The organism is Exiguobacterium sp. FSL W8-0210 (assembly GCF_038006045.1).
In the GTDB taxonomy this organism is placed as follows: Bacteria; Bacillota; Bacilli; order Exiguobacteriales; family Exiguobacteriaceae; genus Exiguobacterium_A.
In genome coordinates, this window is record NZ_JBBOUK010000001.1 from 2,485,144 (window position 1) to 2,600,486 (window position 115,343).

Genomic DNA, 115,343 nt, shown 5'->3' on the forward strand with positions numbered 1-115,343 from the left:
CAAACGCGCTGCTCCACCAGTTCCGCTAGAACCTTCAACAACATCACTAATTGTGGCTGCGCGACCCGACTTAAATTCGATGCTATCTTTACCAGAAGTTCCCGCGAAAGCACCTGTAGAGTTAGCAGTTATTTTTAATTTATTTGCATCGTTAGTGAAAGTAAAGTCTTTAGTTGACAAAGTAGGATCTGATCCTCGCATGTCGTTAAAAGCCTTAACTAAGTCATTTGTAAGTTGCGTAGCTGTTGGTGCAATCCCTGCTCCAGTACCATTACCAGTTTTAACGGTAATTGTTTTTGCTCCCGCATTAAAAGTAGTTGAGTTTGCAGTGTAGTTTGCGTCAGCCTCAAAGTTAATTGTATAGTCAGAACCACCAATTGTTAATGTAGTAGATCCAGTGTTGTTAGCTGAAATTCCAAAATCAAATGTAGCTGAAGCATTTGCTGCACCTACTCCACTATTTCCTTTAACATCTCCGTTTAATAATTTTTTTGTATTAAACTCTGTAGTGTTACCAATGCGGTTGATTTCAGAAGTCAACTGATTGATTTCTTTTTGAATTTCAGAACGGTCAGTAGTTGTATTTGTATCGTTTGCTGACTGTGTTCCTAATTCGCGCATCCGTTGAAGAATGTCATGTGTCTCGTTCAACGCACCCTCAGCTGTTTGAATCAATGAGATACCGTCTTGTGAATTTCGTGAAGCTTGATCCAGTCCACGAACTTGAGCACGCATTTTTTCAGAGATCGCAAGACCAGCTGCATCGTCTCCTGCTTTGTTGATACGAAGACCTGAAGCCAGTTTCTCCATTGACTTACTTTGTGCTGCAGTAGCTGCAGACAATTTGTTGTGCGTGTTGAGTGCTGTTACGTTGTGATTGATAATCATTGTAATTTCCCTCCATAGGATAAGTTTTTTGTCTCTTCGAAGATCCGTCTTCTCCGAGATGTGCCCCCTGGCCGGCCCAAGGGTGACACGGTAGAATTAGTCGATGACTGCTTCCACCCTATATATCGTCGTCCACTCGAAATGTTTAACAACTTTCTTCAAAAAAATGCAAAAAAAAATCGTATATCCATGTCGGACGTACGATTTCCTCATAGTTTAAAGACGCGTCGCACCCGTCTCTTCCTGTAATTGTTCTGCTACGGCTACAAGCTCTTCCATTGCTCCATTGACTTCACCAAGCGATGCCGCTTGATGACTAGACGCTTGTAAAACTTGCTCAGCGTGCTTCGATGCTTCCTCGACCATTGCGAGGATATTCGCTGTCGTTAAACCGACCTGATCAATCTCTTGATCTGATTTAACGACGAGCTGGTCAACCGATTTCACGCGTGAATAAACATTCTCTGTCGAATGGTGAATCTCTTCGAATGACGAACCTGCCTGCTCAACGAGTCCGACACCTGTCGCGACTTCACTCTGAACATCGGTCATCGCATTCGCTGTATCGTTGACGAGACGCTTGACGCCAGAAATCAAATCGGTGATTTCTTTCGCGGATGTCGCCGTCTGTTCCGCGAGTTTTTTAACTTCTGCTGCGACGACCGCAAAGCCACGACCTGCCTCTCCTGCGCGTGCCGCTTCAATCGATGCATTCAAACTAAGCAAGTTCGTCTGTGCTGAAATATCACTGATGACATCGGTGATCCGCGAGATTTCGCCTGTCATATCCGTCAGACGACCATTGAGTGTCGCCGACTGTTCCATCTTCTTCGAAATCATATGCATTGCTTCAACAGAATCGGTTGCGAGTGTCTTCCCGTTCTGGGCTTCCGTCTGCATGACCGTCGCCGATTTCAACGCTTCATTCATTTCTTTCGCGACTTCATCCATCGTCCGTTTGACGGCACCGAGGGCATCCATCGATAGGTACGCTTGATCGACGTTCTCGTTCATCTTCGCTGATAGCTCTGCCATCGCTGAACGGATACTTTCACCCGACGCATTGCCTTCTTGGACTGCTGCTGCGATTTCTTGCGCGGACGCTGTCAGCTTATCGCTTGAGCTTCCCATCTGTGTCGCCTGTTTGCGGATATGTAAGACCATGACTTCGAGTTCGTGCATCAATTGGTCGACTTCATCCCCGCGCTTCGCTTCCTCAAAATCGACGTTGAAGTTGCCGTTTGCGACTTCGCGTGCCGTTTCTGTTGCTTTTTCGATCGCTTTGATCGGTTGACGTAGAATCAACTGCGTCAACGACGTTCCAATCAACGATAACAATAAGCCAATCCCTGCTCCAATCCAGATTGCGTTCGTATCCGTGACATCAAGTCCACGATGGAGATAGAGCACGAGCTGAGCTGAGATACCACTCGTGATGACTGAGATGGCTAAGACCCAAAAGAATAACCGTACCTTCAAGTTGCTTCGTAATTTACGCATAACCGAAACTCCCTTTCCTGTATCTTCTTTCACCGTCCTCTCTATCGGTTTCTTTTGTAACCGTTTTAAGTCAGTTGACCCGATTTTCAAAAACGATTCCCAGCGATATGACAAAATACATCAAAAAGAGTGATAGACCAAATCGTCCATCACTCTCTTTCTTATTTCCGCTCGATCTCTACATACTTATATGAGATATCCGTTCCGACATTATGACGGGCGAGGTTCTTGACTTCCGTGTTTTGCAGGAAAGCATTCTTCCGTTGGTAGACCGGTGAGATCGCTTGATCGTCGAGCAACAGGCTTTCTGCTTTACTGAGTAAGGCAAGGCGTTTGTCTTGATCGAGTTCACTTTCAGCCTGTTTCAAGAGACGGTCATACTTTTTGTTCGAGTAGTCCATCATGTTGAACGGGTTACCCGTCGTGAACAAGTTCAGGTATGTCGTTGCATCCTGATAGTCCGGAGCCCAGCTCGCGAGTGACAGGTCGTAGTCCCCTCGTCCTTCACGGGCGAGACGTTCTTTCTTCGGAAGTGATAACAGTTTCACGTCGACGTTTTGTTTCTTCAATGCGCCTTGGATATACTCCCCGATTTTTTTCGAGACGTCGTCATCTTCGATCAACATCGTCAGCTCAAGGTTTTGCTTGGCCAACACTTTGTTTGCCGCTGTTGCATCGTACGACGATTCGATTTGACGCGCACTATCGTACTTCGGATCAAGTTCTTTCGGTACGATGTAATCCGCAGGGAGTGATCCGTTTCCGAGCAACGTTTCCGTCATCGCTTTTTTATCATATGCTGCATCAATCGCTTGGCGTGTTTCTTTATCTTTCAAGGCATCTGTTTTTTCGTTCATCCGTATGAAGAACATCCGCGAATCGCTGAACGTGTTGTAGTCTTTTTGATCCTTGTACGTCACGACGTTCTCCGAGTTGAGTGGTGCGACATCGAGTTCACCGGACTCGAATAGGTTGATCGCAAGCATCGGATCCTTGATGATTTTGACGTCGACTTCGTCGATCTTGACGTTTTTTCGGTCTGCGTACTCAGCGTTTTTCGCGAGTGTATAGCCTTGTTCGGCTTGATATTTCTTGAATGTGAACGGTCCGTTGTAAACGTTCGTCTTTGGATCCGTTCCGAACTGGTCGCCTTCAGCTTTGACGATATCTTCCCGGACTGGCATATACGTGCCGAACGTCGTCATGCTGAGGAAGTATGGCGTCGGACGTTTCAATTCGATCCGGAGCGTCTCATCGTCGACCGCTGTCGTTTTTTCGACTGGCTCGAGCAAATAAGCGAATGGTGAGTTCGTTTTGATGACGCGCTCGAATGCATAACGGAAGTTCTCTGCTGTGACGGGCTTTCCGTCAGACCATTTCGCATTCGGATCAAGCTTGAACGTATAGACTTTTCCGTCTTCTGAGACGCTATGTGATTTCGCTGCCGCCGGAACGAGTTCGTTGTTCGCGTCGAAGCGATAGAGTCCTTCGTAGATTTGATTGAAGATGTTTGACGTGATGGCATCTGCTGGGTCAACCGACAGAAGGTCGTAACTCTCCATCGTATGCAAGACCTTCTTATCTGCTTTTTTATCCTCTGCTGGTTCTGTCGTTGCACATCCTACGAGTAAAACTGCCGTGCTCGCCGCTGCGATCAATGTCTTTTTCATGTGTAGTGCCTCCTGAGAAATGTGATGAGCGTTGGATGATTCGGCATTTGACGTACAACAAAAGGCGCCCTCTACGCATAGCTAACAGCTAATGCATAGAGGACGCCTTTATCCGCGCGGTGCCACCTCTGATTGAGACGAAAAATCGTCTCCACTTGTCGCTGGTCCAACAACCAGCTAGCCCGGTAACGGGGGCAACCGTCCTGTCTACTCGAAGGTTCAACAGGCTCTCAGCGGTCCATTCTCGTTCAGCTTACCGTGTCAGACTCTCACCATTCCTGACTCGCTTGGTCGGCAGTGTTGACGTTACTTACTCCGCGTCGTCGATGTAATTGATATGGCTTAACTTGTTGTTTACTTTACACGGCTTGTTTTTCGCTGTCAACGAAAAAAACTCAGAACGGATGGTCTTCTTGTTTTTCTTGTTCCCGACGGACCGGTCGTGGTTGAATCGGTTCGACGTGCTTGACATGTGTTCGTGTAACGATTCGATTGCTGAATGCTGCGTCAAGTAAGATTGTGATCGCTGCTGCCATGTGCAAGAACATCCCGACGACGGGAATGACACCGACTGTTGATGCGACAATCCCGACGATGTTCCCTTTTGAGACATTCCCGGCACGTGCCGTCAATACAACGACAACGATGTGAAACGCGAGCATTAACCACAGGGCATTGTAACCTGAGAAAATGACGATTGAACCACCTAAAAGCGGAATCCCGAGCACCGCTTCCATTCCACCTGATACCCACTTCAACGTCCGCAATGAATCCTGTCGACTCTCCATGACGTCGCCTCCTCTTTTTTTCCATATGTCTAGTATACGACGGATTGCAGAAAAGGTTCCAACGTTTTTGTTTAGTTTGTAAAATAACAAATAAAAAACGATCGGCGAATGTACTCAAGTCTTGCTCCCTTTCCTCAGGCGAGACACAAGCCGCGACTCTTTCGCTTCAAGCGAAGAGCCGGATCTTGTTTGTCTCTGACAGCGCAACTGCGCTTTTTCCTGTAGGAGTGGAGCACCTTGAGCATCCAGCATGCACTGGAATATCCGTCAATCGCTCATTATTTTAAACCGCCAACACGTGGAACTGATAGCCACGATGGACGACGAATCCTGCCTCTTTATAAAGATCAAGTGCCCGGTCGTTATCCGTCTCGACGTCGAGCTCAAGTTGTGTCCGACCTGTCCGGAACAATGCTTGAACCATCAGCTTCAGCATCTTCTTCCCGTAACCATTACCTTGGGCTTCCGGACGAACCGCGAACGCATGGATGCTCGCTTGTGTATCGGAAGCGAGATAGGCACGGATGACACCGACCGGTTTGCCGCTTGCGACACCGATGAACGTAATCCGGTCATCGGATTCGATCGCTTGATAGATCGACTCTGCTTCTTCGTCCGTGTTCCCGAACGATTTGCCGAGCGTCTCAACGATGAACGGACGGTCGTCTGCTGTCGCTTCGCGTAATTCAAAATCCGGATCGGCTTTCAAGAATAACTGCGCCTTTTTCAAGATCATGTTGTACTCGGTCATCCGGTACTCAGCACCTAACCCTTCGAGGACAGCTTGACCGGACTCACTCGCATCGTCAATAACGAACGTGAATGCTTCAACGCCTGCTTCCGTTGCCCGCGCCCGTGCTGCTTCAACGAGTGCCGTGAAAACACCTTGTTTCCGGTAATCCGGATCAACGAAGACGTTCAATTCCCACTCCGTCGGTAAGTACGCGAAGGCTTGTAAATATCCAATTAATTGCTCGCCATCATAGATTGCGAAATCGTTCTCGCCGACCCAATCGGCTGCGACTTTTAATTCAATGCCATCGTGATCGTTGACACATTTTTCGAGTTGTAATACATCTGTTGTTTGTTTGACGTCTGTGACGTTCCATTCCATATTCATTCACCTCATTTTCAACTATACCGAACGAACAAAAGAAGCACTAGCAAAAGCTAGTGCTCATTGCAGTTTGAATGTCTTCATCATCTGCGGGACGTCCTTGACGATCAAGTTCTCGATCGCTTTTTTGCCGACAGCACCTTTGACGGCTTCCGTCGGTAAGACGTAGTAATACGTTTTACTACCTTTCGTCCCGAGATATGTACCATATCCGATTTCACGGTCGAACTGTTTTTTCGAGAGCTTCTTCGGCTCGTAGTTCAAGTTAACGAGCAGCTGATCCGCTCCCTTAACTTTATAGTACAACGCGAACGTGCCGCTCCGCGTGACGACACCGTATTTCGATTTAACCGTCTTGTTCTTAACGAGCTCGACTTTATCTTGTTGGATCGCCTTTTTTAACACGTCCGTCGTCTTGACGGTATAGCCGAACGTCTTATTTTCGACGACCCCTTTACTATACGTCACGTTGCTTGCAGCAAAACCCGTCACCGGAGTCAGACATGCTCCGAGTAAGACTCCTGTCATTGCGATTCGTTTCATGCTGACTCCCCCTAAAATGATTGATAGTAATGGATTCCCTTTTGTGAAATAGGTAAACTCTATTCTCGAAAAAGATTTGACGGAATTGTCTAAATTTCTTACGATAGGGATAACGAAACGAAATGGGGTTAAAGCGATGACTGAACAAGAACAATTAACGCAAGAACAGCTCGATAACTTGCTCAAGAATGCGTTTGCAATGCAGGTTCCGATCCTCGAGAAGTTCATGAAGGATACACACGATCGTTACGCACTCGCAACGACGTCATTCAAGCGTGACATGGAAGCGATGAAAGAGACGGAATGGCATCAGTTCTTCGCAAGTAAACTATTACCGCACTTCTTCCTCGAGCACCTTGGATTTGGTGCCTCGTTCCGCTTCAACGGACACGATAAGGAAGTCGATCTTCCAGAAAACGTCGTGCCGGTCCGTAATGATGCTGATGAGCAAATCGACAAGGTCGTCCTCGGGGTTAAAAAGGCGATGCAAGATGAGCACATCAAGAATCACGATCTCGTCGCGAACTTCTATAAGGAAACACTCGAACTCGCTTGCCAGATGGGCAGCCGTGTCGGGATGAGCGATGAGTTCTATACTCTCGTCAAACCAAGTCTCGTTCATGCGAACGAAGGCGAATGATCTTTAACTTCTACCAACATTAATAGGAGAACAGTTTCTGTGTGATACGGAAACTGTTCTCCTTTTTCGTGTCCCTATTTCAGAACGAAGTAGCTCATCCGCGACTCCTACAGGAAAAGAAAGTGCCAATAGCACTTTCGTCAGGGACTAGTAAGACCCGGCAGATGGTACGGAGTGCAAGATGCCGCGGCTTACTCCCGCCTGTGGAAAGCAAGGATGACGGAATCGTTCGTCAGAATCCCCTACCATTCTATCCCATCAAAATCGAACGTAGAACACCGCTCCCCCACCACTTCGGTCGCGAACACCATAGTCGAATTGATGACTATCGAGAATCATCCGACTGATCGCAAGACCGAGTCCATGCCCGGCACTGCCTTCTTGTTTGACGTAGACGTCCCAGATCGTCGCCCGGTCTTCTGTTCGGACACCCATTCCTTCATCCTCGACCGTCAATTCGTCATGCGTTAAACGAACGGTGACCGTTCCACCGACGGGTGAGGCAAAGCGGGCGTTCATCAAGAAATTGATCAGGACACGTTCGAACATCCGTGGATCAAGGGATTGCCTCACCGGTTGCAGCTCCATCGCCAGCGTCAGTCCTGCCTGTATGAACGTTCCACGCAGACGTTCAACTGTCCCAAGCACGAGTTCATCGAGTGCCACATCCGTCTTTTCAAGCGGCATCCGTCCACCGGCAAGCTTCGAATAAAGTAACGTCTCGTCAATCAGATGACCGAGTCGATCCGTCTCCTCGATGATGCTCGTCGTCACGTCGGGCAGTTCGGCGACGGGAATGACACCTGCCGCGAGCGCCTCGGTCTCGTTTCGAATGATTGCGAGCGGCGTCCGCAAGTCATGGGTGATACCGGCGATGAACGTCTTTTGCAGATGATCCTTTTGTTTGAGTTGTGTCTGCATCTCATCGACGGCGTCAATCAACTCCCCGACTTCATCCTTCGGTCGGGCTGGCAGGACGACGTCCGTTTCGCCAGCACCAATCTTTTGGGCAACGGAACGAAGCGTGACGATCGGTCGTGTCAAGTGTCGTCCCATATAGTAAGCAAGTAATGATGCGAGTAACAGCGTCACGAGTAACGCAAGTCCGATCGCGAGATAAACACCACTCAGCGCACTACTCGCCAGTGGTGCTTGTCGGACCGTCGTGATGCGCGTTCCATCAACGGTCAGCTGATATGTCAGCAACCGTTCGTCTTGCACTTCGATGACGTCTTTTTTCTTCAGCCCATCTAAAAGTGGTAACCGTCCCGCTGGTCCACGCGCACCGATCCGTTGCGTTAATCCATCCGTCGTCAAAAAACCTTGAATGTCACGTGGAATCGGCGTGTCAGCTTCAAGCGCTTGTTTGATGATGTTCGCTTCCCGCGCGAGTTGATCGTACCGTTCGCCTTCCGCGAACCGATTGACGAGGAACGCCGTCAAGACGAAACTGAGGACGCCCATCACGAACAGCGGACCGACGACAGCGTATAAGAACTTACGCATCAAGGGACGTCGTTTCATTCAATCGCCTCCAATCGATAGCCGACCCGGTGCACCGTCTTCAATTGTTGTTTAATGACGGGTAGCTTATCCCGCAATTGTTTGACGTGCGTGTCAACCGTCCGGGTATCGCCACCGAATGCGTAACCCCAAACGTCGTCAAGAATCTGATCCCGGCTCAGTGCCTCATCGAGATGTCCGATGAAGTAGAGCAACAGTTCGAATTCCATCTTTGCGAGACTGACTGCCTGTTCTCCCAACTTGACTTGGCGTCCCTTCTCATCGATCGTCAAGTCACCGAACGCATGGCGTGCGACCGGACGGACTTTTAGTGCCCGTTCAAGCCGGATCGTCAACTCCTTCAGGACGACTGGTTTGACGAGATAGTCATCGGCACCGAGTTCGAGTCCGAAGACACGGTCATCGGCTTCCCCACGCGACGTCATCATGAAGACGACCGGTGGCTGGACTTGTGATTTGATACTTGGCACGAGTGACCAACCGTCACCATCCGGTAAGCGGACGTCGATCAAAACGGCATCAAACGCCCTCGTCAGGCACTGCTTCGCCTCCGCTAATGAACCGGCAATCGTCACCTCATACGCATGATGCCGGAGGAAGCGTGCCGTCACCTGCGCTAATTTTTGTTCATCTTCAATCAATAGTACGTTCATGGTCATCCCTCCACTCTTAGTGTAGCGCCTTTTTGCCTACATTTGCCTTTCTTCGCAGTTTCTTTGCAACTTCCTCACAACTTCTCTTTCGTCACCCTCTACCATAAAAGGTGAAAGGAGTGATCATCCCATGACATTCAAAAAACAATGGATCACTGCATTGACAATTAGCGCATTAACCGTCGGAGGCGCATCAGCATACGCTGCGACGAACGACGACTCGAGCACAACAAAACAAGCGAAACACGGGCACCACTTCGAAGGTATGAAAAAGCACGACATGACGTTACTCTTGAAAAAATTGAACCTGACACAAGCCGAGGCAGATGCTGCCCGTGAGAAAGGACAATCGATCGCTGATCTCGCAAAAGCAAAAGGCATCTCGTTCGCTGATTACAAGAAGGCAGAACTCGCAGCAGCGAAAGAACAACTCGCAAGTCTCGTCAAATCAGGCGACTTAACGCAAACGCAAGCAGACGACATGTTGAAGCGTCAAACGGAACGCTTCAGTGGCGTCAAGAGCTACGATGAACTCAAAGACAAGATGCCGATCGGTCGCCACGGTGGACCTGGTTTCTTCAACGAATCGTTGATTGCTGACGTCCTGAAAGCACTCGGACTGAGTCAGTCGAAATTCGATGCAGCGAATCAATCGCTCGCTGCTTATGCGAAGGCACAATCGATTAAGTTCGCTGACTACAAAAAAGCGTTGCTTGCAGCTCAGACGAGTGAACTCAATCAACTCGTCAAAGACGGGAAGATGACGAAAAAACAAGCAACAGAAATCAAGTCTCGTCTGACAGAGGAATACAAGGACGCGAAGAGCTATGATGATCTTCCGGATCGCGAACACGATAAGCGCGGTGACCATGGACCAGGTGGTGTCTTCGGTGACGCGACATCAGCGATTCTAAAAGCACTTGGACTCGATGAAGCGAAATTCAAAGCAGCGGATCAATCATTGCCTGAATTTGCGGAAGCGAACAAGATTGCTTACGCGGATTTCGAGAAAGCTGTCCTAACAGCGCAAAACGCTGCGATTGATCAACAAGTCAAAGATGGCAAGCTGACAGAAAAACAAGCGAAACAGATCAAGGAACACATCCAGTCACGAGCGGATGCGGTTTCAAGCTACGCTGATTTGAAAAAAGGACCAGAGCGCGATGGTCATGGTCGAGAACACGGACCTGGTCCGGATGGTGACATGCCGGGCGCACCGGATCAAGGACCGGATGCGGATCCGAATGCGAGTGCTACATCCGTCGATTTAGCGATTTAAAGATTAGACCGAGGCTCTTTCATCAGAGCTTCGGCTTTTTTTGTTCACGTTAGGACAATTGTCTTTTAATCATGAATTTCATATACTGGTTCACTTTTTTGAAAAATAAGTCTATTCCTTGAACGAATGTTGCAATTTCCATTTCCTACACCCGATACTAGTAGAGAGAACGTTAGTATCGTAAAGAGGTGACGTGGATGGCTTTTCATGAAGCGATGAATCAGATTCGTCAATCCGACACAGCCCCACTCTATATCGGTGGACTTGAAGTATCCCGTCCGGAAACGGCGGAAGCCTTCTTTCAACAACAAACAGATGCAATTTTTTTATTTGATTCCTCTGGAACAATCATTTATTTCAACGAACAGTTACAGGACATGCTCGGCTATTCCGCTGAGACGCTCTATGAGCACTTTGCTGTCTTCAATCCACCTGATCAAGTCGAAGCGGTGACATCCTTTTTCAATCGTGCGCTACATGGTGAGACCGTTCATTATACGGCACAAGGACTCCATGCCGATCAACACCGGGTTACGTTAAAAATTACGAACATGCCGATCGAACAAGACGGACAAGTCATCGGCGTTTACGGGATCGCCCGCGATATCACACATGAGAAACAACTCGAAGAAGATGTCTCGTCGATTCGCTCTCAACTTGAACTGACGGAACAGATTCCAGAACTCGTCGTTTTCCACTTCGACGTCAACACGCAAACGATCGAGTTTTCTCCCGCTTTGTTTCATTTTTTAGGTCTTTCAGAAGTCGACGCGACGACGCTTGATCAAGAACAGTTATTCAGTCGGATTCATCCACGTGACTTCGATCCGCTCCGGTTCGAGATGGAACGTTTGATTGCGGGTGAAAAAGAACGTTTTGAAATGGAAGTCTCCCTGCTGACGGCTGACGATAACTATCAACTGTTACGCTTGAAGGCCTTTCACCGTCCGCATCATCCGGATCATCTGTCGGTCGTCCTCTATGACTTATCAGAAGTCGACGAGGCGCGGCGTCAACTCGTCACGGAACGGGCACAGGCACGTGAAATCTACGAAGCCGTCAATGCCGCGATCTCACAAATCGACTTGTTCTCGGGACGAATCCTGTTTCATTCGCAAGGATTTCTGCATATCTTCGAAGAATTGCCAGAGAATTTAATCCTTAGTCGCGAGTGGTTGTACGAACGACTAGACGCGCGCGATCATGCTGCAATGAAACAATTCATCGGACGATTGGTGGACGGTCAGGCTGATATGATCCAGTACCGCCTTCACTTCCCGGATGGTCGCGTCAAATGGATTGAGGACCAACAGATCCCCGTCTTCCAACTGGACGGTACGATTGCCTATACGAATAGCATCATGCATGATATCACGCTTCAAAAAGCATACGAGGAACAATTGCGGCAGCTCGCTTTACGTGACGCCGTGACACATCTGCCGAATCGGCAAGCACTCATCGAGACGATTGACGCGTGGCAAGAAAAGAATCAATCGTTCTTCGTCCTCACTGTCTCCTTCAACCGGATCGCTGAGATCAACAACGCCTTCGGACACGGTTCCGGTGATCAGTGGCTACAAGGAACGGCTGCCTTATTACAACAAACAAAGTCAGATGGGACGTTTCTCGGACATCTTGGTGGTGATGAGTATGCCCTGCTCGTACCGACAAGCGATAAACAGGACGTGACGGCATGCGCCGAGGCACTACTCGATCTATCGGAAACACCGATTTCGATTGAACCATACGCCTTGTTCGCTCGTATTTCCGTCGGGGTCAGTCGCTATCCGGAAGACAGTACAGACGCCGTCGAATTGTTAAAGCATTCCTATACCGCCTTACGACGATCGCGTCGTGAAAATCACAGTACGATACACCACTACGCATCGAATCTCGATATCGATTATTACCGGCGCTACCGGCTCGAGCAGGACTTACATTACGCGATCGAACGTAATCAACTGTTTCTCGAATATCAGCCAAAGGTCGACAGCTGGACGGGAAAGATTGTCGGTTTAGAAGCACTGATTCGCTGGAAACATCCGGAATGGGGACGGATTCCACCGAACGACTTCATTCCGCTTGCCGAAGAGAGTGCCTTACATGTCGCGATCGGGGACTGGGTCGTCGAGACAGCGTGTCGTTCGATGCGACATTGGAAGACGACCGGGGCACAGCTTGTTCCGATTTCCGTCAATGTCTCACCAAAACGGTTCTTGATCCCCGGTTTCGAACACCATATCGAGCGAATGCTGTCGACGTATCAGTTAGCGCCCGAATTACTTGAACTCGAAATCACGGAAGCCGCCTTGATCATGGATGACCCGATGACGAGTCGGACGCTCGAATATGTCAGTCGGATTGGTGTTCGGATTGCGCTCGACGACTTCGGGAAAGGCTACTCCTCGATGGTCTATCTGCAACGGTATCCGATCGATGTCATCAAGATCGATCGGCAGTTCGCGACCCACATCACGGATGACGCCAAAGCCCAAGCGATCGTCAAAAGTATCCTCTACATTGCAGGTGAGTTCAATCTGACCGTCGTCGCAGAAGGCATCGAGACACTCCGTCAGCTCGATACGTTCCGGACGCTCAATTGTCCGAGTATCCAAGGCTACTTGTTCAGTCGCCCGGTCCCAGCGGACGTCATGGAATCGTTCCTCCTGCGCGAGATCTTGTATCCAATCGAAGCCTGTTCCTTGTCGAGCGATACCGTTCCCCGCTTCTCCGTCTTCGGGAAAATTCGCATGCTGACACATCATACCCAGTCGTTCGAACTGCCCTTTTCAGACATCGAAGCCCATCAGACGAGCACACGGGCACTCTATTTTTCAACGAAGACACCGTTACCGTTGTCAGATGCAACGTTTGAGATTCGCTTGAGTGAAGGCGTTCAACTCGTCTCCTGCACAGTGACGATCACCGGACAACAAGATCATCAATACATCGGTGAATATACGAATCCGATAGAAGCAGAACAGATCATGCGTTTCTTCCAGTCGTTACGTTATCGCCCTTGACCTCTCCACGAAGACGTTCACACACGTCTTCGTGCTTTTTTGTTATAGTAATCCTAAAGCGTTTTACTATAGAAAGGAGGAATGGCATGCAATCACCACTACCTACGAAACATCATCGTCGCTCTACGAAAGGTCAGCTTTTTCGACGATTGTTGATGCTGACGATCGGTGCCATCATCTTCGCACTTGGACTGAAAGGATTCCTTGTTCCCAATAACATCATCGATGGCGGGATCGTCGGAATCTCGATTATCGGCTCAAAGGTGACGGATACGACGCTCGCTTTGTGGCTGTTCTTCTTGAACACCCCGTTCATCTTTTTCGGCTATAAGCAGATTGGAAAGACGTTTGCCCTGTCGACGTTATATGCGATCTTCGTCATGGCAATCGCAACGAAACTCCTCGAACACATCGGTCCATTGACGAGTGTTGATCTGCTCGCGACCGTTTTCGGTGGCTTAATTCTCGGAATCGGCGTCGGGATCGTCATCCGTTCGAGTGGATCACTCGACGGAACTGAGATTCTTGCTGTCTCTTTCAGCCGCTCGACACCGTTTTCAGTCGGTGAGATCGTCATGTTCTTCAACGTCTTCATTCTCGGTGCTGCTGGATTCGTTTTCGGTTGGGACCGAGCGATGTACTCGTTGATCACCTATTTCGTCGCCTTCAAGACGATTGACGTCGTCATCGACGGACTCGATCAATCGAAGAGTGTCTGGATCATTTCGGAGAATTACGAAGAGATCGGTCTTGCGATCATGGACCGACTTGGTCGAAGCATGACGTACTTAAACGGGGAAGGTGCCTTTACCGGTGACGGCAAAAAAGTCATTTTTTGTGTCATCAGCCGGCTCGAAGAATCTAAACTGAAGGACATCGTTCGTGACTTCGATGAACAAGCCTTTATCGCGATCGGCAACATCCATGATGTCCATGGCGGTCGCTTCAAGAAAAAAGATATCCATTAACCGAACGAAAGGAAGGAACGCGGGTGTGGAAAAAACATCGTAAGAAAATCATCGGCGGCGTAATCGTCATCGTGACGCTCGCTGTCATCGTCGTCATCGGGATCTCCGGTTATGTCGGATCATCGTTGACGCAACCGGAACGCGAAGGCTTGACGACGACACCCAAAAAAGCAGAAGGACTTGACTATGAAGATGTCACCTTCCGTTCTTATAAAGACCGGACACGTTTGTCTGGCTGGTGGATGCCAAGCGAAGATGCGAAGTTGACGATCGTCTTCGCCCACGGCTATGGCAAGAACCGGGAACAAGATGATGTTCCTGTCTTCCCGCTATTTAAGAAGTTTCACGATGCCGGATACAACGTCTTGACGTTCGATTTCCGAGGATCGGGTGAATCGGACGGGAAACGCGTTACGGTTGGTGCCAAGGAACAAGATGATCTACTGACAGCTGTTCGTTACGCGAAGTCACGTTCTTCAAAACCGGTCGTCCTCTATGGTATCTCGATGGGCGCAGCAACATCACTCGTAACGGCACCGAAAGCGGATGTCGTCGCTGTCATCGCCGACAGCCCGTTCAGCGACTTAGAGAATTATCTCGCAACGAACCTGCCCGTCTGGAGCGGGTTACCGAACTTCCCGTTCACACCGATCATCCTTGAGATCACGCCACCGTTGACAGGTCTTAATCCAGAACGAGTCAAACCAGTCGAAGCGGTCCGGCGCATCGAGTACCCGATTCTGTTGATTCACGGGAAGGATGATGATGCGATTCCCGTCACGGAAAGCATGAAAATCCAAAAAGCTGCTCCGCGCTCCGAACTCTACGTGACGGAAAACGGCGGACACGTCCAGTCATACGCGCATGACCGGAAGGCGTATGAAGATAAAGTGTTGACCTATCTGTCTGACTTGCATTGATGGAAGGAGAGACACATGCAACAGCTATCTGTGTTCTTGACCTGGTTCGTCGCGTTGACGGTGATGACGATCGGACTACTCGTCTCCCGTCGCGCTGGCTATCGTTTGTCCTATGGACGGACGAACGCTTTGATTTGGACGGGTTCTGCCTTGATTGGACTCGCATTTTATCTATTACGTTAAAAACAGCCGCCCGCTTCCTTGACGGAAACGGGCGGCTGTTCGTTTGTGCTTATCGTTTTAGTACGGCGGCGCCGACGATCTTCAAGACTTCCGGACGACTCAGTTTTTCTTTCCCTTTTGCAAGGGCATCCAGCGTTCCATGTGCGAGTGCAAGTGGAATGTGACAGAATTCATAAATCGTCGTCTCCTTCGGAATGGACGCAAGGTACGCATCGGCTTCTGCAAGGTTCTCACGCGCATAGGCGAACATCGTATCCGTCGTCCAACCAGGTGGGAAGTAGCCGACACCACGCTCCGCATCTTCCTGTTGGTTACGAAGGATGTTGACGGCTTGCAAACCACGACCGAATCCGATCGCTTGCTGTTTATCGGTGACGATACCAGCCTTCCAGTACCAGATATCGGATAGCATGACACCGACAAGTCCCGCGACATAGTATGTGTACTCATCAAGATCCGCTTCCGTCTCGACCGTCCAGTCACGCTCAGCCCAGACCGCCATGCCCTCTGCCATCTCAGCCGTCGAATCGAGCACTTTCGGACGAATCGCAGCCGGACAATAGGCGATCCACTCCGGTAGACGAAGGGTCACTTCTGGTAGGTGTGCCGTATACGGCGCAATCAACTCAAGATAGGCGGTAGCGGAAAATGTGCCCCGCATCAACAATGCCGTCTCCCGAAGCAACATCGTCTTGACGTCCGTCGCCAAGTCCTCATGATCTTCAATCTCATCGATGGCGCGCATGCATAAATAAGCAGCACCGACCGCTTCCTGTAAGTCTTGCGATAGTCGACTAATCGGGATATAGAAGGTGCGACTCGTCGCTTTCAATACTCGGTTCGCGTCTTTTTTCAGCTGCTTCGTCTCATTCATTCCTGACAACTCCCTCTTTGGCTCAAAAGGTTTCTTTTCTCTCCATTACTATACACGATTCAACGCGTTTCAGCATTTGTTTCATGATAAGAAAGACTCCCTTTGCGCTAGATTCAGGCAAAGGGAGTCTTTTCATCCTCGTTTGAAGCGTATCGTTCACAAGAAAAATACGTTCCGATGACATTCAAATGGAATCATTTTTCCTGTTGTTTCAAGAGTTGTCCGATCAACCCTGTGCTACGGGAGGCTTCCGTGTTCTCTTCTTGGATCGACAAGTAGACTTCCTTCCGGTGGATGTCGACCTGTCGCGGTGCCTTGATACCGAGCTTGATTTGATCGCCTTCAATCGCAAGAATTGTCAGTTCAATGTCGTCACCAATTTGAATCGCTTCTCCCGTCTTTCGTTTGAGTACGAGCATCAGCGACCACCTACTTCCGTCAGGCTGCCGATCAGATGACGATTCGTATAGGTATCGTCTAAGATGATTTGTTTCGCAAGTCGTTGTTTCGTCTCCATGACGAAGGGTGCCCGTAAGTTCGTCGTCGACGTCGTGAACGGATCCCGTAATGTGACCGTCGTGTAGACAGCGACTTGCGCCGTATCCTCGATTCCGAGTTGCTCTTTTGCTGCCTCCGGTAACTCGAAGACATATTCCGGATCAATCCAGAACGGGTTCGTCACGACGAAGGCACACTCCGGCTGATCAATCGATTGAAACGACCAGAACGGAACGCCTTCTCCGAACGGGAGTAAGATGAAGCGTTTTGCTTCCGGAAAACCTGGTAATTCAGACGCGAAGGTGATGATTTCCGTCTCGTCAATCTTAATGGTTCCAAAAAAATCCGTTTCGATCTGCATGTCGTTATCCTTCCCCATCGAATATGCCGCCAACCGGCCACATATTCAGTTGATTTTGTTCTTGTAAGTAAATCTCGACCTGACCTTCTTTTACGGTCAGTTCCGGTCGATGCGTTTCGACATCGATCTTCGGACGATTCGCGGTATAACTTAATCGTACCTCAGCCGGTGTATAAGTCGTCTTGACTCGATCGAGGCTCCGCGGAATGAATCCGAGAGTCGTCACTTCAGCAGGTGGTGTATCATTGGCTTTCGCAATCCGCGCGACAGTTCCACCGCCCTGCTCGATCCGCATCAGTTGATCGCCTTCAGAGGCTCGTTTCGCGACAGCTTCCTGCCCTTTTTGTCGTCCATAAGTAGCATACTGCCGAACGGATTCGAGCGCAGGAACACGCCCCATCTCGATCCAGGCTTGCGTCGAATCGATCTCAAGACGCGCTGCGACGGTTTCAATCGATAGTTCCCCACGTGGTTGTTCGATCGACAGGGAGGCAGGTGTCTGCTTCTGCTCGATTTGCGGACGCGTGATGTTCATCCCGATTCGTGCTGCCGTCTGACGCATTTCAAGATGCGGAAGATTCATCTGCCTTCACCCCTTATCGTAGGAAATCGAGTAATGTCGGCTGAATGATTCGTGCCCCGGCGCTGAGTGCTGCGCGGTGTAACGTCTCGTATGACTTCAGCTCCATGATGACTTTTTCTGCCTCGATGTCTTCGTTATCCGACATGACCGTCTTCGCGATGATTTCTTGGTCCTCGAGCCGTGATGTGTTCAAATCCATCCGGTTGACCCGTGCTCCGAGATCTGCACGTGTCTCGACCGTTCCATTGACCATCTCATCGATATCTTTCAACATCCCGGATAAGGTAGCCCCGTTGTTATCAGCGTTCGTACCGAGTGCATCATAGACTTTTTTCAACGTTTGGAACGTTTCCGGTCCAAAGACGCTGAGTGGTGAAATGTTAACTTGGACTTCGATACCAGAAGAAACTTCATAATTGATGGATTCCGTCTCCTTACCTGTCGGATCCCCATCCGTGAAGACACCGTCAACAGGACCAGTTGTACTCGCTAAGTAATCACGCAATCCGTCCATCGAGACGAATGCCGTATCCGTCTTCGTTCCGTTGAAGATGCCTTTTTCATTGTATTTCGTATTCGCGAGCGTTCCGATGTGTTCAATCAATTGACCGACTTCGCTTTGGATCGCTTTACGTTGTGTTGCATCATACGTATCTGTCGCCGCTTGTGTCGTCAACTCACGAATCCGACTCATCGCTGATGTGACTTCGTTAAGGGCAGAATCCGTCAAGTCCATCCAGCCCGTTGCTTCGCTGGCATTTTTCTTGAACTGTTCGACTTCTCGTACTTCCGTCCGGTAACGCACGCCTTGCATCGCAACGACTGGATCCTCAGACGGACGTTGAATCTTCTTCCCACTGATCAATTGTTCCTGAAGCGTGCTCAAGCGCTGATAGCTTGAGGATAAGTGCCCGATATTCGTTTTCGTCAACATCGTTTGTGTTACTCTCATCTATTCATCACCGTCCTACGAGTCCCATACCGTTGATGATTTTATCAAGCATCTCATCGACGGTCGTAATATTTCGTGCTGCTGCATTATAAGCGTGTTGATACTGAATCATCATCGTCATCTCTTCATCGATCGAGACGGCAGACATCGACATGCGGCGCTGATCCGCACTTTCCATCAAGACAGCAGCACTCTTACCCAGGCGTCCGACCTGATCGGTCGAGACTGCCATGTCGCCGATGACGTTCTGATAGAACGAACCGATTGTCGTCGTCGTGTTTGACTTCACGAACGTGATGCTCGCTGTCTTCATCTTCGCTAGATTCAACGCCCCTTGGCTATCCCCGATGTTGCCGTCCGTTGACGTCGCAATGTTATCAAGACTCGCCTTGATCTCCGAACCGACGGAAATCGTTGCTGCCGTGATTTCTACACTCGTTGACGTGAAGAAAGCATTTGTGCCATTTGTGCCGTCTTTTTTCGAGTTCTTTGCGTGGACAGCATTAAATGCATCAGCGAATGTTTTTGCCATCTCATCGAGTTGACTTTCCATCTTGACGTATTCCCCGACGGCTTTTCCGTCTCGCTCTTGCCCGTACATCTCGATTAGTCCTGATAAACGTCCTGTTGAGAAGCCACCAAGCTGATCAAACGTATAGGTTTGTGTCTCAGACTTAAAGCCGGTGTACAGTCCCTGTTCGTTCGTCGTGAACGTCAGTGTGCCCGCTTTCGGTAAATCGGAGTCGACAGCAAGCAGCTTGTCCCCGTTCGGAAACTTGATGTTGACGTCAATGCGCCCTTCCGCATTACGCAACGCATTCCCCATTTGTCCTGTTTCGATCGCCTGAGCATCTACTGTCACTTTTTCGAAATCGACATATTGAGCAAGCTCATCGAAGTAACGATCTCGCTCATCGTAGAGTGCGTTTGGTAAAGCACCAAGCGGCTCGACAACGTGGATTTCCGTATTGATGTTATGAATTTTTTGTAAGAGGTCGTTGACTTTTTTCGTCGAGACCTCAATTTCACTTTTTAAGTCTGTTTTGACTTGATTGATCGCTTTTGCCATGTAATTGAAGGTCTGCGTGAGAGTCTCCGCCTTTTGTCGAACGACACTGCGTGCACCTGAATCTTGCGGATTCGTCGACAAGGTCTGGAGTGATTCCCAGAATCCATCGAATGCTTTTGCAAGACCGGTGTCAGACGGTTCGTTGATGATATCTTCCATCCGCCCGAATGCCGCTTGTTTCGTACCGTAATAAGAGACCTTCGTCACTTCATCCCGGTACTGCTTATCAAGCATGACGTCTCGAATTCGCTCGAGCATTTCTCCGCGGACCCCAGTTCCGACTTGTCCATTTCGTCCAGATCCAAGTGAAATCGAAAGTTGTTCCGTCGTTCCCATGACGAGACGCTGGCGAGAGAATCCTTCCGTTCCGGCGTTCGCAATATTATTTCCAGTCGATTGCAGAGCCCACTGGTTCGTCGTTAATGCCCGACGTCCTGTCTCAAGCCCCATGAAAGTCGATCCCATCCGTATTCCTCCTTACGCGTTTCGATTGAAGTGTGTCTGGTTCAGTGCGGACTGTCCGTATGTGAAGTCGTCCGCTTCTGGAATCAATAGTTGGAGATGCCAATCCAAATAGTGCAACGATTGCTCGAGCAGCTCTGCGTTCTGTGCATTCAGCTGCCGCAACTGACCGATCGTCTGCAACAACGTTCGGAGTGAGTCGACATCTTCCGGATGCGTCGCGATCCATTCCGTCATCGTCACGCTCCCCATCAGTGCGAGCCGCTCTTGTTCTAGTCCTTCGATCCGTTTGATATGTACGGGTTCTTCTTTAACGATTTCAGACAAACGACGCATGTCATTTGCAATCAAGACTTGCTTCTTTTCTTCTGCGAGCGCAAGTAAATGAGCATGCGCTTCGTTAAGCTGATTGATGAGTTGCATTCGGTTTCTCCTTCCGAATTGAAAAGGTTCCATTCATATAAAAAACGACCCGCGCATCCGTGCCCCGAGTCGCCTCCATTTTCTACGATGTTCCGCTTACAGGTTCAAGAAACGTTCCGCGATTTTTTTCGCGTCCGGTTTATAGGTTCCATCCTGGATCGCCTGCTTGAGGGATTCAATCTTTTCAGTCCGTGACGTCTGTGTCTCATTAAAACGCGCGCGCGCTTCTGTTGAGATACTGACTTCGTCCGGACGGTTCGTGCGTTGGTTTTTTGTTCCTTCTACTGATTGAGTTCTTTCGTACGTTTTGGGCATGTTCACCCATTTCGTAGAATCAATTCGCATGTGAACACCTGCTTTCTAGACTACAAGATTCTTAGTTCAAGTCCGATACGTCCTTGGTTTCGAAGAGTCAGAAGAGTCAAGCATCGCCTGGGCGAGGTCACGTCGTAAACGATCACGACATGCGGCACAAATCGTGCCTTCACGGGAGGGCTTCCCGCAATTCTCACACATGATTTCCATCTGGGAAATCTCGGAGATCAATAAGCGCCCTTCCTTGATGTAACGGAAGACGGTATCTCGACTGACACCCGTTCCGATCTCGACATCTTTAGGTGAAGTCCGGATTTTTCGTCGTTCTCGCAGAAATTCGCGCACCTTCTCAAAATCCGTATGATCCTTTCGTATGCAATCAATACACAGTTCTGAAGATTGACGCACGACTAACTTTCCGCAAGATTTACAATTGATGACATCCATTTCTTTCACCTCATACAAAGTATCGGCAGGATTGTCGCTTTCTTAAACACTTCGAAATAAAGTTACAGCAGAAATTTCTTTTGCGCCTGCCTCCTTCAGTCGAAACATCGCTTGCCGAAGAGTCACACCTGTCGTGTAGACGTCATCGACGAGCACAATGTTCTTCCCTTTGACGTCATTTGTCACGCAAAACGGATTACTTCGCGCAAGCCGAGCTTGTCGTCCTGCCTTACTTTGGGCAGGACCCTCCAAACGACTTAAATACGGCGCGATTTTCCCACGCATCTGGCGTGCGATCAACTCCGCTTGATTGAAACGACGGTCTGCGAGACGCTCGGTGCTTAACGGTATCGGAACAAGAACAGCTTGTTTGATTCTTACCTTTTTCAAGTCATCGGTAAACATCTCAAGCAACGCAGTATCTCCGAGAAACTTGAACCGACGCATGAATTCCTTGGCTGCATCATTGTATAAATAAAGAGGTGTCGTCTGGAGCGTCAGCCCTTGTTGCCGCCACGCCGTACAATCTGAACAGCATGGCGAGCCCGGCTTTCCACAATCGACGCATTCCCCTCTTTTTACAAACTTTATTTTACAGGTCGGACAGGTCACTTGCCTAGTCCAGAGATTTCCGAGTTCCCAACTAGGTAGATAGACCTCTTGACAGAATAAACATCGATTCATGGTTGCACGGCATTCGCTTTTTTAATGTGATGGATCGCTTCATACATCGCATCACTTCGGTCATTGGCGCAAAATAAAATGTCACCATCCGGGTATGCCGACGATCGTCCGACTCGTCCGCTGATTTGAATCAGGGCTGCCGTACTGAACCCTTGATCAGCATCAAGAATCGCGACTTGAACGTTTTCGATCGTCACACCCCGCTCAAGAATCGTTGTCGTCAGTAAGATTCCTGTCGACTGTCGAAAACGCTGGACCTTCTCGACTCGTTCCGAGTCTGCGGCATGGACGGTCTCGACGTCATAGCCTGCTGTCGCGAATCGGTTTTGCCATCGCTCGAGCTCCGCGATTCGTGAGACGAAGACGAGCCGTGGTACAGCGCTATGACGCGCCAACCAATCGAACACGATTTGTTCGCTATACGGTACGACAAGCTTTGGGACCGGTAACGGATAGCCATGATAGCGTCGCATCAGCCGAATCGTCGGAAACCGTCGATGCCAAAACGAAGGGGTTGCACTTAATAAAATCAGCGCGGCATCTTTCGTCATCGCGCGCTTGACGTATCGATGTAACGTCCGGTCGAGCCGGTACGGAAACGCATCGACCTCATCCAAAAAGACGACGTCGAAACAATCCCGGTAATGAATCAATTGATGTGTCGTACTGACCGTGATGTCCCCCAGTTCAAGACGATCCGATGAACCACCATACAAGGAGACGATGGAAGCGTTGGCGAATGCCCGCTTCAAATGTCCCGTCAATTCCCGGACGACGTCTGCCCGTGGTGCCGCGACAAGCACACGGCGTCCGCTAGCGAGAGCGTCTGCGATCCCCGGGAAAAGCATCGGTGTCTTCCCGGCACCACACACGGCATGAACGAGAAGCCGTTTGTTAGTTAGAACCGTTCGTTGGATTGCTTGAGCAACGCGTAGTTGCGCCGGCGTCAACGTCAATGGTCCATGTTGTGCCGGTGTCACCGGATCAAGTGCCCGCTGATCCGTCACGAGTCGTCCACAGCTTCTCAGTTTGCCGTAAGCAAGACATTTCCGACAATAATAACAGGCTTTACCACATGTACAGTCCCCTCGCACTGGAAGCGCGCCACATCGTTGGCAACGCCATGTCACGGCTGGTCTGAATCGGTATGTCACTTGTGGTGTGTCTATCCATTCAACAGGCACGAGTCGTCCTCGAAGATCCATCGTCATCTCTCCTTTTCTGTTTCGTCTCTTTCTCGCGGACGTCCGTCATCTCCTTGTGAGCGTTCCACTACTCAACTTGAGCTTTTGACTCGCAGAATTCGAGGTAACGTCATACGTTACGGTTTCAACAGGCGTTTCCATATAGTCATCCATGATTTTTGAGGATTTTGACAAAACAAAAGCAGCAGGTATCCTCATGAAGAGAATTCCTACTGCTTCCGCTCTTATCTTATTCTGCTGCGTGATACCATGTGACACCAATTGCTCCTGGTCCGAGGTGTGTACCGATGACGGGTCCAAAAACACTCATCTCGATGCGTGCCTGCGGGAAAAGTGCCTTCAGTTCAGCAATCTCTGCTTCTGCTTTCGCAGAATCCTCGGCATGGATGACACCGATGACATAACCGGTACCGTCACCGCGAATATCTTCCTTCATCATTTCCTCAATCCGATTGACTGCCCGCTTAAACGTTCGAATCTTTTCAAACGGAACGATTTTTCCATCAACGAAATGAAGGACCGGCTTGATTTTCAGGAACGAGCCGACGAATGCTTGCGCGACACTCAAACGTCCTCCACGCTGGAGGTGTTCGAGATCGTCGACGACGAAATAAGCTCGAATCTGTTCCTTTAATGTCTCAAGACGCTGGACGATCGTCTCTGCCGTCGCTCCTGCATCTCGCAAACGAACGGCTTCTTGGACGAGAAACGCTTGCGGCATACAGGAAATACGTGAATCGACTGGATGGACGTTGACATGATCCACCATCATATTGATCGTATGTAACGCTTGGTACGTTCCGCTGATCCCACTTGATAGTGTAATACCAATGATTTCCGTTCCTTCTGGCAACTGCTCGAACGACGACACGAGATCACCGATGTTTGGTTGTGAGGTCGTCGGGAGACTGCCCGTCTGGATGCGTTCATAAAATTCCGCTACCGAGATATCGAACCCTTCCCGGTAGGCGTCACCGTCGAAGATGACACTAAGTGGTGCGACGTGCACTTGATGTTCTTCACAATAGGTAGTTGGCAGATAGGCTGTGCTATCCGTTAAGATCACAATCTGGCTCATCCGTGAATTTCCTCGCTTTTATAGTTCCGTCGTGACGCTGCCAAATGTGACACGCCACAATCGCTTTTAAGTGTAGCATTTTTTATTGGATAAAAAAAGAAAGACGGAAGCGGGAGCTCCTGTCTTTCGAGATATTAAACGACGACCCATCCACGACGGATTGATTCGACGACAGCACCGGTCCGGTCCGGCACATTCATCTTCCGGAGGATCGATGAAACGTGGTTCTTGACCGTCTTTTCACTGATGTATAACGTATCACTGATCGCACGGTTCGAGAAACCGTCCGCTAACAATTGCAAGACTTCGCATTCGCGACGCGTCAAGACGTGGAGTGGTGCTTCCGCGACTCGTTTTTCAACAGGTTGTGACGCCATCGTTTGTTTCATCTTCATCAAACGACGGTATTCCTGCAATAAGTTCGGTGTGACTTTCGGGTGGACGTATCCGCCTTCGCGGTACACGGAACGAATCGCATTGACGAGTTCATCCGTCGCCATTTCCTTTAAGAGGTAACCGACTGCACCGGCACCTAGGGCGTGCATGACATACGTCTCATCATCATGAATCGATAAGATGATGACACGCACGTCCGGATAGACTTCCATCAGACGTTTTGTTGCTTCAACACCGTTGACTTGCGGCATGTTGATATCCATTAAGACGATATCCGGTTGATGGGTTTCGACGAGCGAGATGACTTCTGCTCCGCTTTCCCCTTCCGCTACGACGACGAATTCTTCTTCGAAATCAAGAATTCGTTTAACGCCTTCGCGGAATAACTGATGATCGTCGACGATGACTACTTTCACTTGCTCGTTGTTCACAGTGTTTCCCCTCTCGCTTCGGATTCCTCGATTGGAATCTTGACCTTGATGACCGTACCTTTTCCGGGCTGCGTCTCGATATCGAATTCACCATCGATCAATTCGATCCGTTCACGCATACCAACGAGTCCGAATGACTCGTCGCACGATGCGACGATGGAATCGAAATCAAATCCAACGCCATTATCATTCACATGGATTCGTACGGAATGTTGATATTGTTCTATGATAATACGAATGTCACTCGCTTTGGAATGCTTAACTGCATTTTGGACGGCTTCTTGGACGATTCGGAAGACGGCAACTTCATACGTCGAATCGATCCGTTCACCGCCTCCTAGATAATTGAAGTGGACCGGAATATTCGAAATTTCTTGAATATGACGAAGATAGCGTTCAAGCGTCGGAACGAATCCGAGATCGTCAAGCGTCATCGGGCGTAAATCGTATATGATGCGACGAATATCGGCAAGTCCATCCCGAATCAACGTCCGCAAACGGTGAATCTCTTCAAAAGCTGCCTCTGCCCCATTGTGCTGGTGAATCTTTTCAATCAAATCCGCCCGGATCAAGACGTGGGCAAGCGTCTGCGCCGGACCATCATGCATGTCGCGCGACAAGCGGCGCCGTTCATTTTCGGCGGACTGGAAGACTTTTAGACCCATCTCCTGTTTTTGCATCGCCTTTTCATATTTTTCATTCATCATCTGCATATCGTCCGTCAAGAAGTTCAAGACGACCGAGACGCGTCCAATCAATTGATCTGCTCGTTCAATCGTCTCATCGAGCTGAATCAGTCGGCGTTCGAGCTCATCGCGACGCTTTCGGCAATTCATCTCGTCTCGTTGATTGATGAACGATTCGAGTTGCAACGCGTTCGCTGTCTCATAGGCCGACCGGACATCCTGTTCCGAGTAGCTGTCGAAGTTCTTACTGACGACGACGAGTCGCGCCTTCGCATCCTTGATATGGCGTTCGAGTCGTTCTGCTTCTTTTATATAGTCGTGCACCCGAATCTTCAGGTCGCGCAGTTCTTGCTGGATTTCGGCATATTGTTCGCGAGAACTTTCCGTGATCCGGACGATTTCTTCCCGACTCTCTTCTACGACGCCGATGATGTTCTGTACGATATCATTCAAGGATAGCCGCTCCCTCATCTCATTCGTCATGGTACTCCCTCCATTCCTTGCCAGTCGTCTACGGTTGTCTCTCTCTTGGAACGTCGTTATGCTAGAAAGAACTAGTTAACGAGGAGGACATTTTTGATTATGACATTATCTAATTATTATACAGTAAAAGAAAACGGTTTCCACGAAATCATTATCCAAAAGTCACGATTCATCACTTATTTAGCTCGCGCAACGACGGAAGAACAAGCCCAGGCGTTCATTTCCGAGTTGAAAAAAAAACATCACGATGCGAACCATAACTGCTCTGCCTACGTCATCGGTGAGCGTAATGAGATTCAAAAAGCGAATGATGACGGTGAACCAAGTGGAACGGCTGGTGTTCCGATGCTTGAAGTATTGAAGAAGCGTGACTTGCGCGATACGGTCGTCGTCGTGACACGGTATTTCGGCGGCATCAAGCTCGGTGGTGGTGGATTGATTCGCGCGTATGGTTCGAGTGTCTCTGAAGCACTGAACGCAGTCGGTGTCGTCGAACGGATCGAACATACCGTTGTTTCCGTCAACGTCGACTATACATGGCTTGGAAAGCTCGAGAACGAACTACGGGCAAGCGTCCATCCGATTGATCAGATTCATTACCTCGATCAAGTCCAGATCGACGTCCTCGTCAAGACAGCCGATGTTCCCGATTTTCTCGACTGGATGACGAACATGACGAACGGTCAAGCCAATTTGTCAAGCGGCTCTACTCGTTACCTCGAACGTGACATTATTTTCTGAACTGATATACTGATTGTAAAGAATTTTAAAGTTTTTTAAAAATTCAGTTAAAGTTAGGAGTTAATGAACGTGGAAGAGCGAACCCGCAGTAATAAAAAAAAGATAAAGAAAAAACGTTCTTGGTTCAAGGTGTTCGTGATCAGTTTTCTGGTCGTGCTCGTGGGTGGAGGTGCTACCTTCGCTTACGTCGCGTATAAGACGTTCCAGACTGCAAACGATGCAAACGTCGATTTAGCGCGCGGTGACAAGTCCGAGAAACGAGAAGCAGCCATTGATTTGACGAAAGATCACTTTTCCGTTCTGCTCGTCGGAACGGATGAACGACCTGGTGATACCTCATCCCGTGCTGATACGATGATCGTCGCAACATTCAACAAGGACGATCAGACCGTTGATATGGTCAGCATTCCCCGTGATTCACTCGTCGAGATTCCTTCTGTCGGTTACGAGGATAAAATCAACCACTCTTATGCCTTTGGGGGCATCGATTCAACGATTGAAACGGTCGAGACGTTGCTCGATATTCCAATCGATTATTATGCATCGATCAACTTCAATGGTGTCGTCGCGATCGTCGACGCATTGGGCGGCATCGATGTCGACGTCAAGTTACCAATCGATACACTCGACTCATCCGATAAGCGCAATGGCGTTAAATTGGAACCGGGTCAACAGACGTTGAACGGAGAGGAAGCACTCGCCTATGCCCGAATGCGTTATCAAGATCCTGAAGGAGATATTGGTCGGACAAAACGTCAACAACAGATCGTCGAAGCCATCGTTGATCAGTCGACATCGTTCGGTTCAATCACCAAATTAAATACCCTGATGGACGCGATGGGAGACAATTTCCGGACGAACATGTCGTTGACGGAAGCGTTCCAACTGCAACCGTTCATCAAAAAAATCGGTTCCATCAACCGGATCGATCTTAAAGGAACGGACACGAAAATTAACGGGGTCTATTACTACCAGCTTGATCAAACTTCATTGGCTGACGCGAAGACGACATTGAAGGAACAACTCAATTTGCCAATCGATGAGACGACAGACAGCATCACGTCGGAGGCTGCAGATGATTCGTTCACTCCAAGCAACTGATCATGCGTCACTGCTGGAAGTACAACGTCGCGCTTATCAGATAGAAGCCGCATTACTCAATGCGACTGATTTCCCGCCCTTACGCGAAACGATCGATGAGATCGACGTTGAAGCGCCGATCGGTTTCGTTTACGTCATTGATGACGACATTGTTGGTGCTGTCACGATTGCTGATGGAACGATCACTCGACTCGTCGTTGATCCGGCATACTTCCGTCAAGGAATTGCACAGTCCTTACTGCATCACGTGATAAAGCGACATCAGTCCAGACATGTCATGACCGGTGCACGTAATCTGCCAGCGCTTTCGCTCTATACTCGTTTCGGCTTTTCAGAAGTCCAGCGCGAGTGGCGTAGTGGGATCGAACTTGTCTTTTTGATGCGCACCTGACTTTTAGGAACAACAAAGAAGCAGTAGACACCGAGTCTACTGCTTCTTTGTTGTTTAGAAGAAAAGGAATCCGAGAGCGGCTCCGATTAACACGATTCGTAACGGCGACTGTTTATAAAAACGAAGTAAACAGAACAAACCGAAGGCAATCAAGAAATCAAGACCACTCTTGATGCTTGACGTAAAGATTGGATCATAAAGAGCGGCAAGCAAGATACCGACGACGGCAGCATTGACGCCGATCAACATGCGTCCGACTGCTTGATTCTTCCGAATACGATCCCAGTACGGTAAAACACCGATGACGAGTAGGAATCCTGGCAGGAAGATCGCGAGCGTCGCAAGAAGACCGCTGGATACACCAGAGACGATCGTACCGAGATACGTTGCGAACGTAAAGAGTGGTCCCGGTACCGCCTGTGCAGCGGCGTAACCAGCAAGGAACGTATCCGTGTTCATCAGCCCAGGTACGAGTGTCTGCTCAAGGAAAGGCAAGACGACATGTCCGCCACCAAAAACGAGGGCACCAGCACTGTACATGATACTCGTCAGTTGGACGGTTCCCGTCGCAGATTGCGCGAGAAACGGTGTGACGGCAAGTAAGACGAAGAATAAGACGAGTGCTGTGATGCTAAGTAGGCGTGGTACGCGAATCGACAAGGATCCACCCGTCTCCGTCTCTTCTTTGAACCAGAAGAACGCAAGAAGACCTGCGAGCAACAAGACACCGACTTGCGCTAATGGATGTGCGATCAAGAGTACGCCTGCTAGCGCTAGTAGCATCAACGTCATCCGTTTGACTCCTGTCGCAAGTTTCATTCCCATGCCAAGGACAGCGTCAGCAACGATTGCGACCGCGACGAGTTTCAAACCATGAATGAATCCGGCTTCCGCAACATCGAATTGTGTCGCAAGAATCGCGAATAGAATCAAAGCGATACTCGACGGCAACGTGAAGCCGACGAAGGAAATGATCGCCCCTGCTACGCCTCCACGGATCAGACCGATTCCCATTCCGACCTGACTCGAAGCGGGACCCGGTAGGAATTGACAGAGTGCAACTAAGTCAGCATAGGCTTTCTCATCAATCCATTTTTTCCGTTTGACATATTCTTCATAAAAATATCCGAGATGGGCGACCGGACCGCCGAATGATGTCAATCCGAGCTTAAATGATACAAGAAAGATTTCAATTAAACGATGCATGTTTCACCTCCATCCTTCATTCTACACAAAAGATGTTAAGTTCTTGTGAACTTCAACGTTTTTTCTTTCCATAAGTCCCTTTTCGCCACAATTTCTCCATGGGACCTTGTGGATGAGACTGGAGATATCTGTTTGAAGCAACACCTTGTGCGATCAAAAGCAGGAAAACGAGTAACAGTCCTTGCCATAACGGTGTTGTTCCATGTTGTCCACTGAAGAAGACGAACACGGTAAAGACGACTGTATGCATCAAATAATTCGTCAATGCCATCCGTCCCAGTCCAGCAAACCATTGCATACGCCCAGCACGAACGAGTAACGCAACGGCACAAGCATAGGTGATCGCAAGCGTGCGTCCTGAGAGCCAAACGTAAAATAGATTGATTGATCCGTCTGGTACATCAGCATGCGCCTGCATGATTCCAGCGAATGACGGAAGTGTCAGTAGTAAACTAATTCCAAGTGTCCACCACAGGAAACGATTCGTTGGGGGCGCTACGCTGAAGCGTTCCATCAAATAGGCTCCGATCAAGAACAGGGATAGAATTTCTGGCCAAATGACACCGGAATTCATGAGGGCTTCCGGTAATTGAACTGTCGCGTGATGCGATAAAAATCCGAGAAGATCGCGCGATGCGACGAACGACTGAAGTGTCTTATCCAGCTCGACGACGGGAGCGTCGCCAAATTGACGAGCCCCAAAGAAAATAAGTAGATAGAGCAGAATGGCATAGATTTGAAATGCTATCGCAAACAAGAGTTTCGTGACCGGCTTTGTCTTGGCGAACAATAACAAAATAAAGCCCGTCAACGCATACGTATGTAAGATATCTCCCTGCCAGACAAGCAGGTGCAAAAGACCAATGATGAGCAGAATTCCAAGTCGCCTTGCGAAGATCGTCATCGGTAGACCACGTTGTCGCAACCGATTGATGAACAGATAAAAACCGGCTCCGAACAAGACACTAAACAGGGTATAGAATTTCGTCTGGATGAAGAGATCAAAAATGAGACGAATCGATTGATCCACCTCCCCCATCATCGCATTCGGTCGATCACCGAGAAAACTCGGCATGTTGACGAATAAAATCCCGCATAGTGCAAAACCACGTAACACATCTAAATAGACGATGCGTTGATTCAATGATTGATTCATTCCAACACTCCCTTTCTGAAAAAAGACCGCTCACACGGATGAGCGGTCTTTTTTGATATACGTTATTTCGATGTAAAACGTTCCAACAAATTCAACAATGGTCGATAACGTTCGCCAAGCAAACCGAGCGACTCGACGAGAATGTCAAGAACGAGCAATAACATGACGAGTGAGACGAAGGCACCGATCGAATTCGTCTGCGAGAATAGAATCGCCGTCATTCCGAAGATGGCACAGAGTCCATAGATGACGAGCACGGCTTGGCGCATCGTAAAGCCGAGATCAAGCAATCGGTGATGCAGATGGGCCTTATCCGGCGCAAATGGTGGTTTTCCTTGCAATACCCGTCGAACGATCGCAAACAACGTGTCGGAAATCGGGATCCCAAGCAAAATGACCGGAACGGCAAGCGAGAACAACGTCACGTTCTTGAATCCAAGGAGTGATAACACACCAAGCATATAGCCAAGGAACAAGGCACCGGTATCACCCATGAAAATCTTCGCTGGGTAGAAGTTATGAAACAGAAAACCGAACGTACTCATCAATAAGAGAATCGCGACGATCGTCACGTAGACGTTTCCTTGAATGACGGCAAGACTGATCAATGTCAACAAGACGATACTCGAGACACCCGCTGCTAATCCGTCTAATCCATCAATCAAGTTGACGGCATTCGTGATCCCGATGACCCAAAGGAACGTCAGCGGAACACTCCACCATCCGAGATATAACTGCTGGTCAAACGGTAGATTGATGAACTCGATCCGGATCCCACCGTTTAGGACGATGACGGCAGCAACGATTTGCCCCATCAGCTTCAAACGGGCATTGAGTTGGAATCGATCATCCAGTGCACCGGTCAAAATGATAACGAATCCACCGACTAAAATGTGCGTCGCGTACGGACTCGAAGGTTGTAAGATGAAATAACCGATCATGAAGGCGATATAGATCGCTAATCCGCCAAGTCGCGGCATGATTCGGACGTGTACTTTTCGCGCGTCCGGACTGTCAACGGCACCGACTGCAATCGCAAAGCGTTTCACGACGGGTGTGATCAGTAAGGCGGCGATAAAACAGACGATGGACGCAGTCCATAACATAGTAACATCACGCTCCTGCGCGAATTATATCATAAAAAAAAAGAGCCGACGAGCGGCTCTTACATGAAGATCGGTACTTCAGCAGCTGGATCATATGTATAGATACCGCGTCCGACTTTTTTGATGGCAGGGTTTGCCTGTTCGACTTTCGCCATCAATTGGTAGATGTTACTAATTTGGTGACGGTAACGCAATTCAAGCTCCATTTGGATGTCACGTGCTGTCATCGATTCACGCTCGCGCATCAAATCGCTGATTTGGTGCACATAGACTTCTAGTGGATAACGCTGATTGACGCGACGTTGCTTTAACGGACGCTCATGTGTGACGGCGACTTCTTGCGAATGTTCTCCCGTTCCACGGCTTAATTCCGAGATCAAATACTCGGCACGCCGCTGTAAACGACGGTATTCCTCTTCGATTTCCATTAGTTCGCGGTAAATGTGTTCACTGTTACCCATTCCTTGCCCCTCTTTCCTTTTTTATACATTAATGTTTCAATCGTGTTTCATTTGTATGTATTTTGAAATATCTTAAACTATAATTTGTCTTGATAATATATAATTTCTTTAATTATTTAATTATCCTGTAATATTTTCATATCCTTACCGATAAATTAGCTACACCTCATATTAACAGAAAGGAATGAAAACGGAACATATAATTTCGACATTTAACTATTTTAATAATACTTAAGTTCTACTAATTCAATATATATCTTTCTTATTTTACCGAAAAGGAGACTGGAAATTTAATGGGCAAATTACCTAAAACACTTCGGACCGCTCTAGTACTTTCGTTGGTATCCGGTTGCTTCGCCTCTACTTCTACTGTATCGGCTGCTTCTGGTACAACCTTTACGAAAACTTCGTATCAGACGACGGATGCTTTGAATCTACGTAGTTCGAACTCGACGTCTTCTAAAAAATTGCTGACGATCCCGAAGACGACGAAAGTCACGTCGAGCTATCGAAAAGGCTCTTGGTATAAGTTGTCATATAAAGGAAAGACGGGATATGTGACCGGATCTTATCTGAAAAAAATCGAGAGTGGCACTTCTTTTTCAAAGACGTCTTATAAGACGACGGATGCGCTATCCTTGCGCAGTGCGGCAACGACCTCTTCTACTCGATTACTGACAATCCCTAAAGGAGCCGATGTACAATCGAGTTTCAAAAGCGGGAATTGGTACAAAGTGACCTATGCAAATAAGACGGGTTATGTTTCTGGTTCTTATTTAAAGAAAGTGACTACACCAGCCAAAACGACGGTCTATACGACGACGGATCGCTTGAATTTCCGTTCGTCTCCTTCGACATCCGGAAAAGTCCTGACGACGATTCCGAGCGGGACTGCCGTCAATTCCCTCGCCGTTAAAGCAAACTGGCACACGGTCCAGTACCAAGGGAAAACGGGGTATGTCATGGGAACGTACCTGAAAAAAGGGACTTCCGTTCCTGCCTCGACGACTGGAAACGTTGATTATAGTGGATCAAAGATGTATGTGTTGATCCCGTCAGGCAATAGTGTCGCGCTTCGTGCGAGCGCGTCGACGCTCAGTGGTCAAATCGCTCGTCTTGGACGCGGTACTCCTGTCGTCGTCACGAATTCACGTCATCAAACGAAAGGGTTCGTCGCCGTTCGGACGGCAAGTGGTCAAAGCGGTTATGTCGATGCGACGTATCTGACGTTGTTCCAACCAGCACCATCGAATCGCCCACTTCTCGTCCTTGACCCGGGTCACGGCGGACACGACGCAGGTGCGGTTCGTTACGGTGTGACAGAGCGTGACATCGTCCTTGCTGTCACGAAACAAGTCGCCGAGCGTCTTGCCGGAAAAGTCGATGTGACGATGTCACGCTATACGAACGACTACTATCCGTCACTTGGAGAGCGAAGTGCCCTTGCGAACAGTCATGCGACGACTGCTTTCGTCAGTGTCCATATCAATGCTTCAACGAGTACGCAAGCATACGGAGCAGAGACCTTCTACTATAAAGGCGCCTCTTCGATCAACCTCGCTCGTAACGTCCAGCAACGCCTCGTCTCATACGCTGGCATGCGCGACCGAAGCGTCCACTATGCGAACTATGCCGTCATTCGTGGTACGAAAGCACCGTCGATTCTAGCGGAACTCGGTTTCCTCTCGAACAGCGCGGATCGGGCGAAACTGACGAACGCATCGTATCAGTCACGTTACGCGCAAGCAATCGCGGACGGCATTCTTGCCTCACTTTAAATCAACGCCATATCAAAAAGGATCGCTCAGGGAAGCGATCCTTTTTGCATACACATAACTTTCAAGGAATGTCCTTCACCATCAGGGAATGGTTCAGACAAGGGAGCGACTAGCGAGGATTTGCTCAAGGGATAGCAAATCTGTCGAATCGACACGATAGTCTGCCTCATGGAGCGCCGACTCCGGTCCAACTCCGACGGCATACATGCCGGCAGCGTGGATGGCAGTGATGCCAGCTGTCGCATCTTCTACACCGATGCAACGACTCGGTTCGACGTCGAGTGCTTCTGCAGCACGGAGAAACACTTCAGGGTGTGGTTTCGATTGTGCAACGGTCGCAGCGTCTACGATGTCATCGAAATAGTGTCGGACCTTTAGTGCCTCGACGACCATCAGCGCATTTTTAGAAGCGGACGCCATTCCGATCTTCAGCCCAGCGTTTCGGATTTCATCGAGGAATGCAGTGATTCCAGGAAGAAGATCCTGTTCAGAAATATGTTGGATCAATGTGACGTAGTGTTCATTTTTCTTCGCAGCAAGTGCTAGCTTCTCTTCCTCCGAAAAAGCGTTCTGTTTTCCGCCGAGCGCAAGGATACGCTCGAGTGAATCCATCCGGCTGACACCTTTTAATGTCTCATTGAATTCCCGGTCGAACGGGATATCCAAATCCTCTCCAAGTTGTTTCCACGCTAAGTAGTGATACTCTGCTGTATCGGTAATTACGCCGTCTAAATCAAAAATGACCGCTTCGATCGTTGGTGCCATCCGACATCCATCCTTTCTTCCATCGTCCATGAAAGGCAAGAAATCGAATGACTTTGCGCAAACGATTGCACTTGCCTTATGAATAATTTTACTGGTTCTTCCGAATCTTTGCAAGCGTTATCAAATATTTCTGATTTTCTATTTTTAAGCGTGAAACATGTTTATTTTGATAACGCTTTCAATTTTAAGGGAATGTTTTACTTATTTCGTTCTTTACTATTCGTTTTACATTTTTTAACTGCTATAATGAATCTCATAGCATATGAGGGAGTGACGAAGATGTTTCAACGTGTTAAACAGTTGTTGAATGATCAAAGTCGAAGAATTCATCGTTATGAGAAAATCGTAACGACGATCAATAGCCTAGAACGAGAAATGGAACAAACATCCGATCAAGCGTTACGTGAATTGACCGCCTCATTACGTGAGCGGCTACAAGCCGGGGAACGAATCGATGCGATCACACCAATGGCATTCGCCCTTGTCCGAGAAGCGAGTAAACGAACGATTGGCTTACGGCATTACGACGTGCAGCTCATGGGCGGTCTGGCATTACTTGAAGGACAAATCGCCGAGATGGCGACCGGTGAAGGAAAGACGCTCGTTGCTTCACTCGCGAGCTTCACTCAGGCGCTTCATGGAAAAGGTGTTCACGTCATTACCGTCAATGAGTATCTGGCACAGCGCGATGCTGAGCAAATCGGTCAGATTCACCGCTTTTTAGGGTTGCAGGTCGGAATCAATTCAGCTGAAGCTACGTTTGAGGAAAAACGGATTGCCTACGCAGCGGATATTACATACGGTGTCGGGACTGAATTCGGATTCGATTACCTGCGTGATCATCTGATCATAGAGCCGACGGAACGTCTGCAACGTCCGCTTCATTTCGCCTTGATCGACGAAGTCGATAGCATTTTAATCGATGAAGCGAAAACGCCACTCATTATGGCGGAACGAGACAGTGTCCACGAAGGGTTACAGCAACTCGTCCGTCATGTCGTCCAGACCTTCGAAGACGAGCGGGATTATACGTTCGACGAAGAGATTAAAGCGGTCGCCTTGACTGACCAGGGAATCGAGACGATCGAGGAGGCGTTTGCGATTGATCATCTGTTTGCTGCTGAGCACTCCGTCCTTTTCCATTACGTCATTCAAGCCTTACGTGCTCATGTCGTCCTCAAACGGGATGTCGACTATATCGTCAAGGATCAAAAAATCGCGCTCGTCGACCTCTTCACGGGTCGTCTGATGGAAGGACGCAGTCTATCCGACGGGTTACATCAGGCACTTGAAGCAAAAGAAGGTGTTCCCGTCACGGAAGAGAACCGGACGACGGCACAAATCACGATTCAGCATTATTTCCGTCTTTATCATCAGGTAGCAGGAATGACGGGTACAGCGGCGACGTCACGGGAGGAGTTCCAAAAGACGTACGGGATGGATGTCGTGACGATTCCATCGAATCGTCCGAAAATCCGGATCGATGCGGAGGACGTCATCTTTGCGACGCGTGACGAAAAATTAGAGGCAATCGCGCTGGCGACGAAATCGGCACACGTCACGGGACGACCGGTTCTGATCGGTACTTCGTCGATTGAACAGTCTTTACGCGTCGCGAAGACACTTGATACACATGAACTCACCTACGAGATCCTGAACGCAAAAACCGTCGATCAGGAAGTCCGGATCATCGCTTCAGCCGGACAAGCCGGTCGAATCACGATCGCCACGAACATGGCTGGTCGCGGAACGGATATCTTACTTGATGAAACGGCACAACAACAAGGCGGTTTGTTCGTCATCGGAACGGAACGCCATGAATCGATCCGGATCGATAACCAACTCCGTGGTCGGGCAGGTCGCCAAGGCGATCCCGGATTGACGCAATTTTATCTCTCACTCGAAGATGAACTGCCTCGTCGTTTCGCGCGCGACCGTCTCGCACGCGTGCAACAAAAAGTACGGGATGCTTCCGGTCCATTGGCTTCACGTGACGTTCGGGATCTATTGCAGTTCGCTCAGTCGACGTGTGAATCCGTCAATCGGAGTGTTCGAGATGAACTCGTCCAGCTCGAAGAAGTCATCAGTGAACAACGGCAAGCGATCTATCATCTCCGGAACAGAATCGTTGATGCGACGTCACTCGAGGACATCGTTCAGCCATTTGCAGGACGTGTCTTGCCGTCGATCCTCGACCAAACACTCTCTGACGATCTCGTTCCAGAAGAATGGCCACTGGCTCTCGTCATGACAGAACTCGAGCAACTGTTACATCAACCAGTCACGTTAGAACGACTGGAGACGATCGACGAGATGAAACGACAACTCGAGCCGCTGATTGCTGAAACCGAAGCCCTACTCGTTGCCCATGTTGCGGCTGAAAAAGAGACCGTCAAACGCTTCATCCTCCTTGCACTCGATGAGCAATGGACGCGCCACTTAACAGCCATGAACAGCTTAAAAGAAGGAATCCACCTCCGGAGTTACGGACAAGAGCAACCGGTCCGCATCTTTGAGCGGGAAGGCATGGATTACTTCGAATATGCCATTGCGAGTTTCGAAAAGCAGGTTCTTTCTGGTATCTGCCGCGCCGAACAGACACACGATAGCGAAGGAGAACTGCACCATGCACACGTCGAATGAAGTGTTCCGTCCCCCGCTCTATTTCACGGAGGACATGCCGATCGTCAAGGAAGACGAATACGTCTTTCGTCACGTCGCGAAACAACTACCTGAGTTACAGGTCAATCAGATGGCGATCCATCTGTTTCAAGTCTTATCGCGTCGTCCACTTCAAGTCATCGCCTTATTCCAAAACACGTTGTCTCGGTCGTTCCATCTGAATGATCTCGTCGTCCTTGCGCTCTCCGGTGACGAACTCGTCGCTCGCAAAGTCCTCAGTATCGAAGAAGTTCCCGTCATTCTTCCGATGGCGACGTTGCCGCTCTGGTTGACGTTTGAAGAAGACGACTGTTTCGTCGACCTCGAACAGTTGACGGAACCGCTGCAACTCGTCTTCTCAAGTGAGACACTGACTGAGCTGTTCATCGACGATGACTTCACGGAACCCGAGCAACGGATGATTCGTCAAGTCGCTTATTCGCATCCGACACCTCCAGCAGATGGCTGGTCTCTCTTACCGGTCTCGATCATGCGCGAGCCGGATACTGTGACCGCGACCGTCCTCGTCCGTAATGCCAGCGATCAGACACTGACGCTCGAGGCGCTAGCGTTCGAACTGATGAATGGCGAGACGCCACTCGCAGACGTCATCCATCCTGGATTGTCTTTACCCGCTCATAGCCAACATGCGATTCGTCTCCGTTTCGCCTGCACCGCAACAGACGTCCCTGCATTCGGTCTCCGTTATCTTCCTCCCTCTTCCTAAAAAAACGTCTCGGCACACAAGATGCCGAGACGTTTTGCTTATCCTTTTAAGAGTCCGATGACGCGGACGTTGATCGCTTTTGGTTGGAACGCGAGCATGTTTTCCATGTCTTGTGCGATCCTTTCTTGGACTTTTCCAGCTGTCTTGATGATCGACATGCCGTATTTGATATGCACGGACAGACTGACCGTGATGTCGCCACCGACATCTTCGACTTTTACGAGTTTGACCATCTGTTTTTCCTGCAATTTCGAATCATCTGCTGTAAAGGCGATGCCTTCCGTTTCTTGAACGGCTACCCCTGCGATGACCTCGATGACTTGTTGCGAGACGTTCACGACACCGTCCGCATTATTTAAATTATATGACATACCTTCCACGCCCTTCGTCTAGTAATCCATCTATCTTAAAGTGTAATGCATTCCGCCTTATTTTGAAAGGTCTTCCCGTTTCTCGACGATCGGGCGAATGTCGATCTCAATCAAAGGACGGAGGACACGGACGACGAGCGGGTGTATGATGATACCAACGATCAACAAGGCGACGCCAATCATGATCAGTAAGGCAAGCCATGCTTGTGGAACGAACGCATCCGTCACATATTGACGCCACGCCATGACGAAGAAGACATGGAGTAGATAAACGTAGAGGCTGAGTTCCCCAGCTCGTGTGATGAGCGGGAGGCGACGCATCGGAATCAACATCATGAAACCGATCGAGGCCGCGATCGACAAGACATAGATGACGCTATGCTTGAGTACCCCAATCCACGTGTCACTGTCATACTGTTCAGCGTACGGGAAACGATGCTTGAAGGCATTCGCGAAATCGACGATCTCTTGCGGTGTGTCACGCCACGCCTCGAACAATAAGAAGCCCATGACGGCTGCGAACGTCACACCACCAATCAAGCGGACGTTCATCCGGCGCTTGAAGTTCTTCGGCATCTCGAAGATGCGGATGAATTCGTGTTCCGATAGGTAGTTCCCGAGCAAGAAATACGGATAGAACATGATCAGCTTCCGAAGTGCCAAGAATCCCGTGTTCTCGAGTTCGAATCCATACAGCAAGGCGAAGGCAAGACCGAACCAGACATATCCACGCAAGTGAACGACATATGGCGTCACGATGTACCAGACGACCATGACGAACAGGTACCAAAGTGCCCAGTAGGGACGTAGGAGATGCGTACCGATGTTTTCACCGGAAAAGAGCGGCAATCCTTCTCCAAGCGTCGCCCAAGATCCAATTAAGATTTGCCAGACACAGTAGACGGCAAATAGTTGGATGACACGTAAATACTTGTTTTCGCGGAAGAAATAACCGCTTAAAATAATGAATAATGGCATATGAAACGAGTAAATCAACAGATAAACCGTCTCAAGCAACTTTCCGTCATAATCAAACCGTAAATCCGTCAGCATGTGACCAATGACGACGAAAATGACAAGAAAACCTTTGATATTATCAAACCACGGATTCCGATTCATGTTACACTACCCCTTATACTCCCTCGAAAGGAACGAATGTTTATGAAAAAGACACTCCTGATTCTATCTGTCGTCTTGAACGTCGTTCTCCTTGCATTGTTACTGGGACGTAAACCTCTCGAACTATTCGAAAGCGTCTTACCTGCAACGAGTACGACTCCAGTCACGACATTCCAATACGATAAGAACCCGAACTATGTCCGTTTGAATAGTTTATTCCATACTTATCGATACCCAAAATCAGCGAACGCTGTCATGTTAGGTGACTCGATGACGAATTTTGCCGATTGGCGCATCTTGATGGAGGATCCGACAATCATTAATTTCGGGATTCCTGGCGATACGACAGAAGGCTTTTTGACTCGCCTCGACTTGATCATCGAGATGAAACCAAAACGCGTCTTCCTGATGGGTGGTATCAATGATATTCGTCACTATACACCGATTCCGCAAATCACTGAGAACATGACGACGATTGTGACGACACTTCGAAAAAATAACATCGACGTCGTCATTCAGTCAACCGTTCCTGTCGCACCGAAGTATTCGGATTCCGTCCGAATCAACCGTGATGTCGAAGCGTTGAACCGGAATTTACAAAATCTCGCTCAATCGCTTAAGGTTCCATTCGTCGACTTACGACCTGTCTTGACGAATAAACAAGGATATCTTCAGAATCGCTTGACGTATGATGGATTACATCTCGTCGGTGGCGGTTATCTACGCTGGAGTGATGCGCTGAAACCCTATGCGCTGAAAACCGATTTGACAGCAAATAACTAAACGAAAAAGCGGCTCATCCCGATTTCCGGGATGAGCCGCTTTCGATTATTAGTCTTCTTGGTTTTTGACACCCATGTACGCTGCGACGCTCGATGCTGAGAAAACTGCAACGGCAACGATACCGACAGCAATCCAAATCACTTGATCCATCATTTCTTTATATCCCCCTTTATGTAACCGCTCACTTCTACATTTAGCGTACACGAATTTCGTCAAGAAAGAAACACATTTTCCATGTCTAATGACTAGACGATTCGGGAAAAAGTAACTATAGTAGAAGGACAACTAAAAATTGTCAGAAAATTCGATTATTTAACAAGGAGGTGTTTCTGATGGCCACTTCATTGCTTACGCCGAAAGTGACGTTACGACATCGAAGTACTCTCAACTTTGGATATTGGCTTGTCATCGGATGCATAGGATGGGGGATGCTTGCCCTCGTCACGAATGTTGGTACTATTATTAGTCGTCTTCCTTTATATGAAAGCATTCCCCTCGCCATCCTTGTACTTGCCCTCACAGGTGTCGTACTAAAAATGGCGCGTGACGAGTGGTGGATTCGTTATCTTGAACGTCAGACCCAGTATTACATCGGACACGAAACCGTGACCGGTTGGTGTACCACGATTGATAGCATGTGGCTGATCCGTAAGACGATGCGCCGTGAACTTCGCCTGCTCTACCGGCAGCTTGCGCAGACGAAAGCATCGGAAGAAGTGAAACAGACGCTCGCCCTTCAGCTCGTCGAGCGTGGTGTGCTCATCGTCTATTCTCGACCAAAAAGTGATCATCCTGCTTGAAACGAAAAGAGGACTGCCCCATCATCTTCTATGAAAGAAGGAGATGGGGCAGCCCTTTTTTTAATGTTTCAGCCAATCCGTTGCCGCTTCAATCGTTGGCATGACCAGTTGGTGACCATGATTCGACCACGTGACGTCGACTGATGCACCGGCTTGCTTCAAGAGTGCTGATAATTCTTCCGTTTCCTGAGCCGGACAGATTGGGTCATTGCTTCCGGCGCCGATGAAGACGCGCACGTCTGATAAATCAGGTAACGTCACACCACGACGTGGTACCATCGGATGCAACAGAATCGCTTGTTTGAACAAGGCTTCTTCGAACAACATATTCGCCGCGATGTTCGCACCGTTCGAATATCCGACTGGAATCAGACGATCGAGATCAAAACCACGCTCCGCTGCCTGGTCACGTAAAAACTGAATTAAACGTGCTGTCCGTAAAGCGAGGTCTTCTTCATCGAAGACGCCTTCTGCGAGTCGTTTGAAGAATCGTGGCATCCCGTTTTCCGAGACTTCCCCGCGGACGGACAAGTAACCTGCTTCCGAATCGAGCAACGAGACGAGTCCGACGAGATCTTGTTCCGTTCCGCCTGTGCCATGTAAAAATAAAAAGATGGGTGCGTCTGCTGTTTTTGGTGCTTGGTATAAATGAATCATACGAGTCTCCCCTTCGGTACAGTAATAGGTGTTACATGATTTGTGATCGCCGTACGATGTGCTTCGAATTGTTCCGGCAACTTCAAGTCTTCTCCGAGCATCTCGAACTCTTCATCGATTGCGAATCCTGGATTGTCGGTCGCAATTTCATGGAGGATCCGACCGCGGTCATGGAAATAGATCGATGTGAAGTAATTGCGGTCCTTCACTTCAGTGGTCAGCAAACCGAACGCGTTGATGGCGTTCATCCAGTCGAGTTGTTCCTTTTGATCCGTCGCCCGCCACGCGATATGGTGAACCGTTCCCGTTCCCGGACGACCGACTGGCATTTGACCATGAACGACGTCAACGACATTCCCGAACTCGCCTTCTGCGATGTACCGGTCAACGGTTTCCGTCCGTTTGCTGAGTGTCAGGCCGAATGTGTCTGTCAGTAATTTTGCTGTGTCTGATGGATCCCGTGACAGTAACGTCGCTCCCGCGAATCCTTTAATCGCGACCTCACGTGTGATGCTGTCGATTTCATAGCGACTGTTCGGTCCCTTGCGTTCGACGAGTTCAATCTGGAGACCATGTGGATCTTCGAAGGCGATCTGTTGCTCTCCGAAACGAACCGTCTCTTCAAACGAGACGTTTTTTTCTGTCAGTCGCGCTTTCCAAAAATCTGCTGCACCGACCGGAATCGCGTAAGCTGTCGTTCCGACTTGTCCGGCACCGACCTGTCCTTTTGCCATGCCTTTAAACGGAAAGAACGTGATGATCGTTCCCGGTGCTCCGGATTCGTTCCCAAAATAGAAGTGGTACGTTCCTGGATCATCGAAGTTGACCGTTTTTTTGACGAATCGTAGTCCGAGAATGGTTCCGTAAAAATCGAGATTTTCTTGTGGATCGCCGACCATCGCTGAGATATGATGAATGCCTTGCGTTTTCATATGATGCGTTCCTCCTTCAGTCGTATCTATTAACACAATAATAGTAACTAATGTACAAAAAGTAAACCGATAAGCCTTTTCATTACTGCTTTCTGGAACCTTTACCCATTTTTGACCGTAGGACACTAAGTAACAATGATACACTTGTCGTGCAACAGACGTCTTTAAAGGAGGTTCTTATGTTAGAAATCAAACACATCACGAAGCGTTTCGGCGATTTTACGGCCGTAGATGCTTTGACGATCGAGGTGCCACGCGGGCAAATCTTTGGTTTGCTTGGTGCGAACGGTGCTGGAAAGACGACGACGTTCCGGATGCTGCTCGGTCTACTGCAACCGACTGAAGGATCGATCACCTGGAATGGAGAGCGTATTCCGACTTCAAAAATCGGATACCTTCCGGAAGAACGAGGTCTGTATCCAAAAGTCCGCGTCGACGAACAACTCTTGTTCCTCGCAGAACTCCGGGACATGAAACGGAAGGATGCGAAACGAGCCTTGACGGAATGGCTCGACTATTTCCAAATTCCCCAGTATGAAAAAATGCGTGTCGAACAACTCTCAAAAGGAAATCAACAAAAGATTCAGTTGATCTCTGCCGTCCTACATAAACCTGAACTGCTGATTTTAGATGAACCGTTCAGCGGACTCGACCCGGTCAACGCTGAACAATTAAAACGTGCCGTCAAAAAGTTAACCGTCGACGGAACGACGATCGTCTTCTCAAGTCACCGGATGGATCATGTCGAAGAACTCTGCGAACACGTCGCGATCCTCGATCACGGAAAACCCGTCGTTGCTGGCTATCTTCCTGACATCAAAGCGGGATACGGAAAAACACGTGTCCTCTTGACGACAGATGCCCCGCCACTCCTGTGGGATAGCTTGCCAGGTGTTCTACAAGTCGAGTCAGACAATAATGGACATATCGTCCAAGTCTCTTCAAAAGAAACGGCTGATCAACTTCTTCAACATATCGTCAGCCATGGACACCATGTCGATCGTTTCGTCTGGGATCAGTTATCCCTGCAAGATATCTTCATCGAGGAGGTCGGCAAACGTTATGAACCGTAAATTCCTGACTTTATATCGCTTCAATCTACTTCAAAAATTACGTGCTAAAAGCTTTTTGATTTCGACGGTCCTGATGGTCCTGTTCCTTGTTGGCTTTGGCAATATCGAACGGATTCTCGACTGGTTTTCGGGTGACGATCCAAAAGTTGCTCTCGTCAGTGAATTGTCGACCAATCTTCGTCCGGCCTTGAAGAAGGCTGGTGTCACTTCAGACATCACGACGAAGGAATATACGGTCGCACAAGCACGAAAGGCAGTCGACCGCGGTACATTCGATGCCGTGGCAATCGTTCAGGATTCGTATGACGTGACACTCGTCAGTGCTAGTCCTGAGTCTGAATTACAGACACAGGTCGCAACAGTCGTCAAACAAGTCCGCGATCAAGCCGTCATCACGGATGCTGAAATCGATCCGAACGTCCTTGCTTCGCTCGCTGAACCTGTTCCTGTCAAACAGGAGTTGACGTCGACGGGTGGGAAAAGTGAAGATGAACTCTTTGCTGCCTCGGCGCTCGTCTATGTCTTGTTGTTCTTGATGTACTTCACGATTGCAATTTACGGCGGGATGATCGTCACGGAAATCGCGAACGAAAAGTCATCCCGTGTCATGGAGTTGCTGATTTCAGCAGCGAGTCCAATTCAACATATGCTGGCGAAGATCCTCTCGATCGCTACGGTCAGTCTCGTACAATTGTCGATTCTCGTTGGTGTCGGCTACTACAGTGCTCAAAGTAGTAGTTTATTCGATCAGTTATCACTCGATTCCTTGAGTGCTCGGACGATCATTTATCTGTTCGTCTTCTTCCTGCTCGGATACTTCCTGTACGCGACGCTCCTCGCGGCACTCGGTTCGCTCGTCAGTCGGGTCGAGGATGCGCAGCAAGTGACGTTACCGGTCATCTTGTTGATCGTTGCTGCCTTCATGATTTCGATGTTTAGTCTGAATGCACTGACGAACCAAGCTGTCGTCGTCCTGTCATTCGTGCCGTTCTTCACACCGATGGTCATGTTCCTGCGCGTCATGTTGACCGATGTATCGCTATGGCAAGTGTCAATTTCGCTCATCTTGATGCTGATCAGCATCTCGCTTGCCTTATTCGTCGGAACAAAATTCTATCGGGGTGGTGTTCTGTTCTATGGATCGAATCCACTCAAACAGTTGCGCCGGATCTTAAGCGGTCGCCGGTAACAGTTTACAAGACGAATCGTTTCCGCTATCGTTAGGTGAGAAAAAGCCTTTAGGAGGAACTACGTTATGCGGTCTCGTTTTTGGGCAGCGATCCTTTTCACAGCTGCTGCCATGGTCTCGTCACTTGTCATGTTCACGAAATTCCCGCAAGCGAGTGCGACATGGGAACTCGTCCTTGCCTATGGAGGCATGGCGTTCGTCTCTAGCCTCTTTTGCTGGTCCTTCGTTGCGGTGCGCCGCCACTCTTCCCGTTTATACGGAAGCTGGGTCGGTGTCTTCATCGCCGGACTGACTGTCTTACTCGTCTGTATCGCGCGATTCGTCTTGCGTGGTGATGTGATGATGATTTTCAAATGGCAAGCGATGCTTGGTAGCTTAACTCTCAATTTCGGCTATGTCGGTTGGGTACTTGTCATTGCAAATGCGATCATTGGTTTCATCATCGGTCGGATCCGTCAAAAGACGCGTCGTCCACGCCCGATGCCACAACGTTAATAAAAAGTCGCTGTCTTCTGAACGTCAATCAGAAGACAGCGACTTTTTTTATTTACGATGGTAGCGGGAACGACTTTTCCGGTCGCTGTAATCCGCATAATAGGTCGAACTGGATAAAGAAACACCGTCCGTCATGCGATCGAGATATTCATCGAGTTGCATCATCGATGGTAATTTATCCTCGAACAACTCATACGTCTCTTCCGCTTGATCGCGTTGCAATTCCCCTGCTTCCATCACGGCTTCGACGAGCTCATGGAAGATCCGTTGCTCGGTCGCACTCATCGTCTGCTCGATCCGTTTGACGTCCTCATCATACATTAAATCAAACAGGCGCATTCGCTCTTCGAGCTGTTCCTCGACCCACGTTCCATCTTGTCCGAGCGTCTGTTCATAAGCAAGCTTCATCTCTTCGAGCGGTGTGTTCTGTTGCATGATGAATTTCAACGACTCCCCCGTCCAGATATGCCGTGCCAAATAACTAGCGTCGATGTTCAAGACGTCCGCCAATGCTTCGATGTAGGGTTTGGTTGGATAGACTTCGCTGAGCTCCGTCCGGCGGATGAAGTACGGTGCGACGCCGAGTCGTTCAGCCAACTGTTCGATCGTAATCCCGGCACGCTCCCGTAAAATACGAATCCGGTCACCGTAACCCCGATATGGTGAATGGTCTAGCATACGATTCCCTCCCTTATTCCTATGGTATCATCATACCCTTGAATCCGGTGTCGGATACATCGAACTTTCGGATGAATTCCGGAACAGATGCCGTGGGTAACGCAACCAAATCGGTAGGACACTTAAGAAGTACCCGACCGTGACGATACTGATCCAAAATACAGCTAAGTTAAGAAATGACCCCGTCTGTAGTCCGGCTTGTGTGACGACGACTTGGAACAATAAAAAGGCATGAAAGACAGAAATCAGATATGGTATCAGCAAAACAGCGCCATACTTCATTAACAAGTAGCAGCGGATGTTCCCCGAACCGAACCCTAGTGCAAACAACGTCTTCATCCGCTTTTGTTCCTGTTCCGCCGTCATTTGCATCCACACATGCAGAAAACTCGCATTGATGACGAACAACCAGATCGTCAGGAGAACGACGACGAACGTGACGAGTCGTACGATTCGGATCCCGTCGATCTCATCTTCCGTCTCGTTGATTAACTGATAGGGAACCGGTTGCTTATCATCTAGCTTTGCTGCCGACTGGATGTTGCGGACGATTTTCATCCACTGTTTCCAGTCCTTCGTTCCATAATCATGATAGGCTGGCGTATCGAAGACGACGATTTGGCGGACGGGTTGCTTGAGTGTTTGAAAGACGGCATCACTGACGACGAAGATCGTCTCGATTTGATAATTGTAACCAAATACTAAATCGTGAGAAGCAGCGGGAAGTAATTCAAAGTCGGCTTTCTCCATCGCCTGTTTCGCTTTTTTCATCGTCGGTGTGTTCTCTTCGAGTTGTACCGGACGTGCAGGTACAAAGAAACTTTGGCGTCCCGTCGCTGTCCGCTCCTTAAGATGCAGTTGCCGCATCATCTTGTTGTACGACGAGATCGGTAGGAGGACGCGCGTTCCTTCTGCCTTCACTTGGATATCCTGCTGATAGCGATCCGGGAATGCCTCCGTCATCGTCTGCTTGATATCCTTCAATCGTTTCGTCGGTTGAGCGGATTCTTCGTAATAGACGAGACCGAATTGATTTTGGGATGATAAGTCGAGTCCAATCAATTGAAACAAGAAGACCAGTCCGACTGCCGTTAGCGCACACGATGTCAGAATCGTTCCGAGGGCAATGAGCGTACTATTCGTTCGCAATTGATTGGCGATTTCCGAGACGATCAGCTTCCGCAGCGACAAGCGACATGGTCGATATAACTTGGTCAACCATGGTAAGACATATCGACAAATAAAAAACGATCCGATGAAGATGACAAGTGGGAAAAATATATAAAATCCTTCCGTCCGAACAAATGCTAAGGCATAACCATAGATCAACAGGAGTAACGCTCCGATTTGCGTCAGAATCCAGACTCGTTTTCGAAATAGCGAACGGGAACGAGTCGGTCGATCGGGACGAAAGCGGTAGATCGCAAGGACCGTTGCCGTCAGCAAAACAAGGAAAGCGCCACCGATCAAAGCAAGAATCGCATAAAAGGATAATTCGAATTCGATTGCTGGTAAGAACATGACCTTGACAACGGACAGCAACAGCATCTTCGTCAAGACATTACCTAGAATCATCCCCGCAGTGATGGCTAGACCACCAACGATCAAGACTTCAATTAAGAAATACTTTAAGAAGTGTGACAATCCACTGCCAAGCGTCCGCATCGTCCGCAAATCATTCTTACGGTGCTCAAGCATCGTATAGGTCGTCGAATAGATGAACAGGACACTGAAGAATAGGATGATCAGCTCCGCGATGAAGACGAAGAAAATCGTCATCTCGATGACTTGATTCAATTGACTGAGGATTTTAGCGACGTTTTGGAACGATCCATTCGTCAACAAGTTCCAATAACTCGTCACGATCGTCATCGCGATGATGATCGTCAAGGCATAGCCATAATACAACCGCTGATAACGCCGGATGTTACGTAGGGCGTATTGCAGATAATTGATGCTCATCCCCTCCTAGCAGCGATAGTGATTCGATGACCCGTTGGAAAAAGATACGGCGCGGTTCATCGCGGAACAACTCCGTTTGAATACTACCGTCTTTTAGGAACAAAACATGATTACAATACGACGCGACTTGTGGATCGTGTGTCACGATGACCATCGTCATCCCCGTCGCGTTCAACTCGGCTAGGACATCCATGACGTGTTTCGTTGCTTGGAAATCGAGTGCTCCCGTCGGTTCGTCCGCAAGCATCAGACGTGGTGTATGAATCAAGGCACGACCGATCGCGGTCCGTTGTCGTTGTCCACCACTGACCTCATCGACCTGTTTATCTAGCAGATCATCAATTTGTAGACGACGTGCCAACTCCTCCATCTCTTCCCGCGCGAGCTTCGTCTTTTTCCCCGACAGCATCAACGGGACGAGCATGTTCTCACCGAGCGTCAAAGAGTCGAGTAAATTGAATTCCTGAAAGATGATCCCGAGCGTCTCACGCCGGAAACGTGTCATCTCTTTTCGCTTGAACGTCGCTGTATCGACGCCATCGATCAGGATTGACCCCCAACTCGGTTCGTCGAGTGTTGCAAGCAAGTTGATTAGTGTTGATTTGCCGCTACCGGATGGTCCCATGACTGCGACCATCTCACCTTCTTCGACTCGGAAATTGATATCCGTCAACGGTTGTTCCGTCACCTTTCCGGGATAGACCTTCCCTAATTGTTTAACCTCAATCATGTGCGCGACCTCCTACTAATCGAATCCGGCATGTCGTACCGACCCCTTCTTCACTCTCGAGTTCAATCTCGTGCCCGAGCTTCAAGCAGACCTGCTGGACGAAATACAACCCCATCCCGGTCGATTCTCCGTAACGTCGTCCGTTTTCGCCCGTAAAGAACGCATTAAAGACACGTGGGACGTCTCGTTTTGGAATCCCTACACCGTCGTCTTGAACCGAAAGGACGACTTGCCCGTTTGTCACTTCTGCCGTCAGAACGACTTCTCGACCATGTCCCGTCGTGTACTTGATGGCGTTCGTCACGAGCTGTAGGACGAGGAAACGAAACCACTTCGCATCCGTGTAGACGTACACGTCGTCAGCGATATCGAGTTTCGGAAAGACCTGATTTTTAACGAATAATCGTTTCTCTTGATTAATGATACTCGTGACGAGCGGCTTCAGTGCCAATCGTTCCGCCTTCAAATCTGTCTCGATCGCTTCTAAACGTGACGAATAGAGCATCTGGTCGAGTCCACTGCGCAATCGATCGACCTCTTGACGTAAATCCGCTTGATAGTGTTCTCCTGGGTGTTCAAGGATCAACTCGATGACGGATAACGGTGTCTTCATCTGGTGAATCCATTGATCGACATACCGATGCCGTTCCTTTTCTTTTCGTCGCTCAGCAAACAGACTGTTTCGAAACAATGTCTGTTGCCGCTCTAAAAATTGTTCGACGGCAACGGAAATCGGTTCTTCACTATCACTGCGAATCGGTTCTGCGACCGATTGAACCGGCTGTTGCATCCGTCGTAGCAACGGAAGCATGCTGAAGAAACGATAACTGAGATAGATCAGAAGACCGATACTGTTCAAAAGTACGATATAAAAGAAGGCTGCTGGGCGATACAAATCATAGAGCCATAAGACGGCATATAAAATCAGCATTTGTCCGGTAAAGAAGATGATGCCTGGTATCGCGTGCCGTAAAAAGAGCTTCATGGTTCAAGAACCAGTTTATAACCGACACCTCGCACCGTCTCAAGTCCGGCGACACCGATCTCGGCAAGTCGTTTGCGGACACGCGTGATATTGACGTTCAACGTATTCTCATCGACGAACGCTTCGTCATCCCAAATCCGTTCGAGCAGATCGCCCCGACTGACGATCCGTGGACTTGCCGTCAGCAGCATCTCAAGGATCAACCCCTCTTTTTTTGACAGTTCGATTGACTGTTCCCCGTACTCGACGATATAACGATCTAAGTACAACGTGACACCTTCTTTCGTCACCGTTCGCTCATCCGTCTCGTTCGACAGCGTGCCATAGGCTCGGCGAATCTGACTTTTAATCTTCGCGATGACGACCGCTCCTTGGAACGGTTTGACGATGTAATCATCCGCTCCGTATTCGAGCGCCATGACTTGATCCATCTCCCCGACCCGTGCCGAGATGAACAGGATCGGTGCCCGTGTCTTCATCCGTAACTGCCGGCACCAATAGAAACCGTCAAACTTCGGTAAATTGACATCTAATAGAATGACGTCCGGATTCGTCTCTTCATAGACCGCGACGACATCCCCTCGCCCATCTTCAACGACGACTCTAAAATCATAGCGTTCGAGTAGTTCTTTCAATAGTGTAGCAATCTTCATATCATCTTCGACTAATAAAATCGTATGCATCGTTTCTGTCAACTCCTTCTCCCTTTATCATAACGAACTCAAAAAGGACTGGAAACGATTATTCCGTTTCCAGTTCTGTGTCCCCCTATTTAGTTCATCACGTGACGATGCGGCGATACGCACGGACCGTGACGATATAGTAGATCAGATAGACGATCGTATAACAAACAATCGCAAGTAATGTCGGACGAACGATGTTGTAGTTCAACAGTTTCTGCAAGACCTGCATCGCCACTAAACTATGAACGAGTCCGAGCACGTACGGTAAAGAGAAGACGAATCCAACAAGGCGACGGATGATGCCTGTCTGTTCCTTCTCATCGACACCAATCTTCTGGATGATGGCAAACCGTTGTTTCGATTCTTCTGCTTCCGCGAGCATCTTGAAGTAGATGATCGAACCTGTCGCAAGCAAGAAAACGAGTCCGAGGAAGCCGGCAGCAAACGCGAGTAAGCCGGTCGTTGCCGTCGTCATCGCGTAGACAGGATAATAAGCCGCCATCTCCGTGTCCGCTTGTTTTCCATATAGTTGTGTCAACTGTTTCATCAATCCATCGTCATGACGTTCATCTGAGAACTGATAATTCGTCAGCGTGAAGCCTTTTTCCGGCATCTTCGCGAACGCATCATCGTTTACGACGAAGGCAAGTCGCTGTTTCTCATAAAGTTGAGCGATTGGTAGATTCGTCGCAGCGGTGATACGAAAGGAATCATGAACGTCCTTGATTTTAACACCGACCGGCGATTTGACTTTCATCTTTAACAAATCGTTTCCTTTGAACGTCTCAAGGACGATCGCTTCGCCTTGTTTCGGTTCTTTGATGACCGTTTTCCCGTTCGCTTTCGCGAGCTTGACGTAGTCCGAATAGTTGACGTAGCTGAATTGTCCCGGTTGGTCTTCATATGCATACGTCGCGTAGTAACGTGTAAACGTCAAAGGGTTCGGCAGATCGGTCATCTCATGGTCGACGTTCTTGACGTTGACCATCGTCCGGCTGTCGATCTTCTGGTCAGACTTCGCAATCAGCTTTTCCGCTTCCGCTTGTTTACTGGCAATCGACAGACTGTACGGGACTTGCTCCTCGACCGTCTGATCGATGAAGTAATAAATCGATGTCGCTGTACCGACCGTCGTCAATGTTACGGCAGTGATGACCGTAATCGTCGACAGCATGACGGCATTCGATTTGATCCGTGACAACAATTGCCCGTGCAGAATTAAGTTCGTCCCTTTAAAGTGCCGCGCTTGATTACTTAAGACGCGCAATAAGAAGATCGTGAAATAACTCATCGTTCCGAACGTCCCGAGAATGACGCAGAGCATCAAAAGCGGTGCGACGATCGTAAAGTGATCCATCAATGGTTGTCCCGTTAAATAGTAACCGACACCGATCAAGACGACCGAAAGAACGGCTAGAATCGGATGAACTTTCGGAAGGGATTCCGCTTGTTGTTCTGCCTTGAACAATTCGATCAATGTAAAACGATAAATCGTTCGTGCCGAACGTAAAGCGATGATTAAGAAAATCAACAGGAAGACACCGATCGTCTGTATGACGGAAGCTCCGCTGATCGTAAAGGTCGCATCGACTTGCATCGCCATGACGGAAGCCAGCAACTGCACGAAGTATTTCGAAGCGACGGTACCGATCGCAATCCCGAGGATCAGACCAATCACCCCATACCCCATCGTCTCAAGGAAGATCAGGCGAGCAATCTGCCCCCGTTCTAAACCAAGCAATGCATAAAGTCCGATTTCCTTCTTACGGCGGCGCAAAAAGAAGTCACTTGAATACCAGATGAAGATGGCAGAGAAAAGCGCTAGAATGACACTTGCTCCGGTAAAGACTGTTCCCAGTTTTCCGTACAATTCGTTCGCCTGAAGCATCGCTTCATTCGATCGAATCGCGAGGAACGTATAGTAAATCAGAATCGCAAATGTGACCGCACCGAGGTACATCACGTTTTGACGAATGTTCTTCAAATTTTGAAACGCCAGTTTAGACAAGCTCACGGACGGCACCTCCGAGTTCACGCTGGACTTCCATGATCTGTTCGAAGAACTCCTTCTGCGAACCGAAGCGATGGACTTCCTTGAACAGCTCTCCGTCCTTGACGAACAGAATTCGTTCCGCGTAAGACGCCGTCATCGGATCGTGTGTCACCATCAAGATCGTCGCGCCTTCATCATTCAGTGATCGCATCGCTTCGAGCAATCCGGTCGCGGACTTCGAATCGAGCGCACCGGTCGGCTCGTCGGCTAAAATGAGCGACGGATCATGAATGATGGCACGCGCGGCAGCTGTCCGTTGTTTTTGTCCACCTGATAGTTCGACCGGACGTTTATCGAGTAAGTCGTGGATACCAAGTTGGCGCGCCACACGATCGACACGTTCTAAAATTATTTTTTTATCAACGTTCGCGAGTGATAGCGGTAAGGCGATGTTTTCCCGGACCGTCATCGTATCGAGGAGATTAAAATCCTGGAAAATGAAGCCGAGTTGTTCCCGGCGAAAGCGGGCCAATTGTTTTTCCTTCATCGCTGTCACATCTGCTCCGTTGATTAAAATCGAGCCGTCCGTCGGCTGATCGATCGTCGATAATAAATTGAGTAATGTCGATTTCCCGGCACCGGATGGACCCATGATACTGACGAACTCTCCTTCGTGAACACGGAGCGTCGTCGGACGCAGTGCTTCGTGGCGCGCGGTTTTCGTTTGATAGGTTTTTGAGATTTGTTCTGCTTGTAAGATTGCTTTCATCTGTAATGCCTCCTGTGTTTGATTCATTACACTTAGTCTAGTCCTTCCATGCTTTTCTCAAAATGGACTTTGCTTTCACTTCTCTTACAAAACGGTAAGACAAGGGAGGAGACATCAAAAAAGCCCCCATCCGCAAGGGATGGAGGCGTATCGTATCTTATTTATGAGTTGCTTTGAAGAGCTCTGTGTCACCTGCGACAACAGAAGTTCCTTCAGCTGGTACAGCTGAAAGCGTGAATTGATCGTGGTTTGTCACGATGATCGGTGTGATCGTCGATGGTGCGTTCGCACGGATGTAGTCAAGGTCGAACTCGACGAGGACGTCTCCTGCTTTGACTTTGTCACCTGACTGGACGTGAGCCGTGAAGCCTTCGCCTTTGAGGTTAACGGTATCAAGACCAACGTGGATCAAGAGTTCAAGACCATCTTCACCTTTAAGACCGATTGCGTGTTTCGTCGGGAAGATCGTTTCGACCGTCGCGTTGATCGGCGAGACGACTTTACCTTCTGTTGGTTCGATCGCGACACCGTCGCCCATCATTTTTTGAGAGAAAACTTGATCGGGTACGTTCTCGATGTTGACGATTTTACCTGTAAGTGCAGAAGCGATTTTCGCGTTTCCTGCGTCGTTACCACCAAACAATTTTTTTAAGAATCCCATGATACTATCCCTCTACTTTCTCGATCGTTTTTCTTCCGAATGGAAGTTTCGATTTTTTATAGGAGTAAGCTGTTAGACAGCTCGCTCACGTTCTCACAAAAAGCATACGTTTGTCCCTCTAGTTTTGCAAGTATTTTTGTGTGATAATAGTTAGAAATCATAAGGAGGCGCTTACATGTTACCATTTTCAGAAATTACATATGTCCGTTTTGACCTTGCCTTGCTTGAAACATCAATGAATCAAGCGATCGCTCGACTGACGGAAGCCACACAGGTAGATGAAGCAAACGCAGCCATCACTGAGATTAATACCCTCAGAAATCAATTTGAAACGGCAAGCCAGCTCGTCGAGATCCGTCATACGATTGATACACGTGATACGTTTTACGAAACGGAGCAAGGATTCTTTGATGAAGCGAGTGCAATCTATCAAGGATATGTCTCAAGCTATTATCAAGCGTTGACGACGCACCCACTCCGTAGTGAACTCGAACAGACGCAAGGCAAACAGTTATTCCTAATTGCTGAAGCGAGCCTGAAGACGTTCTCGGAAGAAATCATTCCGAAACTCCAAGAAGAGAACCGTCTCTCGAGTGAATATACAAAACTGATGTCTTCTGCTCAAATCGAGTTCGATGGCAAGACGCTCAACTTATCGCAGTTCGGTCCATATCTTCAATCCCCTGATCGTGATGTCCGTAAAGCAGCTTCTGAAGCACGCTATGGCTATTTAAACGAGCATGGTGAAGCAATCGATACGATTTACGACAAACTCGTCCGGATCCGGACAGATATCGCAAAGACACTCGGTTTCCCATCGTTCGTCGAGCTCGGATACGCACGGATGCTCCGCGTCGATTATAACCAATCAATGGTCGAACAATACCGCGAACAAATCCGCGAGACGATCGTTCCACTCGCGACACAACTCAAAGAGCGCCAGCAACGACGGATCGGCGTCGATCAGTTGTATTACTACGATGAAGGATTTGCCTTCAAGTCTGGGAATGCGACACCGAAAGGCGAAGAGTCGTTCATCATCGAAGGCGGCAAAAAGATGTATGCGGAGATGTCACCGGAGACGAACGAGTTCTTCAACTACATGCTCGACCGGGAAGCACTCGATTTAACGGCGAAGCCTGGGAAAGCCGGCGGTGGGTATTGTACCTACATCGCAGACGAAAAACTCCCGTTCATCTTCTCGAACTTCAATGGAACGGCAGGCGACATCGATGTCCTGACTCACGAAGTCGGGCACGCCTTCCAAGTCTATGAGAGCCGTCACCTGACAGCTCCAGAGAGTGCTTTCCCAACGTATGAAGCGTGTGAGATCCACTCGATGTCGATGGAATTCTTCGCTTATCCGTGGATGGAAGAGTTCTTCGGTGAAGAGACAGCGAAATACAAATTCAATCACCTCGCAGGAAGCGTCACATTCCTTCCGTACGGCGTTGCGATTGACGAGTTCCAACACGTCATCTACAACCAACCGGAATTGACACCAGCTGAGCGTCGCGAAGCATGGCGGACGATCGAGAAGAAATACCTACCGCATCGTGATTACGAAGCGAACGATTATCTCGATTCAGGTGCATGGTGGCATCAACAAGGACACGTCTTCGGTAGTCCGTTCTACTATATCGATTACACACTTGCTCAAGTCTGTGCCTTCCAGTTCTATGCATGGATGGAACAAGACCGGGAAGCGGCTTGGAAGTCGTATCTCGATCTCTGTCGTGCCGGCGGATCGGAAAGCTTCCTCACGCTCGTCGAACGTGCTGGATTGAAGTCTCCGTTCGCACCAGGTACGGTCGAGGCAGCGGTCGCACCGGTCAAAGCGTATCTCGAACAAGCGGACGACCTCGTGCTCGATCGCGTTTAATTATTCGATTTCCTCAATTTATCCATTGAAAAAGGTGAGTTTCCGTCCGGAAACTCACCTTTTCTATTTTAAGAGACCTCAATCTTTAGACTGTAACTAGTGATTCATTCAGATAAAAGCGTTTCATGATAATTTCCGTACCAGACGCGGAACTCGTCTGCCGGGATTGGTCTTGAATAATAAAAACCTTGTGCATACTCGCAATCCAGCTGTTGCAGATGATTCGCCTGCTCCAGTTCCTCGATGCCTTCGGCGACAACATCATATTTCAATGTATGCGCCAGTTTAATGATCGTCTCGATGAGCGGTGCGTTCGAACAGGCATCCGGACCACTGATGAATGAGCGATCGATTTTCAGTCGCTGAATAGGCAATCGACTCAAGTAGGATAAAGACGAATAACCAGTACCAAAGTCATCGATTGCCAGACGATAACCCATTTGGTGTAACGTCTGAAGCGCCTCAAAGACACGTCCGTCCGAAAAGACACCGAAAGATTCCGTGATTTCGAGTTCCATCCGGTCTTCAATTCCAGGATGAATTTCTCGGACGCCCGTCAGGTAATCCACAATCCGACCAGAGACGAGCTCTTTTACGGATAAGTTTGCTGAGACGCGAAGCGATCCGAGCTCCGTTTCTTTCCACGCCTCTACTTGGCGAACCGTTTCAGCGACGACCCACATCCCAATCTCTTCGATGAGCATCGATCGCTCGGCAATCGGAATGAAGACTGCCGGACTGATCATGCCACGTTCTGGATGGAACCAGCGCAAGAGCGCCTCACAACCATCCACCTGCCGTGTCGCAAGGTTGATTTGCGGTTGGTAGAACAATTGTAACTCGTTCTTTTCAATCGCATCCCGTAACTCCCCTTCCAATACGACCGATTCCAGATATTCCGCGCTCATCCAAGGTTCGAACCAGACCGGTCCACCTTCTGTCTGTTGTTTCGCATGCTGCATCGCGATATCGACAGAGGATAATAACGAAGTGACAGCTACTGCATCGTCCGGATAGCGGACCATACTCATACTGATGCTGACGTTCACGAATTCTCCGTTAATTTCATAAACATGTTCGATGACTTGCTTTAATTTCTCGTAATCAACGATATCCTGTTGCGCGACTAATACAGCGAATTCATCTCCACCAATACGTGCTGCTTGCCCGGTTCCGATGAAATGATGCTTCAGTCGATTCGCGAGATCCTTTAAAATCTGATCTCCTGCCCCATGACCGTAAATATCATTGATTCGGCGGAATTGACGAATGCTGATAGTGACGAGCTCGCCTGTTTGTGGTGCTCTCAGTGCATCCTGCATCTTTTGTTCAAATCCATTTCGATTCAGTAACCCCGTCAACATATCAAAAAGCGCAAGTTGTGTAATGCGTTCTTCTCGCCGAAACTGATCTGTCTCATCATGACAAGAGAGATATAAGGCAACACCTGTTTCATCCTCTTTGTTCGGAACGCGAATGATGTTGACGAACATATTTAAAATATCTTCGTCAAATAACATTTTACAGCGAATCGTCTGACTGTTCCCTTCGATGGCTTGTTGAAGTGCTCGTCGCATTCGATTCAAATCAGCTGGATGCACCAATTCTTCAATCGTCCAACCCGAAGTGGCATGCGTTAACTGTCGAAAACGATCGTTTCCATTTAAAATCGTATAGTCCGACGATAAAGCAAGAATTGGATCTGTATTTTGAGAAAAGAGAGATTCGATTTCGGCTTTCTTCTGCTTAATCTCTTTTGTATTCGCATCACTATGATCGAGTAATCCAGCTATGATTGCTGTCATCGTCCTGAAAGCTTGAACGACCGGCTTGAAGTCATTTCTTTCGTGTACATGATACCCAGATTGCCGTCGATCCTCAGCAAACGTATTCGCTTCGTTTTGTAGTAAGGAAATATCTTTTCGAAAAGCACGTAATAATAACCAATTCAATATTAATAATGCCGCAATGACAAGAATGATTGTTGCAAATAACAACCAAGCATTTTGAATGATTTGCGATCCTCGGTGCTGCATTTCTTGTTGTACCTGTTTTAACTTTTGATCATATATCTGGTACATGCTTGTTTCATATTGTTTAGACTGATTAGCTAGTTTCGCATAGTTTTGATCGTTTGATGTACTCAACAGTTCATCTAGCGTTTCTGTGTAATTTCGCATTTGACTTCTCATGTTTGCAATCTCTTGGCGCCCTGTATCGTCTTGTAACGAAACTACCTCATACAAGGCATTCATGAGCGATTGTTGTCGAATGGGCAAGTCGATCCGCATTTGTTGGATGCGTAATCGATCAATCGAACTAATTTCGTTGTCCCGACGTGCTTCTCGTAGAATCTGTGCCGATTTCCCAAGTTGCTCTTCCATCATGATAAGATGCGAGAACACATCGTAATATGAACCAGTCTCTTTACTTAAGACGAGTTGATTAAAAATCACTTCACTTTTAAAATTCGTAGAGGCTGTGAAAAAGCGATGATTGGACTCGTATCCTTGACGCTCTAATTTCGTGAGTTCTTCCAACAACTCTTTACGTGCTGGGCCAGTCGCTTGCTCTTCCTTCAGCTGTTCATATAAGTGGGAGAGAGAGGTTTCTGCTTGTTTTGTTACTTGTGGTTCCTCAACCTGTTTCTCTAAGGAAGCAAGATAATAAGACGTTAAATCTTGAGTCGCATGATTTGCTGGGATCACGATGTCAATCGCTTTTGCCGCCTCTTCGAAGCGTTTTCCTTCTTCGAGTGTTTTGTTCAATTGGTGTAACGCAACGATAATCGCAAGTAGACCGATGACTGCAATCATCCACGAGAACGTTTTATAGTAGGATCGTCTTCGAAAAGCTTCTTCGATGAAGACTGGTGATAAACGTCGCAACACATCGTCCTCCCTAAAATGTCATTATGCTTCTATATCGTCTCTTTTTGCTGGATGTTGAAGTCGATTTAAGTCAATAAAAAGCACTTCTTCTCACATTTCGTGAAAATAAGTGCTTTCTTTACTAGTTTTATATTTTTTAGTAACTGACATTCTCGCGCGCTACTTTTTTCGCGAAATAATCAATGATATCCCGACGACGAATGATTCCAATAAAGTGCTTTCCATCATCGATGACAGGAACGAAGTTTTGGTCCGTAATGACCTCAATCATCTCTTCCATTTGCGCAGTAATCGAGACTGGTTTATAACGAACACGTTGTTTAATATCCGTTAATCGTGTTTGCAAGACGTGATCGTAGTCTGCATGCTCTAGATTAGCCTCGAGCGCCCACAAGACATCCCCTTCCGTTAATGTCCCTGCATATTTACCTTTATTATCGACGAGCGGAACGGACGTAAATCGATGATGTTTCATCTTTTCTAATGCCTGTCTGACCGTCGATTCAGGATCTAAATATTTCACCTCATCTTTTGGTAGTAAGAAAAAAGCAATGTTCATTTCTGTTCCTCCCTAGCCACTCTGTGACACCTTCTTCATTTTATCACGAAGCCTCACTGGATTCATTTCTCAAATGATGAAAATCTCTACATAATTCCTTCATATTTATCCGTACCCTTCCGATAGTCAGAATAGACAGATTTTAAAGACTATTTAGGATAGGAGAATTCATCATGCGCCTCCCGATCACCCGTCGTTTGTTCATCGGGCTTATTTTGTTGCCTGCTCTTACTCTCGGTGTTTCCACTTGGTTTTCGTATGACCAAACAAGCCGAACTGTCGATCAACTGGTCGACTCGACATCCCAAACTGCTTTAAAGCAACTCGAACAATCGTTTTCCCGCATCATCGATGATACTAAAAAAGATACAACACTCCTTGCCGGACTCCCTTCCAACCGTGAAGACGGTACTCTACCGAACTACATAGATACAACCAAACAACCCGATGCTTCGGAGGCTCCTTCTCAAAAAGCAACAGATATCTATAATGTCCTTGAGAAATATGGCTCCTCAAAAATCGAAAATTCATTTATCCAATACGCTGATACGAAAGGCGGCTATCTTAACTGGCCAAAACAAGACGTCGCACCTGGATACGATCCTCGAAAAGAGATTTGGTATAAACAAGCGCTGGAGAATTCAAGCACTGTCGCCATGAGCGAGCCTTACTATGATAGCGCGACGAAATTATCCATCATCGGTTTCTCTAAGGCGACACTAGATGCTCAAGCGAACATCAAAGGTGTATTGTCTGTTTATAAAAGCATCAATCGTCTTGCTGAAGATATGAAACGGATTGAAATCGGACAAAAAGGATTTGTTTTCAGCTACACACAAGACGGTAAGGTCGTCACGCACCCGAACCGAAATTATTTCTTCAAAAAAATCAATCAACTACGTGAAGACGGAAAAGCATATTTCTCTGCTCCAAAGTCCATGTTAGAGCAAGAATCCGGTACGAAGATCATGGACGTCGCCGGAAAAAAATCGGTCGTCATTTGGCAAACTTCTTCGAAAACAGGATTCAAACTAGCCGTCGTACTGGATTACGCTTCCTTGTATGCGCCTAAAGAAGCCATGCTCAATCAGTCATTGATCAATTTCGTCGTTGCGATCGCCCTCGCGACATTGTTCGCTTGGTTGATCGGGCGTTCGATCAATCGCCCGCTGTCGATGCTCCGTCGTGAAGCATTAGCAATCGCATCAGGTGATTTGCGAACACAGCATCGTCCTAAACGATTCATCCGGGATGAATTAACAGACCTCAGTGCAAACTTCGACGCGATGCGCGCGCGCCTGCGACAAACGATTCTAGCGATGACTACATCCGCTACGACCGTTCGCGATGCGTCAGAAGAGCTCTCAAACAATGCGACTCATGTACAAAAGGCTTCACGTCATATCGGACAGACAATGGAAGAAATCGCTGCTGCTGGTGAAACTCAAACGAAACAAGCCGAACGTTCTTCCCATGCTGTATACGGTGTCAAGGAACGTTCTACAGCAATGCAACAGGTCGCATCCACGACACTTTCTGAAGTCGCTTCCGTCGCTTCCGCTGCTACACGAGGAAGTGACGTGACGAAACAGACGATTTCTGATCTATTGAGCCATTCGGACTCATTGGAAAAAGAAATCGAGAACACTTCTGATTTCTTAGGCAAACGTTCTGATGAGATCGGAAAGATTCTTGGAACGCTGCAAGCCATCTCGAGTCAGACGAATTTACTCGCCCTCAACGCAGCAATCGAAGCCGCACGTGTTGGTGAACAAGGACGTGGATTTGCTGTCGTCGCGAGTGAGGTAAGAAAACTGGCCGAGGAGAGCGACGAATCCGCTAAACAAATCAAACAGCTCCTCGATAATATTCAACAAGAAACACATACTGCCATGAGTGCGATGCACCATGTCATGAGTGATTTGAAGCTGTCTCTTGAGTCTGTCAAAACGACAGGCGATGACTTCGAGCGCATCGCAGGATCCGTACATCATGTCTCGAATCGAACAGAAGTATTGACTGGTGACATCGAGGCGCTGACGCTTGCTACGGAAGAAGTATCCGATGCCATGGGAACCATTCTTGCTTTAACGGAAGAGAATGCAGCAGGTCTTGAGACAAGTGCTGCAAGTATTCAAGAAACAAACGCAACACTTGAATCCGTGACGACGGCAGCGGCTCACCTCGCTCACATCGCAGGTGATCTCCATGCGCTCACATTGGAATTCCAGTTAGACGAAACCGTATCTGAAAAACATTTGATCGAAGAACAAGAAGACGTCCTTTCATCAGAACCCGACACAAGCCATTCTGCTGACGATGCCTACGCGGAAGTCGCAAGCACAGAATTGACGGAGCACGATATCGAAACGAATGATCTTGAAGTCGAGACGGGGCACGAGGAGGATCCAACACCTGAGTCCTCTCCGTCTCCTACGAATCCATAAGCCTATCGATCCGGAGTCTTGAAGAAAGACTTCGGATTTTTTCATTCCCTACTCGACTATCGATTGCCGAGCACATACACTAGATACAATCGATGCATCATTCGAAAGGAGTCGCTTCATGAATCCCTTAAGCCCCTCAGACTTGACACAAATCGCGGAACATTTGTTTGGGATGACTGGTTTTTTTATTTCCTATCAAAATCAAGAGCACGTCTCAATCGAGTTACGTCCTTCCGCACCCAAGCATCCAGCTAATCTATTGATTGAAGATACGTGGCCTACTTTAAAAAATCATCGCCCTCTACTTCATACCTTAAAAGACGGAACGGCTTATCTGTTCGTAGACGTTCCTGACCAAGGCATGTACCGGATCGGTCCCGTTCTCTTACAGTCAGCACTTTTTCGGGCTCATATTCAAGATGAGACCTATCATCAATTTTATAAAGTTCTACCCCGAACGACGGAAAATCGTCTGATCGACTGTGCCCATTTGCTCTATCGCCTTCTACATGGTGAAGGATTGTCCTCTCGTGACATCGATCATGTTTCAGATATACAGGAAGAGGAAATTCCTTTAGTGTCTGAAGCCCCTTCGCACACAGGTGTGACCGCCTATCGAAAAGCTTGGCAACGCGAGCAACAAATCATCGACTGGATCTCATCCGGACAGAGCGAACGGTTGGCGACGACCTATTCTCTTCCCGCATACGGTGAGTTCGGAACACTCGCACGTCACCAACCACTCCGAGCAGAAAAGAATCTACTTCTAGGAACGGTTCTTCTAAGCGCACGTGCCGCTATTCGTGGGGGACTCGAACCAGACGAAGCCTTTTCGCTTAGTGATCGGATGATTGAGACGATCGAAGCTGCGACGAGTATTGCAGAATTGCGAAATCGTCACGTTCGGATCACGGTATCTTTTGCGGAAGCCGTCAAAGAAATACAGGCGTTGCGTCATTCGCCACACGTCTTAGCTGCCATTCGATACATTCAGCAGCATCTCTATGATCCTTTATCGGTCTCGTCCATCAGTCAGGCGATTCACGTATCCTCCAACTATTTATCCGTTTTATTTAAAGATGAAACGGGTTTACCGCTGGCTCGTTACGTCATTCGTGAACGGATTCGCGAAGCGAAAAGATTGCTACGTTCATCTGACGACTCGCTATTGACGATTTCAAACCGACTGCACTTTTCAAGTCAAAGTCATTTCAGTCAGGCCTTTAAACAAATCACGGGCGAGACGCCTACTCATTACAGACAAAAGACAGATTTTTAGGAACACTGCTACCTTTTTCAGATTTGTGATATCCTATTCAACAGAATACAATTTTGCCGAATCGAATCTTTTTCGATTCTTTCATCAAAAGGAGAGTCAACATGAATTCAATTAGTGTGATCATTCCAGTCTATCAAACCGAATCTCAAGCAAAAGCTGCGATTCAATCCGTTCTCGACCAACACGTTTCGATTCCTGTAGAAATCGTCGTTGTCTTTGATGGACCAAGTTCTTATGTCGATGATATTCGTGCACTATATCCAACGTGTACCATCATCGAACAATCACATCAAGGTGTGTATGCGGCTCGACGTAATGGAGTTCAAGCTGCTTCAGGAGACTATGTCATCTTTTTAGATAGTGATGATATTCTTGCTCCCCGTGCGCTTTACACATATATCAAGGCATACGAGAAGTCTCGTGGGGAAGTCATCATCGGTAAGATCTCCCCTGTCTATAATAAGAAGAAATGGCTGATGCCAATCGATGACGATCGTTACTTCTTTTACTCGCGCACGAAGTTTAATTCGCGTCACTTGACGACAATCCATGGATGGATGATCAAAAAAGAATTGCTTCAGACATTGCCTAGCTTCGAAACGACATGGTTTGCGGATACGCTCATCGCCCATACTGTCATTTCGCAGTTAACGAACATTACTTCCGTCAACTACATCGTGTACGGACGGAATTCAAGAAGTACACCACTGGATGGTCAATCGCTCTTCCAACTACGTGACATTACGACACTCTCAGATATCTCTCGAATTTATGGCATATTATCAGCAGAGACAAAAGATGAAGAAGTCCAAAAATTCTTAAATACGTGGTATAAACGGTTCATTTCAAAACGTGGACGTACATTACTCGAACGGAGTTCATCTAATACTCAACAAGCAGAAGTCTTCAACCATGTCGCTTACGACTTAAAGCGGATGCCATCAAAGAGTAAATATCTACAAGCTTGGTCAACGGGATCGTACGCGATGTTCAAGCTGTACATTACTGCTGTCAAAACAAAACGTTCCTTACGTACGGCGCGTCGTAAAAAAATTAAAAATGGTCTTATGCTATATCGACTATTCCAGAAGATGCCGATCAAAGACAATCTCGTCTTATTTGAAAGTTTCTTAGGGCGGAGTTACTCTGACAATCCGAAGGCACTTTACCTTCACCTAAAAGAAAAACATCCGGAACTAGAACTTGTTTGGATTTTCGCTCAAGAACCTTCTGATGAAGTGAAGGAAGCATGTCCGAATTGGGTACTTCGAAACAGCTTTACGTACTATCAATACATGGCTCGTGCGAAATACTGGATTTTCAACACGCGTCAGCCGCTCAGCTTGAAAAAACGCGAAGAAACTATTTATCTTCAAACATGGCACGGTACGCCATTAAAACGACTCGGTCTTGATATGGAAGATGTGCATATGGCTGGAACGAATGCGATTCGCTACAAAAAGAATTTCTATAACCAAGCGCAAGAATGGAACTATCTGATTTCGCCAAACGCGTACTCGAGCGAAATCTTCAAGAGCGCATTCGGGTTCCAAAATACGATGCTTGAAACGGGCTATCCTCGTAACGATCTCTTATATGCCGATAATCAAGCGGGTCTCATCAGTGAAATCAAAACACGCTTAAATATTCCGGCTGATAAAAAGATCGTCCTTTATGCACCGACATGGCGAGATGATGAGTTCATCGCGCGAGGAAAATACCGATTCGACTTGCAATTGAATTTAAATGAGATGCAAGCACGCCTCGGTGACGAGTACGTCGTCCTTTTACGGATGCACTACTTGATTGCTCAAAACATGGATATCAGTGGACACGAAGGATTCGCTTACGATGTCTCTTCATACGGTGATATCGCAGAACTCTATCTGATTAGTGACATCCTGATCACGGACTACTCATCTGTGTTCTTCGACTATGCACACTTGCAACGTCCAATGATCTTCTTTACGTACGATCTAGAGAAGTATGCTTCAACGTTGCGCGGATTCTACTTCGATTTCGAAGAAGTCGTCCCTGGACCACTTCTGAAGGAAACAGATCAAGTCATCGATTATATCGAACAAATCGATACGAAGTCCGTCGCTTACCAAGAAAAATACGATCGCTTCCTCGAACGGTTCTGTAGCTTAGATGATGGTACGGCGAGTGAACGCGTTCTTGCTGAATTGTTCCCAAGTACAGCACAATCAACGGTCGAGGACGAATCAACAGAAACGGAATGATAAATCAAAAAGTGCCTCCTTCCTTAACTGGAAAGAGGCACTTTTAATTTAGTTACGGACGAACAAGGCAACGCTCTCGACGTGTGTCGTATGCGGGAACATATCAACAGGCGTCACTTCGACGAGTGTATACCCGAGCTCTGTCAATAGCTTCGCGTCACGCGCTTGTGTCGACGCATTACATGAGACGTAGACGATCCGCTTCGGTGCGACATCTGCAGCAGCACGTAAGAACTCTTCGTCACAGCCTTTACGGGGTGGGTCGACGACGATGACGTCTGGTTGAATACCGGCTTTAACAAGATCTGGCATGACCTTCTCAGCTGCACCATACTCGAACGTCACGTTCTCGATCCCGTTCGCTTGTGCGTTCCGACGTGCATCATCGATCGCTTGCGGTACGATTTCGATGCCGTAGACGTGCTTCGCTTGTTTAGCGAGTGATAAGGAAATCGAACCGATCCCACAGTAAGCATCGACGACTGTCTCATCGCCTGTCAACTGAGCGTACTCGAGCGCTTTCGCGTAGAGTTTCTCTGTTTGCAGCGGATTGACTTGGAAGAACGAATGCGGTGAGATCTCATACGTCAATCCAGCGATTTGATCGCGGATGACGGACGGTCCGTACAAGACGACGTTCTTTTTCCCAAGAATGACGTTCGTATCATCCGGGTTGATGTTGTGCTGGATCGACGTGACGTTTGGTAACGCCTTTAAGATCCCTTCGACGATTTTATCGATACCACGAAGTTGTTTGACTTTCGTGACGAGCACGACCATCAATTCGTTCGTATGGTAACCATGACGTGCCATGATATGACGGATGACACCTGCTTTTTTCTTCTCGTCGTACGCTGGTACTTTTAAGTCAGCAAGGACTTTACGAACCGCTTGAACAGCTTCGTCGTTTTCTTTGTTTTGAATCAAGCAGTAGTCCATATCGATGATCCGGTGACTCCGTTTTTGGTAGAAACCAGCCATCAATTTGTTCGATTGGAAGGCAACCGGTACTTGCGCTTTGTTGCGGTAACCCCACGGATCTTCCATACCAATTGTCTCGTGGACTGGAATTTCAAGACCTGCTAGGCGCGCGAAAGCGTCACGGACACGGTTGTGCTTGAACTTGAGTTCTGCATCGTATGACAAGTGTTGCAATTGGCAACCGCCACACTGGTTGTAAACCGGACAAGGCGGCTCGACACGATCGACACTCTTCGTCTTTTGACGGATGATACGACCGAATCCGTAAGACTTCGTCGTTTTCGTGATTTTGATCTTGACCTGCTCCGTCGGCAATGCGCCCGGGATGAAGACCGTATATCCATCGATGCGCGCGACCCCTGATCCTTCATGCGTCAGGTCGACGATCTCGACGACGTGTTCATCGTTCTTTTGTACTGGAATCATGAATATCCTCCTTAAAAACCTCGCTTCACGCGAGGTTCGTTTCTGCTTCTTGTAGTTGTGTATTGATTTGTTCCATCTCTTCGATCCGGAACTTTGGTGTCATGACTTCGAAATGAGAGCGAAGATTCGTCATCTCGCCTTCGCAAATGCCGCCAAATTCACCATCGATGTTCAAGCTCATCTCTGATGTATTCTTCATGCGGACGAATGAGGTCGTGACATGCTCGATGCAAGGGTCCGAGAAATGATCCCCTTTTAAGGCAAGACGCATGACACGAATCAGTTCGACGAGGTTACATTTCTTGAGAATGAAGAGATCGAACCGACCGTCATTGAGTGACGCGTTCGGTGACAATTTCTCGAATCCGCCGACGGAGTTCGTATTGGATGTCAAGAACAGCATGACTTCTCCTTTGAATATACCCTTTTCATGCTCCAGTTCGACATATGTCGGTCGGATTTGCGGAAGTTTCTCTATCCCTTTGACGTAGTACGCGAGCTGTCCGAGTGCCGTCTTCAGCTTCGAAGGCACTTCGTACGACAGTTCTGTCATGATGCCACCGCCAGCGATGTTGATGAAGTAATGGACGCCTGTCGATCCTTCGATCTTACCGATATCGACCGGCATCGTATGTCCTGTGCAAATGACATCCATCGCTCCTTCGATCGTCAATGGAATACGCATCGCCCGACCAAAGTCATTCGTCGTTCCAACAGGTAATACACCAAGCTTCGGACGTTTGTTGTAGGCAGCCATTCCGCTGATCACTTCGTTCAACGTACCATCACCGCCTGCTGCGACGACGAGATCAAAGTCTGCTTCGCATGCTCGTGCTGCTTCATACGTCGCATCTCCGACCGCTTTCGTCGAGTAGACAGATGTCTCATAACCCGCTGCTTCGAGTCGGTCGAGGATATACGGTAAATTTCGTTTAACCATCTCTTTCCCGGAAGTCGGGTTATAAATCACGCGCGCTCTAGGTCTCATAAGATTTTCTCCTTTTTGACTCAACCGTTCATTTGATACATAACTGTTTTATTTTACATGAACTCTCGAGACATTACAAAGCCAAAAAAGACAGCGTCCGTTTCCTCGCAGAAGTAAAGGAGGAACGAACGCTGTTTGATCAGGTACTTATTTTAATTTTTCAAGCTCTTCATAGAAGAGTTGATCCAGGAGGGCAGGGTTCGCCATTCCTTTTGTTTTCTTCATGATTTGACCGATGACGAAGCCTTTCTTCCGGTCACGTCCACCGAGTAATTCCTCGACAACGGCTGGGTTCGCTTCGAACATCTCGACGATGAGACCACGTAGCAATCCTTCGTCTGAAATTTGTGCAAGACCGTTTGCTTCGACGTATGCACGTGGCTCGACACCTTCTTCGATGACGGCTGTGAAGACTTGTTTGGCGATTTTCGAAGAAATCGTACCGCTTGCGATCAAGTCGATCATCTCTGCCAGACGAGCTGGTGTCATCTTGACTGTTTCAAACGTTTCCGTCGATTTATTCAAGTGACCTTGGATCTCACCGATCGTCCAGTTGGCTGCTGCTTTTGGCTCTGCGCCTGCTGCCAGTGTCGCTTCGAAGTACTCTGCCATCTCACGTGTAACTGTCAATTGCTTCGCATCATACGCCGAAAGACCGAGTTCTTCTTGGTAACGAACGCGACGTGCATCTGGAAGTTCCGGGATACCGGCACGAATCGCTTCTTTCCAGTCATGATCAAGTACGAGCTTGACGAGGTCAGGCTCTGGGAAGTAACGGTAATCCGACGCCCCTTCTTTGACACGCATGAGGACGGTTTGTTTTTTCGTCTCATCGAAGCGAAGTGTTTCTTGGCGCATCACACCACCAGCAAGCAACAACTTACGGTGACGATCTTCTTCGAACTCAAGACCTTTTAAGACGTTTCCGAATGAGTTCAAGTTCTTAAGTTCTGTTTTTGTACCGAACTTCTCTTGTCCGTATGGGCGAACGGAGATGTTACAGTCACAACGAAGTGATCCTTCTTCCATCTTGACGTCCGAAACGCCTGCATATTGCAAGACTTCCTTGAGACGTTCGAGGTAGGCGACTGCATCTTTCGGTGAACGCATGTCCGCTTCACTGACGATCTCGATGAGCGGCGCACCTGTCCGGTTGAAGTCGACGACTGAGTGATTAGCACCCGTGTGGTTCATCTTACCAGCATCTTCTTCCAGATGGACACGTTCGATTCGGAAGCGTTTCGTTTCGCCATCGACTTCCGCATCAATGTAGCCATCGAAGCCGATCGGTTGATCGAACTGTGAGATTTGATACGCTTTTGGCGTATCTGGGTAGAAATAGTTCTTCCGGTCGAATTTCGTTTGATCGGCCACTTGGCAGTTGAGTGCCATTGCTGCACGCACAGCGAGCTCAACGGCTTTTTCGTTGATTTTCGGCAAAACGCCTGGGTGTCCAAGACAAATCGGACACGTTTTCGTATTCGTCTCCGCGCCGTATTCCCGCGCACAACCACAGAACATCTTCGTGTTCGTGCTCAGCTCGGCGTGGACCTCGATCCCGATGATCGTTTCAAAGTTCATGATACATTCGCTCCTTATAACTTCGGAAGCGCGAATCCACCTGTCGCAAGCTCAAACGCATGCGCAGCGCGATAGATCGTCGCCTCATCGAAATGTTTTCCAATGATTTGTAAGCCGACTGGAAGACCGTCGACGAATCCAGCTGGAACCGAAATCGCTGGAACACCTGCTAAGTTGATCGGAATCGTCAAGATGTCATTCGCATACATCGTGACCGGATCGTCGAGCTGTGCACCGAGTTCGAATGCTGGTGTCGGTGCTGTTGGTCCGATGATGACGTCATAGTTCGCGAGGACATCGTCGAAGTCTTTTTTGATCAACGTCCGAGCTTGTTGTGCTTTTTTATAGTAGGCATCGTAGTAACCTGAGCTGAGCGCGTACGTTCCGAGCATGATCCGGCGTTTGACTTCGTCTCCGAATCCTTGTGAACGGGAATACTTGAAGACATCTTCAAGTGCATCCGCTTCCGCACGGACTCCGTAACGAATGCCGTCAAAGCGCGCGAGGTTCGATGATGCTTCTGATGAAGCGAGTAAGTAGTACGTCGCAAGCGCATATTTCGAGTTCGGAAGTGACACCTCATCGACCGTCGCACCGAGTGCTTCTAGTTTTTGGATCGCTTCACGGATGTTGGCTTTGACGCCTTCACTGACACCCTCACCGAAATATTCTTTCGGAACAGCGATCTTCAACCCTTTGATATCACCTGTCAACGCTTGTGTGTAATCCGTTGTTGCGACGTTCGCAGACGTCGAATCCATCTCACAGTGTCCTGCGATCGCGCTCAAGAGATACGCATTGTCTTCGACTGTTCGTGTCAACGGACCGATTTGGTCAAGAGACGACGCAAACGCAACGAGACCGAAGCGTGAGACGAGACCGTATGTCGGTTTCAACCCGACGACACCACAATAGGCAGCCGGTTGACGAATCGAACCACCTGTATCCGAACCAAGGCTGAACAAGACTTCACCTGCTGCGACAGCTGCTGCTGAACCACCCGAAGAACCACCTGGAACGTGTTTCGTATTCCATGGGTTACGGACTGGTTTGTACGCTGAGTTCTCGTTTGAAGAACCCATCGCGAACTCATCCATGTTCAATTTCCCGATCGTGATCGCCCCTGCTTCATGCAGACGCTCGACGACCGTCGCATCATGAGCTGGCACGAAGTTCTCGAGGAATTTCGAACCACATGTCGTCGTCATCCCTTTCGTGACGATGTTATCCTTGACGCCGATTGGAAGACCAAACAATGGATTTGCTTCATGTTTCGCGACATCATCCATTCGTTTTGCTTGCTCGAATGCTTCTTCGTTCAATGAAAGAAACGCACCGATTTTTCCATCGACGCGGTCGATTTGATCAAAGGATTCTTGGACGAGTTCAGAAACTTTGACTTCGCCATCCTGAATGAGTGTGTGTAGTGTTTTGACACCATGTTCAAAAAGTGACATCGGGTCATTTCCTCCTTATTCGAACACCGCTGGGACGCGGACTTGTCCGTCTTCCCAATCGGGTGCGAGTCGTTCTACTTCCGTACGCGGAAGTGATGGACGTACTTCGTCCTTACGTAGGACGTTCTTTAAATCGAGGACATGAGTCGTCGGTTCGACGCCTGTCGTATCGAGTTCATTTAATTGTTCAGCGAACCCAAGAATCTTCTCGAGTTGTCCTGTGAATTGTGCTACTTCTTCATCTGTCACGGCAAGGCGTGCCAAATGCGCCACGTGGCGGACTTGCTCCTCATTAATCTTTGCCATGTCATTCCACCTCCGGAACTTTTGCGATATATTTTACACTATTTCTAATCATAGCACTTTTCGTCCAGACAAAAAAGACGATGGTGCATCGGGGGGAGGTCCGCACCATCGTCCTTATAGGGGTAGCAAAGCTTCCGGGCGGAAAGCTTCTAGTTATGAAATACCCGCTTTAAATCAGACGAAACAAAAATACTGAATATTCATACTAATACATCGACGAGCAGATAGACATTGAAGACGATGACAATCGAGACGATCACCCAGGCCAACGCGTTCATGAACCGACTATTCCGGTGTTCTCCCATGTACCGCTCACTCGCTGTCGCCCGAATCAAGGGAATCAAGGCGAACGGAATCCCGAACGATAAGGCGACCTGACTAAGGACAAGTGCTCGTGTCGGATCAAAACCGGAGAACAGCAACAAAATTGCCGGCAACATCGTCACGGTCCGGCGAACGAACAGTGGCAGTTGAAGATGAAGAAAGCCGCGCATGATCGCGTCCCCTGACATTGTCCCGACGCTTGAAGAAGCGAGACCCGAGACAAGTAAAGCAATCGCAAACAGATACGGTGCGCTACCACCGAGCGTGACATGAAGTCCCTCGTAGATCGCTTCAAGCGAACCCGCTTGATACGTCGTGCCGTAAAACACACTGGCGGCGATGACGAGCATCGCTCCGTTGACCGCTCCAGCAATCAACATCGCTCCCCAGATGTCGAAGCGTTGGATGTGTAACATCGACAATTTATTCGCAACGTGTCCCATCCGGCGTTTCGTTAAATCGGAATGGAGATAGATCGCATGCGGCATGACGGTCGCTCCGAGCATCCCGGCAGCGAGGACGATGCTCGACGTACCTTCAAATCCCGGTAACAATCCTGCCGATAGATCACGAAAGACCGGATGAACTTCAAATACTTCAATCGCAAAAGCAGCGGCGATGATTAAGACGAGTACGGCGATGACAGCTTCGAAATGCCGGAGTCCCTTCTGCTCGAAGCCGAGGATGACGAACGACAAGACTGCCGTCAATAATGCTGCCATCCGTAAATCGATTGCAAACAGTAAATGAAATCCGAGTGCGGCCCCGACGAACTCTGCGAGATCGGTTGCCATCGCGACGAGCTCCGCTTGTACCCAGTAGAAGAAGCGCGTGACCGGCGATAACTCCTCCCGGATTACTTCCGCTAAACTGAGATTGCTGACGATTCCAAGCTTGGCTGACAGGAACTGAATGACGACCGCCATCAAGTTCGAGGCAACGATGACCCAGAGCAACAAATATCCGTACTGGGCGCCTGCCGTCATGTTCGTCGCGAAGTTTCCCGGATCGAGATACGCGACGGCAGCAACGAACGCCGGTCCGAGATATGTCCGTTTTCTTGGTAAATCTTGTGTAAGTGGCTGTGTCGCCATCTCGTTCACCTCACTTTTTGTTTTCATTATACGCTCATTTTGCACAAGAACAACAAATATGCTTATGGTAAATAACAACGTATGAAGTGAATTAAAAAGGGATGTCTCCTGTAATCAGGAAACACCTCTTTTTGTTAATTAGACGATCTTCCGCTCAGGCTCCGCACCTTTTAGCTGTGCTTGCACTTGATCGAATTCATCATAGATCGCTTGACTCGGTTCCTTCGTCACGAGACTACCGACGACGAGCGCAACAGTCGAAGCGAAGAAGGCTGGAATCATCTCGTACATCTCAGAAATGTAGAATGGCAACCCTTCGACATTTTGTTTGATGAGAATCCAGGCGATGACGACGACAGATCCCGTAATCATCGAAGCAAGTGCTCCTGTCTTGTTCATCCGGCGCCAAAGCAAGCTGAACAGAACGACTGGTCCGAACGCGGCACCGAAACCAGCCCACGCATAACCAACGAGAGTCAAGATCGACTTCTGTGCACCGAACGATAAGAGAATCGCTAGAGCAGCGACGACAAGGACCATCACGCGCCCCATGACCATCAATTCACGATCAGAAGCATCACGCTTGAAGAAACGTTGATAGAAATCATTCGTTGCCGCACTCGAAGAGACGAGTAGCTGTGTCGAGATCGTCGACATGATGGCAGCAAGTAAGGCTGCAAGCAACAGTCCCGTAATGAAACCAGGGAAGAGATCGCGTGATAATTGAATGAAGACATTCTCTGGTTCTCCTAAAGGACTATTTTGTTGCGTGAAGTAGGCATATCCGATCAAACCTGTCACCATCGCTCCAACGATCGAGAACGTCATCCAGATCATCCCGACGCGACGTGCTGACTTCATCTCGTGTAAGTTCCGAATCGCCATGAAACGAACGATGATATGCGGCTGACCAAAGTAGCCGAGTCCCCATGCGAGTAGCGAGACGATTCCAATGACCGTCGTACCTTTGAATAACTCGAGCTTTGAACCGTCCGTCGACCGAATCGTTTCGAGCGTCTCGTTGATCCCACCGCTTAAAGCGAGGGCAACGCCTGGTACGATCAGCAACGCGATGACCATGATCATCCCTTGGACGACGTCCGTCCAACTGACGGCAAGGAAACCACCGAGGAATACATAAGCGATGACGACGCCCGCTAAAATCCAAAGACCTGTCGTATAATCCAGTCCGAAAACCGCTTCGAACAAACGACCACCAGCAACAAAACCACTGGATGCGTACATTATAAAGAATATTAAGATAACTCCAGCTGAAACAGTACGCAAGACACCACTTTTATCGTGGAATCGTTTTTCGAAGTAATCGGGAATCGTGATCGCATCCCCTGCATGTGCCGTATACGCACGCAGACGCGGCGCGACGAGTAACCAGTTGGCGTATGCGCCAAGTAACAATCCAACGACGATCCACCCACTGGACAGACCAGTTGCATACATCGCACCCGGTAATCCCATCAACAACCAGCCACTCATGTCACTTGCTCCAGCAGAGAGCGCCGTGACGACGGGACCAATCGTACGTCCCCCAAGCATGTAGTCATTCATGTTCTTCGTCCGATAATACGCAATGACGCCTAGTGCGACCATCAGTCCGAGATACAACAAAATCGCAAACCACATTCCGTTCACCCTTGCTCCCCCTTTTTCCATGATATAAGAAAAACGGGCATGCAGGTCGCACACCCGTTTCATCTATTAAACACCATTTCAGAACATTTCTGAAGTTGTTTTTGCTTGAAGATGTAAAGTCAAGTAATCTGGTCCGCCCGCTTTCGAATCCGTTCCAGACATGTTGAATCCACCGAATGGTTGGTAGCCAACGATTGCGCCTGTGCACCCACGGTTGAAGTAGAGGTTACCGACGTGGAAGTTCGCACGCGCGTACTCTTGGTTCGTCCGGTCTTGCGTGATGACAGCACCTGTCAATCCGTATTCCGTGTTGTTCGCGATGTCGATTGCTTCTTTGAAATCTTTCGCTTTCGTGAAGGCGACGACTGGTCCAAAGATCTCTTCTTGCATCAAACGATCCGTTGGTTGAACGTCCGCGACGACTGTCGGTGAGACGAAGAATCCTGTTGAATCATCTGCCGTACCACCTGCGACGATGCGTCCTTCTTCTTTTGCGACGTCGAAGTACGACGTGATTTTCTTGAATGCTGCTGCGTCGATGACTGGTCCGACGTTGTTTGAGACATCCGTCGGGTTACCGATGCTGAGTTTGTTCGTGTTCGCGACGACTTTTTCGAGCAACTCGTCATAGACAGAGTCGAGTGCGACGACACGTGAACAAGCTGAACATTTTTGACCCGAGAATCCGAATGCCGCTTTCGTGATCATGTCCGCTGCGTAATCGAGGTCGGCCGACTCATCGATGACCATCGTATCTTTTCCGCCCATTTCCGCGATGACGCGTTTGAGCCAGATTTGACCTTCGTTTAGTTTCGATGCCCGCTCGTTGATGCGAAGACCGACATCACGTGATCCCGTGAAGCTGATGAAACGTGTTTTCGGGTGATCGACGAGGTAGTCACCAACTTCTGCCCCTGAACCTGGTACGAAGTTCAAGACACCAGCTGGAAGACCAGCCTGCTCCATCACTTCAACGAATTTCGCTGCGACGACCGGTGTCGTCGATGCTGGTTTCAAGAGGATTGGGTTCCCTGCCACGATTGCTGCGACGGCTGTTCCAGCCATGATTGCGAGTGGGAAGTTCCATGGTGAGATGATGACACCGACACCGAGTGGAATGTAATCGTAACGGTTGTATTCGCCTGGACGACTCTCGACTTTTTTGCCGTCTTTTAAGACGAGCATCTGACGTGCGTAGTACTCGAGGAAGTCGATTGCTTCTGCTGTATCCGCATCCGCTTCATTCCAAGGCTTCCCTGCTTCTTTGACGAGGTAGGCAGAGAACTCATGCTTCCGCTTACGGATGATGTTCGCTGCTTTGAATAGGACGTCCGCACGTACAGACGGATTGACGAATTTCCATGTTTCGAAGGCTGTGACCGCTGCTTGCATCGCTTCTTCTGCATGTTCCTGTGTCGCTTTTGAGACACGTCCGACGATTTCTTCTTTGTTGGCCGGATTGACGGAGACGATTTTATCTTCCGTCGTCACATGTTTTCCACCGATGACGAGCGGATAATCTTTGCCGAGTTCTTGCGTGACGAGTGCAAGTGCCTCTTCGAACGCTTTCTTGTTTGCTTCTTGTGAGAAGTCCGTGAATGGTTCGTGTTTGTACGGAATCATCTCTATTCCCCCTTTAATCTCTACTTTAAATCGCTTACATTCTCCATTGTACAGAAGCATGAGTCCGCTTACAATTATTCTAGTCAAAAAAATAAAGGAGCGACCGATTCGGTCTCTCCTCGTTCCTCTATCATTCCTTCGCTTGTGAAAAAACAATCTCTTCGTTTTCGATCGAGACTTTGACGTCTTGTCCTTGGAATAACCAGTCATCTTGGTCAGATACGACGAAATGAATACCGTCGACGACTTCCTCGACCGCTGCCCGTTCGACTTCTTCCATATGAACGCCGACGGAGAAACCTTGCGTTAAATCCGTTGATCCACCATATTTTGCGAAAAAGCGAATCGTATCGCCCGATTGTGCTTCCATCTCATTTTTAAAGTATTGCAATGCCTCGTCTGTAATATGAATTTTCATACCTATCACTCCCCTTTCGTTTAGTGTACCGATATCCTACTCAAAAAAGCGAATTTCCTGTATGGTAGAGACAAGATTAGCTATGAAATCATCACGGAACACCCATCTAGGAGGAATTCGAATGAAACGATCGCTCGTAGTGTTGCTTGCGACCAGTCTCGTACTCGTCGGTTGCGGAAACGATTCCCCGTCTTCTACAAATACCAAATCCCCGAAGACGACGGAAACGAAACAACAGAAGGCTGAACAAGCCGTTCTCGATATCTATCAAACCTATGAAAAAACGCTCGGTCAATCGGGACGAGCAGATGCGAAAGACCTCGCATCGATTGAATATACAGGTGACGCAAAACAACTTGAACCCCTCGCCGTTGGTGCGAAGAACTTGAACGTCATTCCCGGTAAAATCGTCAAGTCGTTCCAAAAGGGTGACGTCGCTTATATCATCCATGAATTCAAGGATGCAAAGGGATCCATTCTCCCGAACCGCGGATCGAAGCTGTTATTGAAGAAAGACGATGAATGGAAGATCGTTCTGACACCGACGACGTTCGACCCGGCCGTCTTCTCGACGCTTGGTGACCTATTCACTGGGTTTAACGCCGATGAGTATGGTGTCAATGCGAAAGCAGCAGACGAAATCGGGAAAACGGATGAAAAAGAACAGGATGCCGTCTTCTCTCGCGTCAATGCACAAACGGATTATATGGCGCTTGAGATGAACAGTAACATTCTGATGATTTACGGTGAGGCGCTGAAGAATGAAGGAAACCCAGAGACGCTCGTTGATTACTATCAAGACTACGCAGACTGGTATGAAGAAGAACAGCCACTCCTCATGAAGACGGCGAAAGCCGGTACGGATTATGAGAAGTACTTGATTGCCCTCGATCCTTTAAAAGAGAGTCTTCAAAAGAAGCTTGAGAAATATGCGGATCAATTAAACATGGAATTAGGATAAGGAGGAATTTTCATGCAAGCACCAACATTCACCCTTCCGAACGCACAAGGAGAACCGATTTCCCTCGAGGATTATCGTGGAAAAAAAGTCGTACTCTATTTCTATCCGAAGGATTCAACGCCTGGTTGTACGACCGAGGCATGTGATTTCCGTGATGCGACGCAAGCGTTCGAAGAAAATAACACCGTCATTCTCGGTGTTTCTGCTGATAGTCAGAAACGGCATCAAAACTTTATCGCAAAATACGAATTACCGTTCCAATTGTTATCAGATATCGAGCATGAAGTGTGTGAGCAATATGGCGTCTGGCAACTGAAAAAGAACTACGGTAAGGAATATTTTGGAATTGTTCGTTCAACTTTCCTAATTGATGAGTCTGGTGAAATCGTCAAGGAATGGCGCAGTGTGAAAGTAAAAGATCACGTCGCAGAAGCACTTCAGTACGTCCAAGAGCAGAAATGAGTTCAAGAACCAGTTGTTTTATACAACTGGTTCTTTTTGTATTAAACCCTTTTAAAAACTCCTAATTTTATCCTTCAACAAAAATAATTTAATAAAAAAACCATTGGTATTACACACAAATTTAATGATTTTGAAATAATCTGAAAAGATTCTATTGATTTTTCTGAATATTGTATTTATTATTGATAACAAGTTGATCCGGTGCTTTCCACAGCTTAAGAATAAAAGGCGATGACCCCTCTTATTTTTAGTCGGACACCGGATCGCTATCCTATCGGTTCTTATCGTTTCACCAGATATATCTATTTCTTTTGGGAGGGATTTACTTTATGAAGAAGAAAAAGGCACTTGCACTCGTTGGAGCACTGACAATCGCTGGATCAAGTCTTGCGGCATGTTCGACGACAGATGAAGGTAAAAAAGAAAGCGGTTCGACATCTGGAGAGAAATCTTCAGACAAACAAATCTTAAATTTAACGAGTGCTTCAGATATTCCAGCACTTAGCCCAACCGTCGCAACAGACTCTGTTTCTTTCACAGTGTTAAACAACGTCCAAGAAGGTCTATTCCGTCTTGATGACAAACAAGAAGCTACACCTGGTGTTGCTGAAAGTGTTGATGTTTCGGAAGATGGACTTACATACACGTTCAAGCTTCGTGATTCGAAATGGTCGGATGGCAGTGATGTCACAGCAAAAGACTTCGAGTATGCATGGAAACGTGTTCTTGATCCGAAAAGTGGTTCGCAATATGCGTATATCATGTATATCATCGATGGCGCAGAAGCGTATAACACAGGAAAAGGAAAAGCTGACGATGTTGCAGTCAAAGCTGTTGACGACAAAACGCTCGAAGTTAAGCTGACGCAACCGGCTGAATACTTCAAATCATTAACTGGTTTCGGTTCATTCATGCCACTGAAACAAGAGTTCGTCGAAAAACAAGGGAAAAACTTCGCGACAAAACCAGATACATTCCTCTACAACGGACCGTTCGTCCTATCAGACTGGAAAACAGAAGTCGGTTGGAGCTACAAGAAAAACGATCAGTACTGGGATAAAGACAACGTTAAACTCGAAGAGATCAACTACAAAGTCGTTAAGGAAACATCGACTGCAGTTAACCTTTACGAAAAAGGTGATATCGATTCAGTTGGTCTGACAAGTGAGTTTGTTGATCAGTATAAAGATAACGAAGACTTTGATACGCGTCTTGATGCGTCGATGTTATATATCCAAATGAACTTCAAGAATGAACTCTTGAAAAATAAAGACATCCGTAAAGCAATCGACTCTGGATACGATAAAGAGCAAATGGCGAAAGTTCTCTTAAACAACGGTTCTATCCCAGCTTATTACTACGTCCCGAAAGAATTCGCAAAAGGTCCAGACGGTAAAGACTTCCGTGATGGTAACGAAGGCTTCGGTTCATACGATGCTTCTTCTGCAAAAGCATCGTTCGAAAAAGGTTTGAAAGATATCGGTAAAAAATCAGTCAAACTCGAGCTTCTTTCATACGATGATGATAACTCGAAGAAAATCTCTGAATACCTAAAAGGCGAGTGGGAGAAAAACCTTCCAGGTCTTGAAGTCACGATCAAACAACAGCCGTTCAAGAACAAACTTGAGCTAGAATCAAAAGGTGAGTTCGAACTATCATTCGCAGGATGGGGACCTGACTACCAGGATCCGATGACGTTCCTCGATATGTGGGTAACAGGTGGACCATACAACCGTGGTAAGTACTCAAGCGATAAATATGATTCACTCATCAAATCAGCTCAAAAAGAAGTAGATGCTGAGAAACGTTGGCAGGCACTGAAAGACGCTGAGAAAACTCTCCTTGAGGACGATCAAGCGATCTCTGTTATGTATCAGCGCGGAGCTTCCTTCTTACGTAAGCCGTATGTCAAAGGAATCGTCAACCATAAAGTCGGTGCCGATACTTCGTACAAATGGGCATCAATCGAAGGAAAATAAGTTACACCAAAAGACCAGATTCGCTGACGAGCGTGTCTGGTCTTTTTTTCCACCTGTGTCATTTGTCCTATTTTTCTGAATAGCATTAAAATTTCGTGTCATTCTGTTTTCATTTTTATATCTTCGTTTTATACTATCAAAGAATCCGATTCACTATATTTACAATATTTTGCGGGAATTATTCATAATTAATGGAAATGCACCGATATATCTAATACAGAGGACTTTTGCCTCAATACTACATCGAACTGGGAAGGAGGACTCACTCATGAAGCAACGTGTACTTACGAGTCAACAGAGTTATACAGAAGAGCAGCTTGAGATGATTGAAGCCATCCGTGCGGTCGGTGAACTCATCCAGGACCGTCCACGCCGTACTGTCTATCGCCGGTATGCTTTAGTGAATGACTGGCCACAACCGGAAAACATCATTCGTCAATTTGGATCATGGCCGGAAGCCTTGTCTGCTGCTGGATACGAGTGGAATGTCGATCAACAGCCGGAGGAGCTCGAGCGGGCACCGAAATATACGAAAGACGAAATCTTAAAGTCATTCGAACGGTACGCACAAGACGTCGGTTCTACGATCACACTCAAGAAGTACCAGATGTGGCGTAAATCAGTCCATCATGCACCGAGTCATTATCACATCGTCAAGATGTTCGGTTCATGGCATGACGCCTGTACCGCAGCAGGACTCGAAGCAAGTGTCACCTATTCAAAAGCTGAACTTGCTGCTTCCCTGCGTCAAGCAATCGAAGAAGTTGGCTTCTCCCTCTCCTTTGAAGCATATCGAGAATGGGCAAAGCGAAACAACAAACCATCGACGAAAGCCTTACTTCATCGCTATGGGTCTTGGTCAGCCGCGATCCATGCGATCGAAAACGAGATTCGCCTTAGTAAACAACAAGCCCAATGAACTTATACCTTCTTCAATCCTTCTCGTTCATTTGAACTGGAAGGATTTTTTACATCAAAAAAGAAGGTGACGCATCCGCCACCTTCTATTCGCTTCTTTAAATGACCTTCTCTTTCCACTCCTGATACGATGCGACACGATCGCGTCCTTGGAACTTGGCACCGACGTACATCGCCCGGTCCGCATTTCGAATCAGACTCGCAAGATCCCCAAGTTCCTTTAACGTATCGATTCCGATACTTGCTGTGATTTGAAGGGTGTGACCTTCAACTAAAATAGGATGCGCATGTAACGTCTCACGAATCCGTTCTGCAACGATTTGTGCGGAATCAAGATCCGTATTTGGTAGCAAGATGACGAATTCCTCTCCCCCGTAACGCGCAACGAGATCCGTGATTCGTGTTGCTTGCATCAATAACTTCGCGACTTCAAATAAAACGACATCTCCGACTTCATGACCATACGTATCATTGATTTGTTTAAAGTGATCCAAATCAATCATCAATGCAGAGAACGGATACAGATCGCGTTGTTTAATACGACGATCGCCCCACTCTTGTAGCGCACGATAGTTTGGCAATTTTGTCATCGCATCTGTTCGACTATCCGTCAGTAACCGTTCTCGCTCGTGCGCTCGTTCAACGGCCCACGATAGAACACGTAAAGCACGGTATAACTCGTATCCGAAATCCTTCGTGAACTCTCCACTCGCATGGGACGCAAGGAATAAGGAGCAGTTAATCGTCTCCGTCGCCTCCGGTTGGATGAAGAGGACAGACTGTGTTTCTTCTGGCAGACAATCGTACAGACGAATATCCCATTCCTGTTGCATGCCGTAAAGAAGGACTTCTTCTTTTTCGATGATATCTTCAATGATTCGTCCTTCGACATGATCCGCTTTTAACTTTCGTCCATCCTTCAACGAATAGTAGACAGTCTGCTTGCCTTCTTCAAAATCAAACTTAATCCAAGCGATATCCGGTTTGACGAATTGGTTGAGCTGTCGCAGATATCGCTCGATGATGAACTGTGCATCGCCGTCCTTCCAAGCTGCTTCTTTCAATCGCTCGATTTGCTCCCAATGTTCGATACGATCAGACGCTTCGACCGAACTCCCGAGTGCTCGTTTGATGATGAACAATGCAAATGCTGCCATGACGAGTCCACTATTCCCATTCCCTTGGACGACGAGTGTACTGAAGATCCCATATAACAGTTCTGCCGTGATGACAACTGCTTCAAAGCGTAAGAGCTGGAACATGACGTCACTCGGAATGTTTTCTCCGAGAAGAAATCGAGATAACTGGTATTGTAACAAGAGTACGATCCAAAGGATCGCGACCATCGCTAGTAACGGAACGATGTTTTCTGTCAACAGGAATGCGTCTCCGTGTGTTCCACCTAGGGCATTATAGGCAAGACCTGCTGGCACGATCAGAAACAACTCGAGCGCGACATTGAACGGATAGTTGTGCAACATCCGACGACGTCCGATCGGCGTATGGATCGTCCGCAACTGATAGATGAGCATCGTCAGTTGACCGACGAAAATCGCTGATAACAAACCATATGATAAGAACGTGAAGAGAACAAATCCAAAATGAAAGGTAAAACTCATATGACGACGGCGGACAGGATCGATGACGAAAATCGTCGACAAGGCGGTAATCAATAAGAACGTAAACAAATCGATGCTGAGATTATAATCCTTTGACTTCGCAAAAAGATCGATGCCAATGACGATTACGAAAAAAACGACCCAGCTTCGGAGGAGATATTGTTGAAAACGACGCACAAAACATTCCCCTTCCTCTTAAGTATATATTTGTATATTAATGGAAATCGATATGTCCATTATTCTACTTTTCAAGCAAAATGTCGAACTTCGATAGTATGCTTTGATACAATTGATGTGAGGTGATATTTTTCATGACAAACACATTCACGCAACATGCATTTGATACATTTCAGATTGATGGATTAGAACCCCGGATGAAGGCGATTCGTGAACGGATTCAGCCTGTCTTCCGCGACATCGGTCAAGAAGTCGCACCTGACTTGACAGTCGCAACAGCAGAAGATGTCCATGTCCACATCGCGCAACATGCTCGGCGGAAGGTCAATCCTCCGAAAGATACATGGATGGCATTCTCACCCGATAAACGTGGATATAAAAAACATCCGCACTTTCAAGTCGGTCTATTTGATGATCACTTGTTCATTTGGCTCGCTTATATTTATGAGTTACCGAACAAACAACAATATGCATCAAAACTGTTACAGCATACGGAACTGCTGACGACTCTTCCGGATGATTTCGTCGTTTCTTATGACCATATGAAAAAAGACGCGGTTCCTGTTCACGCGACGGATCTTCAAAAAGGTTTACAACGTTTCCACGACGTCAAAAAAGCAGAGTTCCTTGTTGGTCGCCATATTCCGGCAGAACAAGTTCATCAACTGTCACGCGAAGAATTACTCGAAATAATTCGAAATACCTATTCACATCTCGTACCACTTTATAAAACGATTAAATAAAAAGGATGGCCGAATCGGTCATCCTTTTTCGTTAGTTATATTTTACTAGAATTGACATGACTTGTGTACGGTCGGAATTTAAATTTAGATAAATGTTGACCTGTTTCGAGGAAACAGTCATGACGTTGAATGTTTTATCGAGTTTCGCTGTCGGATATGCTTTTTTAGCTTCTTTGACCGTCACCGTCCGTTTGATTTGCTTTGGATCATAGACGATGGCGCTAACTTTAGCTTTTGTGTCCTTCACACCATACGTTGAACAGTAATGTAGGGAGCGATCTGCTGAAGCAAGACCATTTCCACTTTGACACCAATTGGAGTTCTTTTCCCCTTTGTACGCTTTATGTACTTGTGCAAGTGTCGTTTTTTCAAGTACGACTTTTCCATCGAGTGAGCGCGCTTGTTTCGCTTGTGTTTGAATTTCTTGAAGCCATTTGACGTCTGATTGTTTTGATGCCTCGACCGGTTGCTGTTTATATGAAGTTCCTGACACGATGCTGACAGTGAGAGCGGCAGTTAAGATGATTCCTAAAACTTGTTTCATGATGATGTCCTCCCCGGTGCCTGTAAAAAGGCGTTGATAATAAACTCATTCCCCTATTTCAAAAAATTATTCAGTTTTTACAGTTTTTTTTGGGAACTTATATTTATTTTTATGAAGAGAAATAAAAAAAGAACCTAGTGCCCCTAGCACTAGGTCTTTCCTCATTTCTTATGCATCTTAAACTCTAAGAACAACTCATTGTAATGCGCGAGCATCTTCTTCCCGAGGTTCTCATAGACTTCAAGCGTATCAGTGACTTGTTTATCAGGATAGAATCGTTTATCCGTCCGAACCGACTTGTCGAGTAACTTTAAGCCTTCTTTGTTCGGTGTCGAATAACCGACGTAGTCCGCATTTTTCGCTGAAATATCTGGGCGTAACATGAAGTTGATGAACTGATGTGCTCCCTTGACGTTTTTAGCTGTCTTTGGAATGACGATATTATCGAACCAGACGTTTGAGCCTTCTTTTGGAATGACGTAGTCAAGTTTGTCGTTCTCACTCATGATCTCGTTCGCATCTCCAGACCAGACGACACCAAGTCCTGCTTCTTCGTTTGCAAGCAATAACTTGATTTCGTCCCCGACGATCGCTTTGACATTTGGCGTCAAACGCATCAGGTTCGCTTTTGCTTCCTGTAGCTTCGACTCATTCGTCTCATTCAAGGAATAACCGAGACTGTTCAAACTCATACCTATCACTTCACGCGCACCATCGGCAAGTAGAATCTGGTTCTTCAGCTTCGGATCCCATAGATCCTTCCAGCTCGTCGGTTTTTTTCCGATCAAGTCTTTGTTGTAGACAATACCGACCGTTCCCCAGAAATACGGAATCGAATACTTATTTTTCGGATCAAAGGATAGATTCAAGAAACGTGAATCGATATTTTTGAGATTCGGGATTTTTTGATGATCAATCGGCAGGACGAGCTTCTCATCGATCATCTTTGCGATCGCATAGTCGGATGGAACGGCGATATCATACGTCGTTCCTCCCTGTTCGATTTTCGTCAACATCGCTTCGTTCGAGTCGAATGTCTGATAGACGACCTTGATGCCGCTCTCTTTTTCGAACTGTTTGATCAGTGCCGGATCGATATAATCGCCCCAGTTATAAATGTTCAGGACATTCTTACCTGAATACCCTTGTGTCTCGTTTAACTGATTCAAGGTGAATAGGATGACACCCGAGATCAAGAAAATCGCGACGAATAATTGAATCAATTTTTTCAACGGTCATTTCACCTCCGGTCGCGAAAGCTTCGTAGCAGCTCGTTGGTTCAAGAAGTAGTAGCCGATGACGAGCAGGAATGTAAACAAGAAGATGACGGTCGACAACGCATTGATCTTCATCGAAATCCCTTGGCGGGCAAGTGAGTAGATTTCGACAGATAACGTCGTAAAGCCGTTTCCTGTCACGAAGAATGTCACCGCAAAATCGTCAAGTGAATACGTCAATGCCGTAAAGAATCCAGCAAAGATACCGGGTGTGATGTACGGCAGGACGACCTTCGTTAAGACATCCCAGCGACTCGCGCCTAAGTCACGCGCCGCATCGACGAGCGTTGGACTCATCTCCTGTAATTTCGGCAAGACGAGAATGACGACGATCGGTACCGAAAATGCGATATGAGAGAGTAAGACTGACGTAAAGCCAAGCTGGATTCCAAGCATCGTAAAGAAGATCAGAAACGATGCTCCGATGATGACATCGGGGCTGACGATCAAGATACTGTTGAGCGTCAACAACGACGTCTCGACACGTTTCTTGCGGACCGCCTGGATCCCGATCGCTCCGAATACTCCGAGAATCGTCGAGATTGCAGCTGACAACAACGCGATGACGAGTGTGTTCAAGACGATGATCAACAAGCGTGAATCTTGGAAGACTTCCTTGTACCAATCCCACGTGAACGAATCGAAGTTCGTCATGTTATCAGCGCTGTTGAACGAATAGAATGCGAGATAGAAAATCGGAGCATACAAAATGATGAAGACACCGATCAAATAAAGATTTGCTAGTTTCAGACGTTTCATCAAGTCGTCGCTCCTTTCTTCCGTTTCGTACTTGTCAAGGCAAGGATGATTGCCATCGCGATGATGAGGAAGACGGCAATCGTAGCGCCCATGCCCCAGTTCTGTGTCACGAGAAATTGCTGTTCAATCGCCGTACCGAGCGTAATGACGCGGTTCCCGGCAATCAAACGCGTGATCATGAACAGTGACAATGCCGGAATGAAGACAAGCTGACAGCCTGATTTCACACCGTCAAGTGTCAACGGAAAGACGACACGACGGAATGTCGTGAAATTTGAAGCTCCGAGATCACGTGCCGCGAAGACGAGCGATGGGCTCAGTTTTTCTATCGCGTTAAAGATCGGTAGGATCATGAACGGAATGAAAATGTAAACCGAGACGAAGACAAAACTGAAATCGGTAAACAGGATTTGCTTCCGTCCGATTCCGATCGCTTCAAGCGTTTGATTTGCGAGACCATACGTACTGAACAATCCGATGAAGGCGTAGGCCTTCAACAATAAGTTGATCCACGTCGGCAAGATGACGAGCAACAGCCAAAGTTGTTTATGTTTCGTCTTCGTCAGCAAATAAGCCGTCGGATAACCGATCAAGAGTGAAAACAAGGTGATCAAAAAGGCATACCAGAACGAACTAAGCGTCATCGTTAGATACGTCGATGTGAAGAAGTTCCGGTAGTTCTCAAATGAGAAATTGCCATCAAGATCAAGGAATGAATAATAGACGACGAGCACAATTGGTGCGATGACGAATAAGGCGATCCAGAATAGATACGGGATGAGATACCAGTTACGTGATTTCTGCATCATAACACCCCGTCGTAGGATTCCAGACGCTTATCAAATTCTTCTTCCGTCTCATTCAATCGCATGACGTGGATCGCTTCCGGATCAAACGTCAGACCGATTTGTTCACCAACCGTTGCTTTTTTCGTACTGTGGACGAGCCATTCGTTTCCGACTTCATCCATACAGGCGATTTCATAGTGCACCCCACGGAACAACTGTGAGTCGACCGTAACCTTTAGTTTTCCTTGTGTCACGTTCGTGATTTCAAGATCCTCGGGACGAATGACGATTTCGACCGGTTCGTTCAGCTCAAGACCGCGGTCAACACATTCGAATTCTTTTTCTGCGAACCAAACTCGATAATCTTCGATCATACGTCCAGGAATGATATTCGACTCGCCGATGAAGTCCGCGACGAAGCGGTTGATCGGTTCATCATAAATATCTGTCGGCGTTCCCGATTGTTGAATGACGCCGTGATTGAGAACGAAGATTTCATCTGACATCGCGAGTGCCTCTTCTTGGTCGTGTGTGACGAAGATGAACGTGATTCCAAGGCGACGTTGTAAGTCGCGGAGCTCATATTGCATCTCTGTCCGCAATTTCAAGTCGAGTGCCGAGAGCGGCTCATCAAGCAAGATGACTTCCGGTTCATTGACGATTGCCCGGGCAATCGCGACACGCTGCCGTTGTCCACCCGACATCTCGGTGATTTCCCGTTTCTCATAACCGGACAAGTTGACGAACTTCAATGCATCGGTCACACGTTGTGCGATTTCCGCTTCCTTCACCTTCTTGATCCGAAGACCAAAAGCAATGTTTTCGAAGACATTTAAGTGTGGGAACAGTGCGTAATCTTGGAAAACGGTATTAACTTGACGTTTGTTCGCCGGCACATCATTGATCCGTTTCCCGTCGAAGATAATGTCTCCCTCTGTCGCTTCCGAAAAACCGGCGATAAGTCGTAAGATCGTCGTTTTTCCGCACCCCGACGGTCCGAGTAACGTATAAAACTTTCCGCGTTCGATTTCAAAGCTGACTTGATCAAGAACGGTCTGATCGTCATAACGTTTCGTTACGTCCTTGAATTGAATGATCGTAGTATCTGCCAATCTAGTTCCTCCTTTATAGGTATGAGTCGGTTGCGGTCACGAGGACCTTTGTCTCTTGCATTGACTCATTGCGTAATTGATGAATTTCTGAAGCCTTATAGTAAAGTGTCTCCCCTTGCTTCGCTAAAAAAGACTGACGTCCGAGCATCAATGTGACGTTCCCCGCGAGCACATAGACAAATGTTTCCGCCCCCGACGGTTCATACGTCTTGAAGGCTCCCCCTGGCGCAAGTGTCAGCAGGACCGGTTCCATCTCTTTTTCATTCGATTCCGGAATGAGCCATGTGACATGATACCCTTGTTCTTCGTCCGCATATGTTGTGACATCTTCTTCTCCATAGACGACTTTTTGATTGAGTGCGTCCTCATCAAAGAAATCCTTCGGTGAGATGCCAAGGACTTCAAGGAGATGAAACAGTGTCTCGATCGATGGGGAACTGATTTCCCGTTCGAGTTGCGAGATGTACCCTTTACTCAGGTCTGTTCTTTCCCCGAGTTCCTCTTGCGTCAATCCCTTTTGAAGACGGAGGTTCTTGATTTTTTGTCCGATTGAGTACAATCGACGTCCTCCTCTCATCGGCTTAGTTTAGTATAAGATGACTAAAAGTTTACTAATCACGTACCGATTATAGCGTATTTCATTATTTAATCAACTAAAACGTTTGATATTTTTTAATGTTCATTTGACAGCGAGAACGCTTACACCTAGAATTATTATCAGGTACTAAATTTAGGAGGAACTTGTAATGCGGATTGCTTGGATCACTGATAGTACGACGATTTTACCGGATACGATCGCAAAGCGCGACGATCTCTCGGTTGTCCCTTTACTCGTCATGAAGGATGGCGAAAGTTTCATCGATGGGGTCGATGTAAATGCGGAAACCGTCTATAGCTGGATTGATGCAAAACATAAAGTGACGACGAGTCAACCTTCCATCGGTAGTTTTACCGAACACTACGAACGACTAAAAGAAGATTACGACATCGGTTTTGCTGTCCACCTGTCGAGTGAACTGAGCGGAACGTACAACGCTTCCGTCCAAGGCGCAGAAATTGCCGGCTTCCGCTTGATCGCGATTGATTCTCGTTGTGGGATTTATCCGGCTGGTCAGCTCTTAGCAGAGGCAATGGAGCTCGTCGAAGCGGGACACTCGATTGAATCCGTCGAACAGATCATTCTGGAGCGTCGCTTCGACCACCATATCGAATTCACTGTCGCGAACCTCGATCAATTGCAAGCCGGTGGACGGATCTCCTCGACGAAGGCATTCGTCGGTAACTTGTTGCAACTCCGTCCGTTGTTCCACTTCGAAGAAGGAAAGATCGTTCCATACCAAACCGTTCGGACGTTCAAGAAAGCCTATTCGAAGATTTTTGATCACCTTGTTTTGATTCTCGAGCGCGGTCAAGTGACGGACATCTCGTTGTTCCACGCGACAGCGTATGAACTGGCGCTCGATTGGAAAAATCGACTCGAAGCACAGTTCGACGTCCGGGTCCGAATCGATGATTTAACGCCGGTTCTCGGTTCACATACCGGAAACCCCGCCATCGGCATGTCCTTTTTGAACCCGACGCGTCGACCATGATGACTAATGAAAATGATTTTTGGGTAAACCTTCTTTAGAGAATAAAGGAGGTTTTTTGTTTGAAAAATAAATGGATTTGGCTTAACTGGGTCGGCTTCATCTTTACGATTGCTGTGAACGCCCTCGATGGTGGAAAGACAGGACGGATTTCTGACTCCATCTTTACGTTATTCAAACCGGCTGGTTATGCGTTCTCGATTTGGGGATTGATCTATACGATTTTACTCATTTGGTTGATTCTCCAAACGATCCCAAAATTCAAGGAACATGAACTGGCGAAAAAAATCGGACCATGGTTCCTGATCAGCTGTTTATTCAATGCTGGCTGGATTGTCTCATTCACCTTCGAATTGTTCGTAGTATCTGTCGTCGTCATCGTTGGTCTCTTGCTGTCATTGATCGTCATCTACTCGAAAATCGACCGCGAGACGAAAGGCTTACGCTTCAAGCTACCTTTCTCGCTTTATCTCGGCTGGGTATCGGTCGCAACGATCGCCGACATCTTCCTAACGATCAACGCAGAGGGCGTGACATCGTGGCTTGGAATCGGAGATGCCGGTTGGACGATGATTATGCTTGTCGTCGGTGTCATCGTCGCCCTTCTCTTCATGTTCGCAAACCGCGATCCGATTTATCCGCTCGTCTTCGTCTGGGCGTACATCGCAATCAATTTCGAGTCGGATAACGGTCTCGTCGATACGGCGGTTCTCGGTAGCGTCGTCTTATTGTTAGCCGGGTATATCTTCCTTCTTGTACGGATGCGCCGTCGAGTCAGCGTGAGCAAGTGACGTTCCTTTCTCATTCGAACGGCGTATACTAGAGAAAAGGAGTGAATGACCATGAACATCACATTTACACCATCTGCTCAGGAACGAATCAATCAATTACGCGGTGAAGTATCCGGTCAACTACACCTCTACTACGATACAGAAGGTTGCGGTTGCGGAAACTCTGGTATCTTCAGTATTCGTCTCGTCGATGAAGCGACCCCGGAAGACATGACGATCGACTCGAATGTCGGACCCGTTCTTGTCAAACGATGGTCGAGTCATTTCCTCGATCAAGACATGACGCTCGATTACAACGCGGAGAAAAAAGCGTTGATCCTTAAAAGCGATGGACAATACTTCAATACGAACGTGCTCGTTACGGATCAGACAGGCTGTGTCCTCACGGTTCGTTCATAAGCACAGACGAAAAAGGCAACTTCCGCGATGGAAGTTGCCTTTGTTTGTGTTCGAACAGACAGATGCTACGTTAAAAGCTTGGATGGTCTGAGTATGATTGAATGTACTAGATGTCTGTCTGCGTCGTGCACAAGCTGGTGAGAAAATCCAGCGCTTTGCGTCCCCCCAGACGTCGCATGCATCATCCTCGCATGCTTATCTAGTATACGAACGAAAGTCGTGTTTGGATTGCTTTATCCGACATTTAGAACGGTCTCTTCAATCATCCGCTGATTCAGATCCTTCACATGCATCGGCTTACTGTAATAATAACCTTGTCCATAATCACAACCGAGACGTTTCAGGAAAAGATGCTGTTCGAGTGTCTCGACGCCTTCCGCGACGACTTCGATCCCGAGACTCTTCGCAAGCTGGATGATCATTTCCGTGATTGCCGTTCCGCGTTCGTCATGCGGGACTTCATCAATGAACGATTTATCGATCTTCAGGATATCAATCGGGAGATGCTTCAGGTGTGTCAATGATGATAGACCCGTTCCGAAATCATCAAGTGCGATCGTCAGACTGAGTTGTTTCAGTTCACCGAGCATCATCATTGCCCGGTCGAGGTTCTCCATGACGGATGTTTCCGTGATTTCAAGCTGTAGCTGTAGTTCGCTCCCATTCTTCAATGAATGGTGGACGATTTCCTTAATCATTAAGTTGTGTGACTCGGACCGGAAATGCATCGCCGATAAGTTCACCGAGACTTGGCGAATGAAATAATCTTCCTTCTTCCAAATCTCCATCTGGGCGACGGTCTCTTTGAGTACCCACTTAGTTAAACGGTGAATCAAACTGTATTTTTCTGCAAGCGGGATGAACTCCGCCGGTGAGATGAATCCAAACTTCGGATGATTCCAGCGGATCAAGACTTCCGCTTGATCAACTTTTCCCGTCGCAAGGGCGATCTTCGGTTGATAGACGAGGGTGAACTCCTTGAAATCCGTCATCGCCCGGCGTAAGGATCCGACAATCAATTGCTCTCTACGATCCGAGTGTAGTGAGTCATCATACACGATGAAGCGATCACGCCCCTCATTTTTGCCAGCCCGAAGCGCACTCTCCATCTGACCGATCCGCATCTCAAGTGATTCCTTCGCATTCGGGAGGATGACGCCCATCGTTGCTGTCAAATGAACCGGTTGATCTTCGAGATCAATCGGAAGACGTACATCGTCTAAAATTTGTTCGAAGACATCCGTCATGTCTTCTTGTGAGACACGTTTGATGAGGAAGAACTGCGTCCCGTTATAACGAATACACGCTTCATCTTCCTTCAACGTCTGTAACATCCGTTCTGCGAATTGGCGGATGACCGCATCTCCCTTATCGAATCCGAATGTGTCATTGACCCATTTGTATCCATCAAGATCAAGTAACGCCATCGCCATCTCCTGCTTAGCACGACCATACTGGGCATCGACTCTTGTCATGTGATGATCGAGCCATCGTCGGTTGTGTAATCCCGTCAGATGATCGGTATACGCCATCATCTGCAGTGCACGACGTTCGAGGTGAATGTAGAGACCTGCAATCAACACGAGAATCAAGAAGACCGGTATCGCGACTTCGTTCAAGATGTTCGACGTGATTGGAGCATCACCGATAAGTCCGGCATCTGAGGCTGGAATACAGAACGATGTGCCGAGCATTCCGACATAATGCATCGAAGAGATGGCAAACCCCATCACGACTGCGATGGGAATCAAGATTCGTTTCTTAGCGACATGTCTCAAGCGATGAAGCAGTAGCAAGGCGATATAGGCGACAGTGACTGCAATCAGGACGGATAAAAAAAATAAACTCTTCTCATACCGAACGGCTCCACCGAACTCCATCGCCATCATGCCAAGGTAATGCATCGTAGCGATTCCGCACCCCATCAGGGATCCTGCTAAAATGACCTTCTTTCGCGTAATCGTCGACGAGTACAACAAATGAAAGGCAATGAAAGCAGCCAAAATAGCGGGAATGACGGATAAGAACATTAAAAACCAATCATAGCGAACCGTGACGGACAGAGAGAATGCCCCCATCCCGACGAAATGCATTCCCCAGATCGATAACCCCATCGTCAACGACGAGAGGAACAAGGCACGCTTCTTTAAGGAAGTCGCTTTCGCTAGACGACGATTTAACTCCAGTGAACCATATGAGCCGAGGATGGCAACGAGCACCGATAACACGACCAATGTCACTTCGTAGTGTTTCGTTAAGATGATCCATTCATTCATTGTATGAGGTCTCTCCTTATGAAATGTCATTCTCCTAACTATCGTCTGCTCTGACTCTTTTTTTCAGTGAAATTTAGAAATTCGTTTGATTTCTTATCATTCCATCACTTTTTTACCTAATCCACTCGACATCTTACACAAAAACGGATCCGCTCGAGACGGATCCGTTAAACATCATTTTTAGAGTGCTACCGATGCGACGATTTCACCCGTCGGTTTTTCTAAATCCGGTTCGGGTTCGACCGTGATGGCGACGGCATCAACTTTTCCGTCTCCTTTAAGCGGGAAGACAGCTGCTGCCTCTCCATCTTTTTCGATGACACCGTTCGCAGTAGGTGTCTCTCCTTCGAGCGTCCACAATTGATAGAGCTGACCTTTTTGAAGCGGTGGTAAATCTTTCAGTTGAACGAGCATATACGATTTATCGTTTTGCGTGAAAATCATGCTCGATCCTTTAATGGACTCGGTACTTTCAAAGTTCCCCATCCCTTTGATCTCATCCATGGCTAACGTCTCTGGTGTATCTGTGCTCTCTTCCTGTGACAGGAAGTAGGCATTCGCACCAAGCGAGAGAATCAAGGCGGCGGCGATACTCATCAACCAACCGAGTGGCACACTCTTCTTCTTCGTTTGTTGCTGACGTGCTTGTTTAATGTCTACCGGAGTAGTCATCGGCGCTTCCTTCGGAGACGCTGCCTCTGCTGAACCAAGGACTTCTCCAAGAATTCGTGCTTTCATACCTGCAGGAACGGGTCGCTCCGGAAGCGATTCAGCGATGGGAAGCATGAGTTCTTCCATTTCTAAAAGCGCTTCACGACATTCTTCGCACGTCGCAAGATGCGCTGCGAACGCGTCGCGATCTGCTGCGGATAATGTTCCATTGAAATAATCGATTAAGTCATGACAACGTTCTTCCATCTCGTTCCCTCCCATCCATTCGTTTTCGTAATGCTTGAATCGCGCTCCTGATTCGCGTCTTGACCGTTCCAAGAGGTAAATCGAGTCGCTCTGAAATCTGTTGCTGCGTCATACCCTGGAAGTAAACGAGTTCAATCAGCTCTTGCTGCTCTGGCTTCAGTTCACTGACTGCGTCGCGCACTTCAGCAGCCGTTTCCCGCTGCATGACCGTCCGCTCGACCGGCTCGTCGTATCCACCATCCCGCTCTTCGACTTCGATCGTCGGTTGTCGTTTTTCACGACGGAGACAATCGAGTGCCGCGTTACGTGTAATCGTTAAAATCCACGATGAAAACTTTCCTTTTTGTGTATCAAAATCAACACGACCGTTCCAAATCTTCATCCATACTTCCTGTATGACTTCTTCGGACAACCGGTCATTATTCGTAAAGCGATGGGCGAATGAAAACAATAACCTCTCGTACTTATCGTATAATGTCTCGAGAGCTTGCTCGTCACCGCTACGCATCAGATGATAAAGCGATTCATCGGATTGAGTGTGCATCCTTCTCCTCCTTCTGACGTCAGCCCTATCATATAGTATACGCAAGCTGACACCAAATCGTTTTCGATTTCACCCATTTTCTAAGTAAAAAACTTCACCACATCCATATTCCCTCATTCTATGAAAAGTATAGCTTAAAATTCTGCTGAATTGACAGCGATACCGTAATGGGCATAGCATAAAGATACTACATGACGTCAGGTCAACGGGAATCGGAGGAATAAAGATGGATTATGATCGGAAGATGAAAAACCGTGTTAGTCGGATTGAAGGACAGCTACGAGGTATTTTACGGATGATGGAAGAAGGGCAAGATTGCCGCGATGTCATCACCCAGCTCTCCGCTGCCCGTTCTGCGATTGACCGGACGATCGGCGTCGTCGTTAGCTCGAATTTGATCGATTGTGTCAAGGAAGCAGAACAAAATGGCGATGGACAAACAGAAGAACTCGTGAAGGAAGCGGTCAACCTATTGGTGAAAAGCCGCTGACGTCACGTTCATACCGATAGTCTGCTTTGGAAGCAGGCTATTTTTTAACGTTTCTTTTCTCAAAGTCGTTGCGAGTGTACACCTTGACTTAGGTTTGATTGCGTATCAAAACAGGTATACTAAATTGTTATTACTTGGACAGCATGTAGAGCCGTCCGCTTAGGAGGAAGAGTACTCATGACCGTTTCCCTATTCATTGATATCACCTGCAAGACAGGTGAATCCCCTGTTTACGACGCAAAAACAAAACGCTTTTATTTCGTCGATATTCCGAATCAACTGCTCTTTTCATATGATCTTGTTACAGAAGCACTTAAACCATATACGTTGCCAAGCGCTATTACATCGATTGCCTTGACGGACGCTCCGGACTTATTGCGTGTCACATCAGCACATGGCTTTGGCACGTTCGATCTCAAGGAAGGACATCTGTCTCTCGAACATCAATTGTCATTACCGGATTCTGATCGGATGAACGATGGCAAGCTCGATCCGACCGGACAATATGTCGCTGGTAGCATTAATGAAGAAGACGGTAAAACAGCTGGGCTGTTCCGCCTGCGTCATGACGGTTCCATCGATGTTTTACACGAAGACTTGACGAACTCCAATGGACTCGTCTGGTCAGAAGATGGCAAGACGCTCTATCATATCGATACACCAACGAAAAAAGTCTATGCCTTCGACTACGCTCCCGATGCCCCACTTTCGAATAAACGCGTCGCCGTTGATCTCGAAGAGGAAGAAGGATTCCCGGATGGTATGACGAAGGATGCTGAAGGTCATGCTTGGATCGCACATTACGCCGGATCATGTATTACACGTTGGAATCTCACGACGGGCGAAAAACTGGATCATGTCGACTTCCCTGTCTCGAATCCGACATGTCCGATTTTTTACGAAGATCGCTTACTCGTCACAACAGCTGCCAACGGAGATGATGCACCACATGCCGGTGCTGTCTTCGCGGTGACATTTGAATAATTAGCAAGGGAGGGATCATCTAGTAATAGATGGTGCCTCTTTTTACACATAATCCGTCTAGACGCCTATTCAAAAACAGACGATACTAAAGAAGAAGTCTATTTACTTTTTGAAGGAGTGAAGCCGATGCGTGTCACGATCATCGAACGTTTACACCAATTGCAGACGACCCCATCCTTTTTCCCGGTCAATTGCTACCTGTTTGAAGAAGCAGACAGTTTGACATTGATTGACGCCGGACTCGGAATCAACGCAAAGGCGCTTTATCACTATATTCGAAAGCAAGAAAAACCGCTCGGCGCAATTATCCTGACACACGCACATGCCGATCATGTCGGCTCGCTCGATTTCCTTGCGAATGCCTTTCCTCTCGCTCAAGTCTGCATCAGTTACCGTGATGCCGCATTGCTCAGTGGGGACGAGACGCTACGCGAAGGCGAAACGACCCCTTTAAAAGGCGGTATTCCGAAAAACATCAAAACACGTCCAGATCGATTGCTCGAAAGTGGTCAACAAGTCGGTAGCCTCAGCGTCATCGCTTCGCCAGGTCATACACCTGGTTCGATTTCTCTTTGGCATGAAGGTAGTCGGATGCTGATCGCCGGAGATGCCTTTCAGACACAAGGGGGACTCGCTGTCTCCGGTGACGTCCGTTGGCAATTTCCGTTCCCAGCACTTGCGACATGGGATCCGGACGTTGCTCTTCGCTCCGCTGATCAATTAACGGAACTGTCTCCGGATATTCTTGCCGTCGGACATGGTCCCCTCATCCTTGGACCAAGTTACGAGATGCGCCAAGCCGTCGATCGATTCACGCACGTCTTACAGACGAAAAAATCGTCACCTTTCAAATAACACACGAAAAAACATCCGTACGCGTTCCTGACACGTCGCGGATGTTTTTTCGTCCAGTAGTTCAATTCTGTTCTGTAACAGCATATCGATATACACGTGCTTCATAAGGACGTAGTTCATCCGAGACATCTGGATAGTTCGACACAAGCAACTTATCTTGCGATAAAACGAAGGCAGTTTGCATCGGTTCGTCATGCACGTTGAGAACGATCCGCCACACTTCTCCCTCTAGTTCCCGCTCATAGATGTAGAGATACGGATCATGAAGAGCTAAGTCGCGATACGTACCATAGACCATGATTGGATGATCCTTTCGCATCTGAATCAATGCTCGGTAAAAGGCAAGGACGGATGATGGATCGGCTTCTGCTTGCGCGACATTGATGTCCGTGTAATTCGGATTGACCGCTAACCACGGTTTCCCACTCGTAAAGCCTGCCGCGTGCGTACCGTCCCACTGCATCGGCGTGCGGGAGTTATCGCGTGCGAGTAACTGCATTGACGAGAGTACGACCTCCGGATCCTCGCCGCCAGCGACGCGCTCCGCGTATCGATTTTGAAAGGCGACGTCTTGATAGAGCGACGGATCCGAGAAGCGAATCCCCGTCATCCCAATCTCTTCTCCTTGATACACGTATGGAATGCCAGGTAATGTATGCAACATCAAACCGAGTAGTTTCGCACTCTCGACTCGGTATCGTTCACTGCCGAAGCGGGTCACTTGTCGCGTATGATCGTGGTTGTTGAGAAACTGTGAATTGACACCTAATGGGTATAAGACGTCATACCATCGTTTCTGAATTTCCTTGAATCGTAAAAGGTCCATCGCCTCCATGTCGTCCGCGATTTCGAAGTGAAACAGCGTTCGAAGTTCTTCACGTTCTTCACTGACATATAACAGACCGTCTTCTGGACCGACGAACGGAATCTCACCAACTGTAAACAAGTCTTTCCCGGCAAGGACGTTCGCATGCATTTCCTGAAGGAAGTCGTGCACACCTGGTTGATTCCCGAGATACGATAGATTAAACGGATTGACGACATCCTCAAGCGAACGTTTTTTGATCAAGTTGATGACGTCCATCCGGAAACCGTCAATCCCTTGAGCGATCCACCAGTTCATCATGTCGTAGATCGCTTGCCGGACAGCCGGTTGTTCCCAGTTTAAGTCCGGTTGTTCTTTCGCAAAGGAATGGAAATAATATTGTTCGCGCTCTTCACTCCACGTCCACGGGTTCGGCGCAAAGTAAGACCGCCAATTGTTCGGGGGCGTCTCTTTCGTTCCATCTTTCCAGATGTACCAATCATCCTTGTCGTGGATTCGGTCCCGCGACTGACGGAACCAGTCATGCTGGTCACTCGTATGATTGACGACCAAATCAAGAATTATCTTTAAGCCGCGTCCGTGAGCCGCTGTGATCAACTCTTGTAGATCGCCCATCGTCCCCGCCTTGTCCATGATCGTGTAATAATCGGCAATATCATAGCCATTATCGATGTCTGGAGAACGGTAACATGGATTTAACCAGACGATATCGACACCAAGCGATGCGATGTAATCTAGCTTGTCGATGACACCTCGCAAATCACCGATGCCGTCCCCATTCGAATCCTTAAAACTGCGCCAATAGACTTGATAGACGACTGCTTCTTTCCAGCTAGCTCGCTTCATCTCCTCACTCCTCTCCCTACTCTCTATTCCCGCTCCACATATCTGTACCTGTTTATTGGACGATTTTTTTGAATTTCAAAAAAGTTCTTTTCTTTTGACTGAATATTCGTTATCCTTGACGACAATACTACGAAGGAGGCACACATCCATGAAACATTTCGCTCCATCCATCGCCATCGATCGGCTTCCTGCTCCCGTTTTCGCTGAACTTGCGAACCGGATCGGTGCTGTGAAAGCTGCCGGACATGATGTCATTACCCTTGGTCAAGGAACACCCGATCAAACGACGCCCGTACATATTCTCGACGCCTTGAAACAGGCGATCGATGAGCCAACAAACCTTCAATATCCACCATTTCGTGGACATGATTTTCTAAAGCAAGCCGTCGCGAGCTTTTATGCGAACGAATTCGGCGTCACGATCGATCCGGCAACCGAGGTCGCAATTCTTCTCGGTAGTAAAGCCGGAATCGTCGCCTTACCACAAACGATCGTCAATCCTGGAGAAGGTGTCATCGTCCCGGATCCGGGGTACCCGGATTACCTGTCTGGAGCAGCACTTGCTGGTGCTTACCCGATTACACTTCCATTGCTTGAGAAAAATAACTTCCTGCCGGATTACGATTTACTTGATACGACAGATGTCGAGCGCGCCCGGATGTTGTTCCTCAATTACCCGAGTAATCCGACAGGTGCGACAGCGACAGCAGAAGCCTTCGAACAGACCGTTGCCTTCGCGGATGCCCATGATATTTGTGTCGTCCATGATTTAGCCTACGGCGGCATCAGCTTTGATGGTCCCACACGAAGCTTCTTGCAGACGGAAGGGGCGAAGGAGGTCGGAATCGAGTTGTTCTCACTCTCGAAACGCTTCAACATGTCTGGCTTCCGAATCGCTTTCGCGATCGGAAATCCGTCCGTCATCTCAAGCATCGAGACGTATCAGGAACATCTCTACGTCAGTGCCTTCACACCGATCCAACATGCAGCGACCGTTGCCCTGACGAGTGACCAGACATGTGTCCGTGAGTTAAGTAGCTTATACGAAACACGACGTAATGCCTTGTTCGCTAAACTCGATGCAATCGGTTGGAGCGGACCACGACCGGGCGGTTCCTTCTTCGTCTGGCTTCCGGTGCCTGAAGGATACACGTCCCAAAGCTTCACCGATCACCTGCTTGACGAAGCACACGTCGCTGTAACCCCTGGATCCTTCTTCGGCGAATACGGTGAAGGCTACGTACGGATCAGCTTGATTGCTGACGTCGAACGTCTAGAAGAAGCCGTCGATCGAATCGGAACGCTCAACCTGTTCCGGACACCTGTTGCGGAATAATTCTGAAAAAACATTTGACAGATGGGAATCATTTCCGTTAAAGTAAATCCCAACAGCATAACTACTTATCGAGAGCGACCGAGGGATTAGGCCCAACGACGTCCGGCAACCACCTGTAAGGAACGGTGCCACATCCTACAGAATGATTTTCATTCTGAGAGATAAGTTACGAAATCTTACACTTTCGTCGCTTTTTTCTGGTTGCTCTGCTACTAGGAAAAAGCGACTTTTTTTGTATGAGGAGATGAGCGGATGATTGAATTCAAACACATTACAAAACGGTTCGTTCGAGACCGGACCCCGATTTTTGCATTACGGGATGTCGATTTGACGATCCAAAAAGGAGAAATCTTTGGGATCATCGGTGAATCCGGTGCCGGTAAAAGTACGTTGCTTCGCCTAATCAATGGGCTTGAGCATCCGACACAGGGAACCGTCAAGGTCGACGGTGTCTCGCTCGGCGGGATGTCAAAAGCAGATTTGCGTCAACTTCGCTTGCGGACAGGAATGATCTTTCAGCATTTCCAATTGATTCAGTCGCGCAACGTCGCGGATAACATCGCTTTTGCGCTCAAGGCCGCTGGCGTCAAACGAGCAGATTTCCCGGAGCGAATTCGCGAACTCATCTCGCTCGTCGGACTTGAAGGATTTGAGACGAACTTCCCGAGTCAGTTGAGCGGCGGACAGAAACAGCGCGTCGGGATTGCCCGGGCACTCGCGAATGATCCAACCGTCTTGTTATGTGACGAAGCGACCTCTGCCCTTGATCCGGTCACGACGCTGCAGATTTTAGATTTGTTGAAAGATTTGAATGAACGACTCGGATTGACGATCGTCCTCATCACGCATGAGATCGATGTCGTCAAACAGATTTGCCATCGTGTCGCGGTCATGTCTCAAGGGGAAGTCGTCGAAGTTGCCTCTACATACGATTTGTTCAGTCAAGCCAAACATCCGGTGACACAACATTACGTCGACACGGCACTCCAGATCGAGCTACCGGAACGCATCTTGCAAGCGACACCGGGAAAGATCATCCGCCTACAGTTCACGGGCGAGAAGACCGGTGAAAGTACGTTGTCGGAAGCCATCCGTCGATACGATATCTCGGTCAGCATCCTGCACGGAAAAGTCGATTACATCCAAGACGTCGCTTTTGGTGTCCTAATCGTCAGCTTGACGGGATCCTCCGATCAAATCGCACCTGCCCTCGACTGGCTCGCGACGGAACTTCATACACTCGAGGTGATTCAGGATGTGGCTTGATCGTATTCAAACGATGTTACCTGAGCTCTTGAAGGCGCTCGGTGAGACGGCGTGGATGGTCGGAATTTCACTTGCCTTCGCATTGGTCGTCGGGATTCCGCTCGGGATTCTCTTGTTCGTCACCGACCGCGGTTTATTCTTTCAAAACATTGCCATCCGACGTGTCCTTGACTTCGTCGTCAACATCGTCCGGTCCTTGCCGTTCATCATCTTGCTTGTTGCCCTCATTCCATTAACGAAATTTTTGCTTGATAATACGATTGGTCCGACAGCAGCATCCGTCAGCCTCAGTGTCGCAGCGATTCCGTTTCTCGCACGACTCGTCGAAACATCACTGCGTGAGATTCCACCTGGTTTGATCGAAGCAGCGGAAGCGTGCGGTGCGAAACCATTACGGATCATCGTCAGTATCCTTTTACCAGAAGCACTCCCTGGCATCATTCAGGGCATCACGCTAACGACGATCAGTTTGATCGGCTTCTCGGCAATGGCTGGGATCGTCGGCGGCGGAGGTGTCGGTGACCTCGCGATCCGTTTCGGTTACTATCGCTACGATAATCTCATCATGATCGTGACGATCGTCGTCCTCATCGTCATCGTCCAAAGCATTCAAGCACTTGGGAATCAACTGGCGCGAAAAACAGATAAACGCTAATCATACATACAAAGGGAGAGTGGAATCATGAAAAAACGATACGCCTTTTTAGCAACAGCCTTACTCGGTGCAGGAGTCCTCGCAGGATGTGGAGACAGCAGCGCTGATGAAAAAGACAAGACGATCAAGATCGGGGCGACAAGCGGTCCTTATAGCGATATGGTCAAACAAGCGATTCAACCACAACTTGAAAAGCAAGGCTACAAAGTCGAAATCGTCGAGTTCAGTGATTATATCCAACCGAACATCGCGCTCGGTAGCGGCAATATCGACGCTAACTTATTCCAACACTCGATTTACCTGAAGACATTCTCTAAAGAAAAAAATCTCGACCTAAAAGGACTCATCACCGTTCCGACGGCACCGATGGGACTATATAGTAAGACGGCGAAGACACTTGACGACGTCAAGACGGGTGCTGAAGTCGCGACGCCGAATGATCCGACGAACCAAGCGCGGGCGTTGAACTTACTTGCGGAACAAGGCTGGATTGAACTGAAGCCAGATGTTGATCCACTGACTGTTTCAGAGAAAGATATCGTTAAGAATCCGAAGAAACTCGTCATTAAACCACTCGAGGCGGCTCAACTACCACGCGCCGTCGAAAGCGTCGATATCTCAGCCGTTCCAGGGAACTTCGCTTTGGCTGCGAAATTCGATTTACTCGATGCGTTAGCGCTCGAGACAATGGACGAGAAGTACCGGAACCTCGTCGCTGTCCAAACGAAAGATGCGGACTCACAAGTCGCAAAAGATTTGAAGGCAGCTGTCGAATCGGATGCGTTCAACACAGTCATCGAAAAATCATTCAAAGGCTTCAGCAAGCCTGAATGGGCAAACTGATAAAAAACAACCGGATTCCAAAGAGACAATCTCTTTGAAATCCGGTTGTTTTGTGTTAGAACCGATACCACATCAGCTCTTCATCATGATAGGTATCATCGACTTTCAGCGCCCGTGGTTCGATCGCGTATGATTCAAAACCAAGTGATCGATACAACGCTTTAGCAGCTTCATTCGTCCGGACGACCGAGAGATGGACTTGCTCAATCACAGGATGCTGCTTTAATGTACATAATGCCTCTTCTACGAGTTGTCGTCCGACCTGTTGTTTTCGGGCGCTTGGCGTGACGTACATCGCAAACAAATTCGCTCGATGTCGCATTTTGACCGGCCCCAGGCAGACGATAGTGACGACACCGACGAGTTCATTTTCATGAAACGCACCAAACGTCATCGACTGTTCGCTTTCAAGACGAGTTGCGTACCGTTCGATGGGTCGATCTTTTTCTGCTTCATAATCAGAGCCGAATGCCTCAGGATGGTTTCGTAAGGCTTCTAACCGCAGTGCTTTGTAACGAGTTGCATCATCAACCGTCAATTGACGTATTTTCAACTGCTCCACCCCCTGCCTGTAGTATAGTACAAACCGTTCCATGAAAAAGAGGACGACATCGAGCGATATCGTCCTCCATTCTTCTATTAAGGTGTTCGGAAATTAATCGTGAAGTACGGTGAATCATCTCGGAATGCTACACCGACATCTGCCTGCTTGAAGCTCTTTTGAAGGATGTTATCGCGGTGTCCTTTCGAGTTCATCAAGCCCCAATGCGCAGCAAAGACGTTCGGATAGCCCATTGAGAGATTCTCACCGGCTCCCATGAACTTGATACCGCCTTGTTCCATTCGATCGAACGGGTCACGACCTTGTGGATCCGTATGCGAGAAGAAATTATTCTTCGCCATGTTTTCGCTGTGACCTCGTGTGACCGGCTTCAGTGCTGTGTACGGTGCTAACGGATTTAATTTATAGTCGGCTCGTTCCCAGTTCATCAACCGAAGCATCAGTTTCTCATCTGTCGTTCGTAACGCATTCGACGCAGTACCGTAGAAGCCCTCTTTCTTCGATTCGACGTCTTTTGGAATCGCAAGCGTCGCTTTGACTTTATTGCCGTCATGTTGATCGAAGAAATATGTCACGTAATTGCCTTTCTTCTCGTAGACGGCGGCATGATCCAGATTCAACATGTAGTTCGTGTTGCCTTTACGATAGGACTTCACTGCGGTCCAACCTTTTTTCTTCAAGGAAGATTCCGTATCCTTATTCAAGACCGCGCCTTGCGTCGTCACGCCGTTCTTGAAACGATACTTCCCGTAGTCCTTACCATCCTTCGTCAAGGCGACGAATTCCTCCGTTGATGTCCGTCTGACTTCCCAGTCGTATCCCGGATATTCACTGCTATATCGATCAATCAGCTTGCCGCCGCTTTTCGGGTAATCGGCTTCTGCTTGTTCCATTGGAATGTTTTCGTAGCCGAAAAAGGCTACTGCTGCTACTCCGATGATTAGCCATTTTTTCATGCCCTCGTTTCGCCTCCTTCTATTTCATTACCTTTATTTTAAAAGAAAATCATTTCTTCGAACAGTCATCGGCTCTCATTTGTCTAAATCACATCTTTCGTCCATAAATCCGACACATTTCATGAGAACGCTCCCATTTAGACCAAATGCTTTTGTTTAGTCGATTCTTGAAAATATTTAGTACACATAATAAATGATTTTTCCCTTTTATTAAAATGTGTGAACATTCTTTTATTTCGTTCTCAGCGATTTTTGATTGCTCTCCGATTCTCGACTCGGTATCATTAGAATTCGTAAGCCAAACTTTCAATGCTTTTCCAAATAACATAATGATATGAAGGAGTTGACCTATGGTTTTACTGTATTTCATTTATGAATCCATTGCTTTTTTACCGATTCAACAATACTTATTTTCCGGCTGGATGATTCTTGTCGCGTTGACCGTATCGTTTAGCTTGGCTAATGCACATGAAGATGTCCGCCTGAATCAACGGCTCGGTTTCGAGTTGCTCGTACCCGGATCAGGTATGCTTCTCTCTAAGAAATTCATTCCTGGTCTTGCTATCATCCTTTTTTTAATCTTGATCCACTTCACTTATATGTTCCGTGTCATCCCTCTACCGATTGCTTTAATTTCTACGCTTTCCATCAGCACGCTCTCACTTCTTTCGCTTTTAATTCCAGCACGCAAAAAAGCGGACCGCTAAGTCCGCTTTCAAAAAAACAACGGACCTTCTTCGTCAAAAAGGTCCGTTGTCATATTATTGATAGTTTTTCGTTTCTTGTAATTTATAGCCGTTCGCTAATTCAAGCCACAGCGTTTTACCTTTTTTCGTTTTCACTTGGATAGCTGGGTTGTCTTGTGATACACGAAGAGCGAGAAGATTTCCTTGCTGATCAGCATGTGTTTCTCCAACCTTCTCCCACTTCGAACTGCCTTGACGTTCGATGAAGATATGTTTTCCTTTTTGAACAGCACGCCAGTTTCCGACTTCTGCTTTTCCTTTGACCGGTACGACCGTCTCTGCACCTTGAATCGAGATAATCGCTGGATCATGGTCACTCGCGCTACCATCTGCTTCCATATACTCTGAGTTGATATTGACAATATCAGACGACGTATACGACTTCAAGTTATTCGAGATCAAGATATGGTCGAGCACTTGAGCGTTTCCGTTATAGACATACGAGTACCGCTCTGATTCTGGAAGATCGTCGACTGTGTTCCACAAGTTATCACCTTTTAAGATATCAAGTGTTTTCGAGAACTGGAAGTCGTTCAAGTCACCGAGAACGACGACATTCGAGTCTTTGACTTCCGTCTTCAATTCAGAGACGAAGTCCTGAACGATGTTCGCAATCGCATGACGCTGGACTTCACTTTTACGCACGACCGGTTGGTTTTTACCAAAGTCAGCGCCGTCGCCACCTTTTGAGTTGAAGTGGTTGACGATGACATGGTACGAATCACCGTTGAAAAGGAATTCTGCGACGAGCGGTTTCCGTGAACTCGCGAAGTTCGGATCCGTCGGTTGGATACGACCCGGGTTTTTCGTTAACTTACCATTTTCCACCGTAACGGCTTCCGTCGCGCCACCTTTTTCACCTGGTGCGAGCGATACACGTGCTGGATTGTAGAGGAATCCGACACGGATGTTTCCGCCCGGCTGTCCACCATCCTTCTTGTCTTCTGGTGCGATGTCCGTATAGGCATAGCGGACACCCGTTTTCGCTTCGATCGCGGCGATCAATGTCTCAAATGATTTCGAAGCATCGACCGTGCCGCTATCCGTCGCACCATCGTTATCCTGCATCTCTGTCAAACCGACAATGTCCGGCGTTTTCAAGAATGTTGCGATACCTTCTGAGACACGATCGACTTTTCCAGCGTCTGCTGTTGAAGCGAAGTTCTCGACGTTGTACGAAGCGACAGTCAGGCGTGATTCACCTGTTTCGATGTTCGTCGGCTGACGATCCGCTTCACGCGCAACGAGTTTCGGAAGGTCCGCTGCTTTTGAAAGTACTTTATACGCCGAATAGTTGTAGCTCATGACCCCTTCGATCGTTCCGTCGAACGTATCACCAGCTTTTGCACGGAACGACGAGCTACCCATCTCAACGAAGAGACGTTCCGGGTTGACGTTGTCCTTCGTCAGGATTGGAGTTCCGCGTTTCGTATAGACCTTATTCGCCGTCTGCGTCCGAACTGGAATCGTCCGGTTTGCTTGCGGACCTGTGACGATTGCATTCGGTAAAGCGACACGCATGCCTTCTAAGCTTTCATACAAATCAATCGCGTCTTCTTCTGGGTCAAACTGAGAAAAAGAGTCGTTATCAACGACTTGTGTCGGAATCAAAACCCCTTCATCACCGAGAACGATACTCGCTGGTAACCCTTCGTTGAGTGCACCCTTCACAAGATTGACCGTACTGATTTCCGTGACTGCTAAGTCAGTATCGAACTTATCGCTGTAGCCGCCAAGCAACCACTCTTTGACATATCCTGTCGTCGCGACTTTTTGTCCAACAGCAGCACCATGGTTTTTCGCATAGACGAGAATCCCTTCTGATGTCCGGCTGTCGTTATCCGGATTTGGATCCTGCATGTAGAAGTTGTTCGCATCGACGACGTACGTGACGACACCTGTCGTCCGGACGAGTTGATCTGCGTAAGGCGACGTATGCGCAACGCCTTGGATGTTGCTGATTTTCGTGATCGGTGGTGCGATATAATACTTGAATGTCGAAACCGCTGACGTTTTACCGTCCTTGACGGCAACTGCTTGAATCGTCACTTCATCGTTGATCGTGATCGGTGACGTATACACCGGACTGTCGACAGTTGGTGTCGTGCCATCGACCGTATAATGAATCGTTCCTTCACCTGATAATGTCACTCGATCTCCACGTTCAACTTCACCGACCGGAGAAGCTGTAGGTGCTGCGAGAACGTCGCCCGCTTCTGTCTGATGACTGCCGAGATTCGTCAGTGTATCAACCGGGAAGCTCGTCCACTGTGATGGTTCGTACGTTTTAGCGCCAGACGCGACGCTAGATTTCCGGACAAGTGTCGTATCTTTTGCGAAATCCGTCGATGAACCGAGTGGTCCGATGATATCAAGAACGACATCACCCTTTTTCAATGCGATCGGATCATTCCCGTTGAAGTTCAATGATCCCGTCGTCAATTGTGCTTTTGCTTTGATATCTGCATTCGCACTCGAGTTCGCGATGACGAACGTCTTCCCTGGATCCACTTTCCCCGATAGTGTGATTTTCGCTTCTGACGGTCCACCATTCGTATACTGAACGAGTGTATAGTCTGCTAAATCAATGATTTGCCCCGACCCATTGTATAGCTCGATTGCCTTGTTATTGCTTGTTCCTTCTATGTATTCAGACAAGATGACGCCTTCGCCTTCTGCCCCGACAAGACCCGCTTGTGGAAGGATTCCTGCTGTTAACACTCCGGCCAATGCCCACTTTCCAAACGTACTGCCGTATTTCATGATGAGACCCCCTATTGAATTTTCTGACACTTCTTAATAATATCAGATTATATTCTCAACAGTGTATATTTTTTGTAAAAAAGATACCATCCTTCGTAAATGAAAGAAATGGTATCGCTTACAACTTTTTATTGTTCGTCTTTGTGACTTTCGTACCATTTTTCAGCTTGCGATGTCGCGATCGGAATGGCACGTCCCTCTTCATACCCGTCTTTTAATAACGCATTCGCGATCTCGATTGCTTTCTTTCGAAGTGGCGGATCAAAGTTCTTGAATGACTCCGGATAGTCGTTCTCATTCCATGGCATGTCGTCACCCCCTTCTTTCAGCCTTACCCGAAAAAAGGCACAAAAAAAACGCCTCATCAGCGTGTCGTTGTTTTGGTTGTCATGAGAATCGAGGATTACAGGTGATCAAAACACCTGAAACGACGAAAGCCCTACCTCTCTTTCGTTGTTACGGCTCCTTGGCCGCGCCAGCTGAATCAAGCATTTTAGCAAGAATCGTGATGCGTCTGCAACGGACGCATGATACTGGGATTTTTAGAAATAGCTCGGGAATGAGCGGAAAAGTATCGATTGGAAGGTTTATCTTGCTGGGTCAACTTCTCCTCGTAGTATGAAGAAGGACAAAATAAAAGCGATGACTTATGTCTGACTCATTTGTCAGTAGCGGTCTAAAAATCCTGACCTGTCGATTTAATTGTATGATATGGATTGAAGATTCTCACATGAGTGATCATCCCCGATTCATGACTTATATAAATCTATCACACTTTCTTTTATAAAGTCAATCTTTCTTTTGAAAAATCGTTTTCTCCTGTCTCAGAATTGGAGTTGCACCTGCCGTAAAAGCCGAGTATCGTGAAGAGGACTCTTTATTATAGAAGAAACGAGGGAAATCCATCATGTCGAATCGACTTATCCATGAAACGAGTCCCTACCTCTTGCAACATGCTCATCAGCCTGTCGATTGGTACCCGTGGGGCGAAGACGCCTTCACTGCCGCTCGGGAAAGCGGCAAGCCGATCTTTTTATCGATTGGTTACTCGACGTGCCATTGGTGCCATGTGCTGTCTCATGAGAGCTTCGAGGATGAAGAAACGGCACGACTCTTGAACGAACGCTACATCGCAATCAAGGTCGACCGGGAAGAACGTCCTGACATTGACCACTTGTATATGACGGCGGCTCAAGTCATGAACGGACAAGGCGGCTGGCCACTGAGCGTCTTCATGACAGCGGATCAGCAACCGTTTTACATCGGCACGTATTTTCCGAAGACGCCTCAGTTCAACCGTCCGAGTTTTCGTCAGGTGACGCTTCAGCTCAGCGAGCAATTCCGCCGTTCACCAGAAAAAATCGCACAAGTCGGTCAGAACATGTCCCAGACACTTCGCGACGTGTTACGACCTGCTTCATCAACCAGTACTTGGGATGAATCAATCATTCACGAGACCTTTGATCAAGCGATGCGCCAATTTGACCGTCAACACGGTGGATTCGGAGAGGCACCGAAGTTTCCGTCGCCAGCCCTGCTTCGTTTCTTGCTTGATTATTATCAATACGCGGAAGACGAGACGGCGCTCCATATGGTCATGCGATCATTGATCGCGATGCGTGACGGTGGGATGACCGATCAAGTCGGCTACGGTTTGTTCCGCTATACGGTCGATGCCGAGTGGCAGATTCCTCATTTCGAGAAGATGCTGTACGACAATGCTTGGTTCGCGACCTTATGCATCGAGACGTACCAAGTGACCGGACAAATTCGCTTCCGGCGCTACGCGGAAGAAATACTTACATTCGTAGAGCGTGAGTTGTCTGCACCGGACGGCACCTTCTACGCCGCACTGGATGCGGATAGTGAAGGAGGCGAAGGACATTATTATACCTTCACGGCAACTGAACTGACGGACTTACTCGGACCAGACGCACTGTTCCCGCGCTTTTATCATGCTTCACCATCAGGAAACTTCGAAGGACGAAATGTCTTTTACCGGACGGGACGAACACTTGAGGCATTCGCACGTTCTGTTCACTTGTCGCCTGCTGAGACAGCGGCGCAACTCGAACGCGAGCGCCAGCTTCTTCTTCGTGCGCGCAATGAACGTCCGCGTCCGTTTCGTGACGATAAGCGCTTGACATCGTGGAACGCGATGATGATCTCGACGTTCGCTAAAGCCGGTCGTGTCTTTGGTGAACCGCATTATACACGTGTTGCAACGCGTGCGATGACATCACTCGAACGATTCGTTCGTACCGAACAGCAACTTGCCGTTCATTACCGCGAAGGACAAGCGACCGGACACGGATTCCTCGATGACTATGCTTATTTGATCGACGCACATCTTGAACTGTTCCAATCAACACGACGAGCGCTTCATCTAAAGGAAGCCTTAGTATTTGCAGATGTGCTACAAGATCAGTTCCAGACAGCAGATGGCTATTTTTATCTAACATCTTCGCGCTCCGACGAGCTACTCGTTCGTCCACTCGATCTGTATGATGGGGTTACACCCGCCGGAAACAGCGTTGTCTTGAACGCCTTCTTCACGCTCAGTCGTCTCACCGGGCGTCTCGTCTATCAGGAGAGTGCCGAACGGGCTCTTGCGGCATTAGTAGAAGAAGTTGAGCAACAACCAACAGGCTTTGCCTCACTTGTCAGTACTTTCACCTATCGGCAGATGGAACCGAAGGAATTGATCATCTTGATTCCTGAAGAGTCGGAGATCCCAATCGAAATCATTCAACTGCAACAGATGCGCTTGCCAGAAGTCGCCTTGTTGATTGGGACGAAGCGTGATCTTCTACCGCTTGTCCCACTGCTCGCAGATTATCCTGAACCCAACGTACCTATCGCTTATCTCTGTCATGATTTTTCGTGTGAACGACCAACGACAAATCTGACAGAACTCCTCGCTCGTCTCAACATCTGATCATATCCCCTCCTGTTTAAACAAACAGGAGGGTTTTTCAAAAAACCAGACCCCTTTTTTCAAAATAATTCAATATCTTATTCATAAAAATCCGATATTGTCGATAGTAAGGATAGGCAATAGATTCCACAACTTAGACTTAGACATCCTAGAAGCCGATTCCGTCCATCTGGACGAATATCTACTAGGAGGAAAGATACTTTGAACACAACATCATTCTCGAAGACCTTGAAGGTGTTCGCGAGCTTTCTTATCGTTTTCAGCATCGTTTTAACATCTTTACCAGTAGCTGAAGCAGCGACGACGAAAGCGACGATCTACCGTCTGTCTACCGATAGTTATCTGTACGACAAGACGGCATCTTCTCGGAAACGCTTGTTGATGATCAAGACCGGAACTGTCGTTTCATCCACGTATGCTTCTGGAGCATTCAGAAGAGTGACATACGCTGGAAAAACGGGATATGTCGCGTCGAAATACCTCACGCTGTACGAAAAGAAACAAACCGTTTCTGGACAGCGCTACCTCGTCCTCAAAAAAACACCGATCAAAAAGACGGCAGTGGATACTGCAACGACGATCGGTACGTTGAACGAAGAGGATGTGTACTACACGTCACAACATGTGACGAATCCACTCGGTGAAACATGGTATCAAATATCGAAGGAAGGTAAGACCGGCTTCGTATTAGCGAATCAGGCAACACCTATCGCTTACGAGTCACAATCAAACCTTTCATTGAAAACAACAGCCGCAACAACGATTCGCTCGTATGCAGGTCCATCATATGCAACAGTGCAAACGATCCCGAGCAATACGGTCATCAAGATTTCTGGACGGATCGGCAATTGGTACCGGGTCAGTTATAACGGTAAAACGGGATATGCTGCTTCTAGCACCTTTACGACGCTTGCAACGAAGCAGAAAATTGCAGGTGCACGCTTTGAGCTTGAAAAAGCGGTTTCGATCAAATCTTCACCAGATGCAAAAGCATCCACGCTGACAACACTACAGAGCGGTGACATCTACTACACGACACAACTCGTGACGTCAAACGGTCAGCAATGGCATCGTGTGAGCAAGGATGGAAAGACTGGCTACATTCCTGTCGGTCAAGGGAAGAGCGTTCGTTATCAATCGGACCGGATCGTCATGCAGACGACGACTTCGACGCCTCTACGTTCATATGCTGGAAACACTTACGCGACCGTCAAAACGATTCCTTCTGGTACAAGCATCACGGTCACTGGAATGATCGATGATTGGTATCGCGTGACGTACAACGGGAAAACAGGTTATATCGCTTCACGTTACGCTAAGGAAAAAGTCATGACGCAATCGATTCCATCTTCTTCTTATCGCCTTGGACGTAGCGTCGAAGTAAAAACGTCGCACCAAGCGACAGCTGACACTCTCGTTCGCCTCTCTTCTGGAGACGTCTACACGACGAATCAAGTCGTCACGACTGGTCGTTCGGAGCAATGGCATCGCCTGACGGTTGACGGGAAAACCGGTTACATTCAAATCAATCAAGGTTCACCTGTCACATACGAAAGTGTCAATAACCACCGCTATCAAGCAACGACGGATACGACACTCCAGTCGGATGCCGGTTCAGCTTATGCGACGGTGACGAAGCTGCCAAAAGCAGCCGTCGTTCAAGTAACAGGTAGTCTCGATCAGTGGTTAAAAATCAGCTACGCTGGTAAAAACGGTTACGTTTTAAAATCAACACTGACACCGTACACGGAAACGAAAAAGATTACAGGTGCACGTTTCTTGGCGAATCAATCACTTGTCGTCAAACAAGCACCGGACGATCAAGCAGCAACTGTAACGACACTCTCGTTCGGCAATGTCTATTACACTTCTTCATTGATCACGTCGTACACGAACAGTTCGTGGCATAAAGTGACGATTGATGGCAAAACGGGTTATATCCGGACTGGTCAAAACACGTCATCGATCAAATACGAAGCAAAACAAAAATTGTACGTACGGGCTACATCAAACGTTGCTTTACGCTCTTACGTCGGTAGCTCATACAATGTCATCAAGACGATTCCTCAAAATCTCGTCGTCACCGTCTCTGGTCAAATCGGTGATTGGTATAAGATTTCCTACGACGGAAAAAGTGGATATGCGTATAAGGGGGCGTTCGTGACGACTTCTTCTAAATTAAACGTCTATAACTCCGTCGCGACACCGTATACATTCGATAGCTTCATCAGCGCACAGATGAAACTGAATCCACCACCACAAACGGATATCTATAAAAACAAATTGATGTACGTCAGTACGGGTTACGTCCGTCTCGGTGGTGCACTCGATCCAGTCAATGGAACAATCGCGACTGTTACAGCGACGACACCGCTCAACATTCGTTCAGGCGCTTCGACAGTCAGTCACGTCTACGGTCAGTTCCAGCCTGGTCGGATGATTCGCGTCTATCAATCCGTCAGTGGCTTCTATACGACGTACCCACGTGTCTATTCGAACGCAACGAATTATTCGACGATCCAGTGGTTGAATGCACTCGAAACAGACGTCCGTAACGCTGCTGACCCACTCAAGGTCGACCGAAATTCTTCAGACTTCTATCAGTTCCTTGATTTATCGAAAACAACAGGTGCGACACCTGCGACACTCGATAAGATGTTAGCGAACGTGACGAAAGGCGAAGGAATCTTCAACAAATGTAGCAATGGTAGTTGTGGTCAAGCGTTCATCGATGCTGGTCAAAAATACAGCGTCAACGAAGCTTACTTGATCTCCCACGCTTTGCTTGAGACAGGTAACGGAAAATCGACACTTGCGATGGGTGTGACATGGAATGGACGCAAAGTCTACAACATGTACGGCATCGGTGCATATGACTACGATGCAATCAACACCGGTGCTGCTTATGCGTATAGCCAAGGTTGGTTCACTCCGGAAGCTGCGATCGTCGGTGGTGCTGAATTCATCAGCACGAAGTACATCCACAATGTCTACGGACAAAATACGCTCTATAAAATGCGTTGGAGTCCGATGCGCCCTGGTAGCCATCAGTACGCAACAGACATGGGTTGGGCCGTCAAACAGACGTCACGAATCTATTCACTCTATCAACAGATGGATAGCTATACAGCAACCTTCGATATTCCAGTTTTCGCTCGCTAAGAGATAGTTAAAAGCATACACGCAAAGGAGTAGTTCTTCTCTTGATAGAGAAAGACTACTCCTTTTTCGTAATGTTGATCCATTTAAAATTCTTCAAGAGTGAGAATCGAAAATAAATAACGTCACTCTCATTTTTATGGCGGACGTTTCCGACATCCTCGCTTTCCACAGGCGAGAGGTAAGCCGTGATATCTCGCAATCCATGCGATTTGCCGGGTCTCACCTATCCCTGACGGAAGCGCTAACCGCACTTCCTTTTCCTGTAGGAGTCGAGGATGTACGGTTGCGTCCTACTAAAACATAGCGAAATGAAATCGATAAGCGCATTGTTTTTACGGATAAAGTGATTCTACAAAACAAGGTGTGCCGATGTGATGGCGATCTCTCTTATCTATCATAAAAAGTCCTTCTCTCTCTTCGTTTCTACTGTTTATACCCGAAAGAAAGAAACGCGATTTGTTCATTCGAAATCGCTTCCTAGGGAAAAACAAGCAGGAGCGACCCTGCAACGAAGTGAAGTGGCGCGATGCTTGGCCCAGGAAAACGATGCGAGGTGAACAAAAAAAGCGCAATCTTTCTCGCTAAGAGAAAAACTGCACTTTATCTTTAGTCTGAACGGTACTACGTCATACTACGGAATGATACGAAGAGAACCCCTGCATTTACGCGGAAGGGCTCCCCTAGCGTTCCATGTCATCGGCAACGATTTGGATATCGATCCCGCGGACATGACGCATGATTTCATTGATGATCGACCCGCGCCGGACTTCCTGCCAACGGGTCCGTGCAGATTGACCGAGGACGATTTGAGTAATGCGATGATGCTTGGCAGCTGCTGTGATTGCTTGGGCGATCGAGCGCTCGCCTTGGATTCGGATTAGCACCTCTGCTCCGAACAAGGAGCCACTTTCGCGTACCATCGCAAGCACTTCTTTTTGTTTGGCATTCAATTGATTCTCTGCCGTCGGTAAAATCGTCAGCACATAAAGATCCGCTTTCAGACGACTCGCCATGCGAAATCCGCGATAGATCAACTTCCGCGCGTTGCCATTGAGCTGGATACAGACGAGGATCCGTTCCTGTAGCGACGCTGGATCCTTTTCAATCAACAAGCGTGATTGATAGACTTGATCGTCGACTTCGTCCGCGACCTGACGTAACGATAGCTCACGTAAGCTCGCAAGATTCTGAAGCGAGAAGAACGAATTCAAGCTTTGTTCAATCTTTTCCTTCTTATAAATCTTTCCTTGCTCGAGTCGTTCCCGTAACGTCTGTGGCGTGACGTCGACGAGTAGAATCTCATCGGCTTCACCGAGAAACGGATCCGGGATGCGTTCCCGAACCTCGACACCCGTCACTTCTTTGACCTTAAAGAGCAAGCTTTCGAAATGCTGGATGTTGACGGCCGAATAGACATTAATTCCTGCTTCAAGCAGTGCTGCTACATCTTGATAGCGTTTCTTTCGTACCGATCCTGGCGCATTCGTATGCGCC

General features: G+C 47.9%; 105 protein-coding genes, 1 riboswitch and 1 other annotated feature (2 of these 107 only partly in view). Of the genes, 39 read left to right on the plus strand and 66 right to left on the minus strand.

Annotated features, from left to right (window positions below):
* From MKY22_RS13000 to MKY22_RS13025, 6 genes are all read right to left on the minus strand, one after another.
* A protein-coding gene (locus tag MKY22_RS13000; RefSeq protein ID WP_341089032.1) for a flagellin N-terminal helical domain-containing protein crosses the window boundary here: on the minus strand, positions 1-888 show its 5' portion. It extends 504 nt beyond the left edge of the window; 888 of the gene's 1,392 nt are visible here — the first part of the coding sequence; its start codon is at positions 886-888; its stop codon lies beyond the left edge, outside the window.
* A 216-nt stretch (positions 889-1,104) separates the two neighbouring features.
* Positions 1,105-2,388, minus strand: a complete 1,284-nt coding sequence (locus tag MKY22_RS13005) for a methyl-accepting chemotaxis protein (protein WP_341089034.1) — start codon at positions 2,386-2,388, stop codon at positions 1,105-1,107.
* Positions 2,389-2,549: 161 nt separating this feature from the next.
* Positions 2,550-4,058 carry a peptide ABC transporter substrate-binding protein gene (locus MKY22_RS13010; protein ID WP_341089035.1) on the minus strand — a complete coding sequence of 503 codons (1,509 nt, stop codon included), beginning with the start codon at positions 4,056-4,058 and terminating at the stop codon, positions 2,550-2,552.
* A 95-nt stretch (positions 4,059-4,153) separates the two neighbouring features.
* Positions 4,154-4,391: a binding site (T-box leader), on the minus strand.
* 62 nt (positions 4,392-4,453) lie between these two features.
* Positions 4,454-4,846 (minus strand): hypothetical protein, encoded by a 393-nt coding sequence (locus MKY22_RS13015; protein WP_341089037.1) that lies wholly within the window; start codon positions 4,844-4,846, stop codon positions 4,454-4,456.
* Positions 4,847-5,129: 283 nt separating this feature from the next.
* Entirely contained in the window at positions 5,130-5,960 is an 831-nt protein-coding gene (locus MKY22_RS13020) for a GNAT family N-acetyltransferase (RefSeq protein ID WP_050678726.1), read from the minus strand.
* A gap of 63 nt (positions 5,961-6,023) precedes the next feature.
* On the minus strand, positions 6,024-6,506 hold the full coding sequence (locus tag MKY22_RS13025) for a hypothetical protein (protein WP_214727721.1): 483 nt from the start codon (positions 6,504-6,506) through the stop codon (positions 6,024-6,026).
* Positions 6,507-6,642: 136 nt separating this feature from the next.
* Here MKY22_RS13025 and MKY22_RS13030 point away from each other — a divergent pair, with 136 nt between their 5' ends.
* Complete coding sequence (locus MKY22_RS13030; RefSeq protein ID WP_023469278.1) at positions 6,643-7,146, plus strand: hypothetical protein; 504 nt, start codon at positions 6,643-6,645, stop codon at positions 7,144-7,146.
* Between the two features lie 258 nt (positions 7,147-7,404).
* Here MKY22_RS13030 and MKY22_RS13035 read toward each other — a convergent pair whose 3' ends face one another.
* Positions 7,405-8,670, minus strand: coding sequence for a HAMP domain-containing sensor histidine kinase (locus MKY22_RS13035; protein WP_214727719.1), 1,266 nt, complete (start codon positions 8,668-8,670; stop codon positions 7,405-7,407).
* The gene (locus MKY22_RS13040; RefSeq protein WP_341089048.1) at positions 8,667-9,323 is read right to left on the minus strand and encodes a response regulator transcription factor; all 657 of its coding nucleotides are present in this window, start codon (positions 9,321-9,323) and stop codon (positions 8,667-8,669) included. The genes MKY22_RS13035 and MKY22_RS13040 overlap by 4 nt, the downstream gene beginning before the upstream one ends.
* A gap of 130 nt (positions 9,324-9,453) precedes the next feature.
* Here MKY22_RS13040 and MKY22_RS13045 point away from each other — a divergent pair, with 130 nt between their 5' ends.
* The 5 genes from MKY22_RS13045 (at position 9,454) to MKY22_RS13065 (ending at position 15,696) form a co-directional block, all read left to right on the plus strand.
* On the plus strand, positions 9,454-10,602 hold the full coding sequence (locus MKY22_RS13045) for a hypothetical protein (RefSeq protein WP_341089050.1): 1,149 nt from the start codon (positions 9,454-9,456) through the stop codon (positions 10,600-10,602).
* A 197-nt stretch (positions 10,603-10,799) separates the two neighbouring features.
* Positions 10,800-13,625, plus strand: a complete 2,826-nt coding sequence (locus MKY22_RS13050; RefSeq protein WP_341089052.1) for a sensor domain-containing protein — start codon at positions 10,800-10,802, stop codon at positions 13,623-13,625.
* Between the two features lie 86 nt (positions 13,626-13,711).
* A complete protein-coding gene (locus MKY22_RS13055) occupies positions 13,712-14,593 on the plus strand; it encodes a YitT family protein (protein ID WP_341089054.1) in 882 nt (293 codons plus the stop codon).
* 23 nt (positions 14,594-14,616) lie between these two features.
* Entirely contained in the window at positions 14,617-15,513 is an 897-nt protein-coding gene (locus MKY22_RS13060) for an alpha/beta hydrolase (RefSeq protein WP_341089056.1), read from the plus strand.
* 15 nt (positions 15,514-15,528) lie between these two features.
* Complete coding sequence (locus tag MKY22_RS13065) at positions 15,529-15,696, plus strand: hypothetical protein (protein ID WP_341089058.1); 168 nt, start codon at positions 15,529-15,531, stop codon at positions 15,694-15,696.
* A 49-nt stretch (positions 15,697-15,745) separates the two neighbouring features.
* Here the strand turns inward: MKY22_RS13065 and MKY22_RS13070 are convergent, their stop codons facing one another.
* From MKY22_RS13070 to MKY22_RS13135, 14 genes are all read right to left on the minus strand, one after another.
* Positions 15,746-16,570, minus strand: a complete 825-nt coding sequence (locus MKY22_RS13070) for a squalene/phytoene synthase family protein (RefSeq protein WP_035410098.1) — start codon at positions 16,568-16,570, stop codon at positions 15,746-15,748.
* A 194-nt stretch (positions 16,571-16,764) separates the two neighbouring features.
* Entirely contained in the window at positions 16,765-16,989 is a 225-nt protein-coding gene (gene csrA / locus MKY22_RS13075) for a carbon storage regulator CsrA (RefSeq protein ID WP_035410102.1), read from the minus strand.
* Positions 16,989-17,429 carry a flagellar assembly protein FliW gene (gene fliW, locus MKY22_RS13080; protein ID WP_341089061.1) on the minus strand — a complete coding sequence of 147 codons (441 nt, stop codon included), beginning with the start codon at positions 17,427-17,429 and terminating at the stop codon, positions 16,989-16,991. The genes csrA and fliW overlap by 1 nt, the downstream gene beginning before the upstream one ends.
* A gap of 4 nt (positions 17,430-17,433) precedes the next feature.
* Positions 17,434-18,012, minus strand: a complete 579-nt coding sequence (locus MKY22_RS13085) for a DUF6470 family protein (RefSeq protein WP_341089062.1) — start codon at positions 18,010-18,012, stop codon at positions 17,434-17,436.
* Between the two features lie 13 nt (positions 18,013-18,025).
* On the minus strand, positions 18,026-18,964 hold the full coding sequence (gene flgL / locus MKY22_RS13090) for a flagellar hook-associated protein FlgL (RefSeq protein WP_029342530.1): 939 nt from the start codon (positions 18,962-18,964) through the stop codon (positions 18,026-18,028).
* Between the two features lie 7 nt (positions 18,965-18,971).
* Complete coding sequence (gene flgK / locus MKY22_RS13095; protein ID WP_341089065.1) at positions 18,972-20,498, minus strand: flagellar hook-associated protein FlgK; 1,527 nt, start codon at positions 20,496-20,498, stop codon at positions 18,972-18,974.
* 12 nt (positions 20,499-20,510) lie between these two features.
* A complete protein-coding gene (locus tag MKY22_RS13100; protein ID WP_341089067.1) occupies positions 20,511-20,918 on the minus strand; it encodes a flagellar protein FlgN in 408 nt (135 codons plus the stop codon).
* Positions 20,919-21,014: 96 nt separating this feature from the next.
* Positions 21,015-21,263, minus strand: a complete 249-nt coding sequence (gene flgM / locus MKY22_RS13105; protein ID WP_035410118.1) for a flagellar biosynthesis anti-sigma factor FlgM — start codon at positions 21,261-21,263, stop codon at positions 21,015-21,017.
* 36 nt (positions 21,264-21,299) lie between these two features.
* Positions 21,300-21,578 (minus strand): hypothetical protein, encoded by a 279-nt coding sequence (locus tag MKY22_RS13110; protein ID WP_155960182.1) that lies wholly within the window; start codon positions 21,576-21,578, stop codon positions 21,300-21,302.
* A 144-nt stretch (positions 21,579-21,722) separates the two neighbouring features.
* The gene (locus MKY22_RS13115) at positions 21,723-22,127 is read right to left on the minus strand and encodes a ComF family protein (protein WP_341089070.1); all 405 of its coding nucleotides are present in this window, start codon (positions 22,125-22,127) and stop codon (positions 21,723-21,725) included.
* A 233-nt stretch (positions 22,128-22,360) separates the two neighbouring features.
* Positions 22,361-23,569 (minus strand): helicase-related protein, encoded by a 1,209-nt coding sequence (locus tag MKY22_RS13120; RefSeq protein WP_341089071.1) that lies wholly within the window; start codon positions 23,567-23,569, stop codon positions 22,361-22,363.
* Between the two features lie 229 nt (positions 23,570-23,798).
* Positions 23,799-24,647, minus strand: a complete 849-nt coding sequence (locus MKY22_RS13125; RefSeq protein WP_341089073.1) for a DegV family protein — start codon at positions 24,645-24,647, stop codon at positions 23,799-23,801.
* A gap of 134 nt (positions 24,648-24,781) precedes the next feature.
* Positions 24,782-25,474 (minus strand): response regulator, encoded by a 693-nt coding sequence (locus MKY22_RS13130; RefSeq protein WP_029342537.1) that lies wholly within the window; start codon positions 25,472-25,474, stop codon positions 24,782-24,784.
* Positions 25,471-26,643: a sensor histidine kinase gene (locus tag MKY22_RS13135; protein WP_341089077.1), complete on the minus strand. Its 1,173-nt coding sequence runs from the start codon at positions 26,641-26,643 to the stop codon at positions 25,471-25,473. Before MKY22_RS13135 ends, MKY22_RS13130 begins: the two co-directional genes overlap by 4 nt.
* Before the next feature lie 99 nt (positions 26,644-26,742).
* Here MKY22_RS13135 and MKY22_RS13140 point away from each other — a divergent pair, with 99 nt between their 5' ends.
* From MKY22_RS13140 to MKY22_RS13150, 3 genes are all read left to right on the plus strand, one after another.
* Positions 26,743-27,384, plus strand: a complete 642-nt coding sequence (locus tag MKY22_RS13140; RefSeq protein WP_341089079.1) for a YigZ family protein — start codon at positions 26,743-26,745, stop codon at positions 27,382-27,384.
* A 135-nt stretch (positions 27,385-27,519) separates the two neighbouring features.
* Positions 27,520-28,485: an LCP family protein gene (locus MKY22_RS13145; protein WP_341089081.1), complete on the plus strand. Its 966-nt coding sequence runs from the start codon at positions 27,520-27,522 to the stop codon at positions 28,483-28,485.
* The gene (locus MKY22_RS13150; RefSeq protein ID WP_341089083.1) at positions 28,460-28,876 is read left to right on the plus strand and encodes a GNAT family N-acetyltransferase; all 417 of its coding nucleotides are present in this window, start codon (positions 28,460-28,462) and stop codon (positions 28,874-28,876) included. Before MKY22_RS13145 ends, MKY22_RS13150 begins: the two co-directional genes overlap by 26 nt.
* Before the next feature lie 54 nt (positions 28,877-28,930).
* Here the strand turns inward: MKY22_RS13150 and chrA are convergent, their stop codons facing one another.
* The 4 genes from chrA to MKY22_RS13170 all read right to left on the minus strand — a co-directional run bounded on the left by chrA (position 28,931) and on the right by MKY22_RS13170 (position 32,805).
* Positions 28,931-30,082, minus strand: coding sequence for a chromate efflux transporter (gene chrA / locus MKY22_RS13155; protein WP_341089085.1), 1,152 nt, complete (start codon positions 30,080-30,082; stop codon positions 28,931-28,933).
* A 52-nt stretch (positions 30,083-30,134) separates the two neighbouring features.
* Positions 30,135-31,238 carry a DUF418 domain-containing protein gene (locus MKY22_RS13160; protein ID WP_341089088.1) on the minus strand — a complete coding sequence of 368 codons (1,104 nt, stop codon included), beginning with the start codon at positions 31,236-31,238 and terminating at the stop codon, positions 30,135-30,137.
* Positions 31,239-31,300: 62 nt separating this feature from the next.
* The gene (locus MKY22_RS13165; protein ID WP_341089091.1) at positions 31,301-32,344 is read right to left on the minus strand and encodes a glycosyltransferase family 4 protein; all 1,044 of its coding nucleotides are present in this window, start codon (positions 32,342-32,344) and stop codon (positions 31,301-31,303) included.
* 59 nt (positions 32,345-32,403) lie between these two features.
* Positions 32,404-32,805: a Rok-like winged helix domain-containing protein gene (locus tag MKY22_RS13170; RefSeq protein ID WP_029342544.1), complete on the minus strand. Its 402-nt coding sequence runs from the start codon at positions 32,803-32,805 to the stop codon at positions 32,404-32,406.
* Between the two features lie 293 nt (positions 32,806-33,098).
* On the opposite strand from MKY22_RS13170, the gene MKY22_RS13175 reads away from it, so the two are divergent.
* Positions 33,099-34,583 carry an N-acetylmuramoyl-L-alanine amidase gene (locus MKY22_RS13175; RefSeq protein ID WP_341089093.1) on the plus strand — a complete coding sequence of 495 codons (1,485 nt, stop codon included), beginning with the start codon at positions 33,099-33,101 and terminating at the stop codon, positions 34,581-34,583.
* Positions 34,584-34,676: 93 nt separating this feature from the next.
* Here MKY22_RS13175 and pgmB read toward each other — a convergent pair whose 3' ends face one another.
* Positions 34,677-35,348, minus strand: coding sequence for a beta-phosphoglucomutase (gene pgmB / locus MKY22_RS13180; RefSeq protein WP_029342546.1), 672 nt, complete (start codon positions 35,346-35,348; stop codon positions 34,677-34,679).
* Between the two features lie 279 nt (positions 35,349-35,627).
* On the opposite strand from pgmB, the gene secA2 reads away from it, so the two are divergent.
* Entirely contained in the window at positions 35,628-37,991 is a 2,364-nt protein-coding gene (gene secA2, locus MKY22_RS13185) for an accessory Sec system translocase SecA2 (RefSeq protein WP_341089096.1), read from the plus strand.
* Entirely contained in the window at positions 37,975-38,736 is a 762-nt protein-coding gene (locus tag MKY22_RS13190; RefSeq protein WP_341089098.1) for an SLAP domain-containing protein, read from the plus strand. The genes secA2 and MKY22_RS13190 overlap by 17 nt, the downstream gene beginning before the upstream one ends.
* Positions 38,737-38,774: 38 nt before the next feature.
* Here MKY22_RS13190 and MKY22_RS13195 read toward each other — a convergent pair whose 3' ends face one another.
* A complete protein-coding gene (locus MKY22_RS13195; protein WP_029342549.1) occupies positions 38,775-39,107 on the minus strand; it encodes an Asp23/Gls24 family envelope stress response protein in 333 nt (110 codons plus the stop codon).
* 57 nt (positions 39,108-39,164) lie between these two features.
* Positions 39,165-40,226, minus strand: coding sequence for an acyltransferase family protein (locus tag MKY22_RS13200; protein WP_341089101.1), 1,062 nt, complete (start codon positions 40,224-40,226; stop codon positions 39,165-39,167).
* Positions 40,227-40,268: 42 nt separating this feature from the next.
* Between MKY22_RS13200 and MKY22_RS13205 the strand changes: the two genes are divergently transcribed.
* Together MKY22_RS13205 and MKY22_RS13210 are read left to right on the plus strand one after the other, a co-directional pair.
* The gene (locus tag MKY22_RS13205) at positions 40,269-41,009 is read left to right on the plus strand and encodes an SGNH/GDSL hydrolase family protein (RefSeq protein ID WP_341089103.1); all 741 of its coding nucleotides are present in this window, start codon (positions 40,269-40,271) and stop codon (positions 41,007-41,009) included.
* Between the two features lie 332 nt (positions 41,010-41,341).
* Entirely contained in the window at positions 41,342-41,809 is a 468-nt protein-coding gene (locus tag MKY22_RS13210; RefSeq protein WP_290721232.1) for a hypothetical protein, read from the plus strand.
* A 60-nt stretch (positions 41,810-41,869) separates the two neighbouring features.
* On the opposite strand, the gene MKY22_RS13215 is transcribed toward MKY22_RS13210, so the two are convergent.
* Positions 41,870-42,466, minus strand: coding sequence for an alpha/beta hydrolase (locus MKY22_RS13215; RefSeq protein ID WP_341089109.1), 597 nt, complete (start codon positions 42,464-42,466; stop codon positions 41,870-41,872).
* A complete protein-coding gene (locus MKY22_RS13220) occupies positions 42,463-43,398 on the minus strand; it encodes a VOC family protein (protein WP_341089110.1) in 936 nt (311 codons plus the stop codon). The genes MKY22_RS13215 and MKY22_RS13220 overlap by 4 nt, the downstream gene beginning before the upstream one ends.
* 179 nt (positions 43,399-43,577) lie before the next feature.
* On the opposite strand from MKY22_RS13220, the gene MKY22_RS13225 reads away from it, so the two are divergent.
* From MKY22_RS13225 to MKY22_RS13235, 3 genes are all read left to right on the plus strand, one after another.
* Positions 43,578-44,471 carry an ABC transporter ATP-binding protein gene (locus MKY22_RS13225; RefSeq protein WP_290777074.1) on the plus strand — a complete coding sequence of 298 codons (894 nt, stop codon included), beginning with the start codon at positions 43,578-43,580 and terminating at the stop codon, positions 44,469-44,471.
* Positions 44,461-45,660 (plus strand): ABC transporter permease, encoded by a 1,200-nt coding sequence (locus tag MKY22_RS13230; RefSeq protein ID WP_341089116.1) that lies wholly within the window; start codon positions 44,461-44,463, stop codon positions 45,658-45,660. The genes MKY22_RS13225 and MKY22_RS13230 overlap by 11 nt, the downstream gene beginning before the upstream one ends.
* A gap of 66 nt (positions 45,661-45,726) precedes the next feature.
* Entirely contained in the window at positions 45,727-46,155 is a 429-nt protein-coding gene (locus MKY22_RS13235; protein ID WP_029342557.1) for a hypothetical protein, read from the plus strand.
* Positions 46,156-46,203: 48 nt separating this feature from the next.
* Here the strand turns inward: MKY22_RS13235 and MKY22_RS13240 are convergent, their stop codons facing one another.
* The 8 genes from MKY22_RS13240 to MKY22_RS13275 form a co-directional block, all read right to left on the minus strand.
* On the minus strand, positions 46,204-46,833 hold the full coding sequence (locus tag MKY22_RS13240; RefSeq protein WP_029342558.1) for a helix-turn-helix domain-containing protein: 630 nt from the start codon (positions 46,831-46,833) through the stop codon (positions 46,204-46,206).
* Positions 46,834-46,863: 30 nt separating this feature from the next.
* On the minus strand, positions 46,864-48,795 hold the full coding sequence (locus tag MKY22_RS13245; RefSeq protein ID WP_341089121.1) for an ABC transporter permease: 1,932 nt from the start codon (positions 48,793-48,795) through the stop codon (positions 46,864-46,866).
* Complete coding sequence (locus tag MKY22_RS13250) at positions 48,761-49,525, minus strand: ABC transporter ATP-binding protein (RefSeq protein WP_029342560.1); 765 nt, start codon at positions 49,523-49,525, stop codon at positions 48,761-48,763. Before MKY22_RS13250 ends, MKY22_RS13245 begins: the two co-directional genes overlap by 35 nt.
* Positions 49,518-50,510, minus strand: coding sequence for a sensor histidine kinase (locus MKY22_RS13255; protein ID WP_214727670.1), 993 nt, complete (start codon positions 50,508-50,510; stop codon positions 49,518-49,520). The genes MKY22_RS13250 and MKY22_RS13255 overlap by 8 nt, the downstream gene beginning before the upstream one ends.
* Positions 50,507-51,193, minus strand: coding sequence for a response regulator transcription factor (locus tag MKY22_RS13260; protein ID WP_047393119.1), 687 nt, complete (start codon positions 51,191-51,193; stop codon positions 50,507-50,509). The genes MKY22_RS13255 and MKY22_RS13260 overlap by 4 nt, the downstream gene beginning before the upstream one ends.
* Before the next feature lie 97 nt (positions 51,194-51,290).
* Positions 51,291-53,207 (minus strand): ABC transporter permease, encoded by a 1,917-nt coding sequence (locus MKY22_RS13265; protein WP_341089129.1) that lies wholly within the window; start codon positions 53,205-53,207, stop codon positions 51,291-51,293.
* Positions 53,194-53,955, minus strand: coding sequence for an ABC transporter ATP-binding protein (locus MKY22_RS13270; protein WP_341089131.1), 762 nt, complete (start codon positions 53,953-53,955; stop codon positions 53,194-53,196). Before MKY22_RS13270 ends, MKY22_RS13265 begins: the two co-directional genes overlap by 14 nt.
* A gap of 157 nt (positions 53,956-54,112) precedes the next feature.
* A complete protein-coding gene (locus MKY22_RS13275; protein ID WP_035396161.1) occupies positions 54,113-54,616 on the minus strand; it encodes a PTS sugar transporter subunit IIA in 504 nt (167 codons plus the stop codon).
* 175 nt (positions 54,617-54,791) lie between these two features.
* On the opposite strand from MKY22_RS13275, the gene MKY22_RS13280 reads away from it, so the two are divergent.
* On the plus strand, positions 54,792-56,498 hold the full coding sequence (locus tag MKY22_RS13280; RefSeq protein WP_341089135.1) for a M3 family oligoendopeptidase: 1,707 nt from the start codon (positions 54,792-54,794) through the stop codon (positions 56,496-56,498).
* A gap of 104 nt (positions 56,499-56,602) precedes the next feature.
* On the opposite strand, the gene MKY22_RS13285 is transcribed toward MKY22_RS13280, so the two are convergent.
* Positions 56,603-59,389 (minus strand): putative bifunctional diguanylate cyclase/phosphodiesterase, encoded by a 2,787-nt coding sequence (locus tag MKY22_RS13285; protein ID WP_341089137.1) that lies wholly within the window; start codon positions 59,387-59,389, stop codon positions 56,603-56,605.
* 136 nt (positions 59,390-59,525) lie between these two features.
* A complete protein-coding gene (locus MKY22_RS13290; protein WP_023469329.1) occupies positions 59,526-59,948 on the minus strand; it encodes a CBS domain-containing protein in 423 nt (140 codons plus the stop codon).
* A gap of 173 nt (positions 59,949-60,121) precedes the next feature.
* Between MKY22_RS13290 and MKY22_RS13295 the strand changes: the two genes are divergently transcribed.
* From MKY22_RS13295 to MKY22_RS13305, 3 genes are all read left to right on the plus strand, one after another.
* Positions 60,122-62,395: a methyl-accepting chemotaxis protein gene (locus MKY22_RS13295; protein WP_290777088.1), complete on the plus strand. Its 2,274-nt coding sequence runs from the start codon at positions 60,122-60,124 to the stop codon at positions 62,393-62,395.
* A 118-nt stretch (positions 62,396-62,513) separates the two neighbouring features.
* Positions 62,514-63,674 carry a helix-turn-helix domain-containing protein gene (locus MKY22_RS13300; RefSeq protein WP_290777090.1) on the plus strand — a complete coding sequence of 387 codons (1,161 nt, stop codon included), beginning with the start codon at positions 62,514-62,516 and terminating at the stop codon, positions 63,672-63,674.
* A 101-nt stretch (positions 63,675-63,775) separates the two neighbouring features.
* On the plus strand, positions 63,776-65,917 hold the full coding sequence (locus MKY22_RS13305) for a bifunctional glycosyltransferase/CDP-glycerol:glycerophosphate glycerophosphotransferase (RefSeq protein WP_023469332.1): 2,142 nt from the start codon (positions 63,776-63,778) through the stop codon (positions 65,915-65,917).
* A gap of 48 nt (positions 65,918-65,965) precedes the next feature.
* On the opposite strand, the gene rlmD is transcribed toward MKY22_RS13305, so the two are convergent.
* The 9 genes from rlmD to MKY22_RS13350 all read right to left on the minus strand — a co-directional run bounded on the left by rlmD (position 65,966) and on the right by MKY22_RS13350 (position 76,765).
* Positions 65,966-67,324: a 23S rRNA (uracil(1939)-C(5))-methyltransferase RlmD gene (gene rlmD, locus MKY22_RS13310; protein WP_035396153.1), complete on the minus strand. Its 1,359-nt coding sequence runs from the start codon at positions 67,322-67,324 to the stop codon at positions 65,966-65,968.
* 25 nt (positions 67,325-67,349) lie between these two features.
* Positions 67,350-68,312, minus strand: a complete 963-nt coding sequence (locus MKY22_RS13315; RefSeq protein ID WP_341089142.1) for a diacylglycerol kinase — start codon at positions 68,310-68,312, stop codon at positions 67,350-67,352.
* Between the two features lie 147 nt (positions 68,313-68,459).
* Entirely contained in the window at positions 68,460-69,893 is a 1,434-nt protein-coding gene (gene gatB / locus MKY22_RS13320) for an Asp-tRNA(Asn)/Glu-tRNA(Gln) amidotransferase subunit GatB (protein ID WP_035396151.1), read from the minus strand.
* Positions 69,894-69,907: 14 nt separating this feature from the next.
* Positions 69,908-71,350, minus strand: coding sequence for an Asp-tRNA(Asn)/Glu-tRNA(Gln) amidotransferase subunit GatA (gene gatA, locus MKY22_RS13325; protein WP_149427816.1), 1,443 nt, complete (start codon positions 71,348-71,350; stop codon positions 69,908-69,910).
* A gap of 15 nt (positions 71,351-71,365) precedes the next feature.
* The gene (gene gatC / locus MKY22_RS13330; RefSeq protein ID WP_023469336.1) at positions 71,366-71,656 is read right to left on the minus strand and encodes an Asp-tRNA(Asn)/Glu-tRNA(Gln) amidotransferase subunit GatC; all 291 of its coding nucleotides are present in this window, start codon (positions 71,654-71,656) and stop codon (positions 71,366-71,368) included.
* A 200-nt stretch (positions 71,657-71,856) separates the two neighbouring features.
* Positions 71,857-73,101, minus strand: a complete 1,245-nt coding sequence (locus MKY22_RS13335) for an Nramp family divalent metal transporter (RefSeq protein ID WP_341089145.1) — start codon at positions 73,099-73,101, stop codon at positions 71,857-71,859.
* Between the two features lie 111 nt (positions 73,102-73,212).
* On the minus strand, positions 73,213-74,715 hold the full coding sequence (gene putP / locus MKY22_RS13340; protein ID WP_214727853.1) for a sodium/proline symporter PutP: 1,503 nt from the start codon (positions 74,713-74,715) through the stop codon (positions 73,213-73,215).
* Between the two features lie 87 nt (positions 74,716-74,802).
* The gene (pruA, locus tag MKY22_RS13345; protein ID WP_029342578.1) at positions 74,803-76,347 is read right to left on the minus strand and encodes an L-glutamate gamma-semialdehyde dehydrogenase; all 1,545 of its coding nucleotides are present in this window, start codon (positions 76,345-76,347) and stop codon (positions 74,803-74,805) included.
* A gap of 130 nt (positions 76,348-76,477) precedes the next feature.
* Positions 76,478-76,765 (minus strand): HesB/YadR/YfhF family protein, encoded by a 288-nt coding sequence (locus MKY22_RS13350; protein ID WP_035410238.1) that lies wholly within the window; start codon positions 76,763-76,765, stop codon positions 76,478-76,480.
* Positions 76,766-76,886: 121 nt separating this feature from the next.
* On the opposite strand from MKY22_RS13350, the gene MKY22_RS13355 reads away from it, so the two are divergent.
* The 4 genes from MKY22_RS13355 (at position 76,887) to MKY22_RS13370 (ending at position 81,086) form a co-directional block, all read left to right on the plus strand.
* Positions 76,887-77,726 carry a hypothetical protein gene (locus MKY22_RS13355; RefSeq protein WP_341089149.1) on the plus strand — a complete coding sequence of 280 codons (840 nt, stop codon included), beginning with the start codon at positions 76,887-76,889 and terminating at the stop codon, positions 77,724-77,726.
* Positions 77,727-77,738: 12 nt separating this feature from the next.
* Entirely contained in the window at positions 77,739-78,188 is a 450-nt protein-coding gene (gene bcp, locus MKY22_RS13360) for a thioredoxin-dependent thiol peroxidase (RefSeq protein WP_023469342.1), read from the plus strand.
* 329 nt (positions 78,189-78,517) lie between these two features.
* On the plus strand, positions 78,518-80,167 hold the full coding sequence (locus MKY22_RS13365; RefSeq protein WP_290777104.1) for a peptide ABC transporter substrate-binding protein: 1,650 nt from the start codon (positions 78,518-78,520) through the stop codon (positions 80,165-80,167).
* Between the two features lie 268 nt (positions 80,168-80,435).
* Positions 80,436-81,086 (plus strand): homing endonuclease associated repeat-containing protein, encoded by a 651-nt coding sequence (locus MKY22_RS13370; RefSeq protein WP_035410251.1) that lies wholly within the window; start codon positions 80,436-80,438, stop codon positions 81,084-81,086.
* 97 nt (positions 81,087-81,183) lie between these two features.
* On the opposite strand, the gene MKY22_RS13375 is transcribed toward MKY22_RS13370, so the two are convergent.
* Positions 81,184-82,881, minus strand: coding sequence for a GGDEF domain-containing protein (locus MKY22_RS13375; protein ID WP_214852365.1), 1,698 nt, complete (start codon positions 82,879-82,881; stop codon positions 81,184-81,186).
* Between the two features lie 134 nt (positions 82,882-83,015).
* Here MKY22_RS13375 and MKY22_RS13380 point away from each other — a divergent pair, with 134 nt between their 5' ends.
* The gene (locus MKY22_RS13380) at positions 83,016-83,624 is read left to right on the plus strand and encodes a YktB family protein (protein ID WP_312193635.1); all 609 of its coding nucleotides are present in this window, start codon (positions 83,016-83,018) and stop codon (positions 83,622-83,624) included.
* Positions 83,625-83,655: 31 nt separating this feature from the next.
* On the opposite strand, the gene MKY22_RS13385 is transcribed toward MKY22_RS13380, so the two are convergent.
* From MKY22_RS13385 to MKY22_RS13410, 6 genes are all read right to left on the minus strand, one after another.
* Positions 83,656-84,168 (minus strand): hypothetical protein, encoded by a 513-nt coding sequence (locus tag MKY22_RS13385; RefSeq protein ID WP_035410262.1) that lies wholly within the window; start codon positions 84,166-84,168, stop codon positions 83,656-83,658.
* Positions 84,169-84,329: 161 nt separating this feature from the next.
* Complete coding sequence (locus tag MKY22_RS13390; RefSeq protein ID WP_311246643.1) at positions 84,330-85,400, minus strand: ABC transporter substrate-binding protein; 1,071 nt, start codon at positions 85,398-85,400, stop codon at positions 84,330-84,332.
* Positions 85,401-85,403: 3 nt separating this feature from the next.
* Positions 85,404-86,204 (minus strand): ABC transporter permease, encoded by an 801-nt coding sequence (locus MKY22_RS13395; RefSeq protein WP_035410268.1) that lies wholly within the window; start codon positions 86,202-86,204, stop codon positions 85,404-85,406.
* Entirely contained in the window at positions 86,204-87,010 is an 807-nt protein-coding gene (locus MKY22_RS13400) for an ABC transporter permease (protein ID WP_445298376.1), read from the minus strand. Before MKY22_RS13400 ends, MKY22_RS13395 begins: the two co-directional genes overlap by 1 nt.
* Positions 87,010-88,104, minus strand: a complete 1,095-nt coding sequence (locus tag MKY22_RS13405) for an ABC transporter ATP-binding protein (protein ID WP_035410273.1) — start codon at positions 88,102-88,104, stop codon at positions 87,010-87,012. The genes MKY22_RS13400 and MKY22_RS13405 overlap by 1 nt, the downstream gene beginning before the upstream one ends.
* A gap of 13 nt (positions 88,105-88,117) precedes the next feature.
* Entirely contained in the window at positions 88,118-88,663 is a 546-nt protein-coding gene (locus MKY22_RS13410; RefSeq protein ID WP_290784461.1) for a helix-turn-helix domain-containing protein, read from the minus strand.
* A 187-nt stretch (positions 88,664-88,850) separates the two neighbouring features.
* On the opposite strand from MKY22_RS13410, the gene MKY22_RS13415 reads away from it, so the two are divergent.
* The 3 genes from MKY22_RS13415 to MKY22_RS13425 are packed head-to-tail and all read left to right on the plus strand — an operon-like array spanning position 88,851 to position 90,883.
* Positions 88,851-89,696, plus strand: a complete 846-nt coding sequence (locus MKY22_RS13415; RefSeq protein WP_214852357.1) for a DegV family protein — start codon at positions 88,851-88,853, stop codon at positions 89,694-89,696.
* A 59-nt stretch (positions 89,697-89,755) separates the two neighbouring features.
* The gene (locus tag MKY22_RS13420; protein ID WP_214852355.1) at positions 89,756-90,484 is read left to right on the plus strand and encodes a tryptophan-rich sensory protein; all 729 of its coding nucleotides are present in this window, start codon (positions 89,756-89,758) and stop codon (positions 90,482-90,484) included.
* Positions 90,485-90,535: 51 nt separating this feature from the next.
* Positions 90,536-90,883 carry an iron-sulfur cluster biosynthesis family protein gene (locus tag MKY22_RS13425; protein WP_035410282.1) on the plus strand — a complete coding sequence of 116 codons (348 nt, stop codon included), beginning with the start codon at positions 90,536-90,538 and terminating at the stop codon, positions 90,881-90,883.
* Positions 90,884-91,116: 233 nt separating this feature from the next.
* On the opposite strand, the gene MKY22_RS13430 is transcribed toward MKY22_RS13425, so the two are convergent.
* The 3 genes from MKY22_RS13430 to MKY22_RS13440 all read right to left on the minus strand — a co-directional run bounded on the left by MKY22_RS13430 (position 91,117) and on the right by MKY22_RS13440 (position 94,621).
* Positions 91,117-93,159, minus strand: a complete 2,043-nt coding sequence (locus MKY22_RS13430) for a bifunctional diguanylate cyclase/phosphodiesterase (protein ID WP_341089177.1) — start codon at positions 93,157-93,159, stop codon at positions 91,117-91,119.
* Between the two features lie 180 nt (positions 93,160-93,339).
* Positions 93,340-94,077 carry an anti-sigma factor gene (locus tag MKY22_RS13435; RefSeq protein ID WP_341089179.1) on the minus strand — a complete coding sequence of 246 codons (738 nt, stop codon included), beginning with the start codon at positions 94,075-94,077 and terminating at the stop codon, positions 93,340-93,342.
* Positions 94,058-94,621 carry an RNA polymerase sigma factor gene (locus tag MKY22_RS13440; RefSeq protein WP_223040817.1) on the minus strand — a complete coding sequence of 188 codons (564 nt, stop codon included), beginning with the start codon at positions 94,619-94,621 and terminating at the stop codon, positions 94,058-94,060. The genes MKY22_RS13435 and MKY22_RS13440 overlap by 20 nt, the downstream gene beginning before the upstream one ends.
* Positions 94,622-94,847: 226 nt before the next feature.
* On the opposite strand from MKY22_RS13440, the gene MKY22_RS13445 reads away from it, so the two are divergent.
* The 3 genes from MKY22_RS13445 to MKY22_RS13455 all read left to right on the plus strand — a co-directional run bounded on the left by MKY22_RS13445 (position 94,848) and on the right by MKY22_RS13455 (position 96,950).
* Entirely contained in the window at positions 94,848-95,111 is a 264-nt protein-coding gene (locus MKY22_RS13445; RefSeq protein ID WP_214852345.1) for a metal-sensitive transcriptional regulator, read from the plus strand.
* A 177-nt stretch (positions 95,112-95,288) separates the two neighbouring features.
* Complete coding sequence (locus tag MKY22_RS13450; protein WP_056063188.1) at positions 95,289-96,095, plus strand: SMP-30/gluconolactonase/LRE family protein; 807 nt, start codon at positions 95,289-95,291, stop codon at positions 96,093-96,095.
* 126 nt (positions 96,096-96,221) lie between these two features.
* Complete coding sequence (locus MKY22_RS13455) at positions 96,222-96,950, plus strand: MBL fold metallo-hydrolase (protein WP_214852343.1); 729 nt, start codon at positions 96,222-96,224, stop codon at positions 96,948-96,950.
* Between the two features lie 61 nt (positions 96,951-97,011).
* On the opposite strand, the gene MKY22_RS13460 is transcribed toward MKY22_RS13455, so the two are convergent.
* On the minus strand, positions 97,012-98,622 hold the full coding sequence (locus MKY22_RS13460; RefSeq protein WP_341089186.1) for an alpha-glucosidase: 1,611 nt from the start codon (positions 98,620-98,622) through the stop codon (positions 97,012-97,014).
* Positions 98,623-98,770: 148 nt separating this feature from the next.
* On the opposite strand from MKY22_RS13460, the gene MKY22_RS13465 reads away from it, so the two are divergent.
* The 4 genes from MKY22_RS13465 to MKY22_RS13480 all read left to right on the plus strand — a co-directional run bounded on the left by MKY22_RS13465 (position 98,771) and on the right by MKY22_RS13480 (position 102,722).
* Positions 98,771-99,958: an aminotransferase class I/II-fold pyridoxal phosphate-dependent enzyme gene (locus MKY22_RS13465; RefSeq protein WP_312067706.1), complete on the plus strand. Its 1,188-nt coding sequence runs from the start codon at positions 98,771-98,773 to the stop codon at positions 99,956-99,958.
* A 62-nt stretch (positions 99,959-100,020) separates the two neighbouring features.
* Positions 100,021-100,126, plus strand: a riboswitch (SAM riboswitch).
* 84 nt (positions 100,127-100,210) lie between these two features.
* Complete coding sequence (locus MKY22_RS13470) at positions 100,211-101,224, plus strand: methionine ABC transporter ATP-binding protein (RefSeq protein ID WP_341089191.1); 1,014 nt, start codon at positions 100,211-100,213, stop codon at positions 101,222-101,224.
* Complete coding sequence (locus tag MKY22_RS13475) at positions 101,214-101,879, plus strand: methionine ABC transporter permease (protein WP_035410311.1); 666 nt, start codon at positions 101,214-101,216, stop codon at positions 101,877-101,879. Before MKY22_RS13470 ends, MKY22_RS13475 begins: the two co-directional genes overlap by 11 nt.
* 27 nt (positions 101,880-101,906) lie before the next feature.
* Positions 101,907-102,722 (plus strand): MetQ/NlpA family ABC transporter substrate-binding protein, encoded by an 816-nt coding sequence (locus MKY22_RS13480; protein WP_341089195.1) that lies wholly within the window; start codon positions 101,907-101,909, stop codon positions 102,720-102,722.
* Positions 102,723-102,777: 55 nt separating this feature from the next.
* Here the strand turns inward: MKY22_RS13480 and MKY22_RS13485 are convergent, their stop codons facing one another.
* A complete protein-coding gene (locus tag MKY22_RS13485) occupies positions 102,778-103,275 on the minus strand; it encodes a GNAT family N-acetyltransferase (protein ID WP_341089197.1) in 498 nt (165 codons plus the stop codon).
* An 86-nt stretch (positions 103,276-103,361) separates the two neighbouring features.
* On the minus strand, positions 103,362-104,240 hold the full coding sequence (locus MKY22_RS13490; protein WP_341089199.1) for a CAP domain-containing protein: 879 nt from the start codon (positions 104,238-104,240) through the stop codon (positions 103,362-103,364).
* 350 nt (positions 104,241-104,590) lie between these two features.
* On the opposite strand from MKY22_RS13490, the gene MKY22_RS13495 reads away from it, so the two are divergent.
* Positions 104,591-104,947: a hypothetical protein gene (locus MKY22_RS13495; protein ID WP_050678127.1), complete on the plus strand. Its 357-nt coding sequence runs from the start codon at positions 104,591-104,593 to the stop codon at positions 104,945-104,947.
* 54 nt (positions 104,948-105,001) lie between these two features.
* Here MKY22_RS13495 and MKY22_RS13500 read toward each other — a convergent pair whose 3' ends face one another.
* Together MKY22_RS13500 and MKY22_RS13505 are read right to left on the minus strand one after the other, a co-directional pair.
* Positions 105,002-107,749, minus strand: a complete 2,748-nt coding sequence (locus MKY22_RS13500; RefSeq protein ID WP_341089202.1) for an FN3 associated domain-containing protein — start codon at positions 107,747-107,749, stop codon at positions 105,002-105,004.
* A gap of 128 nt (positions 107,750-107,877) precedes the next feature.
* Entirely contained in the window at positions 107,878-108,057 is a 180-nt protein-coding gene (locus MKY22_RS13505; protein ID WP_035396111.1) for a hypothetical protein, read from the minus strand.
* A 599-nt stretch (positions 108,058-108,656) separates the two neighbouring features.
* Here MKY22_RS13505 and MKY22_RS13510 point away from each other — a divergent pair.
* Positions 108,657-110,687 carry a thioredoxin domain-containing protein gene (locus MKY22_RS13510; protein WP_341089206.1) on the plus strand — a complete coding sequence of 677 codons (2,031 nt, stop codon included), beginning with the start codon at positions 108,657-108,659 and terminating at the stop codon, positions 110,685-110,687.
* A gap of 201 nt (positions 110,688-110,888) precedes the next feature.
* On the plus strand, positions 110,889-113,849 hold the full coding sequence (locus tag MKY22_RS13515) for an SH3 domain-containing protein (protein WP_341089209.1): 2,961 nt from the start codon (positions 110,889-110,891) through the stop codon (positions 113,847-113,849).
* A gap of 680 nt (positions 113,850-114,529) precedes the next feature.
* Here the strand turns inward: MKY22_RS13515 and MKY22_RS13520 are convergent.
* Positions 114,530-115,343: the 3' portion of a universal stress protein gene (locus MKY22_RS13520; RefSeq protein WP_341089211.1), read on the minus strand. The gene runs 275 nt beyond the window's last position; 814 of the gene's 1,089 nt are visible here — the last part of the coding sequence; its start codon lies off the right edge, out of view; its stop codon occupies positions 114,530-114,532.

Bases quoted from the DNA above. Each gene is read 5' to 3' on its own strand.
- MKY22_RS13480 (WP_341089195.1), top strand. From the start codon at position 101,907: ATGAAAAAACGATACGCCTTTTTAGCAACAGCCTTACTCGGTGCAGGA.
- MKY22_RS13165 (WP_341089091.1), bottom strand. From the start codon at position 32,344: ATGTTATGGACTGCGTCCATCGTCTGTTTTATCGCCGCCTTACTGATC.
- MKY22_RS13415 (WP_214852357.1), top strand. From the start codon at position 88,851: ATGCGGATTGCTTGGATCACTGATAGTACGACGATTTTACCGGATACG.
- MKY22_RS13315 (WP_341089142.1), bottom strand. From the start codon at position 68,312: ATGAGACCTAGAGCGCGCGTGATTTATAACCCGACTTCCGGGAAAGAG.
- MKY22_RS13250 (WP_029342560.1), bottom strand. From the start codon at position 49,525: ATGATTGAGGTTAAACAATTAGGGAAGGTCTATCCCGGAAAGGTGACG.
- MKY22_RS13335 (WP_341089145.1), bottom strand. From the start codon at position 73,101: ATGAAAACAAAAAGTGAGGTGAACGAGATGGCGACACAGCCACTTACA.
- MKY22_RS13395 (WP_035410268.1), bottom strand. From the start codon at position 86,204: ATGAAACGTCTGAAACTAGCAAATCTTTATTTGATCGGTGTCTTCATC.
- MKY22_RS13010 (WP_341089035.1), bottom strand. From the start codon at position 4,058: ATGAAAAAGACATTGATCGCAGCGGCGAGCACGGCAGTTTTACTCGTA.
- MKY22_RS13220 (WP_341089110.1), bottom strand. From the start codon at position 43,398: ATGAAAACGCAAGGCATTCATCATATCTCAGCGATGGTCGGCGATCCA.
- rlmD (WP_035396153.1), bottom strand. From the start codon at position 67,324: ATGATTCCAGTACAAAAGAACGATGAACACGTCGTCGAGATCGTCGAC.
- MKY22_RS13380 (WP_312193635.1), top strand. From the start codon at position 83,016: ATGACAAACACATTCACGCAACATGCATTTGATACATTTCAGATTGAT.
- MKY22_RS13475 (WP_035410311.1), top strand. From the start codon at position 101,214: ATGTGGCTTGATCGTATTCAAACGATGTTACCTGAGCTCTTGAAGGCG.
- MKY22_RS13070 (WP_035410098.1), bottom strand. From the start codon at position 16,570: ATGAATGAGACGAAGCAGCTGAAAAAAGACGCGAACCGAGTATTGAAA.
- MKY22_RS13305 (WP_023469332.1), top strand. From the start codon at position 63,776: ATGAATTCAATTAGTGTGATCATTCCAGTCTATCAAACCGAATCTCAA.
- pruA (WP_029342578.1), bottom strand. From the start codon at position 76,347: ATGATTCCGTACAAACACGAACCATTCACGGACTTCTCACAAGAAGCA.
- chrA (WP_341089085.1), bottom strand. From the start codon at position 30,082: ATGCATCGTTTAATTGAAATCTTTCTTGTATCATTTAAGCTCGGATTG.
- MKY22_RS13050 (WP_341089052.1), top strand. From the start codon at position 10,800: ATGGCTTTTCATGAAGCGATGAATCAGATTCGTCAATCCGACACAGCC.
- flgL (WP_029342530.1), bottom strand. From the start codon at position 18,964: ATGAGAGTAACACAAACGATGTTGACGAAAACGAATATCGGGCACTTA.
- MKY22_RS13240 (WP_029342558.1), bottom strand. From the start codon at position 46,833: ATGCTAGACCATTCACCATATCGGGGTTACGGTGACCGGATTCGTATT.
- pgmB (WP_029342546.1), bottom strand. From the start codon at position 35,348: ATGGCACCAACGATCGAAGCGGTCATTTTTGATTTAGACGGCGTAATT.
- MKY22_RS13115 (WP_341089070.1), bottom strand. From the start codon at position 22,127: ATGCGTCGGTTCAAGTTTCTCGGAGATACTGCGTTGCTTGAGATGTTT.
- MKY22_RS13035 (WP_214727719.1), bottom strand. From the start codon at position 8,670: ATGAAACGACGTCCCTTGATGCGTAAGTTCTTATACGCTGTCGTCGGT.
- MKY22_RS13445 (WP_214852345.1), top strand. From the start codon at position 94,848: ATGGATTATGATCGGAAGATGAAAAACCGTGTTAGTCGGATTGAAGGA.
- MKY22_RS13350 (WP_035410238.1), bottom strand. From the start codon at position 76,765: ATGAAAATTCATATTACAGACGAGGCATTGCAATACTTTAAAAATGAG.
- flgK (WP_341089065.1), bottom strand. From the start codon at position 20,498: ATGGGATCGACTTTCATGGGGCTTGAGACAGGACGTCGGGCATTAACG.
- MKY22_RS13425 (WP_035410282.1), top strand. From the start codon at position 90,536: ATGAACATCACATTTACACCATCTGCTCAGGAACGAATCAATCAATTA.
- MKY22_RS13255 (WP_214727670.1), bottom strand. From the start codon at position 50,510: ATGAAGCTCTTTTTACGGCACGCGATACCAGGCATCATCTTCTTTACC.
- MKY22_RS13495 (WP_050678127.1), top strand. From the start codon at position 104,591: ATGGTTTTACTGTATTTCATTTATGAATCCATTGCTTTTTTACCGATT.
- fliW (WP_341089061.1), bottom strand. From the start codon at position 17,429: ATGCAGATCGAAACGGATTTTTTTGGAACCATTAAGATTGACGAGACG.
- MKY22_RS13120 (WP_341089071.1), bottom strand. From the start codon at position 23,569: ATGGATCTTCGAGGACGACTCGTGCCTGTTGAATGGATAGACACACCA.
- secA2 (WP_341089096.1), top strand. From the start codon at position 35,628: ATGTTTCAACGTGTTAAACAGTTGTTGAATGATCAAAGTCGAAGAATT.
- MKY22_RS13275 (WP_035396161.1), bottom strand. From the start codon at position 54,616: ATGGGATTCTTAAAAAAATTGTTTGGTGGTAACGACGCAGGAAACGCG.
- MKY22_RS13465 (WP_312067706.1), top strand. From the start codon at position 98,771: ATGAAACATTTCGCTCCATCCATCGCCATCGATCGGCTTCCTGCTCCC.
- MKY22_RS13150 (WP_341089083.1), top strand. From the start codon at position 28,460: ATGATTCGTTCACTCCAAGCAACTGATCATGCGTCACTGCTGGAAGTA.
- MKY22_RS13235 (WP_029342557.1), top strand. From the start codon at position 45,727: ATGCGGTCTCGTTTTTGGGCAGCGATCCTTTTCACAGCTGCTGCCATG.
- MKY22_RS13065 (WP_341089058.1), top strand. From the start codon at position 15,529: ATGCAACAGCTATCTGTGTTCTTGACCTGGTTCGTCGCGTTGACGGTG.
- MKY22_RS13025 (WP_214727721.1), bottom strand. From the start codon at position 6,506: ATGAAACGAATCGCAATGACAGGAGTCTTACTCGGAGCATGTCTGACT.
- flgM (WP_035410118.1), bottom strand. From the start codon at position 21,263: ATGCGAATTGATTCTACGAAATGGGTGAACATGCCCAAAACGTACGAA.
- MKY22_RS13355 (WP_341089149.1), top strand. From the start codon at position 76,887: ATGAAACGATCGCTCGTAGTGTTGCTTGCGACCAGTCTCGTACTCGTC.
- MKY22_RS13295 (WP_290777088.1), top strand. From the start codon at position 60,122: ATGCGCCTCCCGATCACCCGTCGTTTGTTCATCGGGCTTATTTTGTTG.
- MKY22_RS13440 (WP_223040817.1), bottom strand. From the start codon at position 94,621: ATGCACACTCAATCCGATGAATCGCTTTATCATCTGATGCGTAGCGGT.
- MKY22_RS13225 (WP_290777074.1), top strand. From the start codon at position 43,578: ATGTTAGAAATCAAACACATCACGAAGCGTTTCGGCGATTTTACGGCC.
- MKY22_RS13500 (WP_341089202.1), bottom strand. From the start codon at position 107,749: ATGAAATACGGCAGTACGTTTGGAAAGTGGGCATTGGCCGGAGTGTTA.
- MKY22_RS13385 (WP_035410262.1), bottom strand. From the start codon at position 84,168: ATGAAACAAGTTTTAGGAATCATCTTAACTGCCGCTCTCACTGTCAGC.
- MKY22_RS13140 (WP_341089079.1), top strand. From the start codon at position 26,743: ATGACATTATCTAATTATTATACAGTAAAAGAAAACGGTTTCCACGAA.
- gatB (WP_035396151.1), bottom strand. From the start codon at position 69,893: ATGAACTTTGAAACGATCATCGGGATCGAGGTCCACGCCGAGCTGAGC.
- bcp (WP_023469342.1), top strand. From the start codon at position 77,739: ATGCAAGCACCAACATTCACCCTTCCGAACGCACAAGGAGAACCGATT.
- MKY22_RS13160 (WP_341089088.1), bottom strand. From the start codon at position 31,238: ATGAATCAATCATTGAATCAACGCATCGTCTATTTAGATGTGTTACGT.
- MKY22_RS13200 (WP_341089101.1), bottom strand. From the start codon at position 40,226: ATGAATCGGAATCCGTGGTTTGATAATATCAAAGGTTTTCTTGTCATT.
- gatC (WP_023469336.1), bottom strand. From the start codon at position 71,656: ATGGCAAAGATTAATGAGGAGCAAGTCCGCCACGTGGCGCATTTGGCA.
- MKY22_RS13280 (WP_341089135.1), top strand. From the start codon at position 54,792: ATGTTACCATTTTCAGAAATTACATATGTCCGTTTTGACCTTGCCTTG.
- MKY22_RS13505 (WP_035396111.1), bottom strand. From the start codon at position 108,057: ATGCCATGGAATGAGAACGACTATCCGGAGTCATTCAAGAACTTTGAT.
- csrA (WP_035410102.1), bottom strand. From the start codon at position 16,989: ATGCTCGTACTCAAACGAAAGACGGGAGAAGCGATTCAAATTGGTGAC.
- putP (WP_214727853.1), bottom strand. From the start codon at position 74,715: ATGTGGTTTGCGATTTTGTTGTATCTCGGACTGATGGTCGCACTAGGC.
- MKY22_RS13260 (WP_047393119.1), bottom strand. From the start codon at position 51,193: ATGCATACGATTTTATTAGTCGAAGATGATATGAAGATTGCTACACTA.
- MKY22_RS13205 (WP_341089103.1), top strand. From the start codon at position 40,269: ATGAAAAAGACACTCCTGATTCTATCTGTCGTCTTGAACGTCGTTCTC.
- MKY22_RS13400 (WP_445298376.1), bottom strand. From the start codon at position 87,010: ATGCAGAAATCACGTAACTGGTATCTCATCCCGTATCTATTCTGGATC.
- MKY22_RS13370 (WP_035410251.1), top strand. From the start codon at position 80,436: ATGAAGCAACGTGTACTTACGAGTCAACAGAGTTATACAGAAGAGCAG.
- MKY22_RS13175 (WP_341089093.1), top strand. From the start codon at position 33,099: ATGGGCAAATTACCTAAAACACTTCGGACCGCTCTAGTACTTTCGTTG.
- MKY22_RS13020 (WP_050678726.1), bottom strand. From the start codon at position 5,960: ATGGAATGGAACGTCACAGACGTCAAACAAACAACAGATGTATTACAA.
- MKY22_RS13435 (WP_341089179.1), bottom strand. From the start codon at position 94,077: ATGGAAGAACGTTGTCATGACTTAATCGATTATTTCAATGGAACATTA.
- MKY22_RS13455 (WP_214852343.1), top strand. From the start codon at position 96,222: ATGCGTGTCACGATCATCGAACGTTTACACCAATTGCAGACGACCCCA.
- MKY22_RS13365 (WP_290777104.1), top strand. From the start codon at position 78,518: ATGAAGAAGAAAAAGGCACTTGCACTCGTTGGAGCACTGACAATCGCT.
- MKY22_RS13030 (WP_023469278.1), top strand. From the start codon at position 6,643: ATGACTGAACAAGAACAATTAACGCAAGAACAGCTCGATAACTTGCTC.
- MKY22_RS13300 (WP_290777090.1), top strand. From the start codon at position 62,514: ATGAATCCCTTAAGCCCCTCAGACTTGACACAAATCGCGGAACATTTG.
- MKY22_RS13230 (WP_341089116.1), top strand. From the start codon at position 44,461: ATGAACCGTAAATTCCTGACTTTATATCGCTTCAATCTACTTCAAAAA.
- MKY22_RS13430 (WP_341089177.1), bottom strand. From the start codon at position 93,159: ATGAATGAATGGATCATCTTAACGAAACACTACGAAGTGACATTGGTC.
- MKY22_RS13005 (WP_341089034.1), bottom strand. From the start codon at position 2,388: ATGCGTAAATTACGAAGCAACTTGAAGGTACGGTTATTCTTTTGGGTC.
- MKY22_RS13125 (WP_341089073.1), bottom strand. From the start codon at position 24,647: ATGAGCCAGATTGTGATCTTAACGGATAGCACAGCCTATCTGCCAACT.
- MKY22_RS13270 (WP_341089131.1), bottom strand. From the start codon at position 53,955: ATGAAAGCAATCTTACAAGCAGAACAAATCTCAAAAACCTATCAAACG.
- MKY22_RS13450 (WP_056063188.1), top strand. From the start codon at position 95,289: ATGACCGTTTCCCTATTCATTGATATCACCTGCAAGACAGGTGAATCC.
- MKY22_RS13040 (WP_341089048.1), bottom strand. From the start codon at position 9,323: ATGAACGTACTATTGATTGAAGATGAACAAAAATTAGCGCAGGTGACG.
- MKY22_RS13190 (WP_341089098.1), top strand. From the start codon at position 37,975: ATGCACACGTCGAATGAAGTGTTCCGTCCCCCGCTCTATTTCACGGAG.
- MKY22_RS13210 (WP_290721232.1), top strand. From the start codon at position 41,342: ATGGCCACTTCATTGCTTACGCCGAAAGTGACGTTACGACATCGAAGT.
- gatA (WP_149427816.1), bottom strand. From the start codon at position 71,350: ATGTCACTTTTTGAACATGGTGTCAAAACACTACACACACTCATTCAG.
- MKY22_RS13290 (WP_023469329.1), bottom strand. From the start codon at position 59,948: ATGAACATTGCTTTTTTCTTACTACCAAAAGATGAGGTGAAATATTTA.
- MKY22_RS13135 (WP_341089077.1), bottom strand. From the start codon at position 26,643: ATGACGAATGAGATGAGGGAGCGGCTATCCTTGAATGATATCGTACAG.
- MKY22_RS13490 (WP_341089199.1), bottom strand. From the start codon at position 104,240: ATGAAAAAATGGCTAATCATCGGAGTAGCAGCAGTAGCCTTTTTCGGC.
- MKY22_RS13510 (WP_341089206.1), top strand. From the start codon at position 108,657: ATGTCGAATCGACTTATCCATGAAACGAGTCCCTACCTCTTGCAACAT.
- MKY22_RS13195 (WP_029342549.1), bottom strand. From the start codon at position 39,107: ATGTCATATAATTTAAATAATGCGGACGGTGTCGTGAACGTCTCGCAA.
- MKY22_RS13100 (WP_341089067.1), bottom strand. From the start codon at position 20,918: ATGCAACTCATCAATCAGCTTAACGAAGCGCATGCTCATTTACTTGCG.
- MKY22_RS13245 (WP_341089121.1), bottom strand. From the start codon at position 48,795: ATGAGCATCAATTATCTGCAATACGCCCTACGTAACATCCGGCGTTAT.
- MKY22_RS13085 (WP_341089062.1), bottom strand. From the start codon at position 18,012: ATGAATCTTCCGCATCTTGAAATGCGTCAGACGGCAGCACGAATCGGG.
- MKY22_RS13055 (WP_341089054.1), top strand. From the start codon at position 13,712: ATGCAATCACCACTACCTACGAAACATCATCGTCGCTCTACGAAAGGT.
- MKY22_RS13170 (WP_029342544.1), bottom strand. From the start codon at position 32,805: ATGGGTAACAGTGAACACATTTACCGCGAACTAATGGAAATCGAAGAG.
- MKY22_RS13045 (WP_341089050.1), top strand. From the start codon at position 9,454: ATGACATTCAAAAAACAATGGATCACTGCATTGACAATTAGCGCATTA.
- MKY22_RS13470 (WP_341089191.1), top strand. From the start codon at position 100,211: ATGATTGAATTCAAACACATTACAAAACGGTTCGTTCGAGACCGGACC.
- MKY22_RS13460 (WP_341089186.1), bottom strand. From the start codon at position 98,622: ATGAAGCGAGCTAGCTGGAAAGAAGCAGTCGTCTATCAAGTCTATTGG.
- MKY22_RS13215 (WP_341089109.1), bottom strand. From the start codon at position 42,466: ATGATTCATTTATACCAAGCACCAAAAACAGCAGACGCACCCATCTTT.
- MKY22_RS13015 (WP_341089037.1), bottom strand. From the start codon at position 4,846: ATGGAGAGTCGACAGGATTCATTGCGGACGTTGAAGTGGGTATCAGGT.